The organism is Leifsonia sp. McL0627 (genome assembly GCF_058244615.1).
Genome location: NZ_JBZCGM010000004.1, coordinates 1 through 113,937, shown reverse-complemented (window position 1 = coordinate 113,937; position 113,937 = coordinate 1). Strand labels below are relative to the sequence as shown.

100 protein-coding genes, 1 tRNA gene and 8 pseudogenes (1 of these 109 only partly in view) are annotated in these 113,937 nt (G+C 66.3%); 77 read left to right on the top strand and 32 right to left on the bottom strand.

Annotated features, from left to right (window positions below; translation table 11 throughout):
- A pseudogene (gene radA, locus AC37TH_RS15320) lies at window positions 1–39 on the bottom strand (DNA repair protein RadA); it reaches 1,369 nt to the left of the window's first position.
- 70 nt (window positions 40–109) lie between these two features.
- On the opposite strand from radA, the gene AC37TH_RS15315 reads away from it, so the two are divergent.
- Complete coding sequence (locus AC37TH_RS15315; RefSeq protein WP_490765214.1) at window positions 110–1,036, top strand: alpha/beta fold hydrolase; 927 nt, start codon at window positions 110–112, stop codon at window positions 1,034–1,036.
- Between the two features lie 10 nt (window positions 1,037–1,046).
- On the opposite strand, the gene AC37TH_RS15310 is transcribed toward AC37TH_RS15315, so the two are convergent.
- The gene (locus AC37TH_RS15310; RefSeq protein ID WP_490765213.1) at window positions 1,047–1,886 is read right to left on the bottom strand and encodes an SGNH/GDSL hydrolase family protein; all 840 of its coding nucleotides are present in this window, start codon (window positions 1,884–1,886) and stop codon (window positions 1,047–1,049) included.
- A gap of 89 nt (window positions 1,887–1,975) precedes the next feature.
- On the opposite strand from AC37TH_RS15310, the gene AC37TH_RS15305 reads away from it, so the two are divergent.
- Window positions 1,976–2,065 (top strand) — tRNA-Ser (locus tag AC37TH_RS15305).
- A 166-nt stretch (window positions 2,066–2,231) separates the two neighbouring features.
- Window positions 2,232–3,926: a hypothetical protein gene (locus AC37TH_RS15300; RefSeq protein ID WP_490765212.1), complete on the top strand. Its 1,695-nt coding sequence runs from the start codon at window positions 2,232–2,234 to the stop codon at window positions 3,924–3,926.
- Here AC37TH_RS15300 and AC37TH_RS15295 read toward each other — a convergent pair.
- A complete protein-coding gene (locus AC37TH_RS15295; protein WP_490765211.1) occupies window positions 3,901–5,040 on the bottom strand; it encodes a site-specific integrase in 1,140 nt (379 codons plus the stop codon). The two genes, AC37TH_RS15300 and AC37TH_RS15295, sit on opposite strands and share 26 nt — an antisense overlap.
- A gap of 214 nt (window positions 5,041–5,254) precedes the next feature.
- Here AC37TH_RS15295 and AC37TH_RS15290 point away from each other — a divergent pair, with 214 nt between their 5' ends.
- Complete coding sequence (locus AC37TH_RS15290) at window positions 5,255–5,578, top strand: hypothetical protein (protein WP_490765210.1); 324 nt, start codon at window positions 5,255–5,257, stop codon at window positions 5,576–5,578.
- Window positions 5,579–5,592: 14 nt separating this feature from the next.
- On the opposite strand, the gene AC37TH_RS15285 is transcribed toward AC37TH_RS15290, so the two are convergent.
- Together AC37TH_RS15285 and AC37TH_RS15280 are read right to left on the bottom strand one after the other, a co-directional pair.
- Entirely contained in the window at window positions 5,593–5,754 is a 162-nt protein-coding gene (locus AC37TH_RS15285) for a hypothetical protein (protein WP_490765209.1), read from the bottom strand.
- Between the two features lie 37 nt (window positions 5,755–5,791).
- The gene (locus tag AC37TH_RS15280; protein WP_490765208.1) at window positions 5,792–8,308 is read right to left on the bottom strand and encodes an AAA family ATPase; all 2,517 of its coding nucleotides are present in this window, start codon (window positions 8,306–8,308) and stop codon (window positions 5,792–5,794) included.
- 783 nt (window positions 8,309–9,091) lie between these two features.
- Between AC37TH_RS15280 and AC37TH_RS15275 the strand changes: the two are divergent.
- The 10 genes and pseudogenes from AC37TH_RS15275 to AC37TH_RS15230 form a co-directional block, all read left to right on the top strand.
- Window positions 9,092–10,039 (top strand): annotated as a pseudogene (locus AC37TH_RS15275) (MBL fold metallo-hydrolase); the annotation flags it as partial.
- A 71-nt stretch (window positions 10,040–10,110) separates the two neighbouring features.
- Window positions 10,111–10,566: pseudogene (locus tag AC37TH_RS15270) on the top strand (alkyl sulfatase dimerization domain-containing protein); the annotation flags it as partial.
- A 33-nt stretch (window positions 10,567–10,599) separates the two neighbouring features.
- The gene (locus AC37TH_RS15265; protein ID WP_490765225.1) at window positions 10,600–11,040 is read left to right on the top strand and encodes an alkyl sulfatase C-terminal domain-containing protein; all 441 of its coding nucleotides are present in this window, start codon (window positions 10,600–10,602) and stop codon (window positions 11,038–11,040) included.
- Window positions 11,041–11,293: 253 nt separating this feature from the next.
- Window positions 11,294–12,298, top strand: coding sequence for an NADP-dependent oxidoreductase (locus AC37TH_RS15260; protein ID WP_490765207.1), 1,005 nt, complete (start codon window positions 11,294–11,296; stop codon window positions 12,296–12,298).
- A 63-nt stretch (window positions 12,299–12,361) separates the two neighbouring features.
- Window positions 12,362–13,216 (top strand): alpha/beta fold hydrolase, encoded by an 855-nt coding sequence (locus tag AC37TH_RS15255; protein ID WP_490765206.1) that lies wholly within the window; start codon window positions 12,362–12,364, stop codon window positions 13,214–13,216.
- Window positions 13,217–13,267: 51 nt separating this feature from the next.
- Complete coding sequence (locus tag AC37TH_RS15250) at window positions 13,268–13,876, top strand: TetR/AcrR family transcriptional regulator (RefSeq protein ID WP_490765205.1); 609 nt, start codon at window positions 13,268–13,270, stop codon at window positions 13,874–13,876.
- A 300-nt stretch (window positions 13,877–14,176) separates the two neighbouring features.
- On the top strand, window positions 14,177–15,229 hold the full coding sequence (trpS, locus tag AC37TH_RS15245; protein ID WP_490765204.1) for a tryptophan--tRNA ligase: 1,053 nt from the start codon (window positions 14,177–14,179) through the stop codon (window positions 15,227–15,229).
- A gap of 36 nt (window positions 15,230–15,265) precedes the next feature.
- Entirely contained in the window at window positions 15,266–15,853 is a 588-nt protein-coding gene (locus AC37TH_RS15240) for a DUF1349 domain-containing protein (protein ID WP_490765203.1), read from the top strand.
- Window positions 15,854–16,153: 300 nt separating this feature from the next.
- Window positions 16,154–16,825, top strand: a complete 672-nt coding sequence (locus tag AC37TH_RS15235) for a GAP family protein (RefSeq protein WP_490765202.1) — start codon at window positions 16,154–16,156, stop codon at window positions 16,823–16,825.
- 52 nt (window positions 16,826–16,877) lie between these two features.
- Window positions 16,878–18,266 carry a DUF1254 domain-containing protein gene (locus tag AC37TH_RS15230; protein ID WP_490765201.1) on the top strand — a complete coding sequence of 463 codons (1,389 nt, stop codon included), beginning with the start codon at window positions 16,878–16,880 and terminating at the stop codon, window positions 18,264–18,266.
- Here the strand turns inward: AC37TH_RS15230 and AC37TH_RS15225 are convergent.
- Both AC37TH_RS15225 and AC37TH_RS15220 read right to left on the bottom strand, forming a co-directional pair.
- Entirely contained in the window at window positions 18,253–19,599 is a 1,347-nt protein-coding gene (locus AC37TH_RS15225; protein WP_490765200.1) for a DUF1254 domain-containing protein, read from the bottom strand. The two genes, AC37TH_RS15230 and AC37TH_RS15225, sit on opposite strands and share 14 nt — an antisense overlap.
- An 849-nt stretch (window positions 19,600–20,448) precedes the next feature.
- Window positions 20,449–21,339 (bottom strand): ImmA/IrrE family metallo-endopeptidase, encoded by an 891-nt coding sequence (locus AC37TH_RS15220; RefSeq protein ID WP_490765199.1) that lies wholly within the window; start codon window positions 21,337–21,339, stop codon window positions 20,449–20,451.
- 736 nt (window positions 21,340–22,075) lie between these two features.
- On the opposite strand from AC37TH_RS15220, the gene AC37TH_RS15215 reads away from it, so the two are divergent.
- The 4 genes from AC37TH_RS15215 (at window position 22,076) to AC37TH_RS15200 (ending at window position 23,847) form a co-directional block, all read left to right on the top strand.
- Window positions 22,076–22,477, top strand: a complete 402-nt coding sequence (locus tag AC37TH_RS15215; protein ID WP_490765198.1) for a hypothetical protein — start codon at window positions 22,076–22,078, stop codon at window positions 22,475–22,477.
- A 296-nt stretch (window positions 22,478–22,773) separates the two neighbouring features.
- Window positions 22,774–23,409 carry an aldo/keto reductase gene (locus tag AC37TH_RS15210; RefSeq protein ID WP_490765197.1) on the top strand — a complete coding sequence of 212 codons (636 nt, stop codon included), beginning with the start codon at window positions 22,774–22,776 and terminating at the stop codon, window positions 23,407–23,409.
- Entirely contained in the window at window positions 23,406–23,663 is a 258-nt protein-coding gene (locus tag AC37TH_RS15205; protein ID WP_490765196.1) for an aldo/keto reductase, read from the top strand. Before AC37TH_RS15210 ends, AC37TH_RS15205 begins: the two co-directional genes overlap by 4 nt.
- A 16-nt stretch (window positions 23,664–23,679) precedes the next feature.
- Complete coding sequence (locus AC37TH_RS15200; protein ID WP_490765226.1) at window positions 23,680–23,847, top strand: hypothetical protein; 168 nt, start codon at window positions 23,680–23,682, stop codon at window positions 23,845–23,847.
- A gap of 27 nt (window positions 23,848–23,874) precedes the next feature.
- Here AC37TH_RS15200 and AC37TH_RS15195 read toward each other — a convergent pair.
- From AC37TH_RS15195 to AC37TH_RS15180, 4 genes and pseudogenes are all read right to left on the bottom strand, one after another.
- Window positions 23,875–23,949 (bottom strand): annotated as a pseudogene (locus AC37TH_RS15195) (hypothetical protein); the annotation flags it as partial.
- A gap of 197 nt (window positions 23,950–24,146) precedes the next feature.
- Entirely contained in the window at window positions 24,147–25,361 is a 1,215-nt protein-coding gene (locus AC37TH_RS15190) for an MFS transporter (protein ID WP_490765195.1), read from the bottom strand.
- Window positions 25,362–25,431: 70 nt separating this feature from the next.
- On the bottom strand, window positions 25,432–25,842 hold the full coding sequence (locus AC37TH_RS15185; RefSeq protein WP_490765194.1) for a (R)-mandelonitrile lyase: 411 nt from the start codon (window positions 25,840–25,842) through the stop codon (window positions 25,432–25,434).
- A complete protein-coding gene (locus tag AC37TH_RS15180; protein WP_490765193.1) occupies window positions 25,839–26,711 on the bottom strand; it encodes a helix-turn-helix transcriptional regulator in 873 nt (290 codons plus the stop codon). Before AC37TH_RS15180 ends, AC37TH_RS15185 begins: the two co-directional genes overlap by 4 nt.
- A 101-nt stretch (window positions 26,712–26,812) precedes the next feature.
- On the opposite strand from AC37TH_RS15180, the gene AC37TH_RS15175 reads away from it, so the two are divergent.
- The 3 genes from AC37TH_RS15175 to AC37TH_RS15165 are packed head-to-tail and all read left to right on the top strand — an operon-like array spanning window position 26,813 to window position 28,415.
- Window positions 26,813–27,187, top strand: a complete 375-nt coding sequence (locus AC37TH_RS15175; RefSeq protein ID WP_490765192.1) for a DUF2255 family protein — start codon at window positions 26,813–26,815, stop codon at window positions 27,185–27,187.
- An 11-nt stretch (window positions 27,188–27,198) separates the two neighbouring features.
- On the top strand, window positions 27,199–27,558 hold the full coding sequence (locus tag AC37TH_RS15170; RefSeq protein WP_490765191.1) for a carboxymuconolactone decarboxylase family protein: 360 nt from the start codon (window positions 27,199–27,201) through the stop codon (window positions 27,556–27,558).
- Complete coding sequence (locus AC37TH_RS15165) at window positions 27,558–28,415, top strand: aldo/keto reductase (protein ID WP_490765190.1); 858 nt, start codon at window positions 27,558–27,560, stop codon at window positions 28,413–28,415. Before AC37TH_RS15170 ends, AC37TH_RS15165 begins: the two co-directional genes overlap by 1 nt.
- A gap of 302 nt (window positions 28,416–28,717) precedes the next feature.
- Here the strand turns inward: AC37TH_RS15165 and AC37TH_RS15160 are convergent, their stop codons facing one another.
- Window positions 28,718–29,434, bottom strand: a complete 717-nt coding sequence (locus tag AC37TH_RS15160) for an SDR family NAD(P)-dependent oxidoreductase (RefSeq protein ID WP_490765224.1) — start codon at window positions 29,432–29,434, stop codon at window positions 28,718–28,720.
- A 145-nt stretch (window positions 29,435–29,579) separates the two neighbouring features.
- Here AC37TH_RS15160 and AC37TH_RS15155 point away from each other — a divergent pair, with 145 nt between their 5' ends.
- The 4 genes from AC37TH_RS15155 (at window position 29,580) to AC37TH_RS15140 (ending at window position 33,598) form a co-directional block, all read left to right on the top strand.
- Window positions 29,580–30,458, top strand: a complete 879-nt coding sequence (locus tag AC37TH_RS15155; protein ID WP_490765189.1) for a helix-turn-helix transcriptional regulator — start codon at window positions 29,580–29,582, stop codon at window positions 30,456–30,458.
- A gap of 44 nt (window positions 30,459–30,502) precedes the next feature.
- Complete coding sequence (locus AC37TH_RS15150) at window positions 30,503–31,726, top strand: MFS transporter (RefSeq protein ID WP_490765188.1); 1,224 nt, start codon at window positions 30,503–30,505, stop codon at window positions 31,724–31,726.
- Entirely contained in the window at window positions 31,723–32,385 is a 663-nt protein-coding gene (locus AC37TH_RS15145) for an SDR family NAD(P)-dependent oxidoreductase (protein WP_490765187.1), read from the top strand. The genes AC37TH_RS15150 and AC37TH_RS15145 overlap by 4 nt, the downstream gene beginning before the upstream one ends.
- Window positions 32,386–32,575: 190 nt before the next feature.
- The gene (locus AC37TH_RS15140; RefSeq protein ID WP_490765186.1) at window positions 32,576–33,598 is read left to right on the top strand and encodes a zinc-dependent alcohol dehydrogenase family protein; all 1,023 of its coding nucleotides are present in this window, start codon (window positions 32,576–32,578) and stop codon (window positions 33,596–33,598) included.
- A 51-nt stretch (window positions 33,599–33,649) separates the two neighbouring features.
- Here the strand turns inward: AC37TH_RS15140 and AC37TH_RS15135 are convergent, their stop codons facing one another.
- Both AC37TH_RS15135 and AC37TH_RS15130 read right to left on the bottom strand, forming a co-directional pair.
- Window positions 33,650–34,171 carry a hypothetical protein gene (locus AC37TH_RS15135; protein WP_490765185.1) on the bottom strand — a complete coding sequence of 174 codons (522 nt, stop codon included), beginning with the start codon at window positions 34,169–34,171 and terminating at the stop codon, window positions 33,650–33,652.
- A 65-nt stretch (window positions 34,172–34,236) separates the two neighbouring features.
- Complete coding sequence (locus AC37TH_RS15130) at window positions 34,237–34,662, bottom strand: cyclophilin-like fold protein (protein WP_490765184.1); 426 nt, start codon at window positions 34,660–34,662, stop codon at window positions 34,237–34,239.
- Between the two features lie 100 nt (window positions 34,663–34,762).
- Between AC37TH_RS15130 and AC37TH_RS15125 the strand changes: the two genes are divergently transcribed.
- From AC37TH_RS15125 to AC37TH_RS15100, 6 genes and pseudogenes are all read left to right on the top strand, one after another.
- A complete protein-coding gene (locus tag AC37TH_RS15125; RefSeq protein WP_490765183.1) occupies window positions 34,763–35,638 on the top strand; it encodes a helix-turn-helix transcriptional regulator in 876 nt (291 codons plus the stop codon).
- 248 nt (window positions 35,639–35,886) lie between these two features.
- Window positions 35,887–36,249 (top strand): cyclophilin-like fold protein, encoded by a 363-nt coding sequence (locus AC37TH_RS15120; protein ID WP_490765182.1) that lies wholly within the window; start codon window positions 35,887–35,889, stop codon window positions 36,247–36,249.
- A gap of 789 nt (window positions 36,250–37,038) precedes the next feature.
- Window positions 37,039–37,341: a hypothetical protein gene (locus tag AC37TH_RS15115; protein WP_490765181.1), complete on the top strand. Its 303-nt coding sequence runs from the start codon at window positions 37,039–37,041 to the stop codon at window positions 37,339–37,341.
- A gap of 178 nt (window positions 37,342–37,519) precedes the next feature.
- Window positions 37,520–38,108: pseudogene (locus AC37TH_RS15110) on the top strand (dihydrofolate reductase family protein).
- A gap of 353 nt (window positions 38,109–38,461) precedes the next feature.
- Window positions 38,462–38,983 carry a helix-turn-helix domain-containing protein gene (locus tag AC37TH_RS15105; protein WP_490765180.1) on the top strand — a complete coding sequence of 174 codons (522 nt, stop codon included), beginning with the start codon at window positions 38,462–38,464 and terminating at the stop codon, window positions 38,981–38,983.
- Between the two features lie 6 nt (window positions 38,984–38,989).
- Window positions 38,990–39,538 carry a PIN domain-containing protein gene (locus tag AC37TH_RS15100; protein ID WP_490765179.1) on the top strand — a complete coding sequence of 183 codons (549 nt, stop codon included), beginning with the start codon at window positions 38,990–38,992 and terminating at the stop codon, window positions 39,536–39,538.
- Window positions 39,539–39,563: 25 nt separating this feature from the next.
- On the opposite strand, the gene AC37TH_RS15095 is transcribed toward AC37TH_RS15100, so the two are convergent.
- The 3 genes from AC37TH_RS15095 to AC37TH_RS15085 form a co-directional block, all read right to left on the bottom strand.
- Window positions 39,564–40,508 (bottom strand): tyrosine-type recombinase/integrase, encoded by a 945-nt coding sequence (locus AC37TH_RS15095; protein ID WP_490765178.1) that lies wholly within the window; start codon window positions 40,506–40,508, stop codon window positions 39,564–39,566.
- Window positions 40,509–40,649: 141 nt separating this feature from the next.
- Window positions 40,650–40,940, bottom strand: a complete 291-nt coding sequence (locus tag AC37TH_RS15090) for a hypothetical protein (RefSeq protein ID WP_490765177.1) — start codon at window positions 40,938–40,940, stop codon at window positions 40,650–40,652.
- 474 nt (window positions 40,941–41,414) lie between these two features.
- Window positions 41,415–46,169: an NACHT domain-containing protein gene (locus tag AC37TH_RS15085; protein ID WP_490765176.1), complete on the bottom strand. Its 4,755-nt coding sequence runs from the start codon at window positions 46,167–46,169 to the stop codon at window positions 41,415–41,417.
- Window positions 46,170–46,884: 715 nt separating this feature from the next.
- Here AC37TH_RS15085 and AC37TH_RS15080 point away from each other — a divergent pair.
- Together AC37TH_RS15080 and AC37TH_RS15075 are read left to right on the top strand one after the other, a co-directional pair.
- Entirely contained in the window at window positions 46,885–47,166 is a 282-nt protein-coding gene (locus AC37TH_RS15080) for a hypothetical protein (RefSeq protein WP_490765175.1), read from the top strand.
- Between the two features lie 405 nt (window positions 47,167–47,571).
- Window positions 47,572–49,875 carry a fibronectin type III domain-containing protein gene (locus AC37TH_RS15075; protein WP_490765174.1) on the top strand — a complete coding sequence of 768 codons (2,304 nt, stop codon included), beginning with the start codon at window positions 47,572–47,574 and terminating at the stop codon, window positions 49,873–49,875.
- Between the two features lie 106 nt (window positions 49,876–49,981).
- Here the strand turns inward: AC37TH_RS15075 and AC37TH_RS15070 are convergent, their stop codons facing one another.
- Window positions 49,982–50,551 (bottom strand): dihydrofolate reductase family protein, encoded by a 570-nt coding sequence (locus AC37TH_RS15070; protein WP_490765223.1) that lies wholly within the window; start codon window positions 50,549–50,551, stop codon window positions 49,982–49,984.
- A gap of 87 nt (window positions 50,552–50,638) precedes the next feature.
- On the opposite strand from AC37TH_RS15070, the gene AC37TH_RS15065 reads away from it, so the two are divergent.
- The 3 genes from AC37TH_RS15065 (at window position 50,639) to AC37TH_RS15055 (ending at window position 52,111) form a co-directional block, all read left to right on the top strand.
- The gene (locus AC37TH_RS15065; RefSeq protein WP_490765173.1) at window positions 50,639–50,833 is read left to right on the top strand and encodes a hypothetical protein; all 195 of its coding nucleotides are present in this window, start codon (window positions 50,639–50,641) and stop codon (window positions 50,831–50,833) included.
- Window positions 50,834–50,976: 143 nt separating this feature from the next.
- Complete coding sequence (locus AC37TH_RS15060) at window positions 50,977–51,360, top strand: RidA family protein (protein ID WP_490765172.1); 384 nt, start codon at window positions 50,977–50,979, stop codon at window positions 51,358–51,360.
- Between the two features lie 124 nt (window positions 51,361–51,484).
- Entirely contained in the window at window positions 51,485–52,111 is a 627-nt protein-coding gene (locus AC37TH_RS15055; protein ID WP_490765171.1) for a TetR/AcrR family transcriptional regulator, read from the top strand.
- 13 nt (window positions 52,112–52,124) lie between these two features.
- On the opposite strand, the gene AC37TH_RS15050 is transcribed toward AC37TH_RS15055, so the two are convergent.
- Window positions 52,125–52,700 carry a nucleotidyltransferase family protein gene (locus tag AC37TH_RS15050; RefSeq protein ID WP_490765170.1) on the bottom strand — a complete coding sequence of 192 codons (576 nt, stop codon included), beginning with the start codon at window positions 52,698–52,700 and terminating at the stop codon, window positions 52,125–52,127.
- Window positions 52,701–52,731: 31 nt separating this feature from the next.
- On the opposite strand from AC37TH_RS15050, the gene AC37TH_RS15045 reads away from it, so the two are divergent.
- Window positions 52,732–53,856: an XdhC family protein gene (locus AC37TH_RS15045; protein WP_490765222.1), complete on the top strand. Its 1,125-nt coding sequence runs from the start codon at window positions 52,732–52,734 to the stop codon at window positions 53,854–53,856.
- On the opposite strand, the gene AC37TH_RS15040 is transcribed toward AC37TH_RS15045, so the two are convergent.
- Window positions 53,826–54,503: a TetR/AcrR family transcriptional regulator gene (locus tag AC37TH_RS15040; RefSeq protein ID WP_490765169.1), complete on the bottom strand. Its 678-nt coding sequence runs from the start codon at window positions 54,501–54,503 to the stop codon at window positions 53,826–53,828. The genes AC37TH_RS15045 and AC37TH_RS15040 overlap by 31 nt on opposite strands.
- Before the next feature lie 102 nt (window positions 54,504–54,605).
- Here AC37TH_RS15040 and AC37TH_RS15035 point away from each other — a divergent pair, with 102 nt between their 5' ends.
- The 5 genes from AC37TH_RS15035 to AC37TH_RS15015 are packed head-to-tail and all read left to right on the top strand — an operon-like array spanning window position 54,606 to window position 60,052.
- Window positions 54,606–55,130, top strand: coding sequence for a 2Fe-2S iron-sulfur cluster-binding protein (locus tag AC37TH_RS15035; protein WP_490765168.1), 525 nt, complete (start codon window positions 54,606–54,608; stop codon window positions 55,128–55,130).
- Window positions 55,127–56,116 (top strand): FAD binding domain-containing protein, encoded by a 990-nt coding sequence (locus AC37TH_RS15030; protein WP_490765167.1) that lies wholly within the window; start codon window positions 55,127–55,129, stop codon window positions 56,114–56,116. The genes AC37TH_RS15035 and AC37TH_RS15030 overlap by 4 nt, the downstream gene beginning before the upstream one ends.
- A complete protein-coding gene (locus AC37TH_RS15025; protein ID WP_490765166.1) occupies window positions 56,113–58,368 on the top strand; it encodes a xanthine dehydrogenase family protein molybdopterin-binding subunit in 2,256 nt (751 codons plus the stop codon). Before AC37TH_RS15030 ends, AC37TH_RS15025 begins: the two co-directional genes overlap by 4 nt.
- 47 nt (window positions 58,369–58,415) lie before the next feature.
- On the top strand, window positions 58,416–59,096 hold the full coding sequence (locus AC37TH_RS15020; RefSeq protein ID WP_490765165.1) for an HXXEE domain-containing protein: 681 nt from the start codon (window positions 58,416–58,418) through the stop codon (window positions 59,094–59,096).
- Window positions 59,093–60,052 carry an amidohydrolase family protein gene (locus AC37TH_RS15015; RefSeq protein ID WP_490765164.1) on the top strand — a complete coding sequence of 320 codons (960 nt, stop codon included), beginning with the start codon at window positions 59,093–59,095 and terminating at the stop codon, window positions 60,050–60,052. The genes AC37TH_RS15020 and AC37TH_RS15015 overlap by 4 nt, the downstream gene beginning before the upstream one ends.
- Window positions 60,053–60,088: 36 nt before the next feature.
- Here AC37TH_RS15015 and AC37TH_RS15010 read toward each other — a convergent pair whose 3' ends face one another.
- On the bottom strand, window positions 60,089–61,444 hold the full coding sequence (locus tag AC37TH_RS15010) for an outer membrane protein assembly factor BamB family protein (RefSeq protein ID WP_490765163.1): 1,356 nt from the start codon (window positions 61,442–61,444) through the stop codon (window positions 60,089–60,091).
- Window positions 61,445–61,750: 306 nt separating this feature from the next.
- Here AC37TH_RS15010 and AC37TH_RS15005 point away from each other — a divergent pair, with 306 nt between their 5' ends.
- Window positions 61,751–62,947, top strand: a complete 1,197-nt coding sequence (locus AC37TH_RS15005; protein ID WP_490765162.1) for a mannosyltransferase family protein — start codon at window positions 61,751–61,753, stop codon at window positions 62,945–62,947.
- 75 nt (window positions 62,948–63,022) lie between these two features.
- Entirely contained in the window at window positions 63,023–64,057 is a 1,035-nt protein-coding gene (locus AC37TH_RS15000) for a DUF4037 domain-containing protein (protein ID WP_490765161.1), read from the top strand.
- 172 nt (window positions 64,058–64,229) lie between these two features.
- Here the strand turns inward: AC37TH_RS15000 and AC37TH_RS14995 are convergent, their stop codons facing one another.
- On the bottom strand, window positions 64,230–65,921 hold the full coding sequence (locus AC37TH_RS14995; RefSeq protein WP_490765160.1) for an alkaline phosphatase family protein: 1,692 nt from the start codon (window positions 65,919–65,921) through the stop codon (window positions 64,230–64,232).
- 267 nt (window positions 65,922–66,188) lie between these two features.
- On the opposite strand from AC37TH_RS14995, the gene AC37TH_RS14990 reads away from it, so the two are divergent.
- Genes AC37TH_RS14990 through AC37TH_RS14975 form a run of 4 tightly spaced genes read left to right on the top strand, consistent with a single transcriptional unit; the run spans window position 66,189 to window position 69,821 of the window.
- Complete coding sequence (locus tag AC37TH_RS14990; protein WP_490765159.1) at window positions 66,189–67,115, top strand: ABC transporter ATP-binding protein; 927 nt, start codon at window positions 66,189–66,191, stop codon at window positions 67,113–67,115.
- A complete protein-coding gene (locus AC37TH_RS14985) occupies window positions 67,112–67,891 on the top strand; it encodes an ABC transporter permease (protein ID WP_490765158.1) in 780 nt (259 codons plus the stop codon). The genes AC37TH_RS14990 and AC37TH_RS14985 overlap by 4 nt, the downstream gene beginning before the upstream one ends.
- Window positions 67,888–69,156, top strand: coding sequence for a sensor histidine kinase (locus tag AC37TH_RS14980; RefSeq protein ID WP_490765157.1), 1,269 nt, complete (start codon window positions 67,888–67,890; stop codon window positions 69,154–69,156). The genes AC37TH_RS14985 and AC37TH_RS14980 overlap by 4 nt, the downstream gene beginning before the upstream one ends.
- A complete protein-coding gene (locus tag AC37TH_RS14975; protein WP_490765156.1) occupies window positions 69,153–69,821 on the top strand; it encodes a response regulator in 669 nt (222 codons plus the stop codon). The genes AC37TH_RS14980 and AC37TH_RS14975 overlap by 4 nt, the downstream gene beginning before the upstream one ends.
- Before the next feature lie 25 nt (window positions 69,822–69,846).
- Here the strand turns inward: AC37TH_RS14975 and AC37TH_RS14970 are convergent, their stop codons facing one another.
- A complete protein-coding gene (locus tag AC37TH_RS14970) occupies window positions 69,847–70,494 on the bottom strand; it encodes a TetR/AcrR family transcriptional regulator (RefSeq protein WP_490765155.1) in 648 nt (215 codons plus the stop codon).
- A gap of 153 nt (window positions 70,495–70,647) precedes the next feature.
- Here AC37TH_RS14970 and AC37TH_RS14965 point away from each other — a divergent pair, with 153 nt between their 5' ends.
- The 10 genes from AC37TH_RS14965 to AC37TH_RS14920 all read left to right on the top strand — a co-directional run bounded on the left by AC37TH_RS14965 (window position 70,648) and on the right by AC37TH_RS14920 (window position 84,238).
- Window positions 70,648–72,327, top strand: coding sequence for an ABC transporter substrate-binding protein (locus tag AC37TH_RS14965; protein WP_490765154.1), 1,680 nt, complete (start codon window positions 70,648–70,650; stop codon window positions 72,325–72,327).
- 85 nt (window positions 72,328–72,412) lie between these two features.
- A complete protein-coding gene (locus AC37TH_RS14960; protein ID WP_490765153.1) occupies window positions 72,413–73,237 on the top strand; it encodes an ABC transporter ATP-binding protein in 825 nt (274 codons plus the stop codon).
- Entirely contained in the window at window positions 73,234–74,046 is an 813-nt protein-coding gene (locus tag AC37TH_RS14955; protein WP_490765152.1) for an ABC transporter ATP-binding protein, read from the top strand. The genes AC37TH_RS14960 and AC37TH_RS14955 overlap by 4 nt, the downstream gene beginning before the upstream one ends.
- Window positions 74,043–75,113, top strand: coding sequence for an ABC transporter permease (locus AC37TH_RS14950; RefSeq protein WP_490765151.1), 1,071 nt, complete (start codon window positions 74,043–74,045; stop codon window positions 75,111–75,113). The genes AC37TH_RS14955 and AC37TH_RS14950 overlap by 4 nt, the downstream gene beginning before the upstream one ends.
- A gap of 2 nt (window positions 75,114–75,115) precedes the next feature.
- Window positions 75,116–76,204 (top strand): ABC transporter permease, encoded by a 1,089-nt coding sequence (locus tag AC37TH_RS14945; protein WP_490765150.1) that lies wholly within the window; start codon window positions 75,116–75,118, stop codon window positions 76,202–76,204.
- Window positions 76,201–78,471, top strand: a complete 2,271-nt coding sequence (locus AC37TH_RS14940) for an exo-beta-d-1,3/1,6-glucosidase (RefSeq protein WP_490765149.1) — start codon at window positions 76,201–76,203, stop codon at window positions 78,469–78,471. Before AC37TH_RS14945 ends, AC37TH_RS14940 begins: the two co-directional genes overlap by 4 nt.
- A 302-nt stretch (window positions 78,472–78,773) precedes the next feature.
- Entirely contained in the window at window positions 78,774–80,477 is a 1,704-nt protein-coding gene (locus AC37TH_RS14935; RefSeq protein WP_490765148.1) for a sensor histidine kinase, read from the top strand.
- On the top strand, window positions 80,465–81,115 hold the full coding sequence (locus AC37TH_RS14930; RefSeq protein ID WP_490765147.1) for a response regulator transcription factor: 651 nt from the start codon (window positions 80,465–80,467) through the stop codon (window positions 81,113–81,115). The genes AC37TH_RS14935 and AC37TH_RS14930 overlap by 13 nt, the downstream gene beginning before the upstream one ends.
- 11 nt (window positions 81,116–81,126) lie before the next feature.
- A complete protein-coding gene (locus AC37TH_RS14925) occupies window positions 81,127–82,404 on the top strand; it encodes a serine hydrolase domain-containing protein (protein WP_490765146.1) in 1,278 nt (425 codons plus the stop codon).
- 133 nt (window positions 82,405–82,537) lie between these two features.
- Window positions 82,538–84,238: a hypothetical protein gene (locus AC37TH_RS14920; RefSeq protein WP_490765145.1), complete on the top strand. Its 1,701-nt coding sequence runs from the start codon at window positions 82,538–82,540 to the stop codon at window positions 84,236–84,238.
- A gap of 78 nt (window positions 84,239–84,316) precedes the next feature.
- On the opposite strand, the gene AC37TH_RS14915 is transcribed toward AC37TH_RS14920, so the two are convergent.
- From AC37TH_RS14915 to AC37TH_RS14895, 5 genes are all read right to left on the bottom strand, one after another.
- Complete coding sequence (locus tag AC37TH_RS14915; protein ID WP_490765144.1) at window positions 84,317–85,570, bottom strand: serine hydrolase domain-containing protein; 1,254 nt, start codon at window positions 85,568–85,570, stop codon at window positions 84,317–84,319.
- Window positions 85,571–85,617: 47 nt separating this feature from the next.
- Window positions 85,618–86,190: a DTW domain-containing protein gene (locus AC37TH_RS14910; protein ID WP_490765143.1), complete on the bottom strand. Its 573-nt coding sequence runs from the start codon at window positions 86,188–86,190 to the stop codon at window positions 85,618–85,620.
- Window positions 86,187–86,690: a hypothetical protein gene (locus AC37TH_RS14905; RefSeq protein ID WP_490765142.1), complete on the bottom strand. Its 504-nt coding sequence runs from the start codon at window positions 86,688–86,690 to the stop codon at window positions 86,187–86,189. The genes AC37TH_RS14910 and AC37TH_RS14905 overlap by 4 nt, the downstream gene beginning before the upstream one ends.
- A 150-nt stretch (window positions 86,691–86,840) precedes the next feature.
- Window positions 86,841–87,830, bottom strand: coding sequence for a CorA family divalent cation transporter (locus tag AC37TH_RS14900; RefSeq protein ID WP_490765141.1), 990 nt, complete (start codon window positions 87,828–87,830; stop codon window positions 86,841–86,843).
- A 120-nt stretch (window positions 87,831–87,950) separates the two neighbouring features.
- Entirely contained in the window at window positions 87,951–88,709 is a 759-nt protein-coding gene (locus tag AC37TH_RS14895) for an IclR family transcriptional regulator (RefSeq protein ID WP_490765140.1), read from the bottom strand.
- A gap of 144 nt (window positions 88,710–88,853) precedes the next feature.
- Here AC37TH_RS14895 and AC37TH_RS14890 point away from each other — a divergent pair, with 144 nt between their 5' ends.
- From AC37TH_RS14890 to AC37TH_RS14855, 8 genes are read left to right on the top strand one after another with little or no spacing between them, the layout of a single operon-like run.
- Window positions 88,854–90,152: an ABC transporter substrate-binding protein gene (locus tag AC37TH_RS14890; protein ID WP_490765139.1), complete on the top strand. Its 1,299-nt coding sequence runs from the start codon at window positions 88,854–88,856 to the stop codon at window positions 90,150–90,152.
- 13 nt (window positions 90,153–90,165) lie between these two features.
- On the top strand, window positions 90,166–91,104 hold the full coding sequence (locus AC37TH_RS14885; RefSeq protein WP_490765138.1) for a carbohydrate ABC transporter permease: 939 nt from the start codon (window positions 90,166–90,168) through the stop codon (window positions 91,102–91,104).
- Window positions 91,101–91,937, top strand: a complete 837-nt coding sequence (locus AC37TH_RS14880) for a carbohydrate ABC transporter permease (RefSeq protein WP_490765137.1) — start codon at window positions 91,101–91,103, stop codon at window positions 91,935–91,937. Before AC37TH_RS14885 ends, AC37TH_RS14880 begins: the two co-directional genes overlap by 4 nt.
- 3 nt (window positions 91,938–91,940) lie before the next feature.
- Entirely contained in the window at window positions 91,941–94,460 is a 2,520-nt protein-coding gene (locus AC37TH_RS14875; protein WP_490765136.1) for a glycoside hydrolase family 38 N-terminal domain-containing protein, read from the top strand.
- A gap of 14 nt (window positions 94,461–94,474) precedes the next feature.
- Window positions 94,475–95,683, top strand: coding sequence for an enolase C-terminal domain-like protein (locus AC37TH_RS14870; protein WP_490765135.1), 1,209 nt, complete (start codon window positions 94,475–94,477; stop codon window positions 95,681–95,683).
- Window positions 95,677–96,330 (top strand): RraA family protein, encoded by a 654-nt coding sequence (locus AC37TH_RS14865; RefSeq protein ID WP_490765134.1) that lies wholly within the window; start codon window positions 95,677–95,679, stop codon window positions 96,328–96,330. The genes AC37TH_RS14870 and AC37TH_RS14865 overlap by 7 nt, the downstream gene beginning before the upstream one ends.
- On the top strand, window positions 96,327–97,298 hold the full coding sequence (locus tag AC37TH_RS14860) for a DUF4432 family protein (RefSeq protein WP_490765133.1): 972 nt from the start codon (window positions 96,327–96,329) through the stop codon (window positions 97,296–97,298). The genes AC37TH_RS14865 and AC37TH_RS14860 overlap by 4 nt, the downstream gene beginning before the upstream one ends.
- On the top strand, window positions 97,295–98,050 hold the full coding sequence (locus AC37TH_RS14855; protein ID WP_490765132.1) for an SDR family NAD(P)-dependent oxidoreductase: 756 nt from the start codon (window positions 97,295–97,297) through the stop codon (window positions 98,048–98,050). The genes AC37TH_RS14860 and AC37TH_RS14855 overlap by 4 nt, the downstream gene beginning before the upstream one ends.
- A 178-nt stretch (window positions 98,051–98,228) precedes the next feature.
- On the opposite strand, the gene AC37TH_RS14850 is transcribed toward AC37TH_RS14855, so the two are convergent.
- Both AC37TH_RS14850 and AC37TH_RS14845 read right to left on the bottom strand, forming a co-directional pair.
- Entirely contained in the window at window positions 98,229–98,771 is a 543-nt protein-coding gene (locus tag AC37TH_RS14850; RefSeq protein ID WP_490765131.1) for a GNAT family N-acetyltransferase, read from the bottom strand.
- A 40-nt stretch (window positions 98,772–98,811) separates the two neighbouring features.
- A complete protein-coding gene (locus AC37TH_RS14845) occupies window positions 98,812–99,276 on the bottom strand; it encodes a hypothetical protein (protein WP_490765130.1) in 465 nt (154 codons plus the stop codon).
- A 147-nt stretch (window positions 99,277–99,423) separates the two neighbouring features.
- On the opposite strand from AC37TH_RS14845, the gene AC37TH_RS14840 reads away from it, so the two are divergent.
- The 9 genes and pseudogenes from AC37TH_RS14840 to AC37TH_RS14800 all read left to right on the top strand — a co-directional run bounded on the left by AC37TH_RS14840 (window position 99,424) and on the right by AC37TH_RS14800 (window position 109,462).
- Window positions 99,424–100,929: an ABC transporter substrate-binding protein gene (locus AC37TH_RS14840; RefSeq protein WP_490765129.1), complete on the top strand. Its 1,506-nt coding sequence runs from the start codon at window positions 99,424–99,426 to the stop codon at window positions 100,927–100,929.
- Window positions 100,919–101,878 carry an ABC transporter permease gene (locus tag AC37TH_RS14835; protein ID WP_490765128.1) on the top strand — a complete coding sequence of 320 codons (960 nt, stop codon included), beginning with the start codon at window positions 100,919–100,921 and terminating at the stop codon, window positions 101,876–101,878. The genes AC37TH_RS14840 and AC37TH_RS14835 overlap by 11 nt, the downstream gene beginning before the upstream one ends.
- Window positions 101,875–102,735 (top strand): ABC transporter permease, encoded by an 861-nt coding sequence (locus AC37TH_RS14830; protein WP_490765127.1) that lies wholly within the window; start codon window positions 101,875–101,877, stop codon window positions 102,733–102,735. The genes AC37TH_RS14835 and AC37TH_RS14830 overlap by 4 nt, the downstream gene beginning before the upstream one ends.
- Complete coding sequence (locus AC37TH_RS14825; RefSeq protein ID WP_490765126.1) at window positions 102,720–103,691, top strand: ABC transporter ATP-binding protein; 972 nt, start codon at window positions 102,720–102,722, stop codon at window positions 103,689–103,691. The genes AC37TH_RS14830 and AC37TH_RS14825 overlap by 16 nt, the downstream gene beginning before the upstream one ends.
- On the top strand, window positions 103,688–104,479 hold the full coding sequence (locus AC37TH_RS14820) for an ABC transporter ATP-binding protein (protein ID WP_490765125.1): 792 nt from the start codon (window positions 103,688–103,690) through the stop codon (window positions 104,477–104,479). The genes AC37TH_RS14825 and AC37TH_RS14820 overlap by 4 nt, the downstream gene beginning before the upstream one ends.
- Window positions 104,480–104,545: 66 nt before the next feature.
- Complete coding sequence (locus tag AC37TH_RS14815; RefSeq protein WP_490765124.1) at window positions 104,546–105,142, top strand: TetR/AcrR family transcriptional regulator; 597 nt, start codon at window positions 104,546–104,548, stop codon at window positions 105,140–105,142.
- A gap of 126 nt (window positions 105,143–105,268) precedes the next feature.
- The gene (locus AC37TH_RS14810; protein WP_490765123.1) at window positions 105,269–106,291 is read left to right on the top strand and encodes an agmatine deiminase family protein; all 1,023 of its coding nucleotides are present in this window, start codon (window positions 105,269–105,271) and stop codon (window positions 106,289–106,291) included.
- 51 nt (window positions 106,292–106,342) lie between these two features.
- Window positions 106,343–107,959: pseudogene (locus tag AC37TH_RS14805) on the top strand (amidase); the annotation flags it as partial.
- A 363-nt stretch (window positions 107,960–108,322) separates the two neighbouring features.
- A complete protein-coding gene (locus AC37TH_RS14800) occupies window positions 108,323–109,462 on the top strand; it encodes an agmatine deiminase family protein (protein ID WP_490765122.1) in 1,140 nt (379 codons plus the stop codon).
- A gap of 19 nt (window positions 109,463–109,481) precedes the next feature.
- On the opposite strand, the gene AC37TH_RS14795 is transcribed toward AC37TH_RS14800, so the two are convergent.
- Entirely contained in the window at window positions 109,482–110,114 is a 633-nt protein-coding gene (locus AC37TH_RS14795; RefSeq protein WP_490765121.1) for a TetR/AcrR family transcriptional regulator, read from the bottom strand.
- The gene (locus AC37TH_RS14790; RefSeq protein ID WP_490765120.1) at window positions 110,111–111,592 is read right to left on the bottom strand and encodes a purine-cytosine permease family protein; all 1,482 of its coding nucleotides are present in this window, start codon (window positions 111,590–111,592) and stop codon (window positions 110,111–110,113) included. The genes AC37TH_RS14795 and AC37TH_RS14790 overlap by 4 nt, the downstream gene beginning before the upstream one ends.
- Before the next feature lie 177 nt (window positions 111,593–111,769).
- On the opposite strand from AC37TH_RS14790, the pseudogene AC37TH_RS14785 reads away from it, so the two are divergent.
- Both AC37TH_RS14785 and AC37TH_RS14780 read left to right on the top strand, forming a co-directional pair.
- Window positions 111,770–112,802: pseudogene (locus AC37TH_RS14785) on the top strand (agmatine deiminase family protein).
- A pseudogene (locus AC37TH_RS14780) lies at window positions 112,799–113,937 on the top strand (amidase); the annotation flags it as partial. The pseudogenes AC37TH_RS14785 and AC37TH_RS14780, both read left to right, overlap by 4 nt.

Genomic DNA, 113,937 nt, shown 5'->3' with positions numbered 1-113,937 from the left:
TCCTCGATCGGGTTTCACACTACGGGGGACCACCGTCATCGGCGGGAGGATCGCGCGGACTGTGGACAACTGCTGGCCCGTGTCGGTTGTGGGGGGTTCAATGGGCGATATGGCGAATCTGATCTTCACACTGGCGTCCGGCCGCAAGCTCGGCGTGACCGGCCTCGGCGACCCGGCGGCGGAGCGCGTCGTGGTGTTCTGCCACCCCGCCCCCGGCTCCTCGATCTTCGACCCGGACCCCGACGCGTCCAGCACCAGGAGCGTGCACATCCTGGCCTTCGACCGCCCTGGCTACGGATCGAGCGATCCCCTCCCGGCCGGCACCTGGCCGAGCATCGCGCAGTCGGCGGACGATATCGCCGAGTATCTCCGGGCGATGAGCCACGACGAGTCCAGCTCTGGCATCACCCGGCCGAAGACGATCGGCATCGCCGGATGGTCGGCCGGTGGCCGGATCGCGCTCGCGTTCTCCGCGCGCCATCCCGACCTCGCCGATCGCGTCGCGATCATCGCAACGCCCGCTCCGAACGAAGCCGTGCCGTGGATCGATCCGCAGTTGCAGGCGATGTCCGACCACCTCGCCACCCTGACTCCGGATGCGGCGCTCGCCCAGCTCACCGGAATGCTACAGGACCAGTCCGACGCGGTGAGAGCGGCGGGCGAAGTCACCGACGTGCCCCTCGACCTCCTCGGCGTGTCCGCGGTCGACGACGCAGCGCTCGCCAGGCCGGGCGCCAGGGACAGGCTCGGCAGGATGCTGAAGGACGCGTTCCGTCAGGGCGCGGGCGGCGTTGCGGCCGACATCCTCAGCTACACGGCACAACCGTGGGGGTTCGATCCGGCAGACGTGGCGGCGAAGACGCTGATCGTCAACGGGCAGGGCGACCCACTCGCGGGGAACGCGCACGCGACCTGGTATCAGAAGGCGATCCCGGATGCGCGCGTCGAGATGGTGCCGGAGGTCGGGCATCTCGTGGTGATCCCGGCGTGGGAGCGCGTGCTGGCGCACCTGGCGCCGGGGGACAAGAAGGGGTGAGAGCCGGCGATCAGCTCGCTTTCGCCTCCTGGCTCGGCTGCGCATCCTGGATCGACGGAGCGGCCTGATCCGCCTGCGCCGACTGCTCGACGGGCACGGGGCGCCGCGGGAACCGACGGACGACGTGCGCGGTGACCGCAGGGAGGAACGCCGACGCCCACACGCGGTAGCCGCGGTCGTTCGGGTGGAAGAGGTCCTCGGCGAACTGGGTGACCACGCCGCGGAGCCCCTGACGCTTCATGGTGTCGTGCAGCGGCACGACGGTGAGGCCGCGCTCGGCCGCCACGCGCCGGAGGATGGCGTTGCCGACGGCGACCTTCTTCTCGTTCCACGGCAGGTAGAAGCAGGGCAGGTCGGCGACGATCGCGTCATCCGGGATGGCCGCGAAGACCTTCCGGATTCCCTCCTCGAACAGCGCAGGATCGAACGAGGCGATGTCGTTGGCGCCGATTGCGACGGTGACGATGTCCGGCTTCAGATCGGCGAACCGCGGCAACTGGTCGGCGACCGCCAGCGCGACGGTGGCGCCGGACACACTCAGGTTGACCATGCGGACCGACCGGCCGGTGGCCGCCTTGATGTGATCGGCGATCACGCCGACGTAGCTGTTGCGCGGGGCGGACGCGCCGATGCCCTGCGCCGCACTGTCGCCGATGGCCACATACAGCAGCTCGCCCTCGGCCTTGGCCGCATCCCGCCACCACTTGGAGTGTACGGGCAGCGTCTCGCTCATCCGCACACGGTTGGCCTCCAGCGCTTCCTGCGCCTTCTTGACCCTCGCCCACGCGAGAAGCCCGACCGCTACCGTGGAGATCCCGGCCCCCACAACGACACGACTCTTCGTCACCATCCCAGCACTGTACTCGCGCGCATCCGCGCCACGCCTGGGCGTTCCCTGTCGATTGGCGGGAAGCGGACCGTTCGCGTACGATAGTCCGCGGTACCGTGTCCGAGCGGCCGAAGGTGCAACTCTCGAAAAGTTGTGTGGGTGAAAGCCCACCGTGGGTTCAAATCCCACCGGTACCGCCACGTGCAGGCCCCCGCGATCCCAGTGTTTACAAGGGATGCGGGGGTTTTTGCGTTGGCGAGAACGGCCATTTGACTACATTTTGACTACATCCGTTGCTTGGGGTGGCGACTCACCAGAGGGCTACCACAGACCTCCGCCGTCGGCGCACGTCGCTACGGTGATGCTGTGAGCATTCCACTGATACCGGGATACACGTCTCCGTGCTCCGAGGGGAGCTTGGCGCAGGCGTGGGCGAAGCCAGACGAAGCATTCCCTGATGAGGTCTGGCCGTACAAGCGACTAGAGGAAGTGGTTCGAACACCTACAGGATGGGTAAAGCTCGTCGAGAACTTCTACAACGAGGCCGAGCACGGTGGAGCAGGATGCGTTCTAATCCGACCAGAGGATGGTCCACAAGCTCTACAACGCACGTCGTGGTTCGGCCGTGACTTGGGGAACTTCGGTCTCTGGGACAACGGGCATGTGGATCAGGGTCTCAAGGGCTTGGATGGTGAGACACGCGTCGAGTTTCTTGCCCAGGTTCGTCGGCCAAGTGGCTCGAAATCGCCAGTCGTTGAGATTTCGATGCCGTTCTTGTGGTTTTGGGATGCTTACCGCGTCATCGACGGTTGGCGATATCTAAATCGGGCCGGCCGCGAGCAAGAGCTAGTGCGCTGGAGCGCAAGCGAGGACGAGTGGATCGTTGAGGTGCGCGCTTTCGAGCTTCGCCAGTTTCTTTTCCGGGCCGATCGAGCCGTGGTGCTTCAACGTGATTACGTGCAGAAGCAGGTCGATGGCACGTTCGAGCGAGTCGACTCCGAACACGTTAGCGATTGGGCTCACTTTCACTTCTGGGCGGAGAGCGACCGCCATTTCGGATCGCGGCCAGTAACAGCGGGACTGATGGGTCAGTTTCTCGTTTCGGGCGCAGATACCGAGAGGGCGCCAAGGTTCATTGAGCGAGAGGCGGAACGCGACTATCCGGAATTTGTTTACGGCACTGACGCCGCATCAGGGAGGCCGCTGCGACACAGCGCAAACCCGGACAAGCTTGGAACCTATTTCGACCGTGATGGAACAAGACTGCACTACTTGACCCCGGTCTATTTCAAGCGCGAGGTGCTTCAGCCGTACGCAGCCGAACCTAGCCGCTATGCGGTGTCACCCTCGCGTCTCGCCTGCCTCAATCTGTGGGGCCTCGACATCTCGATAAACAGTGTCGGGTTGGTCGAGGCCTATCTTGGTGATCTGGGACGCGACCTCCCTTCGGATGCGTGGGGCCATTGGCTCTCTTACAACGTTCCGCCGGAGGGCCAAATGGAAGAAGGGCGCTTCCGACGAGATTTTCTCAACCAGTGGGCTTCTTCCCCAGATCCCGTCAGAGACCTGCGCGCAGCGCGCGATAAGGCGGCCGAGATATCGTCGGTCCTCCTCGGAGACCCGATCTGGCGGCCCCTGGAAAGGAACTTCTCTCAGGAGTTCGAATCATTGGTCGGTCCGCTCACCGATGACCCCTCGGCGCTAGCCACCCCCGTGCTCGTTTTAACCAAGGCCCTTGTCGACGCCATCGATCCGACGCCTCTGAAGAGGGCGGTCGCGTCGACCAAGGACGAAAAGTCGCTGGCGCTCTTGCAGCGCTGGGCTGAGCAGCTCGGAGACGAGAACGATGTGACCGCACCGCTTCGTCAGTTACAGGCGCTGAGGTCAAGGGGCGGCGTGGCACACCTCCGAAATTCACAGTCCGATCGAGCGGCAACCGAGCTCGGAATCCTTGGCAAGGCGCCCTTGCCAGCTTTCAACTCGGTCGTTGAGATGTTGGCCCAATCGCTGAACGCGCTGATCGCTCTGATGGAGGCTAAGTCGCCAGCCTCCGAGGAGTAGAGGGGCCCGGTTTTCCATATACCGATTCTTCTCGCGCACGACCGAGAGCGGCAGCTACGGCGTCAAGGTCGTCGTCAAACAGGTCGGCGTATGTATCGAGAGTCATCGCGGCGGACGCATGACCAAGCATCCGTTGGACTGCTTTGACGTTCGCGCCGGCGCTGATCGCGAGACTCGCTGCGGTGTGTCGTAAGTCATGGATCGTGACGCGTGGAAAATCCTTGTCGGCGGTCTGCGAACGCGCGATCGCCGATACGTACCAGCCTCGACGACGATCTGGTTGATGTAGGTAGCTGTCCCCATTGCCAAAGAGCAACTGGGACGCGGCCCTGTTCTCAGTCATTGTCGCTAGAAGCGGCGCGAGAAACGGTGGAAACGGGACGCTGCGAGCTTCGCCGGTCTTCGGCGTTCCGACGTGAATCGTGCCCGAGACTTCAACCGCATTCTCATGAACGTCGACACGTCGACGATCCAGATCGACATCACGAACATGCAGGGCAGTTGCTTCACCCCATCGCAGCCCGGTGTAGGCAAGGAACAGGACCATAGTTCGGTGCTTCTTCGCGTTCTCCGCGAGGAGATCGACTTGCATGTGGCTCAGGTACTTGTGCTTCCCCTTGAGCTTTCGAGGAAGATTGACGCCGCGAGCCGGGTTCGAGGGGATCCGGCGATCCATGACGGCGGTGTCAAGGACGCCAGCAAGGACGCCGTAGGCACGGAGGACGGTCGTCGCCGAGCGCGGCTTGCCGTTGCCCTTAGTGAAGGCCGTCACCCAGTTCTGCACCTCCGAGTGACGGATCTCGCCGACTCGCCGGCTTCCCCATTTCGGCTCGACGTGCAGTCGCCAGGCGATCTCAACCGGTCGGAGTGATGAGGGCTTCAGATGGTGCTGGTTGGACAGCCACTCGGCACCGAGGGTGCTGATGGTCGATCGCGACGCTCGGGCGTCGACGAACTCGCCACGGGCCTTTGCGACTTCGACGGATGCCAGAAAGAGCTCGGCGTCTCGCTTCGTTCGAAAGCCGCGCTTGCCGGTGAGGTCGCGCTCGGGCGTTCTATACTGAACTCGGTAACGTTTGCCGCCGGCCGTTTCGTATGCGCGAATGCTCCCCATAGCTCAGCTCCAATCGCCGATCGCGGCTTTGCGCCGCGATGAGGTAGGCGGCGTCAGACTACGCGCGAGCGCCGACATTTCGTTGACGGGAGAAGCGTCATAAGTTGCGACGACGGCGGTCTCAGGCAGACTGGTCTTATGGAACGGCAGCCTCCGGAGCCGAAGCCTTCGGGGCGCTTCGGACGATGAAGCAATCGAACTGTGCCGCGAATGGATGATCTACCTCGGCGCAGCGGACACCGTCGTGGCCTCCGGCGCCGCGGTTCAGGTGTGCGACCTCTACAGCGCGGGCTACCTGGCGTGGGTCGACAATCAGCGCGGCAACCTCGACGTCGATAATGTGGCCAGCGCGGCGTCTGCTTCGGCGGCCGACGGACGTCGGGCTCTGATTTTCGTGCGTCACGGCGTGCTCCCCCAGGCCGTCGATAGGGCCGATGAACTCGGAATTGCCATCTTCGGGTTTGATCCTCAAGGTGCCACTTTGGATGGAGGCAATCTGCTCGGCCGAGCGCTTTACGAGACTGGTCTCGCCAGATAGGGCGATCGGCCTGATCATTCAAGGCCAGACGACGTGAGTTGACGATCAGGCGCCGTGACGATCGGCCCGGCGACCGACTGCGCTGCACGTCGGAGCTCGATCTGCGCAGCTGCTAGCGACTTTTCCATCGTCTCTTCCACAGGCTCGCGTTGCATCATCTCGACCAGTTGGGACATTGCGGAGTTCTCGGTCGGAGCCACTAGAACCGCGGCGTTATCTGATTTGCCGCGGGTGAGACCGACGTACAAGCCTGCGGCATCGACTCCGGGTCCGACGAGTGATCGGTCGGTTGTCTCGCCTTGGACTCCGTAGACCGTCGTCGCGTATGCGAGGTGGATGTGGGATTCGGCGTAAGCGAGGCTGACTTTCCGTAGGTCGGTCGAAGTCGGCGCTCGCCGCAAGGACCATGTGGTCCTTGCCTATTGCCTTCACGATCCAGTTCTGGCGATTCTGGACGCCAGCGGCGCTGTCATTGCGTCGGGTCTGGACCACGTCACCAATGAAGATCGCTTGGCCCAACTGCCCAAAAATCGCGGTCGCGGTGGATATGGCCCCGGATTCGATTCGACGGCATTGAATCGCTTCGCTTATCTCCTGCGCTTCAGCGTGCGTCGCGGTCACCAACGAAATCGTCTCGCGGCGCCGCATTGCGCCGAACCATCCTTCGACCATCGCCTCACGAGCTGCGATGTCGCTATCTGTCATTACCACGTGGTCGGTTCGTATGAGTTCATTAGCCACATCGCGCATTTCGTCCCCGCTCCGCGGCTCACGAAGTCGCATCGTAAGGTCAGCCCACTCGGGATCGTCGAATCGGTGCGTAGTCGTGAGCTCTACGTGCCGAAGTGAACGGCGCCAGAAGAGCGCCATCGCGCCCGAGTGCCCGACCGGCAACGCCTGTCGCTGATCCCCAACCAAAGCGACACTCGCTCCCGTGGCGTGTACGACGTCGAGAAGTGCAGACGCGGCCTCGAGGTCCAGCATGCCGGCCTCGTCCACGACGATGCGATCACCAGGGTTGATGCTTATCCGGGGGCCGCCATAAATGCCGCCTGACGTCGCATCCACGTCGCCGATTGAGAGCCGCATCCAGATCGTTGCGCCGGACGTGTCGGGCGCCCAGCGCCATCCGAACTCGTGGAGAAGTTGGTGGAGCGATGACGATGAACTCATCGTTGCGCGCCCCGCTACAGCCGACGCCTTCTTGGTCGGCGCGACGATGATCATCTGATGGCCGCGTCGCCGCAGAGCATCGCCCGCGACCCTGAGCATCGTGGTCTTTCCGGTACCGGCCGGCCCGGAGACGACGACGTTGCGCGATGTGCCACCGATCGCTGCCGCACCCGCGAGCTGTCCGTCATCGAGAGTCCGATCGGGCTCGATCGCCTTACCGATCGCAGTGACTTCTTCCGTGTCGAGGATCTGCCCGGGCGCCGAGAACGCGTCGACCTTTTTGGCGAGGGTGGCTTTCAGCGTGGCGGTGGATACCGCCATGAGGTGCTTGACGTGTTTCGGTGCGTCTGATTCTGAGATAAGTGTCACAGTATGCGAATGCGCGACAACTTCCTCAGCGAGCTTCGCGAGTTCGTCCCGGTCTGCGACAACGCCACTCGCCGCGATTGCGCGGAGCGCACCGGCTCTAACGTCCATCACGCTGAAGCGGCCACCGGTTCCAGTCGAACGGGCATCCGCATCCACAACGGCTTTGGCCGCCAACAGTTCTAGGTCGAGATCCTTGATCGAGACGAAAAAAGCCAGCGCCGGTGAGCGCTCCTGAGCGAGCATTGGGTCAGCCGCTGCGAGCTCTCCACGGATCCGCGTGGCCCAGTCGTCTTCGTCGAGGCTGGCGGGCTTGTTGGGTCGCCCGACGGCCCATGCCCACTGGTCGATCTGAGTCAGTACTGTGAAAGAGGGTTCCGCGTCCGGGTGGTGTTCCCTCCAGCCGCGGAGGTGCGCGGCCTTGTTCGCTTCGATCTGCGCAGACCGCTTCGACAAAGGCCGCACCAAATGCTGCAGCTGCGCGATCTCCCCATCCGCGTTCAGCGTGAAGCCCTTCGCGGCTAGAGCCGTGATCCAAGCCGGATCGGTGCGCGAGGCGAGATCGCCTTCCGCATTGACGACGTTCTGGAACCGCAGCGCGACCCGAGTGTCCACGTTCGACCACTTCTCATCCAAGCCCTGCACCTTGACGTTCAGCCACAGGTGACGGTGCTTGTGCGGGTCCAGCGACCGCGACCGCTCGTGCCGTAACTCCACGACCTCGATCCGGGCGAGATCCTCCCGGATGGCGCCCTGCTTTCCGCGTCGGGCGTTGAGCTCGGTCTGCCACAGCTTGATGATCCGATCCCGCAGCCGGTCCTGCAGATCCTCATAAGCGGCCGCCAGATCCGGGTCCAGCATCGCCGCGATCGAGAACGACTTAGGCGCGTTGATCGTCGCATCCAGAATCAGATCCGCGACCGGAGACTCCAGATCCCGGCCCCGCCGCTCACCGGTCAGCGGGTCCAGTCCGTCGACCCAATCCTTCAACTGGGAGCGGGTGAGCAGGTCGTCACGGATAGCACCGTTCTCCACGATGTACCGGGTCATCACCGCGTCCGCGTAACCGACCGCAGCTAGCGTCCCCTTGGCGGTCTTGGCCGTCAGTGTTGCGTCGCAGACACCGCCGAAGGCATAGTGCACCGCCTGCTTGACCCCTTGGGCTGCTTGCCCGCGCTTCCAGCGCGCCACTCCACCTCGCACACCTACACGTTCCGGTTACGCGCACATTTTGGCGCGCACACGGCGCGCACATCTCAAAGAGTGCCTACGTGCATTCGCTCCTCGCTTTCCTTCTCCTTTTATTCGTTTGGCTGGGCGATCGTGTCCTTTTTCGTTTCGGTGCTCGGCTTGCGTGTCTTTTTCGTTCGCCTCGATTGCGTTGGACCCTCCTCGATTCGGATTTGGGTTCTCCTGGTCTTAACACCTCTTGCGGAAACGGTCCGGATGCTGCGTTCTCGCCAGCCGAGAGATATGATCACAAACCCCTCGATAGGGTTTTGAGCGGAAAGCGATTTCGGCAAGGGTTCTGAGCGACGTCACATCCGCGAGTCCCAGGTGTGCGATCGATCCGCGCCACCCTGTTCGAATCGGATCGCTTTTGTAAGCTTGGCGGCCGCCGAATCGGGTTGCGGTTAGGGCACCCGGGCGGGCATCTTCATCGGGCGGGTCTTACGGGAATGGCCCGCTCGCGTAAATCTGCGATCCGACGAACTTGGACCGTCGGGCCTTGGGCGTCCCGCTGATCGACCTCCTTTCGGGCATCAAACTGGTGGGCCAGACAACGTCTGGAGTAGTGAAGTGGCGGATAGTGGGCCGCGTCAGTGGAGAAGAATTCGCACCGGCGCGCTGACCGGCCTGCTGGCCTTGCCCAATGGTCGAGTATCGGGACTCGCTCGACGACTGCTGCAAGCGTTAGTCCAGGGCGGCTCTAGCCGTCGTCCGGCGCCTGGCAATAGGTTGAGACCACAAACGATGGAGGCGCGCATGACCGATCCAGCTGACCTGACACCCAAGCCTGCGACCGGTCACACGGCCCGTGCGAACACTTCGGCGCGGGCGTCTTTGCCGCTGAACGATCGCCGCGACTACGACGACTCCGCTCGCGGCTTCATCGCTACCCTCGACGACCCGGTAATTCGGCGTGCCGATGGGATGCCGGTGATTGATCTCGCCAGCCATGATTTCGTGCTCGCTACGGAGGACGCGCCCGACACGGTGCATCCGAGTTTGTGGCGACATGCTCAGGTCAGTCACCCTCACGGCCTCTTCGAAGTGACCGACGGCATCTATCAAGTGCGCGGAATCGACCTGTCCAACGTCACGTTCGTTGAAGGCGACGAAGGGGTCATCGTCATTGACCCGCTTGTTTACATCGAGACCGCTCAAGCCGCACTCGACCTCTACCGCGCGCATCGCGGCGACCGGCCGGTGAAGGCGCTCATCTATACGCACAGCCACGCCGATCACTACGGCGGCTCGCGGGCCGTGGTCAGCCAGGAAGACATCGACGCTGGGCGGGCGACGGTGATCGCACCCGAAGGCTTCCTCTACGAAGCCGTTGCCGAGAATGTCTACGCCGGCACCGCGATGTCTCGACGTGCCACCTACATGTATGGGCCGATGATCCCCGCGGGTCCGCGCGGACACGTGAATGCTGGACTTTCGAACGCGCTCTCGAACCTGGGCTCTGCGACTCTGGTGCCGCCCACGGACCTCATCAAGTCGACCGGCGAGACGCGCACCGTCGATGGTGTTGAGATGGTCTTCCAGATGGCCCCAGGCACCGAAGCACCGGCTGAGTTCCTCATCCACTTTCCTCAGCATCGCGCTCTGTGCTCGGCCGAGGATGCCACTCACACGTTGCACAACCTTTACACCCTTCGAGGCGCGCAGGTGCGGGACGCGGCGACCTGGTGGAGGACACTGAACGAGACCATCGAGCTGTTCGGCACCGAGACCGACGTCGTCTTCGCTCAGCACCACTGGCCCCGATGGGGGGGGCGGAGGACATCGTCGCCTTCCTGGAGAATCAACGGGACCTCTACAAGTTTGTGCATGACCAGGTCCTTCATCTCGCGAACAAGGGTGAGACGATGCTGGAGGTCGCCGAGCAGCTCGAGCTCCCAGCCGGGCTTGGCGGGCAGTGGTACAACCGCGACTACTACGGATCGGTCAGCCACAACGCGAAGGCGGTCTACCAGCGTTACCTGGGTTGGTATGACTCCAACCCCGCCCACCTCCACGGTCTGCCCCCGGCCGACGCCGGAAAACGGTATGTCGAACTCGCCGGCGGTCCTGCGGCCGCCCTCGAGAAAGCACAATCCGCATTCGACGACGGCGACTACCGGTGGGCAGCCGAGCTACTTTCCCACCTGATCTTCGCTGCACCTGGCAATCGAGACGCAGCACTTCTGCAGGCCGACACCCTCGAGCAGCTCGGCTACCAGTGTGAGAACCCCACTTGGCGCAACGAATACCTCATGGGCGCGCAAGAACTGCGCGGCGGAGTCCGCGACCTCGGAGCGATCAAGCTAGCCACCCTCGATGTAATCGAGGCGATGCCGCCCGAGATGATCTTCGACTACATGGGGATCAAGCTCAACGGGCCCCAAGCCGCGGCCACCACGGCGCGCATCCAATGGGCGATTACCGACCCCGCAACGACGGCCCCGAGCACATATGCACTCGAACTGCGCAACGGATGCCTCATCTACACCCCGGGCAAGGATCTCGACCAGCCCGACGCCACCGTCTCGTCCACGAAAGCCGTGCTCGCCGGAGCGGTGTTCGGCAGCGCCCAGGAGGTCACCGAATCGATCAATCGCGGCGACCTCGCCGTGGACGGAGACTCTACCGCGGTCAGCGGGCTCTTCGCACTGCTGGAGGACTTCCAATTCTGGTTCCCCATCGTCCAGCCCTAACGATCATGCGGAAGCAGGACGACCATCCGTGAACCGCTCCTACGTTCGGAAGGTCACTTGTCGAGCGAGCAGGAACTAGCTTTGGTCACTCGACACCGAGATTCCTACTGAAGGATCCCTCAGCGTTCGATGGGCTCGCCGTCCGCGCGTCAGCATCGTTGTGCTCAGAGTGTGGTCTCGGAATATAAACGCGGGCTTGCTTCTTTTATTGAGTGCACTCAAAATAGAGTGAACTCGACAAAGAAGGAATTTCATGAAAGCCATCGTTCTCGCGTCCTACAAGACGCCGCTTGCCGTGGGCGAGCTCGCTGAGCCGGTTATGGGTCCGCGCGATGTCCTCGTTGACGTGGATGCGGCCGGTCTGAATCAGCTCGACGAGAAGTTCCGAGCGGGCGAGTTCACGCAGCTCCTACCGCTTAGGCTGCCAGCAGCGCTGGGGCACGATGTGGCCGGTATCGTCCTCGAGGTTGGATCGGAGGTTCGATCGTTCCAGCCGGGCGACGCCGTGTATGGGCGCGTGCGGGACGGGCGCATCGGGACCTTCGCCGATCGGATCGCCGTCGACGAAAACGATCTGGCCCCTGTCCCTGCCGCGCTCACGATGGTGGAAGCCGCATCCCTGCCCCTGGTGGCGCTGACCGCGTGGCAGACGCTGGTTGTGCGGGCGGACGTGCGCCCGGGACAGAAGGTTCTCATCCACGCCGGTGCCGGCGGAGTGGGTTCCGTTGCGATCCAGCTCGCCAAGCACCTGGGCGCCACGGTCGCCACCACCGCGAGTGCCGCGAACGCCGAGTTCGTGGCGTCGCTCGGCGCCGACGTCGTCATCGACTACCGGGCCGACGATTTCGAGCAGCAGCTCACCGGCTATGACGTTGTTCTCGACAGCGTCGGCGGCGAGAACCTGATGAAGTCGCTGCGCATCCTCGGCCCCGGGGGTCGGGCGATCGGTATCGCGGGACCTCCCGACCCGGCCTTCGCCCGTCAGCTCGGCCTGAACCCGGTGCTGCGCACGGGTATCGCGGCGATCAGCCGCAGTGTGCGCCACGCGGCGCGGAAGTTGGGCGTGGACTACTCCTTCCTCTGGATGTCCGCGAGCGGTGATCAGCTGCGCGAGGTCTCCGCCCTCGTGGAGTCGGGGGCGATCCGCCCAGTCGTCGGCCGGGTGGTCCCTTTCGAGGAGATCCCGGACGCGCTCGGGAACAGCGGAGTCCGCGGCAAGACCGTCGCCACCATCTCCCCCGTCTCAGCCCGTCCCTGACACTGACCGCCGACGGCCGATGGCCGCGCGCACCCACACCCGAACGACCAGAACGGAATCATCATGAACACACCGAAGCCGATCATCACCTCATACGCGGAGGCGCCGACCCGGCATGTGAGCGCGGGCGGAGTCACCTTCGCCTACCGCGAGCTGGGACCTGAGGGCGGCATCCCTGTCGTCTTCTTCGTCCACCTGGCGGGCACGCTCGATAACTGGGATCCGCGGATCGTCGACGTGATCGCCCGTGAGCGTCACGTCATCGCCTTCGACCAGCGCGGCGTGGGGGCGTCATCCGGCACCGTCCCGCGGACCATCGAGGACGCGGCGGACGACGCCTACACCTTCGTCCGTGCGCTCGGACTGGACCGGATCGATGTCTTCTCGTTCTCCATGGGAGCCATGATCGCGCAGGACCTCGTGCTAAAGCACCCGGGCCTCGTCCGCCGACTCGTCCTCAGCGGCACCGGACCACGTGGCGGCAAAGACATGGACAAAGTGGTTCGCACCACCTACCTGGACGTCATCCGGGCCGCCGTGGGCCGCACCGATCCCAAGGAGTTCCTCTTCTTCAACCGCAACGAGACGGGGAAACGCGCCGCGAGGTCGTTCCTCGCGCGCCTCCAGGAGCGGACTGTCGACCGCGACACGGACATTGCGCTCAGGGCGTTCAACACCCAGCTGTTCGCGATCCGGAGGTTCGGCCGCTCCGAGCCGTCCGACCTTTCCGCGATCACGCAACCAACCCTCATCGCCAACGGCGACAACGACCGGATGGTCCCATCAACACTGTCCGAGGACCTCCACCGTCGGATCGCGGGCTCGCAGCTGGTCATCTACCCCGACTCCGGGCACGGCGGCATCTTCCAGTACCACGAAGAGTTCGCCCCGCTGGCGGCCGCGTTCCTGCGAGAGTGAACGGCAGCAGCCGGGCAGGTTATGGTGATCACCTGTCGGAGAAAGGATGAAATGACCGCCACCCCCGCCGTTCCCGGCCGGCGAGAGCGCAACAAGCAGGAAAAGCTCAACCGCATCCTCGCCGCCGCCAGCGCCCTCTTCGCAGAGCGCGGCGTCGACGACGTCACGACACAGGAGGTAGCCACCGCCGCGGACATCGGCGCGGGCACGCTCTTCTTCTACGCGCGCACCAAGGGCGAGCTGTTGCTGATGGTGCAGAATGCGCTCTACGCCGACGCGCTCCAGGAAGGCCGGCGCGCGGCCGCGGCGCTGGACGAACCAGTGGACGCGCTCCTGGCCATCGTGGGCCCGATCATCCACTGCAACCGCACGCAGGTCGAGAACGGGCGCACCTACCTCCGCGAGATGTTCTTCGGCGACCCGACGGAGCCCCATCACGCGAAGGCGCTCGAGATCGCGGCCGAGACCGAGCAGGTCATAGCCGAGACGATCGGCCGCACAGCCGGCGTAGACCCCGACAAAGCCGCGATCCTCGCCCACATCGTCTCCGCGATCCTCTTCCTTGCGATGTCCACCAGTCCCGCCGACACCGACATCAGGATCATCGCCGAGGATATCCGCCGCCAGATCGCCGCGCTTCTGGTATCAAGACCCGCGTGACCCCTCACTCCAATCACCCGAGTCGGCGCGAACGGTGAGGGAACCGACGTGTCAATCCAGGAGTGTTGTTGATCCCCAAATGGCGGTGTCCTGAGTCCGCTCGGTGGCAGGAGAGCGCACACAAGCGGATCCTTCCCCCGACGGGCGTGGGACCGGTAGTGTTTTTGCATGCGTTCGATGCACCGTTCGTGGTGGTGGCTGCGTTAGCAGCCGATTGACGCATGTTCGCGGGCTGCACGGCAGCCCGCGACAGACGCGGAACTCGTCCCCGTGCGGCCCCTTAGTTGAAGGGGAGACGCTATGGACTCGTTTGCCGCCACTCGCTCACGCATGCCCCACCTGGATGCTCGCATCGCTGCTGACCCGGGCGCCTTTCGAGTTCTCACTGGAGAACGACCAACGGGGAAGCTGCATCTCGGGCACTACTTCGGCACTATTCAGGAACGAGTACGGCTCCAGACCCTTGGCGTCGAGACGTTCGTGATCCTCGCGGACTACCAGGTCATCACCGACCGCGACACCTCAGCCCGGGTTGCCGACAGCGTCCGCTCTGCGGTTCTGGACTACCTCGCGGCAGGGCTCGACCCGGCCAGGACGACGATCTTCACGCACTCAGCCGCGCCCGCGCTGAACCAGCTGATGCTGCCGTTCTTGAGCCTGGTGACCGAGGCAGAGCTGCACCGCAATCCGACCGTGAAAGCCGAGCTCGCCGCGTCCGGGCGGCCGCTGAGCGGGCTGCTGCTCACCTACCCCGTGCACCAGGCGGCTGACATCCTGTTCTGCAAAGGCAACCTCGTCCCGGTCGGCAAGGACAATCTCCCGCACGTGGAGTTGACGCGCACGATCGCCCGCCGATTCAACGACCGCTACGGCCAGCTCTTCCCGCAGCCGGAAGCCATGGTCACCGATGCGCCGGAGATTCTCGGCCTCGATGGCCGAAAGATGTCCAAGAGCTACGGCAACGCGATCGCACTGTCGATGACCCCAGACGAGACGGCCGACGCGATCCGACGCACCCGCACCGATGCCGAACGCACCATCACCTATGACCCAGAACAGCGGCCAGGCGTCTCCGGACTGCTATCCACCGCCGCGCTCTGCCTCGGCACGACACCCGCACAGCTCGCCGAGCAGATCGGCGACCGAGGAAGCGGAGCGCTCAAGAAGCTCACCACCGACGCAGTTAATGACTTCCTCGCCCGGCACCGACGCCGACGCACCGAACTGGAATCAACCGGCGACATAGCGAGCGAAGTCCTCCGGGCTGGCAATGAGCATGCCAACCGCATCGCAGCCACCACGCTCGCAGAGGTCCGCGATCACATGGGGATGAGCTACTCCAACGTCCGATAGCCGGTCGGCTATCGAGACGGCCGATACATTCGATGTATGACTGACATCGACTGGAAATCCGGCACGTGGACGACCGAGCCCGCCCATGTGGGGGTGGCCGACGACGGAATGCGCGTCACGGCCGTGGAGGAGAGCGACGCATGGCGCATCACCTCCTACGGTTTCGTACACGACACTGAGCACGCTCTACTCACGTCGTTCGACCAGGACACCGCGATGGAGGTGTCGTTTCTCCTCGACTTCTCCGCTCAGTTCGACCAGGCCGGCATCTTCGTCAAGGTCGACCACAGCACCTGGATCAAGGCTGGTGTGGAACGCAGCGACGGCGAGGACAGCCTCGGCGCGGTCGTCACCCGCGGCTTTTCCGACTGGTCACTTTCGCCTGTGCCCGGCTGGCATGGTCGGCTAGTCACGATCCGTGCCAGCCGGTCTGGTGACGCCCTTACCGTCCGCGCCCGAGTGGACGACGAACCGTGGCGCCTTGTACGGGTGGCGCCCCTCGACCCCGACGCCGCAGTGACCGCGGGCCCGCTGTGCTGCTCCCCGTCACGGGCCGACCTCACCGTCCTCTTCACCGCCTGGCGGATCGGGCCGGCGGACACGAGCCTGCACCTCGACGCCTGAGACGCGTCGGTCTACTGTAGCGGGAACCGACTCCGTGCGTACCTCGACCTCAAGCTCACTAACGCGCCTGCCCGATAGCCGGTCCCTCACCGTGCGTGCTTTCACTCGGCTGCTCGTTACGCGCGAGCTGACTGTGGAGTTGATCGGTAAATGGCGGCGTTCTGTGGTCGCGCTGTGGCAGTCTGATCGCACGCAATCAGATCCTGCGGTGGGCACGACTAGCGAACTTGTCGACGGTGAGGTCTTCCACCCCACCAACCGGGCGGCCAACGAGGCCGCCCCGATCAACGGAGACACGTAATGGGTTCTGTCATCGGAGAGATCCTTCCCCTCGCGGTCGGGGTCGCGATCAGCCCGATCCCGATCATCGCCGCCATCCTGATGCTGCTTTCGCCCCGTGCCCGCGGCACCGGCCTCGGGTTCCTGCTCGGTTGGGTGGCAGGCATCCTCGTCGCCGTGATCGTGTTCACCCTGCTGTCGTCGTTCCTCCCACAGGGCGAAGGCGACGACCCGAAGCCGATCGCCGGCGCGATCAAGATCGTGCTGGGTGTGCTGCTCCTGCTCATGGCAATTCGGCAGTGGCGATCGCGGCCCACTGCCGGCACCGAGCCGGCGATGCCGAAGTGGATGAGCGCGATCGACACCATGACCACGGTTCGGGCTCTTCTCCTCGGCTTCGCCCTGTCGGCGGTGAATCCGAAGAACCTGCTGATGGGTGTCGCGGCCGGAGTCGCGATCGGATCAGCCTCGCTCACAATCGGCGGCGACATTATCGCAATCGTGGTTTTCACGATCGTCGCCGCCTGCACCGTCGCGGTGCCCGTGATCGCCTACCTCGCCGCCTCTGCCCGCATGGCCGGGCCCCTCGAGGCGCTGCGCTCGTGGCTCGTGCACAACAACGCAACCGTCATGGCGGTGCTCCTGCTCGTGATCGGCGTCGTGCTGATCGGCAAGGGCATCGGCAGCTTCTGAGTTCGTCAAACAATCCATCCACAACTCACCGCACCGCCGAAGGAGACACACCATGACCGACCTGCCCGGAGCCCTCAGCTCGATTGCGATGGACGGCGATCTGCCCGCCCGCAGCGCCCTGCCCACGATTTTTGACGAGCTCGATTACCAGCTCGGCTGCCAGGTGTACCTCTGGGCGCTGCCGCTGGTCTCGTACGCACAGTGGAAGACGCAGCACTATGACGTGTTCGGCGCCACGTCCTCCGACCTGGTGCGCTACCTGAGCTATCGGGACCGGCTCGGGCTGATCACGGCCAACGCGACGACGCCGTACATCTTGAACTTCTTCGACCTCGCCGAGACCGGGCCGCTCGTTGTGGATATGCCGGGCGGGCCCACTGCGGGCGGGGTCTCGGACTTCTGGCAGCGCGAGGTGGGTGCCCTCGGCGAGATGGGGCCCGACAAGGGCGAGGGCGGCAAGTACCTCATTCTTGCGCCGGGTCAGGACGCACCGGAGGGCCTGGGTGACGACTACCGCATCCTGGTCTCCAGTGGCGTGAACATTATGTTTGGGTTCCGCACTCTCGACCCCGACCCGGCCCGTTCTGACGCCCTCGTGCACGCCGTACGCATCTACCCCTACGCCGCGCGCGAGAACCCGGCGCCCACCCGCATCGTGTCGCCCGACGGCCGGCCGTGGACGGGCGACCAGCCGCGCGGACTCGACTACTGGGTGCGCCTACACGAGATCTACCAGTCCGAGGTGGTCGACGACCGTGACCGGTTCTACCTCGCCATGCTGAAACAGCTCGGCATCGAGAAAGGCAAGCCGTTCGCTCCGGATGCGCGCCTCACCCGCATCCTGGAGCAGGCGTCGGCGGCCGGCGAGCTGATGGCGCAGGCGAACACCTTCGCCAAACGCTTCGCCCAGGGTAGCTACTGGCCCGACCGAGCCTGGGAGCAAGCGATCGCCCTCGACAACTCGGCGCAACGCGGCGACGGCTACGACGAACTGCTGGAGCGGGCCTCGTGGTTCTACGAGGCGGTGAGCTTCTCGGCGGCGATGAAGAGCACCACGCCCGGGGTCGGGCAGGCGTATCTCGGGTCGTACACCGATGGGGCCGGGGAGTGGCTCGACGGCGGCGCCGACTACACCCTGCACGTTCCGGCCGAGGTTCCCGCGAAGCTGTTCTGGTCGGCGACCGTCTACGACGTCGCCACCCGCTGCCTCATCGACAACCCGCAGCAGCGCGGCGACCACGGTTCCCGCGACCCGGAGCTCGTCACGAACCCTGACGGCTCGGTCGACCTCTACTTCGGCCCGGAGCAACCGGCGGAGGGGGCGTCGAACTGGGTGCAGACCATCCCCGACAAGCACTGGTTCTCGTACTTCCGGTTCTACGGGCCGCTCGAGCCCTACCTTGACCGCAGCTGGAAGCTCGGCGACATCACGCGGCGGTGATCGGCGGGAAGTTGTAGCTCAGGTTGAGCACGGCCTCGCGCGGGCGGTAGAGACGCAGAACAAGGCGGAAGGCGCCCTCAGGGGCAGGAAGCCAGTTCGCCCGCGCGCGATCATCGGCGGGCGGCGTGTGACTGACGGTGACGGTGAGACCGCCGCCCCATTCGCGTTCGATTCCGGTGGTGCGGTCACCGATCGAGTACCGGCCGATCGAGTTCGGGACTAGGAAGTAGTCGGGCACGCTGTACATGGTGATCGACCAGAACGCATCGACCGGCGGATCCTCGTCGAACGCGATCGTGTAGTCGCGGGAGCCGTCAAGCGGTGCCCCGTCGATGTCGGTGAAGGCTTGGCAGTAGACGGCTTCGTAGCCGTGGTTGCCCCAGAGCCCGAGCCGGTCCGCGACGGCGCGTTCGATGTAGCGCACCGCGGGGTCGTCGATGCGCCAGGCAGGCTCGTCGAGGGTGCCGAGCTCGAGCGCGGTCACGTTGTAGTCGAACATGTGCACGCCAACGGTCCAGCCGTTCTCGACCGGTGAGCGGCCGTGCCGGCTGACGAACTCGATCATCGCAGTGCCCTGCTGGACGCCTTCCGCGAGGGTCGCGCGCAGTGCGTCGTTCGCCTGCGGATACGGAGAGTTGGCCGCGGTGACACCCAACTCGACAAAGCGCTGTTGGAGCGTCTGGTCGGACGCCGACGGCGGGTAGGCGAGCGACCAGGCGCGGGCCTTCTCCCAGAATCGGAGCGGCTCGTCGGTCTTGGCGGGCTCGATAATCCCCACCGTCTGGTCAGTGGGGTGCATTGTGCCGGGTTGCGGTGTCAGCGAAAGCTGGTCCTGCAGAGCGGTGACGGCAAGAAGATCGTCGGGGCCGGCGCAGGCGAACCGGCCAAAGAGGGTCAAGACGCTTGTCGAGGCCTGGATGGGCGTGGCGCCGGCGGGAAGGTCGCCGGTGAATCCCGGGGGGACGATCACGAACTTGCCGCCGTCGTCACCGGTGGCCCGCGAGCCGATGTAGGCGATGTTGTTCGTCCACGCATCGATGAGCTGCAGCACGAAGTACCGGTCGCCCGTCGCGGGCACGGACAGCAGCATCGGACCCGTGGACAGATCGACCTGGGCCATCGAGTAGAGGGTGTCGTTGTTGATGGTGACGAAGGTGTCCTCGTCGGTGGCGAGGGCTCGAGCATGTCCGAAGGTGTTGAACGGAGTGGCCGGCACCTGCCCCATCCCCGATTCCGCGAAACGGTTCACCTGCTCGAGATTGAAGACGAGGGGGAAATAGTAGACGTACGCCTCGCCGGCCAGGCCGAGTTCGGGTCGCTGCGTGTCAGCCATGTCGTTCACTTTGACGTATCTCGCGACACCGACGCAATAGCACGTTATGAAGACACATCGTTTCCCGCGCCTAATTTCGATCCCTTTGCAAGTTCACCCACCGTTGCCTCATCAGTGGCTCGGTGTGCGTCTCGAAATACAACAGCTTTTCGAGACGGCGGAATGTTGGTGCTGTCAGGAGCTCCGGTCCGTGTGATCTGAGGGCGGCGATGTCTCGGGAGTATGTCTCAGCAGAAACTGTCTCAGGGTGCTGGCCATGAGGGGTTTGTGAGTCACAATGGCCTCTGTGCCGACTGCGGGTGCGGGGGAGTGTGAGGGGCACCGGCCCCCTCACGCCGGCCCGGGGCCGGCATTTCCGCTCAGCTGGTGGTCGTGGTAGCTGTCACGTCGTCGTGGTCGCCTTCCCAGAAGTGATCAGGCGCGGCGCGGATCATGCTGGCGGCGACCTTCTCGGTGTCGATGCCTCGTGAGGCACGCACCGGTATCGCAGTGTGACGGTGAGGGAGTGTGTCGGCGCGGCGTGGTCGATGCCGTCGCTCGGCTCGTCGGCGGCGTATTGGTACGTCCAGGCGAATCCGACTGCGCCCTCGGGCCCTTCGCCGTTGCGCTCGAATGCGGCGCGGTGCTCGTCGTCGCCTGGGTGCGGCGCACGGGTGCAGTGCCAACCGATTCCGCCTACGTCGTACGTAGCGATTCCGCACTCCTGGCGGCGCTGAGGTCGGCGTCGGGCGCAGCCGGTTCGAGATGCTGCATGTCGAGAGCGGCTGGCCGCTCGTAGGTGATGATCATGAGATCTTCCTTCAGAGTGGCCGGGAACGGGGGAGGGCCGCTCGAGCGCCCTCCCCGAGCTCAGGCGGCGCCTTCGGTGGCGTCGTCCTCGTCGGTCGGGTCGAGGATCCCGGCGATGCGGTGGGCGGCTCGGAGAACGCGCGTCGCTGTGGCTTTGATCACGTCGGTATCTGCGTCCGACCATCCGGCGATGTAGCCGACGCTGTAGGCGCTGGTGTCGAAGCCGAGCAGGCCGGCGACGACGTAAGCGACGCTTTCGGCCTCGGTCTCCATCAGCCCGCGGTGTTCGACGTACTCGGCCAGGTCCTCGGTGTGCCCCAGGATCACGTGTGCAGTCTCGTGAATCAGAGTTTTGGCCATGTGCTCGGGGCTGAGGTCTGCGTCGACGACGACCCGCAATTCCTCGGCGTCGGTGTAACCGTTCTTGGAGCCCTGGATCGGACGCAGTTGGACGCTCCAACCTTCATTGACGAGATAGGTGGAGAGGGCATCGACGATGCCGAAGTCGTCGGCCCCGGTGAGCTGTGCGGTGATCGTTCCGGCGTGCTGGGCGCCGTCCACCAGGTCGGTCTGTCCAATATCGAACACGGAGAGGATGGGGAAGCGGGCGACCCGCTTCTCGACCTCGTCGCCGTTCTCGTCCTCCTCAGTGATCTTCTTGGTGCTGTAGCCGAAGATCCGGATGGCCTTCTCGCCCTTGCGAACCTGGCGGCCGAGCGACTTCCAGGCGCGGAATCCGGCCACCTGGGACGCCTCGGGCATCTGGGAGAGGATCAACAGCAGGTTATTCAGGGAGTAGGCGTGGAACGCTTTCGCGAAGCCCAAGAACGCTCGCCACTGGCCGGAGTCGCGCAGCTGCTGCACCTGGTCGCTGATCGAGTTGTGCAGCGCTTCGGCCTGAGCCTTCTTCTGTTCGATGGTCTTGCCGGGTCGGCGGGTGGTGGTGGTCATGGTTCTCTCCGTTACGTGGACAACTGTTCTTTGTGCCTTCCGGCGAGAGAAATCGATAGAGAGCGGGAATGCCGAAGCTTTGGGTCGTGGAATACCGGAAGGGAGCGCAGCGAGTGAGGATATGCCGCGAAAGCCCGGGGCGCAGGCGTGGAGCGAACTACGATGACCGGCCGGAAATGTCACAAAAGACGTCCGAAAGGGCCGCGCCGCGAAGCGGCTCCGCCGGGTCAGGTCAGGGTGGCGGCTGCGGCGCCGCGCCATTTCTTCGCCCGTTGGGCGCTGCTTCATTGTGAGTTCGGTCGGATATCGGGGTGACATCACCCTGAGGGGGAGGGCCGGCCTCCGTGCCCGGCCTCCGTGCCCGGCCTGGGTGCTCGTCGTTGATTACTTGCTAAGGCCGTTGGCGTGCTCATCAGCCAGGGATGCGCTGTTCGTCCCGGCGTTGACCAAACGCCCGGTGGAGAGGCGCACCGCCAGCCGTTGATGCCCGTCGTGCTGACTGACGGCTAAGCCCGGAGACGAGTGTGACCAGCGGCCCTATGCAATCGCGTTGTGTAATCATGCGCACACCAGCCGATCTCGTAGGAGATAAGCCGGTCGGGGGCGTTGAAGATCGGCTGGAACCACCGTCGGGCGCTGGCAGCAAGAGACGAATGGAGCCGCCTGCGGCGGCACTGTAGCTATCGCGTTTGTGTGTCTTTCCGGCCGTTGATCGTAGCTCGTTCCCGGTGCTTTCGTGCCGGGCTTTCGCGGCATATCCTCACTCGCTGCGCTCTCTCCGGTATTCCACGGTCCCGGCACTCTGCCCCTCCCGCTCGCCATCGATCCCTTTGCCGGAAAGGCAAACAAAACGATCGACAGGGGCGTGATGAAGATGCGGGTATTCGTTATCGACGTCAGAAACATGGGTTCGGAATTGCAACGCGGCTTGATCGGGGTGGTCGGCTCACTCAGCCCCACCGCGGAGGAGGAGAAGGAGTGCGTGAACACGGTCAGCCGGTACGCGGTGGAAGGGTGGGCGATCGCTGCCGACCCTCGCACGCCGATCGGCCGTCTGGCCGCGCTCGCGGCTGAGGCGGCGTGCGTGCCATTTCTGGCCTTCGACCGGGTGGCCCAGCGAGGAGGCGTCGTGACCTAAATGCACGGGACAGCGAGGTCGCTGGGTTCGTTTGTCTTTCGCATTGTTTTCCTTTCTGCCGTCCCAATTTGTTACGGGTGTTCTCAGCCACGAGAACCGTCAGTTCCAGGCGGTCGGGGAGTTCTGGTGAAAGGTGTTCTAGCAGGGAACCCCACCGGACGGGTTTCGCTCGTACGGTGGAGGCTATGAGCATTCAGAAGCGGTCCCTCGGTACTATCGCGCTCGACGTTTCGGCGGTCGGGCTGGGTTGTATGACCATGACCGGTGGCTATAGTGGACGACCCGATCGGACGCAGATGATCGAGGTGATCCGCGGTGCGGTGGAGCGCGGAGTCACCTTCTTCGACACCGCGGAGATCTACGGCCCGCACGCCAACGAGGAACTCGTTGGGGAAGCCCTCGAGCCGGTGCGTGACTCGGTCGTCATCGCCACCAAGTACGCGCAGGACATCGACCCGATCGAGCGGAGGCCGCGCGGTCGAATGCTGTTACCCGACGACCTCGCGGCTGCGGTTGAGGGCTCCCTCGCGCGACTGCGCACTGAAACCATCGACCTCTACTACCAACACCGCGTCAACCCGGACGCGCCGATCGAGGACTTCGCCGGTGCCATCCAGGAACTGATCGACGCCGGGAAGATCCGCGCTTGGGGGCTCTCCGAGGCATCCGCGGCGACGGTCGGGCGGGCTAACGCCGTCACCCCGGTCACCGCCGTGCAGAGTGAGTATTCGCTGTGGTGGCGGCGTCCCGAGGAGGGTGTGCTCGCCGTCTGCGAAGCTAACGGGATCGGGTTCGTCCCGTTCAGCCCGCTCGGGAAGGGGTTCCTCACCGGCACGATCGACACATCGACAGCATTCGACAAGGCTAACGACCTGCGTGCCGAGATCCCCGGTTCGCCCCTGACGCCCTGGAGCACAATCTCGCCCTGGTGAAGACCGTGAAGGAGGTGGCCGCCGCGAACGGTGCGACGCCCGGGCAGGTGGCCCTGGCGTGGCTGCTCGCCCAGAAGCCCTGGATTGTACCGATCCCGGGCACGACGAAGTTGCACCGCATGGAGGAGAACATCGCCGCCGCCGACCTTGCGCTCTCGCCGGAGGACGTTGCACGCCTCACCGAAGCGTCGGACAACGCCGACATCCAGGGCGGCCGCTACCCGGGATTCCTGGAGGCGCAGACCAACCTGTGAGCAGGGGAGGGGAGTCTTGAGCGTGCAGAACAGTGACGACGTCCGCGAATTCCTCACCTCGCAGCGGGCGAGTGTGCGGCCGAAACAGGTCGACCTGCCGGCCGGACCGAACCGTCGCGTGTCGGGGCAGCGCCACACCGAGGCGGCCGGCGTTGCGAATATAGCCCAATCGCTCGATGGCTGATTGCACGCGTTCGCAGGTGCCGGGTGCCACGCGAGATGGATAGTTCAAGTAGTTCGACCCCGCTCCAAGGGATACGCCGGCCTCGTCGGCGACCGCCTGCATTGTGGCCAGTCTTCTAGAGTTCACCCAGTTCATTTCTGTTTCGGCGTGTCTTATCTACGAGAATGGCTGGCCGGAGGTGGCGTCCCGGCACCTGCGGACGACAGAGGGGGCCGGCCATACCGGTTCCGGTGTCGTCGACGGAGTAGTGGCCCGGGTGGGCGGCTTCCGCCGAGGCACCAAAACAGCGGCTTCGCATCTCAGGTTCGCCGCTTAGGAGTGCGCGCAGCGAGCAGGGTGATGATGCAGACTACGAGGGCTAGAGCGGCATAACCGGCGGTGATGGCCGGCAGGGAGGCGATGCGACTGAGCTGGCCCGCGATCAGCGCTGGGACAGCCGAACCGGTGTAGCTGATCGCATAAACCACCGCGAGGAGCCCAGCTCGCTCGGCTGGCTTGGCCTCGGGCAGGAGGGTGTTCATGCTGCCAGCGGTCGCCAGTCCCATTCCGACGCCACCGATCACACCGGCGAGGAGGAACACAGCTAGTAGCCCGGCACCGCTCGCGACCGCGAGCCCGACGCCGGACAGGGCTACTACCGTCATACCGACGCGCTGGGCGGTCGCGGCGCTAAACCGGCCGGCGGTAAAGCCACCGAGGAAGCTGGGGGCCATGTATGAGGCAAAGACGGTGGCCGCGATAAGCGGACTATGAGAACCGAGGTCCTCCGCGGCGATCGACGGCCCGAAGGAGTTGAAGTATCCGCCGAACGCCCACGTCGCTACGAAGATCAGGGCGGCAACAGGCAGGAAGGGGCGGGACGCAGTGGGCACCGTAAGCCGCGGGATAAGGGATGCGAGTGCCCCGGGTGTTCGGCTCACCGTCTCAGGGCGCGTAGCGAGTGCGATGGCGCAGCCCAGGAGAAGTGTCGCGAAGACAAGGTAGGTGAGCTCGCGGGGCGCTGGCCCGAACTCGACGAGGGCGCCCGAGACGAACACGCCGAGCGCGAGTCCGACGGTGGAAGCGGCGGTCGCCACGGTTGCGACCAGCCACCGGGGCCGTCCGCCCGCGGTGTCGACGGCGTATGAGCCGATCGCGCTCGACGCGAGGCCGGCTGCGAGGCCCTGCAGGGCCCGACCGATCAGCAGCACGGTGAAGCTGTGGACGAACAGAAGTGTTACGCATCCCGCCGTTGCGACCAGGAGAGCGGCAATCGATACGGGACGGCGACCGTGGTGGTTGGAGAGCCGCCCGAGCACGAGTAGAGCGAACACGGCGCAGGCGAAGTAGGCAACGGCGACCAGGGAGAACTCGTCGGGTGTGAGCCCGTCGACCTGGCCGTAGCTGTCGTAGAGGGGAATGGGCGTGGCGCCAGCGGCGAAGACGGCCACGAAAGAGATCGTCGCCGCGATGAAGCCACGAGAGGTCGCCCGGGTCGCGGTAGGAACCGCGGTGGAGGAAGGTGAGGTGGTCATAGCGTCCGGGGAAGGGGACGAGCCCCAGAACGGAGTGTTCCTGGGCTCGACGTCGAGGATAGGCAGAGGATCAGGCCTGAGCGGTGCCGTTGTAGTCGTCGTCGGTGATGTGCTCGAGCCAGGTGGTGGTGTCGGCGGGGTTGTCGGCGTTCTCGAGCATCGCGATGTGTTCCATGAAGCAGCCGGGTGCTGCGGCGTGCCAGTGCTCCTGGCCGGGCGGGGTGTACAGCGTCTCGCCGGGGTGGACCTCGATGATCCGCCCATCGCGGGTGCCGAACCGGCCGACGCCCTGCGTGACACGCAGGTATTGGCCGCGGACGTGGGAGTGCCAGGCGGTGCGGGCACCGGGCGCGAACCGCACGGTGGAGACGATCATCCGCTGGTCGTCCTCGTGGGGGAGGGCGATGGGGTCGAGCCAGACGTCGCCGGCGAATTGCTCGGGCGGGTTCTTGGTGGTGGGGGTACGGGGTTCGATGTTCATGCGTCTTCCTTCTGCGATACGGGAGTATGTTCGGTGGCCGCCCAGGACGCCAGGAGGCGCAGCCCGTCTTCCGATGGCGTGCCAGGGTCGGCGCTGTAGGCGGTGAGGGTGAGGCCGGGGGCGTTGGGGATGGCGAGCGCGTCGAAGGCGAGGCGGAGGTCGCCGACCGCGGGATGGTGAAAGTCCTTGTGCCCTTCGCGGTGCAAGCGCACGTCGTGGCGCGCCCAGCGCGCGCGAAATTCGTCGGATCGGGTCGAGAGCTCGCCGACCAGGTCTGTGAGGTCCCTGTTGAACGGGTCGCGTCCCGCTTCGGTGCGGAGGATCGCGACGGCGGTGTCGGCGGCGTTGTCCCAATCCGGGTAGAGGTTGTGCGAGCGCGGGTCGAGGAAGGCGAAGCGAGCGAGGTTCACCTGATGGGAGCCGCTCGCGAAGGCGTCAGAGTAGAGCGCGCGACCCAGTTCGTTGATGGTGAGGATGTCCAGCCGGCCGTTGCGGACGAACGCGGGCACCCCGACCATCGAGTCGAGCAGCCGTTGGATGCTCGGGGAGACGGTGTGCGCCGGTTTGCGGCGTGGCCGGGACGTTGGCGCCGCGGCGCGGGCGAGGTCGTACAGATGCTCAGTCTCGGCTTCGCTGAGCTGCAGTGCGCGCCCCAGCGAGTCCAGCACGCTGTCGGAGACACCGCCGAGTGCGCCGCGTTCGAGTTTCGTGTAGTACTCGACGGAGACGCCTGCGAGCAGAGCGACTTCCTCACGACGGAGTCCAGGCACGCGGCGGGTGCCGCCGAAGTTCGGCAGGCCGGCCTGTTCGGGGGTGAGCTTCGCCCGCCGCGTGGCGAGGAACTCGCGGATCTCGCTTCGGTTATCCATGCCGACCACGCTACGTCTCCGCCGGGATCGCCGGGAGTCTCTGTCAGTACCCGTATCGACAGGGACTCCCACCCGCGCACAGGGAGGCGTTCACTGGATGCATGACCGATTGGACACCCGACGAACTGCAGGCCATCGCCGCCACCGACGACTTCCACATCTCCCCGTTCCGCGCCGACGGCGCGACCCTGGGCACCCCGACTTGGATCTGGTCAGTCGTGGTCGACGGGAGCGTGTACGTTCGCGCATACAACGGCACCGCCTCCCGCTGGTACGGCTCAGCCGCAGCTCAGCGTGCCGGGCGGATCACCGCGGGCGGCGTTGAGAAGGACGTCGTCTTCACACCCGGCCACGACGCAGACCTGGACGCACGCGTCGACGCAGCCTACGAGGCGAAGTACGTCGGAAGCCCCTACCTTCCTCCCATGCTCACCGACAAGGTCCGCGCGGCGACCGTCCGCGCCGACCCACGCTGAAAGGAAAACTCATGACTGACGAGACCACCGGTTGGACCGGCGGACAGCGCGCTTTCGGAGACTTCGCAACCGGGCTCGTGCACTACACGGACAAGCTGCTGTTCGACGAGGTCTGGGAGCGGCCGCAGCTGTCGAAGCGCGACCGCAGCCTTCTGACTGTGGCCGCATTGCTGACGGCGGGCAATACGGAACAACTGAACTTCCACCTCGCGTTCGCGAAGCAAAACGGTGCGACCCAGGAGGAGCTGGTCGAGGCGATCACGCACCTCGCGTTCTACGCTGGCTGGCCCAAGGCCATGTCGGCGATGACCGTGGCGAAGAACATTTTCGCCACCGACGACAACAGCATCACAAACGAACAGGAGCACTGATGACCATCTTGAACGAGACATACATCCTCTCCAACGGCGTCCTCATCCCGAAGCTGGGGTTTGGGACCTGGTTCATCGACGACGACCGGGCAGCGCAGGCGGTCCGCTCGGCGATCGAGGCCGGCTACCGCAACATCGATACCGCTCAGGCGTACGGCAACGAACGTGGCGTCGGCGAGGGCGTCCGCGCCAGCGGCGTCGCCCGCGACCAGTTGTTTGTCTCGACCAAGCTGGCAGCCGAGATCAAGGACTACGACGGCGCCGTCGCGGCGATCGACCGTTCCCTGCAGACACTGGGCCTGGACTACATCGACCTGATGCTCATCCACAGCCCGCAGCCGTGGAACGACTTCCGTGGCGGCGACTACTCCGAGGGCAACCGCGCAGCCTGGCGGGCACTCGAGGAGGCTTATCAGGCTGGGAAGCTGCGCTCGATCGGCGTCTCCAACTTTCTCAACGAGGACGTCGACAACATCCTGACGGCAGCGACGGTCGCCCCGCACGCCAACCAGTTGCTCGTTCACGTCGGCAACACCCCGGACGAGTTGCTCGCTTACTCCGCGGAACACGACATCCTCGTCCAAGCGTACTCACCGTTCGGGCACGGCGCGATCCTGCACAACGAGGAATTGACGGCGATGGCCGACCGCTACGCCGTCTCGGTTTCCCGGCTGGCTCTGCGCTACACCATCCAGCTCGGGACTGTGCCGCTGCCCAAGACCGAGGACCCGGCGCACATGCGCGACAACGCCGAACTGGATTTCGTCATCTCGGACGAAGACATGGCGAGCCTGCGCGGGCTGCGCATCCGGGACTACGGCGACGACTCCGTCTTCCCCGTGTACAGCGGAAAATAGACAGCCTTCACAGCCCGCAGAAGCACGGGCGGGCACCTAATTGAAAGGGATGCCCGCTATGAGCAGTCCATCGCGAACGGGCAGAATAGTCCGGCCCGTGGTGGCTCTGGCGGTGGCCTGCGCGATGCTCACGGCATGCACCCGGTGCAGCCAACGGCGACGAGCCCGGCGGTACCGACCAGGCCAGCATAGGCGGCTCTCTCGGGCCTCGGCACCGGCACGATCTTGATCAGCCGAGGGCGTAGTCCTAGTTGGAGTATCAGGTTGTCTGGCGGGTGAGGCCGCGTTGGACAATGGCGCGGTCAGTTCTCCGGGAAGGTGAGGCCGGTGAGTTTCGTTAGGCGGTCGATCAGGGTCGTCTGGAACTCGGCATCAACCGTTGCAGGGTGTGGTTGACGCACCTGACGGTGATGCCAGTACCCGCCGCTCATGGGAACGAAGTCCTGTTCGCCAGCGGTGGCCAGCCATTCCTGCGTGCGGTGACCCTCCTCGAGACTGTCCGGCGCTCTGCGCCCACCCATCCGAGTAGGGACCCATCCGGGGTCGACCGCGTGGGATAACGTCGACCGGCTTCTTGAGGCGAGTGCCATCGCGAGAGTGGTGACAAGCAGCTTGCTGGTCGAGTAATCGCCGCCGTCGAGCGTGCGGTCGAGGTCGGTAGATCCCGAGAAATGCATGGAACTGCTGAGCACGATGGAGCGTCGCGGCGGGGTCAACGATGCCATGAGGATGTACGGCGCGATCACGTTGACCGTTGTGACCTGAGGGCCTTCGATCACTCCGGCATTGTGGATGACAGCATCGAAGCGGCCGAACTCATTCGCCACACGGGCGAACTCATGCGTCTCCTCACTGTCGGACAAGTCGCCGAAGACGACGCCGTGCATCCGCCCAAAGAGGGCCGAGTCGATGATCCGGTCCCGACGGCGCGCGTGAAGGACGACCTGGTGACCGGCGTGCGCGAGTGCGTCGGCGGTAGCGAGTCCGAGCCCTGTCGAGGCCCCGGTAACCAGGATCATCACTTCGCGTCGCTCCCGTCAGCGCCGTGGGCTTCTTCAGTCATGTCACTAAGCAAAGCGGAATCCACGCCGCTGAGGGAGACCCCGAAGAGAGGTGTACCGATAGGGCATCCCTGATTCGCGCGGTTCGACATAGCCTCGAGGCATGGACAACCGTATGGAGGTTCGCGACTTCCTCATTTCGCGACGGGCGAAGCTCACCCCTGAGTCGGCGGGCCTGCCCGCTGGCTCAGGTCGTCGCGTAGCCGGGCTGCGCCGGTCGGAGGTGGCGATGCTCGCTGGCGTCAGCGTCGAGTACTACTCGAAACTCGAGCGCGGCGCAGTCGGGGGCGCATCGGCGTCTGTCCTCGACGCGATCGCACGGGCCCTGCAGCTCGACGACACCGAGCGCGCGCACCTGTTAGATCTGGCCCGAGCGTCCGACGGCATCCCGACGTCCGGGCGTGCCCGTCGCCGCGTTCAAAAGAACCCGGCGACCCGCCCCAGCCTGCATTGGGCTCTGGCAGCTATCACCGACGGTGTCGCGTTCGTGCGCAACCCGCACCAAGACATCCTTGCGACGAACGACCTCGGCCGCGCGTTTTACGCGCCGCTGATCGGAAACGGCGGCCGAACCCCGAACCTCGCCCGATTCCAGTTCCTCGACCCCGCCTCTGAAGACTTCTATCCCGACTGGGACCTCTTCGCCGAGATGTGCGTGTCGATCATGCGCGCCGAAGCCGGCCGCGACCCGCACGACAAGGCCCTCCAAGACCTCGTCGGAGAACTCTCCACCCAGAGCGACGTCTTCCGCCGGCTCTGGGGGGCGCACGACGTGCGAACCCACGGCGCCGGCACCAAGCGCTTCGTTCACCCGGTCGTGGGCGAGGTGACGCTCGCCTACGAGGAACTGGCCATCACGGCCGAGCCCGGCCACATCCTCATGGTCTACACCGCGGAGCCGGGTTCCCCGTCGGCCGAACGACTCCGACTCCTTGCCTCTTGGACGGCGGCGCAGGTGCCCAGCGAAATCTCCCTCCCATGACGGAGACTAAGCGGGGGCGGCCGGACGCCCGGACGAGCACAGTGATGACTGACCCCGATCAGGGGACCCCTTCAAGGGGAGCGCTGCCACTCGTTGTCTATGTGCTCGCGGTCGGCACGTTCCTGATGCTCACTACGGAGTTCGTGGTCGCCGGGATCCTCCCGGAGATCGCCGGCGATTTGGGCATCTCGCTGACCCAGGCGGGGATGCTGATCACAGTGTTCGCGCTCGGGATGATCGTCGGATCACCGGTGATGACGATGCTGACCCTGCGGTTGTCGAAACGTCTGACCCTCGTGCTGGCGCTCGCGGTATTCGTCGTCGGGCATGTCGTTGTTGCGCTCGGGTCGGATTTCACGGTGCTACTGGTGGCGCGGTTCGTGACGGCTCTCGCGACCGGCGCATTCTGGGCGGTCTCCGCCGTGGTCGCCACCCGTGCTGCGGGACCATCGTCTGGCGCACGGGCGCTGGGGATCATCGGCGGTGGAGGCGCGCTGGCCACGGTGCTCGGCGTGCCGATCGGCGCTCTCGTGGCGCAGGCCGTCGGCTGGAGAGGGACGTTCTGGGTCCTGGCCGCGGCCGCGGTGCTGGCGATGCTCTTCGTCGCCTTCCTCGTTCCCCATGACACACCGGAGCCCGGGTCGACCTCGATCCGGTCAGAGCTGGCCGGCCTGCGATCGGGACGATTGTGGCTGGCGTTGCTCGCGTGCGCGACGACGACCGGTGGTGTGCTCGCCGCGTACTCCTACATCTCGCCGATCCTCACCGACCAGGCCGGAGTCCCGGCCGCGTACGTTCCGTGGGTGCTCACCGGTTTCGGAGTCGGATCGTTCATCGGCACACTGCTCGGCGGCCGCTGGGGCGACGCCCACCCGGGCCTCGTCACGATCGTCACGCCCGCGGTGACGATCGTTCTCCTGTTCGGAATCAGCGTGTTCTCCGGGATGCCGTGGCTGACCGTCGCGCTGGTGGTGCTGCTTGGCCTCTTCGGCCTCAGCGCCAACAGTGTGCTCATCCACCTCGCGGTCGGGTTCGCAGGCCGGGCAGCGACCCTCGGATCCGCGCTCAGCGTCTCCGCGTTCAACGCAGGCACCGCCGTGGGCACCGCGATCGCCGGCGCCACCCTACTCACCCCGATCGGCATCAGAGGCCCAGCAACAGTCGGCACGATCATCGTCGCCCTGACCCTGTTCCCCACCATCGCTCTTGCCGTCATCCGCCGGCGCGCAGTGCCACCGACCACCGCATACCGAAGGACAACCTCATGACCACAATTGCCATCATCGGAGCAGGACCCGGCCTGGGACTGGCCGTCGCACGCCGATTCGGGCATGAGGGCTACGCCGTCGCGTTGATCGCCCGGCATCAAGGTCGTGTCGACAAACTCGCCGCCACGCTCGCCGCGGAAGGCATCACCGCGCAGGGATTCACGGCGAACGTCCGCGACGCCGACGCCCTACGCGGCGCACTCGAATCGGCGGCGGAGCGCCTCGGCACCATCGAGGTTCTGCAATACAGCCCACTCCCGGCGAAAGAATTCATGCGCCCGGTCTTGGAGACCACCGCCGCTGACCTCGTCGGACCGGTGGAATTCTCCATCTACGGACCGGTCACCGCCACCCACCAGGTCATCCCGGGAATGCGTTCGCTCGGCACAGGGACGATCGTGTTCATTAACGGAGCGAGCGCAGTACGGCCCGGAGCGACGGTCACGGGAACCTCCGTCGCCTTCGCGGGTGAGAGCGCATATGCCCAGCTGCTGCATGACGCGCTCGCACCCGAAGGAATCCACGTCGGTCAACTGATCCTACCGTTGGGCATCGGAGGCGGCGACCCCACGCACGAACCCGCTACGATCGCCGACACCATCTGGCAGATCCACACCCACCGGCGGGACTTCCGCACCTACGCTGCCCCACTCAACTGATCGAGGATCGAAAAGCAGAAGCAGGGGAGCTGCCACCGAGTGAGGTGTACCAACAGGGCACCCCACTCTTCGGAGCCAGGTCGTAGCGTCAAGAAGGCGAGCTGCGGGCGGGCGGGGAAAGCCTTGGTCGTCACCCAGAGTTGATTCTGCCTAAACCCCGACCGCGTTCATCACGAAGGAGAACACAGCAATGCGTGGAGTGATCATGTACGGACCCGGCGATATCCGCGTCGAGGACCGCGACGACCCCGTGATCGAGGAGCCGACGGACGTGATCCTCAAGGTCACGGCTTCTTGCGTCTGCGGGTCGGACCTATGGCCATACAGGGGAATCGAGGCAATCGAGAAGCCGACACCGATGGGACACGAATACGTTGGTGTGGTCGAGCAGATCGGCGACGACGTGAAGACCGTTCAGGTGGGCGATTTCGTCGTCGGCTCCTTCTTCGCATCCGACAACACCTGCGAGATCTGTCAAGCCGGATACCAATCCCACTGCATTCACCGTCAGGCGGCGGCGGCGACCGGCGCACAGTCGGAGTTCGTCCGGATCACGCTGGCTGATGGCACTCTGGTGAAGACGCCGACTGCGCCGACGGCCGCACAGATCCCCAGCCTCCTCGCGGCATCCGACGTACTCGGTACCGGCTGGTTCGCGGCGATCGCTGCAGAAGCGGGACCGGGAAAGACTGTCGCGGTTGTCGGCGACGGCGCTGTCGGCCTGTTGGGCATCCTGGCCGCCAAACAGCTGGGCGCCGAGCGGATCATCGCTATGAGTCGCCACGCCGACCGGCAGGCGCTCGCGCGACGTTTCGGCGCAACCGACATCGTCGAGGAGCGCGGTGACGATGGCGTCGCGAAGATCAAGGAGCTCACAAACGGGCTCGGCGCCCACTCCGTCATCGAAGCGGTCGGAACGCAAGAGTCGATGATGCAAGCCATCAAAGCCACCCGCGCCGGCGGTCACGTCGGTTACGTCGGCGTCACTCACGACGTTGAACTCGCCGGCCTCGAACTGTTTTTCTCGGGCGTGCACCTCCACGGCGGGCCCGCCCCAGTTCGCCGCTTTCTTCCCCAATTGATCCAACTGATCATGGACGGCGAAATCGACCCCGGCGTCGTCTTCGACCTCACCCTCCCGCTGGAACAAGCCGCTGAGGGCTACCGGGCGATGGACGAGCGTCGCGCGACGAAAGTGCTGCTCACGCCCTAACCGGGAAGCGGCACGTCGAGGCGTGGCTGCCACGGTCCAGCACGGCCCGATTCAGAGCACGGCTGCTCGTTCCGTGTCGCGCCGGAAGAACGCGCGCAGCACCACCCTCCTGAGCGCGTACCAGGTGAGATTGAAGACGGTGATCATCCGGGTGGTGGACGCTGCGATGGCGGTGCCGACATCGAGAACCAACAGTGCCCAGCTCAGCCAAAGACCTTCGTTGACCACAGCGATGACCAGGTAGATCGCCGAGCCGCCCACGTGGTGAGCGCGCACCAGCTCGGTGCTCTGCCCAGCGTTCGAAACCACGGCTGGAATGATGGCAATGGCCCCGAACGCGGCAGAACCGAAGACCTGATCGATGGTGATCATCGCACCGGCAAAGTTGAGTCCGGGCATGAGGATCGGCAGATAGCGTCGTCCGAGCCGTCTAGACATCTGTTGGAGGATGGGGATGGTGGCAAGCAGTGAGAGTGCGCTGGTGATGATCTGAGGGAGCTGACTGATGTGGATGCCGTGTGCCGTCCACCCGACGTTCACGGCGAGCATGGCCCGCCAGGCGATCAACGACAAGCCGTCTCGCCTCGTTCGTGCAAGCCGAACAAGCGTCAGATCTCGACGGCGTGATGGAGCGCGACCTAATTGGATGCGGTGACGTGGAACGCGCAGTCACGCACACACCCGGCGAGGGCTTTCATGCCGACCGAGATGTGACCGATCAGAACCAGTCCGTCGGAGGGGACGCCTGCGCCGTCGGAAAGAAAGACGACCATGCTTTGCTTCGGCGCCCAGTACGCAACATCGCCTGACCGATAGGTTCTGACCGCCGCGCCGCCGCTCATGTCGAGGCTGGACGGTAGTTGTGCGACTTGTGCAGTGCCCATCTGGTTGTCGAAACGCAGGTCCGCGGGCAGTAGTCCATCGAGTTGCGTCGCCGCTACGGAGTCGTTCGTCCGGATCTCGACAGGCGCAGCCGCGCTGGTGGTGGCGAAGTGCGAATAGGTCGGCGCAGTAGCCAGGAGCAGCAGCGCGGTGGCGAGTGAGGCGAGAACACGAAATGGCATAAAAGCAGGCAATCATCTGGCTCGCGCGCGTGGGAGTCCCTACCCTGACGTGCCCCGCTAGGGCACCCCAGATGCGATCGTCGCGATCTACCCTGGGGTCATGGATGACCGTTCGGAGATCCGCGAGTTCCTCATCTCGCGGCGTGCCCGTGTCGAACCGGAACAGGTGGGTCTGGCACCGGGCGGTGATCGTCGGGTTCCTGGTCTTCGCCGCGGCGAGGTCGCCGCGTTGGCAGGCGTGAGCGTCGAGTACTACGCACGCATTGAACGCGGCGCGATCGGCAGTGCATCTGACGCGGTGCTGGACGGCCTGGCCCGAGCACTCCTCATGGACGACGCAGAACGCGAGTACCTGTACCGGCTCGCCCGCCAAGCTGGGGGCGCGACAGCGGTGTCTCGTGGCAGGCGCAATGCGCCCGGACTGTGGAAGCCCTCCGCCAGCATCCAGTGGTTCCTCGATTCGATGGTCTCCGGAGCCGCGATGATCGGGAACGGTCGCACGGATCTTCTCGCTTGGAACGCGTTGGGCGGGGCCTTGATGAGCGAGATGATCGACACGGCGACGACCTCCACCCCGAACTTTGCACGTTTCATCTTCTTCGAACCTGTCGCTCGCCGGTTTTTCCCTGATTGGGAAACCGCGGCCGCGATGAACGTGGCGCAGCTGCGCACAGAGGCCGGCCGTGACCCGCACAGCAAAGAGCTTCATGACCTCGTCGGAGAACTGTCGACCCGGAGTGACCATTTTCGACAGCTGTGGAGCCGACACGATGTGTGGCACCACGACACGGGCAGGAAACGCTACAACCATCCGATCGTGGGCGACTTGACCCTCCACTTCGACGGGCTGGATCTAGTCGGGCAGCCCGCTGTGCAACTCACTGCACTCACTGCGGAGCCCGGATCCGCAGACCACCAGAAGCTGCAGCTTCTTGGCGCATGGGTTTCGTCCCGGGACCGGGCCCCGATCGCCTAGATAGGTGTACTGTCCGGGTATCGCTCAGCCGGGTGTGGCTCTCTACGGTAGAAGTATCGGATCGAGAGGGGCCGCCCATGAGAAATCCAGCGCGAACCCACAGGATCGTCCGTCCGGCAGTCGCTCTTGTGGTGGCCTGCATCCTGCTCACCGCCTGCAGTGCGAGCCAGTCCACGGTCACCGACGCCTCCGCAGCGTCGACGTCTTCGACGCCACCGCCACCCACCCCGGAACCGACAGGAGAAGCCGTGACGGAGCTCCCCATCCGCATCGTCGTCGGCGATCAGACTCTCGACGGCAGACTCCGGGACAACCCCGCTGCGCGGTCATTGATCGCGCAGCTTCCGCTCACGCTCGGGTTCTCGGACTTCGGAGGGCAGGAGGTGATCGCATCCCCGCCGCAGCCGTTGACAATGGAGGGGATGCCGTCGGGCCAGAGCGCACCGGCCGGGACGATCGGCTGGTACGCCCCCGACGGCGTGGTCGTGCTGTATTACGCGGACGTGGGCTACTACAACGGGATCGTGCGCATCGGCCAGATGGACGGGGACTTCTCGATCCTGACGGACTGGAGCGGCCCGCGCACTGTCACGATCGAACGCGCCGACTAGCTTTAGTCGCCCGACTGGTCCATCGGTTCGTACTCGCGCGGGATCGGCATCCCGCCGGTTCGGAAAACGATGCGCAGCACCCATCCGTCGAGGACTTCAGCAACCACTCTCGCAAATCCCTCTCTCGAGAATCTGCCGTTTGAATACATTTTGACTACAAACGTGTGACTTCATATGAGGTCTTCCGAGATCACACTTCGTTGATTTTCCGCGAAAGTTCGCCCTCATACCAAGGAACACAAAGGCTGAACTAGAGTTCAAATCCCAAGTGCGCCCGACTTCAGTCGGGTGGTCTGGGTCTTCGCGGCCTGCTCGGGCGCAAGGGAGTCGCCGGGAGCTTGAGCGCCGAAAGTGCCAGCCGCCCTCTGACGAAATAAGCCCGGAGGGCGCGTCAGACGGCAGCTGGAACGGCAAGGTGCGTCAGCGACCTACGATGAACAGTCGGACAGCCCTCACCCCATCTGGACAAGACAGCGTGCAGAGCAGGTCCATGCCCTACTCCTGGAGTTTCGGTGGCCAGATCACTGCGCTGCCCGGGGCTGGCGTTGTCGCGGGCCGGCTGAGGGGACCCGCCTGCGGCGGCGCAGTCCTTGTTCGTTTTGTTTGTCTTTCCGCCGACCGATCGTAGCTCGTTCCCGGTGCTTCCGTGCCGGGCTTTCGCGGCATATCCTCCCTCCGCTTCGCTCCAGTGCGGTATTCCACGGTCCCGGCACTGCGCACCTTCCATTCGCAATCGATCTCTCCGCCGGAAGGCAAACAAAAACTGTCGACGCAGGGGAGTGATTTGGGATGCGGGTATTCATCATTGACACCAGGAACATGGGTTCGGAACTACAGCGCGGGCTGATCGGAGTGGTTGGCTCGGCCAATCCGAGCGCAGTGGAGAAGCGGGAGTGTGTGGAGGAGGTCAGTCGGTACGTCGCGGAGGGGTGGGCGATCGCTGCTGACCCGCGCACGCCGATCGGCAGGCTTGCCGCGCTGACCGCGGAGACGGCATGCGTTCCGTTTCTGGCACTGAACCGGGTTACCGACCACGGGGGGCCGGTCATCCGCCCCTCAATGACGGGTGCGGGAATACGGGAACTCACCTGAAATGGGGTTCGGTGCACACGGAACGGGTCCCGTCTTGACTTACGGGACCCGTTTCCGACCGTCCACCCCATCAGCTCGACCTCGACCGTGACGCCGCGTGTAGATGAGGGATGGCTTCGAAGGTAGTTTGAGGGCGACCGATGAGAACGCGGGGCACACGTCACGGGAGGACAACGAGATGAGACCACTCCGATACTCGATCAACGTCACCCTCGACGGCTGTTGCCATCACGAGGCGAGGCTGCCTCCGGATGAGGAGTCGATGCGGTACTGGACCGCTCAGATTGGGCGAGCCGATGCCCACCTGTTCGGTCGGGTGACCTACGAGATGAAAGTCGGCGTGGCGGAAGCCGACCACAGGGGCGTGGCCTGACGGGATGGCTGAGTGGCAGGTCCCGTTCGCCGAGACCATTGACCGGGCGAAGAAGCACGTCGTTTCGAGCACGCTCAGCGATGTCGATTGGAATGCCGAGCTTGTGCAAGGCGATGTAGGCCAAGCGGTTCAGCGGCGCAAGCAGGAGTCAGGCGAAGGCCTGTGGGTCGGGGGCGTGACGCTCCCCCTGACGTTGGCAGACCTGGGACTGATCGACGAATACGAGTTCCTTGTACAGCCGGTGCTTGCAGGACACGGGCCGAAATTGCTGGCCGGCCTACGAGAGCACGTCCAGCTGGAGCTCGTGGACCGCCATGAGTTCCGGTCGGGAGCGGTCGCCGTGCGCGTCGGGATTTACAATCGAAAGCTGCGCGTAGTTCGGTATTTTACATGACAATTTCGCGGCGGCCTTCAAAGTGTTTGACTACATTTTGACTACAACTGGGTGATATCGAACGCGATTCGCTGTGATCACCGGACGCTCCAAATCGTTGAATTCAAGCGGAAGTCGACCAAGACCCGGGGGTCTTAGTGAGTCGAACTAGAGTTCAAATCCCACCGGTACCGCCACAGAAAACCCCCGCGATTTCTTTGTTTACAAGGAATGCGGGGATTTTTGTTTTGCTGGGTACTGCAGATTGCCCACAATTTGCCCACAGTTCGCATGGCCAGACACCTATCGCTCGACCCGCAGTCCTTCCAATCAGTTTCTCTAGCCTTTTCGAATTTTTCGAATAAGATGTTTGTGTGACCACGACGACTCCACAACCTGACGCTGCACGGAAAGCCACCACCTACCTCCCCAACGACACCTCCCGAGAGGAGATCGTTGACTTTGCGCGCACGCTCCGAGAGATCGAGGAATACTTGGTTCGCCAAAGTGGACGTTTCGCAGAGCTAGTTGCGCCTGATGGCGGACGTCGTGCAATTCCACCCGAGGTATTCCGTGCTTTGGAGCAGGTGGTGGAGTCGCTCGCGAACGGCAAGGGCGTCACCGTTGCGCCGTACAGCACGCTTCTAACGACCCAGGAAGCAGCCGATTTTCTGGGTGTCTCTCGACCGACTTTGGTCAAGTTGCTCGACACCGGTCAGATGGAGTTCGAGAAGCGTAATCGGCATCGCAAAGTAACACTTCGGGCGCTTGTCGACTATCAAGAGCGATCGCGCCAGGAGCGTCGTTCTGCCCTTTTGGACTACACCAAGAGCGGCCAAGGTATCGGCTCATACTACGCACAGGACAGCCAGCCCCACGGCTCACAGGAAGGCTAGCCCGGCATGGCGTTTCCCGCCTTCTTCGATACGTGCACGCTTTACGGCTCCACGCTGAACGATCTACTCCTTTGGCTCGCCGAGGGCGGGGCGTTTCGACCCCTCTGGTCCGAAGGGGTGATGGTGGAACTGAGGAAGAATCTTGTCGAGGCGGGTTACGATTCCAATCTCATCGACAAGCGGCTTGACACAATGCGAGCGGTGTTCCCCGACGCGATGGTCGATGGTTACGAGCAACTGATCGACGGGATGACGTGCGATCCCAAAGACCGGCACGTCCTCGCTGCGGCGGTTCGCGCAAACGCCGAGGTGCTCGTAACCTTCAATCTGAAGGACTTCCCGGATTCCTCGGTTGAAAACTACGAAATCGAGATAGTGCACCCCGACATCTTCTTGTTGGATCAGCTCGATCTGTACCCAAAGCTCACTCTGGACACCCTTGGCCACCTGGCTGGCACGTATGACGCACCCGTGGTCACAATGAACGAACTTCTTGAGATGTTGGAGCGATCCGGGGTTCCGCGGTTTGTTGAGGAGGTTCGCCGATTCATTTGACGGCTGGCAAGCGATGGGCTGATCCTCAAATCGATCGTGCTCTGGCTTCGTGGAGAGCAAGCGAGACGGAATCCAGGTCGTCGTCGAAGAGATCGGCATAGACGTCGAGGGTCATCGCGGCTGAGGCGTGTCCGAGCATCCGCTGGACTGCTTTGACATTTGCTCCGGATGCGATCGCAAGGCTCGCAGCGGTGTGGCGAAGGTCGTGGATTGTGAGTTCCTCTGGGACGCCAGAGCGTCTTTTTGCGTAGACGAACCAGCCCTTGCGTTGGTCGGGTCGGCGCTGGTGTGTGAAGCCGTCGCCGAACAGGAGTGCCCGGCTGGGCTTGCCGGCGCACAACTCTTCGAGCGGCGGGACGAGGAACTCGGGGAAGGGAACGCTTCGGCGCTTGTGCGACTTGGGTGTTCCGACGACGAGGTCGCCACCGACCATGACCGCGTTCTCGTCGACCTGAAGCCGACGACGTTCGACGTCGACGCTATCGACTCGCAAAGCGACGGCTTCGCCCCAACGGAGCCCGGTGAAGGCGAGTAGCCGAACCAGTGTGCCGTGGCTCCGCGACTCGATCGCAAGCGCTTCGACCTCCCGGTGTGAGAGGTAGACGTGGCGCTTCTTGTTCTTGCGGGGGAGAACGACCCCTCGTGCGGGGTTGCTAGGCAGCCGCCGGTCTCGGACAGCAACGTCGAGGATGCCGGCGAGCACGCCGTAGGCGCGGAGAGTGACCGTGGCACTGCGCTTCTCCGTGAGGGCGGTCAACCAGTCCTGAACATCGCTGTAGGCGACGTCGGTTAGCCGGACCGTCTCCCATCGAGGTGCGACGTGAAGACGCCATGTGATCTCGAGCGGGCGGTAAGCGGACGGTTTCATGGCGGCTTTGCGAGCCTTGAGCCACGATTCGTGTCTCTCGCCGACCGTTGCGCGAGACAGGGCCGGGTCGATGTACTCGCCGGTCGCGATCTTCGTCTGCACTGATGCTAGGTAGATTTCTGCGGCATGCTTTGTGCGCAGACCTCGCTTTTCCTTCTGCGCGTGGTCTGGGGCGCGCCAGCGAACGCGGTAGCGGCGGCCGGCCGCCGTATCTTAGGGAGTGATGCTTCCCATGGCTGAACCCTAGATCCGACCACCGGCATTGCCGCGCCGTTGGATGAGCGCCTGGCGGCTGAGACCGGTCCGGGAGGCGAGGGAGTTCCAGCTCTCGCCGGTAGCGCGGAGCGCGTTGATGAGCTCGTCACGCTGGGTCCGCAGCTGGTCCTCCTCGCTGCGGAGGAGGACCAGGGCCTGCCCGACATTGCTCAACAGTTTGAGGGCGTCGGCGCGGCTCCGCCAGCGTGTCTCCAGGGCAGCGACCGCGTCGGCGGCGCGCCGCTCCGCGGCTCGGACTTCGTTGCGCGCGGCGAGCACTGCTGCGTTTCGTTCGCGCTGAAGCCGCCGCCGTTCGTACGCAGTTTGCCTACGAGGATCTCGGTTCGATGGAGTGTTTTGTCTCATGCAACCAAGTTCCGGGTCGACGCCCATTTCGGCGCGCAAACCCGTCGGATGGAGGTGGCGCTAAGAGCTCCATCGGGTGTTCAGGGGGTAACCATGTTGTCACGCGTGGCCTGTTACCGCGGCGATTCCACAGGTCACCTTCCAAAGTGCCTGCGTGCATTCGCTGCGCCCGCTTTTCTCCCGTCCGGGCTCTACTTCCTTATTCGCGCGGTATTCCGATTCCTCATCGCTCTCTGCATCGCATGCCTCAGACACTCGTGGGGAGTCTTGCTAGTAGTTCGGCGCTGAACGACCGCGATCGCATCGCGTGAATTGGTGATAAGTCTGTGGGCGATGACGGAGCCACCAGCGAGGCCGATTCAGAGTCGCCCGGGACTATGGCCGGAGTCACCGGAATACGTCCTGAAGTTGATAAGTCAACCTGATGGCATCAGGCGATCCGGCAGAAACAAGAGCGTCGAGGATGTCTACAAGAGCTTCCCTGCAGGTAGCGTTCGACTGAAAAAGGGTGCGGTCCCGAGCGAGGTATCGTGTGACAATCCTGACCAACAAAGCCTCGCCCTGTGTGTCGTACTCGTATCCGCTCTCTTTCCCCCGGACGGCGGCATAGGCAATATCCAGCAGGGCCGAGGGAGGGTCGGCGGGCGAAAGGTAGTCCAGAGTCTCGACGACATGGTGAACAACGCTGGGATAGGGAACTGTCAGAAGCGAGCGGAGCAGGTCTCGAGAGAGCTCGTAAAACACGTCGATTGGCGGCTTCGGCTCGTTGTCATCACCTCTGTCGTAAGCTCCGGACGCGAAGTAGACATCGTTGCTTATCCCATCGATGACCGCACCCAAAGCTTTGAGTTCTTCGCGGGCCAACTCGTGTGCCTCGGCTGGGAGGCGCGATAATTTATCACGGGCTGCGAGGGTCCTTGACGAAGCAACCTCTTGCACCTCCAGAGCAAGAGAGAACGCTCGTGAGCGCACATCGCCATCATCATGGCCGGATTCGAAGCCGCTCCGAAACTCGTCCTGGAGCGCGTCCAATTCGAATGCGGGGGTTTCTCGACGCCCGAGGACTTCGCGCACGAATTGGAGCGCATCGACGGAGCCTTGCCAGATGGCCCACGCTGCGCCGACTTGGCATGCCGCTTGCCTAGCCGACTTGCCGCGCGTTCCCATTGAGGAAGCTCGATCGTGGAGGCTGCGGATCAGGGAGACCAATTCGGCAGGCGGAAGACCGATTCGGCTCAGGGCGTAGATGAGCCTGTTCATCACGGCGCCGGACTCTTCGTTCTCGACTTCGTGGTCAAGAATCTCCTTCACGGCCAGCTCGTCCACGTCTTTCAGAAGGTGAAGTTGGCGAACGACGGCAAATCGCACATACACCGATGGATCGCGAGCGAGTTCCAAAAGCCGTGCTCGAAATGGAGTTCCAAGGCCTCTACGCATTAGTTCAAGCATCATTTCGGCAGCGATCGGTCGTGGTTCTGGCGACCAGTGAGGGCTCTCATCGAAAGACTCGAGGTCCGAGGGGTCGTCAGGTGCGTCTTCATGGGACAGCTGAACCACTACGTTCTGCACTTCATTCAGGTCATTGGCCCCGAGTTGATCGATCCACTCAGACGCGACCATGGAAGCAAGTACTTGAGCGACGTCCGTCTTGCTCCACCTAATAAGCCGAGGACTGGCAGTATCCTTCCTCACTGCTTCCCATGCAGCTTGAACTTTGGGCCAGACATTTCGTGAAGCGGATACCGGAGGCACCGTGTTTAGGTGAAGCGTCTCGAATTCCTTGATAGGACTCATGATCGCGATAAGGTCGGCATTGGCTGTCGTAGTTGGATCAATATCGTTGTGGCGATACTGACCGTCGGGATCGTACTCGCTGTCTTTTACCCACATCGTCGGTGGCCGATTCTCCGGGAGGCTTCCCTCGGATTCCAGCGCTCTCCGGTGGGTACGAAGCGCTGACGATTCGATGAGAGCCTCGGGTAGGCAGGCAATCAAACGGTCGCGGACACCGATGGATCGCGCCTCGTCAGGAAGCTCGCTTAGCGATGCAATGGCTGTCTCCACGGTGACCCGGTCAGCGACCTTAAGAGTGCCGTAGCCCTTAGCGATAGCTTCGCCAATCGGTTGAGACAGGCCGATGGAGACCAGTGACGCCGTCGAACTTATGAGAGGTACCAAGGGGGTCAAATCACCTCCCGGTGACGAGGCCACTTTGAGCACGGAACGCCACATAGCGGCAGGGGACGTTACGTGCCGCAGGCTCGAAATGGCCAGACGAAGTCGTGTTGGGCGCTCCTCGGAACTCAGGTCGGAGCCCATTAGCCAGACTTGAAACTCGGCGAACATCTGCTCTTCGTCGTCAGTCGGGTGTTCGGTAGCCCAGAAATAGTGGTCGTCGAGAATCTCCACCGGTTCTCCGTCCCATTGCAAGGCAAAGATCTTAGGCTTGCCGCCATAGCGCATGGAGTAACTCCGGCCAATTGCGGACAAGGCGGTGATGGCCTCATCTGCCGCATGCCCAAGAAATGATGGGAACTGTGTTTTGAGAGAGTGATGGGCCATCTCGTAGTCCTGTTTCCGATTCGACGTCATCGACAAGACACCGGAAGCGATTGGCGTCGATTCGCGGGAGGACTCTGTGTATTCGAAGGCCGCGGAATAGATCAGAGAAACCAAGGGTGCATCCAGCTGCCAAAGTCGAGAAACGTTGTCGGCTAGTAGCGGCATATCGGCGTAGCCTCGCTCGGTGAGGTGGCTTGTCTCGATCACTTCGAGAAGCAGACGCCGAACCTCCCCAACGTTAAATTCGAAGGTCAGGGCGAGCCCCTTGAAGGCGAAGTAGAGGAACCATCGGTCTGTTACCGCTTCGGCCCATGTCCAGCTTAGAAGCGCGCTAGATGCTCGGTGCACTGCCCCAAACACTTCACCTGTCTCAACGGAATCGTCCTTTAGAAACTCGCGGAGGAGGGCTCTCACTAGCGGAGCGGTATCGGCTTCGATATCTATGGCGAGGGCGTCTAGCACGCTCGCCCACATGATGCGCCGATCTGGAGGAATCGCATCACCCCACTCGCCGCTCAATCGCGCGCTGATCAGGTGTCGCAGGACGCGAAGGGCCGGAAGTCGCTCTCCGTTTAGTTGTTCAAGCAGAAATCTCACGTCCAAAAGGGAGTGAGCGTTGTTTGACGCGATGCCCGGTGCAATGACCTTTGCAATTTCGGGCACGGCTGGCTCCCGCGAGAGCTGTAGTGCTGTCTCCCAGAAGGCACGCCTTCCGGAGTCGAGTTGCCATAAAAACTCAAAGTGCAATTGGAAGCTTGGCCGGGCAATAAACAACATAGTTCGTTCAGTGGACACGATTGTTGCGAGGTCTTCGGTCGCGTCTCGCAGAAACAATAGGCCGACGGCGTAGTCGAAAAGTATGTGGTGTGCGAATCCGATCAGCCGGCTGCCGTTCCTCGTGTTTCGTTCCTCGGCAAGGACGCCAGTGCGCAATAGATCGGTAACCGCCGCCTCAGTCTCGACTGACACAATCCGGGACCAGGCGACTGTGAGTACGCCATCGTCTATCATGAGCGCGCACATGGCGCGCAGAGCCATTTCAGCGCCAACGGCGGAGGGGTTCCCGCCCAGCACTCGTCGGGCCCAGTACCGATCCAGAAGCCCGACGCGCGTTGATACGGAAGGGCCCGGCCCGAGATCCCCTCGGTAGCTCAGATCGGCGAACAGTCTCAAACAGAAGAAGTTCCGAAGAATCTCGCGAAGAGTGGGCGGGGCCGCATTGATGGTAGCGGCGAGCGCGGGCGACCGGTCGGCCAGGCGAGCGATCTCCTCAGTCGAGAGACGTGGAATCGCGAAATGCCGCACGCCACGAAGCTCAGCAATCTGGTAATCCGGATCCGCTCCGCTGTCTCCCCGGAACAAGTCTTGAAGGTCTTCGTTATAGCGCAAATCGAATTGTCTAACGGCAGCGACTACTCGCCATCGTCCTCGGGCGCCCATTACTCCAGTGATCAACTCCAATAATGCCCTCTGGCTTTCGGAGCCTCGGCCCGCGTCGAGTGCATCTATTACGAGGTAGCCAGGGGAATCGCCCCGCCATTCCGTCAGGACATCCATCAGGCCATGGTCAAGCCCGATCTCGGTGCGAAGACCGGCGAGGGACATCGCATTCATCGAATCGGCCGAGAGATACACAAAGTCGGCTCCTGGCTCGAGATTGTTTGCGAGCGTCAAGATCGACCCAGACTTTCCCGAACCAGGCTCTCCGGTGATCAGACATGACCCCCGAGCTACCGCTGCCAATTTGGCGTCAAAGTCCCGTGGGATATTCACCAAATTGCCGTCGTCTCCGACGACGGTCTGGAATGCGGTCAGCCGTGTCGCTACGGCGGCCGACCATGATTTGAGTCGACGAATGTCAAGCTGGAATGCTGGCGCGGTGCTTGTTAGAAAGCCATCGGCTTGGAGCTTATCGACCAGCCAAGATTGGGTGATACGCGAGCGCAGGATAGCCGTTTGACTTGCGTAGCTAACCACGCATTCCCACGCGGCCTCAGCTTGCTCAGGATTGCGAAGGCGACCTCGCAGAAACTGCTTCGCCTCTCGCGCCTCTGCCTCGTCCCTATAGGGGTCTACCTGAGTCACGTATATGTGCGAGATAAGGGAATGAATTTCCCGCTCCGAAGGGGTCTGACCGTACACGTCAAGCCAGCATCGATCTATTAGCGTCATGAGGTTGCCATGAAGCTGCCGTTCAGTGGCATTCCTACAAAGCTCGCCGACCGAAGTTGACCCTGTACGTCGAGCGCGCTCTAACAAAGCCGGAGCGGCATCGAGAATGGTGCGACTGCTAGAAGAGGCAGTGGCGAGTACAAGTCGATCCGCCGCTCGAACAAGCGGAGCCTGCGCAACGAATTGGCGCATGGCCTTGCCCAATTGTGAGTTCGCTGACGCGGACGAACTGAGCTGGTGCTTGGCCTGAATGAAGGCCGAGGCATTTGACCCGATATCGACCCGGATGTCGTCAACGTCGTCATCTGTCTCAAGCCACACACTGCGAATCTGCGAGTCATGCGGCCATCCCCAAAGAGGAGTGGCAGCGGAATCGGAAATGGCGCGAACAGCTAGCCACGCGGCCACTCGAGCTTGATAATCAGTGCCTTGGAAGGTCGCGGCGCCGCCGGCATTTGAAATCGTTATCAATCTAAGGCCCTTCCGACCGTCTGAGCGCGGGAGATTTGAGCCCTTGGCCGGCCGACGGTATGTCGTCAATGTACCTTCTCGATGAAAGTCGGTGGCCTAAGCTCGAGATCCCGTCGACCGGGTCCACCTAGGATCAATTCGAAGCGCGAATGGATGCATCGGGCCAATTCGTCAATTCGGGGAGGCGTCGCAACGTTGCGTGACAATCGGTGAGATGCCTCAGCAACAAGCCACGCTGCGAGCTCCATTTGCCCATATTTTGCCCGCAACCGTATGTGTCTCTAACCGATCGAAAAAGATCACAAAGAATCCTAATCAGCCGCCTGGCCAGGCATTTATCTACGGATCGCTGAGATCACGTGCAGTGAAATCGGGTTCAAATCCCACCGGTACCGCCACGTGCAAGCCCCCGCGATCCCAGTTTTTATAAGGGACGCGGGGGTTTTTGCTTTATCCGAAACTGCCATTTTGGCGGGCAGCAACCAGCCGATCGCGATTGCGAGCTATGACCTTCTACCGCCGGCAGAGCAGGCCGTGCTTCCCTCTGAGGCCGATCTTCAGCGAGCCCTCGAAGAGCGGTAGTTGGCTCGCGCAAGTCGCGACTTGCTCCGGCTGAGCCTACGCTTCGGATATCGATGGGGATGGGGGCATCATGATCGAGATGCGCGAGGACGAGGACGGGATCTTCCGCGCCGACGGTCCGGATCGGCCGTTGCCGTACGGGCTTCCTGATGATCCGCAGGAGCCGTTCGTGAAGATCGTGGCCCCGAACATCGACAAGGTCTCTGGCCTGACGTTTGATCGCGGAACGGTGGCGGGCAGGCGATCCCGCCGCGGCCTGATTGCCGTCGCAGCATCGTTGGGCGTTGGTGCTGTCGTGATCGGGCTCGTCGTTGCGGTGCAGTCCTTGATGGCACTCCTGGGCATCGAGTAGTCGCTGACGCTCAGGAACGAGTCCTTCTCACGCCGATGATGCAAGGGTCTCTGCCGAGCGTGGAGGCCGGAGGTTCGGCGGCGAACAGCTCTGGGAACCGACGCCGGCGATCGGCGAGGGCTGCAGCAGCCGCAGGCTCACCCGCCGTTGCTTGTCACGTTGGGTCGCCGAGCAGAGAGATTCGATCGCGCCACTCCACCTCGGACACCTACACGCTCCGGTTACGCGCCCATTCTCCTTCCGTCTGGATCTCCCGTTCTCTCGTGCTCCGTTCTTCTTTGCCAGCCCCTCCTCAAAACGACACTTCAGATCGTGATCTTTGCTCAGTTCTGTCTAGACTTCGGCCCTTGTGCGGTCTAAAGTCCGCGTAGGTGAGGCGACGAGCGATCATTCGCTCCCTCGCCGGTGAGCGGGGTGACCATGAAGCGTGCGGCGGCAGTTACGGGCATCATCGTGGTGTGCGGAGCATTCTCCGCCGGCCTGGACGCAGGGCCAGCGGCTGCGGCCGGGCCGACTCCTGTAATCGTGCTGAACTCCCTGTTCGGCCCGTCGAACGATTTCGCGAATCAGCGGTTCGCTGACGGAGCCCGCACCTCCCTCGCCTACGCCGACCTCACCCGCGGTATCCAGGTGGCCGGCACCGACGCCACCGGCACCGGCATGAACGTCCGCCTCGACCCGCCCGCCGGGAAGCTGCTGGCCCCCGGGCACTACGGCACCACCGGGTCGACGATCACCGGCGTCCCGAACACTGCGAAACCGGTCGCCAGTCTCGTCGTCGGCGGTCAGTCCTCGCGTCAGGAGGGCGACATCGACATCGTCGACCTCGCGTGGGACGCCACTGGGCACATCACCCGATTCGACGTCCTCCTGTCAGGGACGGGAGAGATCCGCTGGAATGAGCCGGAGCCCGCAGCTGTGACTTTCGGCGCGCACGCCTTCACCTTCCCGCGCACGCCGGTCGGACTCGCGCCCGTCTACCAGCGCGAATGGCTCCACAACACGAGCGGTGCCGCGGTCGCGGTCGGCGCGCCCTCGATCGCGGGAGCCGCCTCGGCCGACTTCGCCGTCTCCTCCGACGGCTGCGGCAGCCGCTCGCTACCAGTCGGGGCGACCTGCTCATTCCTCATCGGCTACGCACCGAAGGCATTAGGCCCACGCACCGCAGTGCTCCGCATCCCGATCGGCGGCTCCGCCGAGTCGGTTCCTCTCGCGGGGACGACCCTGCTCGGTACGAACTCGCTCGTCTTCGACGGCAACACGTGGGTGACAGGCGGCTCGAAGAACACCGACACCGCCGGACCGCTGGACATGCACGCCTGGACCCGCCCCGCCTACTATCAGTGGGAGGTAACGAACGCCTACCGCGCCGGCGGCCCCGTGGCCGATCTCGAACTCGTCTCAGCCGACGGTGGCCCCCTGCTTCCCGGACAGCACACGATCGTGGACGTGACGAACGGCGGTCAAGGGCAGTACGGCGCGTTGCTCACTGCCGGCGGCCACGGCTGCGGCGACTACCACGGCACGGTGAACGTGCACTCCTTCTCGCTGGACGCCGACGGGAGACCGGCGCTCGCCGACGTGGACTTCTCACTCGTTTGCGACTCCGACACCGCGCATCCGCTGGTCGGCACACTTCGCTGGCAGGCGCGCAGCGACCTCACCCCGCCGAGCGCCCCGGCTTCCGTGTCCGTCTCCGGCGCTACCGCAAGCTGGACCGCCTCACCCTCTTCCGACACTGTCCGGACCGTCGCACGCCTCGTCGCGGGCGACGGGACGGGCGCGACCCCGACAAGCGGCTGGCCGATCGCCGACGGCCAGCAGCTTACGGGCGCTCTACCCCCAGTAGGCTCCGGTCGCTACACCGTCGCCGTCTTCGCCGTCGACGCCGCAGGCAACGTGAGCCCCTCCCGCACGACGACCTACACGAGCGGCTCGACGCCGACACCCGTGACGGTGCCGAGCGCACCGGTCATCACCGCGGTCACCCCAGGGGATGGCAGGATCACCGTCGCGTTCACGCCTCCGGCGAGCAACGGGGGCAGCCCGATCACCGGGTACCGCCTGTCCAGCACCACTGGCACGCAGAGCGTGACCGGCGCCGGGAGCCCGCTGGTGCTGACGGGCCTCACCAACTCCAGCCCCTACATCCTCCAGCTGGCGGCGGTGAATGCGGCTGGGACAGGCCAAGCGGTGCGCACCGTTTCGGTGGTGCCGACCGCGAGCGCACCGCCGCCCGCGCCGAAAGAGCTTTTGCCGGACCCGGGCTTCGAGTCGGGTGCTGGAGGGTGGAAGGCGTTCATCACCGGCACGCTGAGCACGGTGTCCTCCCCCGTGCACGGAGGAGCATCCGCGCTGAAGGTCACCGCACCGAACAGCACTCCCGGGCTCGTGGGGCTGACTCAGAACACCGCTGTCTCGTCCTCTATCGCGGGCGCCGTCTATACCGCCTCTTGTTGGTTGCGACCGAGCGCCGCCGGCTTAAACATCCGGGCTGAGATTCTGGAGTACACGCAGGACTTCCGGAGTGACATTCACCTGCCGATGACGACGGTCCCCGCGCTCGCGACGGGTACATGGACCAAGGTCACCTGGTCGGGTACTGCGATGCGCTCCGGAGAGCGGATGATCCCGCAGATCTACTCGACCGACCAAACCGCAAGCACCGGTTTCATCGTTTACGACGACTGCTCAGTGACGACGAGATGACGGACCAGGGTTGGCCCTCGGCGGGCAGTGAGCGGTCCATTCTGGTCGAAAGGGTGCCGTTCCGTGCCGCGCAAGGCCAACCCGCGAACCAGCTGCGCCGCTGGCTTCAGCCCTTCTCGAGGTCGGGCCGATTGATGGCATACCGCTCGTAAATGACGCTGCCTCCAAACTCCCTCGTCTCCAGGAGCGTCATCGGCGTCTCCTGCGCGCGCGAGGGGAAGAACGGCGTTCCGCCGCCCAACACGATGGGAGCCCGGAAAAGCCGCGCCTCGTCGATCAATTCGAGGATGAAGGCCTGACCAGCCAGCGTGGCGCCTCCGATCTCCAGGTCCTTGTCGGTGCCGGCCGCCATCGCGCGAATCTCCTCGTCGAGTGGATCGGTGGCCTGCCGTGCATTGCCTTGCGTTTCGACGATGGAGCGGGAGAACACCACCTTCGGTAACGCCGTCCAGACGTCGGCGAACTCGGCCGACAGCGGCGAGGAACGCATCGAGGGATCAGTCTCCCAGGGCAGCATCGTCTCGTAGAGCCGGCGGCCGATGAGGGTGCCGCCCAGCGTACGGACTCGCGCGAGATGGAACGCGAAGAGCTCGTCGTCGGGAGCGGTCCAGTCGATGCGGCCAGTGGGGTCAGTCACAAAACCGTCCGCGGAGGCCGTCATCGAGAACATCAACATGATCGCCAATGTAGACAGTGTTTTCGTTTGTGGGCAAGGGAGCGGAGAGCCAGCAACCCGTGTTCGCCTGACCGGCTAAGCTCCAGCATGGCCATTGCTGACGCGGGCGTTCCCATGGGTGACGGGACGGAACGCCGCGTGGACTGGCTGGAACTGTTCTTCGACGTGGTCTTCGTCGTCGTGATCGGCCAGCTCACCCGCCTGCTGGCGGGCACCCCCGGTGTGACGGACTTCCTGCTCGTGATCAGACGCGCAAACACGGTGAGGGAGACCCGTTCGTGAGCGCCAGATCCGCGATTACTGCCCAGTCCTCCGCGAAAAGGCTGCCTGGTCTCCAGCTTGGCTCAGTGACCTCCGCACAGGCGTGTCCAAGCGGTCCGCGACGACAGTAGCCAACGGCTCACCGATGGATGAGAATCGTTGCCATGCGGCAGATAATCAGCACACCGGAGGCGCCGAGTTCGCCTCTGTACAGCCAGGGCGTCAAAAGCGGTGGTTTCGTGTATGTGTCGGGGCTTGTCGGAATCGATGTGAGGACGGGGCAGCTTGCGGGCCAGACGATTCAGGCGCAGACACGGCAGTCGCTGACCAACTGTGAGGCCGTTCTCCGAGCCGCTGGCGCGACTCTGGCCGACGTGGTCGAGGTCGGAATCCTGCTCGCAGATCCGGATGACTTCGCCGGAATGAACGAAGAATGGGCGCGCGTGTTTCCGACGGATGCGCCGTGCCGTTACGCCGCGAAACTCGGAGCAGTGATCCCCGGCGTCCTTATTTCGATCCGTATGACCGCGCACATCGCACCGGAATGAGCTCCACGAAAGTCCTGCACCGAAGGGAGAGTCCGGCGGCTAGACATACGGAGGTGGCTTAAAAGCGATCCTGCGTTCGCTTTGCGCGACAGCGGAGTTAGGATGCTCTCGGAAAGAGGGTGCCGTGCCGAAAGTGACCGAGGCTCACCGCCAAGCGCGGCGCAACCAGATCCTGGACGCTGCCGTCGCCTGCTTCGTCCGCACGGGCATCCATGCCACCACGATGGCGGATGTGATCGCGGCGTCAGGCCTGTCGTCGGGGGCGATCTACGACTACTACGGCAGCAAGCAGGAACTCGTCCTCGCGGCGGTTCGACGAGAGGGTACCGGCCGCGCGGCAGACATCGAGGCCGCAGGACACGACAGGGCCATCCCTCCCAGCGAGGTCCTCCGCATCCTGGATGGCGCGCTGGGGCGCCAGCCGGGCGCGCCGACGATGATTCTGCAGTTGTGGAGCGAAGCGGCAACCGACCCGGCGTTCGCCGAGATCGCGAACAGTGCCGTCGCCGAACTGAGTCGAGCCTTCCGGCGTCCCCTCATGCGCTGGGCTGCAGACGAGTGCGGCCTCGACGACGACGCGGCGGCCGACTGGGCCGAGCGGCTCCTTCCGGCCATGGTCGCCCTGAGCCAGGGCCTCGTGCTGCAGAAGGCGATCGTTCGGGGCTTCGATCGCGAACGGTATCTGGCGGGGATCGACCAGCTCTTCGATCAGCGCGCTCCGAGCCGCGAACCGGTCGGTTCGAGGGATTGACGAGAATTCATTGCTAGCGAGTATCGACGTCGGCTCCGTCCCACAGGTCTCCGCACTCGACATCCAGAACCCCGTTGTCGACAAGGTAGGCGCGGGCTCCATGGTCCCCGTTCAGAGTGTGAACGAGCGCACTCCAGTGCCGGCGGCCGATGATGACAGGATGGCCGGGTCGACTGGAATACACGGCTTGGGCGCATCCGTCACGCAGCGACGGCCCCACGGCGGCAAGCAGTCTGGTCACCGCCGAGGCGGGAGCCGAGGGGGTGTCCACCGGCGTGATGACAAGGGCTTGAGCGGCCGTCCGGGATGCGGCAGCGACACCTGCGCGCAACGTCGCCGAGAGTCCGGTGGCCCAGTCTTCGACCAGGATGATCTCGGCCGACGCGGGCACCAGCGGGGCCGCCTCAGCCGATCCGGCGCCCAGCCCGACCAGCACACGATCGCATCCGGCCTCGATAAGCATGTGGACGGCGAGGGCGCTCCAGGGCGTGCCAGTCGGGTCGCGTGCGAGCGCTTTCGGTCCACCGAAGCGGGAGCCGGCACCGGCGGCAAGGACGAGGCCGCACAGGCCGTTGACGTGTCCGGACATTGTCTGCACAGCGTAGCGACATCGGGTGCTCATGCTTGAGCTCGCCGAACGTCTCCTTCCGCTTCTGCGCGCGGGCGCGGAGGTCGCGGCCGTGACCGTTACGCGGGTCGTTCGGAGTGCTCCGCACGGCGTGGGTGCGACGATGGCGGTGACCACGGACGGCACGGTGATCGGATCGATTTCCGGAGGGTGCGTCGAGGGCGACTCCGTGGCACTCGCCCTGACAACGCTTCGCAACGGCGCGACCGGCAGTGCGCGCTTCGGTTTCGACGACGCGACAGCGCACGCCGCCGGACTCGCCTGCGGTGGAACGATCGACGTCATCTCCTACGTCGTCGCAGCGGAGCACATCGGGGTGCTCGAACGTGCCGCGCGTGGCGAAGCAGTCTCGATCGGCATCGTGACATCCGGACCCGACCGCGGTCGCGTCATCACCGAGCCTGGTCTGTTCGCCCCGGCCGCTGTAGCCGGCCGCGAGAACGTCCTCGTTCCCGCGACCTCCATCTCCGGAGCAGCCGAACCACTCGACCTGCTCGTGCTCTCGCGCGCCCCGCTGCCGCGACTCATCATTCTGGGCGCGGGTGAGTACAGCGCGGCGCTGTGCAGGATCGCGACGTCGGCCGGGTATGCGGTCACCGTCTGCGACGCCTGGGAGTCGCTCGCGACCCGGTCGAGATTTCCGGAGGCGGAGCAACTGGTCACGGCCTTCCCCGACGAATACCTGTCGTCGTTGGCGGCCGACGACATCGACACCCGCACGGCTATCTGCGTTCTGACCCATGATGAGCGGCTGGATGTTCCGGCCTTGCGCGTCGCGTTGGGGATGCCTGTCGGATTCGTGGGCGCGATGGGGGCGCGGGCCACTGTGGCCCGGCGCGCGACTCTGCTCAGAGAGGCGGGGGTGGACGACGCCGCGCTGGGACGGCTCCACTCGCCGCTCGGGCTGGATCTGGGTGCCTCGACGCCGAGCGAGACGGCGGTGTCTATCCTCGCTGAGATCACGGCTGTCCGTCACGGCGGAAGCGGTTCGCCGTTGCGCGCCGTCTCAGGTCCGATGCATCATGCCGCCGTGGAGAGCGGCCCCGGATGCCCGGTTGCGCCGGAGGATTCGCGTCAGGATTCGCCTCAGGAGGTGTGGCGCAGCCCCTCCAGATAGACGCGAATGAACCGGTCGACTCGCTCGTCGAACCGGATCGGCGCGGGGCCGCCACTGGCTTGGAGCTCCTCGTGCAGGGCGACGACCGCGGGTGGCGGGTGGGCGACCTGCCACAATCCGGCGGCTGTCAGGCTGGTCAGGGTCACCAGATCCAGATAGGCCTCGCGGGGGAGTGCCGGGGCGGCGGTGTGCAGTGCGTCGGCGACTCGTCCTGCGGCATCGAAGGCCGCGCTCTTCGAGGTTCGCAGCGCATCGAGCGGAACGTTCCGCTCCAACGTGAGAGCCGAATACGTCAGCAGCTGGCAGAACAGGGGGCGGTCGGTGAATGAGCGCGTCAAGACGGCGACCAGCCGGTCCTCGCCGGCTTCGCCGCCGGCCAGCTCGGCGACGACGGCATCGGCCCAGGACTGCCACTCGGTCTCGGCGATGCGCAGGAAGATCTCCTCGCGGGTGGCGAAGTATTTCAGAAGCGCCGTCTTGTGCAGGCCGATGCTCGCGGCGATCGTCCCCAGGCTCACCGCACCGACTCCATCGCGCAGGGCGACGTGTCTGGCCGCGTCGAGGATCGCGGTGTATCGCTGCTCCTTCTGCTCCGGCCTCCGAGCGCGGATGAACGCGACTTCGAGCTCCTCGGATCCGGTTTCCACTCGCTGATCTTAGCTCCGTCGCACCGCCGATTCGTTTCGGGGTCTTGGTAAGTCTACGGTGTTGTCCTATTCTGATGCCACGGAGCGATGAGGGAGGTCCGCGTGCAGGATGTGCAGCTGACGGTCAACGGCGAGAGCCACCGGATGCGACTGGACACGCGGGTCAGTCTGCTCGACGCGCTTCGCGAGCATCTGGGCCTGACGGGCAGCAAGAAGGGCTGCGACCAGGGCGCGTGCGGGGCGTGCACCGTCATGGTCGATGGCCAGCGCATCGCGTCGTGTCTCGCCCTGGCGATCCAGTACGACGGGCGGCAGATCACGACGATCGAAGGCATCGGGACAGACGAAGCGCCCCATCCGATGCAGCGCGCATTCATCCAGCATGACGGGCTCCAATGCGGCTACTGCACGTCCGGTCAGATCTGCTCGGCGATCGCGATGCTGGACGAGTACCGCGCGGGAGCGCCGAGTGTGGTCACCGAGGAGATCGGTGCGACAGGCATCGAGCTCTCCGATGACGAGATCAGGGAGCGAATGAGCGGGAACCTCTGCCGCTGCGGTGCGTACAACGGGATCGTCGCCGCCATCCGCGAGGTCGCCGAGTCCTCCGGGGCTGCCGAGCGATGAGGGCGTTCGAGTATGTGCGGGTGACCGACGCAGACGAAGCGGTGCGCGCCCTCGCCGAGCCGGGCGCCGTGGCGCTGGGCGGCGGAACCAACCTCGTCGACCTGATGCGCCGCGGGGTGGCGCATCCGGATGCTCTGGTCGATATTTCGCGCCTCCCGTTGACGGGCATCGAAGAGCTCCCTGACGGGGGCGTCCGGATCGGTGCGCTGGTGCGAAACAGCAGTCTCGCCGCTCACGTTCTGGTGCGGCAGCGTTATCCCATGCTCGCCAGGGCGTTACTGGCCGGCGCCTCAGCTCAGGTGCGCAACATGGCCACGGTCGGAGGCAACCTCCTGCAGCGCACGCGCTGTCTCTACTTCGTGGACACCTCGGCCGCCTGCAACAAGCGTGAGCCAGGCACCGGATGCGCGGCTCTCGACGGATTCAACCGCAACACAGCGATTCTGGGTACGAGCGAGCACTGCATCGCGGCCCAACCGTCGGATATGGCTGTCGCATTGGTGGCACTGGATGCCGTCGTCGAAGTGCGGAGCGTTCGGGGCGAACGCCGTATCCCGCTGAGGGAGCTGCACCGGCTGCCCGGCGATGAACCCCAGCGGGATACGACTCTCGAAGACGATGAGCTGATCGTCGCTGTCGAGCTCCCGCGACCGGCGAGCGAGAATTCGACGTACCGTAAGGTGCGCGATCGGGCGTCTTTCGCTTTCGCGCTCGTGTCGGTCGCGGCAGCGCTCGAGGTGTCGAATGGGATGATCACGGTCGCGCGAGTCGCCCTCGGTGGCGTGGCACCCACGCCGTGGCGCGCCGTGGAAGCGGAGCGGGTACTCGTCGGCGCACCGGCCACGGAGGAGACCTTTCGTGCAGCAGCGGACGCCGAGCTCGCGGGTGCCCACGGCCGCGGAGAGAACGCGTTCAAGTCGGAACTCGCACGCAGAACCATCGCGGCCACGTTGACGGCGCTAGCAGCAACGGCGGGCGCGGCATGAGCACGACGACGGAGCGTAGTCTGGCGGGAGAATCGACCTCCTACGTCGGCAAGCCGTTGGATCGAGTCGATGGCGTTGTCAAGACCTCAGGGCAGGCCCGGTATTCGGCTGAATACAGCTTCCCCGGTCTCGCATACGCGGCGTTGGTCCATTCGACCATCGCTCGCGGCAGGATCACCACGATAGAGTCCGGCGCTGCGGCAGCAGTGCCCGGTGTCATCCAGATCATCACCCACCAGAACGCACCCCGGATGGCGCCGCCTCCCAAGGTCAACTACCTCAAGGCGGGGACCGCCGCGGGCGGCACTCGGGTCAATTACCTCAATACGGATGAGGTCTTCTGGAACGGTCAGCCGGTCGCCGTGGTCGTTGCCGAGACTCAGGAAGCGGCGAACGAAGCCGCCCGGTTGATCACGGTTCAGTACGAGCGGTTTCCAGCGGTCACCGACTTCATCGCGGCACAGGCGGACGCCGTCACGATCAAGAACAACATCGTCTTCGTCGGAGAGGCGAAGATCGGCGATCCGGAGGGCATCCTCGCATCGGCCGCCGTCAAGGTCGACAACGACTACGCGACGCCACCGCACAACCACAACGCGTTGGAGCCGCATGCGACAACGGCCGTGTGGCACGGTGATTCGCTCACGGTCTACGACGCGACCCAGAACATCGACTGGACGCGGAGGCACCTGGCGCTCCGTTTCAGCGTGCCGGCCAGCCGTGTGAGGGTCGTTGCGACGTATGTCGGCGGAGGGTTCGGCGGAAAAGGCTCCGTCTGGCCGGGAACGGTGCTCGCCGTCCTGGCTGCCCGTTCCTGCGGCCGCCCAGTGCGGATGGCATTGAGCCGCGAGTCGGTCTACCGCACCGTCGGTGCTCGCAGCCCGACAGCGCAGCGCGTCGCGCTGGCCGCAGAGCCGGATGGGCGACTCACCGTGCTCGTACACACCGGCATCTCCGCCGTCGGACGGGTCGGCGGGATGGTGGAGCTGGTGGCCGCCCAGTCGGGTCACGTCTACGAGGCGGCGAACATCCTCCTCCGGCAGGCGACGACCGAGATGGATATGCTGCCGAACACGCCCATGCGAGCGCCCGGTGAGGCGATGGGTTCATTCGCTCTCGAGTCCGCGGTCGACGAGCTCGCGGCAGAGCTCGGAATGGACCCGATCGAATTGCGACTCGTGAACGATCCGGAGCGCAGTCCGATCGACGGCAAGCGTTTCACGCGCCGAGCCCGTCGGTCGGTCTACGAACGCGGCGCGGAGCAGTTCGGCTGGGCCGAGAGACCCGCGCAGCCCCGCGCCACTCGCGATGGCCGCTGGCTGGTGGGCTGGGGTGTCGCGAGCGCGTTCTACCTGCCAGCGCAGGTGCCGGCCGACGTCGTGATGAGGCTCCACGCGGACGGTACCGTGCTGGTGCGTTCCGCTTTCCACGAGATCGGCGTCGGCGCGGCCACGGCGCAGGCGCAGATCGTGGCCGACGCTCTCCAGATTCCGGTCGAGGCCGTGACCGTCGAGCACGGAGACAGCGACCAACCCGTGGGTCCTGGTGCCTTCGCGTCGGCTCAGACTGCCAGCCTTGCTGCCGCCATGCTGCGGGCATGCGAGCAGATCACGCATGACCTCGAACGGCTGAGCCGTCGCAACCGTGCCAGGACGAACGAAGAAACGACGCAGGACGACGCTCGCGAGCACGCAGGTTCGGTGATCTCCAGGGCGGGACTTCCGTATCTGGAGGTCCGCACGGGATCCGACTCGGCGATCGGACACGGTCTCTCCCAGGTGCGGTTCATCACCGGGCTGGTCCGCGACCGGCGGCGCTTCGTGCGACCAGCGACCGGCGCACACTTCTGTCAGGTGAAGGTCGACGTCGACACCGGCGAGATCCGTGTGTCCCGCTGGCTGGGCGTCTTCGACGTTGGACGTGTCATCAACGCGAAGCTGGCCGCGAGTCAACTCCGCGGCGGCATCATCATGGGCATGGGTGCCGCACTGGCGGAGGAAGCACAAATGGACCCGCTAACCGGGCGGCAGATGAACGCGGACCTTGTGGGATACCACATGCCCGTGCACGCTGACGTTCCGAGGATCGACATCGACTACCTCGATGAGCCTGACCCGACATCGCCGCTGGGGATTCTCGGCCTCGGCGAAGTCGGGGTGACGGGCGCAGCGGCCGCCGTTGCGAACGCGGTCTACCATGCGACTGGAGTGCGAGTGCGAGATCTTCCGATCACCCTCGATCAGCTTCTGTGATCGCCGATGACCGGATGGCCGAATAAGTGAGATGACTGGAGGGTGTGATGAGCAAGTCAGGTGATTTCTATCGCAAACAGTGGCCGCGCGTTGGGGCGGTCACCGCTATGGCACTCGGGGGCGCAAGCGTCCTGGTGGCCAGCGGGAAGAGGCGGGACCTCAATCTGAGGGCGCTGTCGGCCATGAACTCGATGGCGATGTCCGCTCACCAGTACGAGGAGTACGTCGACCCTGGCTATTTCCCCGGCATGGCCAATCGCACGATGTTCAAAAGCGACCAGCCGCGAAATTACCCCATGAACACCCAGGGGCTGATGTGCGCCAACGTCGGATTCTCGGTGTTCTACGCGCTCCCTGTCCTCTTCCCGAAAGTCAAATGGCTCACCCTTCCGGCGGCAGCGCTTGGGATCTTCCAGGCCTTCGGGCACGGAGTATTGATGCCTCGATTGGCTCATAAGCACTACAGCCCCGGGTTCCTGACCTCGTTCTTCCTGCACGTTCCCATCGGCATCGCGACTATCCGCGCGGTTCATGCGAAGGGGCCGATCACGGGCGGGGACGTGGCGAAGTCCATTGGCGCCCTCGGAGTGTTCCTGCTTGCCGGCGTCCTTGCACCGAACTACCTCGCAGCCGACAAGAAGTCCCCGTACGTCATCCCCGACAACCAAATGGGGAGCTACGACGTGGAACCAGACGAGGTGGTGGCCGAGTCCGAGGACGCGGCATGAAGATCATCACGGTCGAGGAGCACTTCAGCGTTCCCGGAACAAGTGCGATGGCGAGCATGGGTTCGGCCGGAAACGCACTCGGGGGAAGCACGATGGACACCGGGCTGGTCGGAGGTGCAGACACACGGGGCCTGTCCATCGACGATGCCAGGGTGGCCGCCATGGACGCGGCCGGGATCGACGTCCAGGTGCTCTCTTCGCCGGAAACCCGGGCGGAACATGTCCGCGAGACGAACGACTACGCGCACGAGGCGACTCGGCGATATCCAGGGCGGTTCGCCGGATTCGCGACGCTGCCCTGGACGGATCCGGAAGCCGCCGCCGTTGAACTGAAGCGGTGCGTCGACGACCTCGGGTTCGTCGGGGCTTTCGTCACCAATCGTGTCGAGGACGAGTTCCTGGATGCGGAGAGGTTCGACCCTGTGCTGAAGACAGCGGTCGAGCTGGGCGTTCCGATCAACATCCACCCCGGCCTGCCGCCGGAAGCGATCCGCACGGCGACGACCGCCCGGCTGTCGCCGATGGTCGGCGCCGTCTTCTCCAGCTTCGGCTACGGGTGGCACGTCGATACGGGCGTGCACGCCCTGCATCTGATCCTGTCCGGTGTATTCGACCGCTATCCCGAGCTCCAGATCATCCTCGGCCACTGGGGTGAGCTGATCCCGTACTACCTGCCGCGACTGGAAGACAGGATGCCGCCGCGAGTGACCGGGCTCAAGCGACGCATCACCGACTACTTCGTCGACAACTTCCACATCTCGCCGAGCGGCATCTTCGACTACCGGGATCTGCAGCTCTGCATCCAGATGATCGGTGTCGAGCGCATCCTGTACGCCGTCGACTACCCGATCATGGGGTTGGAGGGCGCCCGCCCGTTTCTCGAGAACGCGCCGATCTCGGACGCGGACAAGGAGAAGATCGCACACGAGAACGTCGAGAAGTTGTTGACGTTGTGATCGCCGAGCGACACGGTCTGACTCGGCGGCCGACTCCTAGCCGGTTCCACGAAATGCCTGCACACCCGTGTCTGTCCCGATGAGGAGCAGCCCGAGCGCGGTGCTGGGGCTCACGAAGTGCGGGACGGAGGCGTCGAGCTTCTGCCGTTGAAGCAGGGCGCCGGTGGCGGCGTCGAACTGGCTGACGGTGCCACCCGGGTATTGCACTGCCCAGACCGTCCCGCCGACGAGGATCGGTGAACCGTTCGCGCCGGGGAGGAGAGGGCCGAGCTGATCGCTGTCGAGGTTCACTGTCTGGATTCCGCCGCCGTTGCAGGGGACGAAGAGGAGGTTCGCTGCGTGATCGTAGGCAGCTCCGCCGTCCGGGTCGCTGCCGCAGATTCCGCCGATCGACGCTACTTCCGAAAGGTCGGACTGGCGGAGGAGGAAGCCGGTATCGGTCTTTCCCGCGACGAACAGCAGTCCCCCGGGCAGCAGCACCGGGTTGCCGGTGCCCAGGTCGTCGTCGGCGCCCGCCGACTGGTCCTTGAACGCGGCAAGCGGTTTCAGATCGCTCGACAGTTTGACCACGCTCTCCGCATACTCCAGGGGGTCGGGGCCGCCCGCGGGCGGGTCCGGGTTGGAGTTGCCTGTCGACACGTAGAGGTTTCCCGCCGCGTCGACCGCCGGTGCACCGCCGCCCTGCCAGATCGCCCCGCCCTGGCCGTCCGGGGCCGCCTCGAAGACAGAAACGCCGGGCGCGCCGTTCTCGTTCACCCCGACCACCCAGCCGTGGTACGCACCGCAGTCGCCGTCGTTGCCGCCGTACGAAATGTAGACGCGACCGTTCGCCAGGGCCAGCGACGCCCGCTGCAAAAGGTGCACCGGATTCTCTCCCGCGGGCAGGGGCGGATCGACCGGCTCCGAGAGCACCGTCTGCCCCGTGGCGATGCGTATTCCCTCCAGCTGGTGATGCACCGTTCCAGCTCCGTTGCTCACCTCGCCCACGACGAACACCGTCCCTGTAGCGGGGTCGACGGCCGGCGTGCTGGTGACTCCGAGCGGATCGATGTTCCCGCAGCCGCCCACCGAACCGACATCGGTCAGTGGTGCCCCGAGCGAGTCGGACCACACGACGTTCCCGGTGGCGGGGTCGAGCGCCACCACCCGGTTCGTCTCGGTCGCGGCGATGATGCGGCCGCCCGAGACGACGGGTTCACCGAAGACCGCGCCGCCCAGGTCTGCGGACCAGGCCCTGGTGAGCGAGGCGAGGGAGGCGCCGGCGCCGACCGCTCCGGTGCGGGACGTGTCGGCGTGGTAGGTCGACCACGCTGTGATTCCCGGAATCGGGACCGGGACCGGGGTGGCGGACGCGAACGGTGTCGGACGGGAAGGCGACGGGGTGCTTGACACTCGGGACAGTGTCGGAGATGGAAGGCCGTTCGCCGAGCACGCCGCGAGCAACAGCAGGCCCGACAGCACGCCCGCCGGCGCGACCGTCCAGAGGCGGACTCGCGTGCGGCCACCGGATTCCCGCGTCGCGCGGTGCATGGCCACATTTTAGGCCGGTCCGAAGACAGGGTGTGACCTCGATTCCTGAGCGCATTCGATTCTCTCTGAGTGCTTTCGAGTGCCCCTGCGTACCGTTTCCCCTTGTCGCCGCAGGTCGGTTCGTTTGGATGGGGCCGTGGCGGGGACGAGTGAGGAGACGGCCGGGCGATGACCAGCGCGCGCCAGTATCAACGCTCCGTCACGCGGGGGTCGCGACTGGCCGGTTGGCTGCGGTCCAGGGCTGTGGTCGTGCCGGTCATGCTCTGGGCGGTCGCGCAAGCCGGGATCTTCGGCTGGGCGCTGTGCGCGCGAGAGGTGACCCTCCTCATGGGCGGCCGCCCGGCCGGAGTGTCCCCGGCGATGCTCCTTTTCCATTGGGACACGGGGTACTTCGCCCTGATCGCCGAGCACGGCTACGTCGGCTCCGGCACCCACGCCACCTGGACGGCGTTCTTTCCCGGCTTCCCGCTCGCGGCTCGGCTGCTGACGACGATGGCGGGCGCGCCGCATCCCGATCTGCAGCAGGTCGCGATCGCGCTCGAAACGGTTGTGACCATCGCTTCGCTGGTGGCGGCCGTCCTGTTGTACCGGTTGGCGCAGCGTCACTACGGCGAGAGGGTCGCCGCCGCGGCGACTCTCGTATTCGTTGCGGGCCCGTACGCGCTGTTCCTTGCGGTGCCGTACTCCGAGGCACTGTTCGTCGCTTTCGCCCTCGCCGCGTGGCTGTGCGCCGAGCGCGGACGATGGTGGACGGCTGGCCTGCTCGCAGCGGGGGCTTCGCTCACCAGGGTCGAAGGGGTCTTCCTGATCGCCGGGCTCGCCGTGACGATCGCCCTGCGGCTGCATCAGCGCGAAGAGCCCTTTCTGTTGAAGACGCTCGGCACGGCGGCGATCGGCTCGGCCGGCGTCCTCGGCTACTGGGCGGCGCTCTGGGTATGGACGGGCAATCCACTGGCCTGGTTCGCAGCTCAGCACGCCGGCTGGCACCGATCGTTCACCATGCCGTGGGCCTCCCTCCTCAACACGATCGAAGCCCTCTTCGTGCCACCCTGGCCGCACGAGGTGCAGAACGCTGCCGACCTGGCCTTCGCGGCGCTGATGGTCACCGGGCTAGTGGTCCTGATCCGACGGCGGCAGTGGGGCTTCGCAACATTCGTCGGTCTGACAGCAGCGGCGATGATGACGAGCACCACCTACATGTCGATCGCCCGCTCGACAGCAGTGCTGTTCCCGCTGACCATCCTGATCGCGACGACAGCGACCGACACGAGCAGGCGATGGATCTTCCGGCTCGCGATCGGAGCCGGCATCGTGCTTCTCGCGTTCAACACCGCACTCTTCGTCAACAGCGTCTGGGTCGACTGAGAAACGTCCGCGGATGCGTCGATTGTGCGAGGCGCGGCCTCTATGATCCGAAAAGTACGAATGAGGCGGGGAACAGTGACGGACGACGCGACAACGGGAATCGCGCTTTCGCGCGCATACTTCGAGGACATCATCGATCCGATCCTCGCACCACGCTTTCCCGGTATGACCTATGCTGCGGGCCGACTCGGTGCCGGATCCGACGTTCTCGGCCTTGACGACGCGACCTCGCGAGATCACGACTGGGGCCTTCGCCTCAGCCTTTTCGTGCCCGAGAGCCAGGTGGCGCACGTGGACGCCGAACTCGAACGGTCACTTCCGGACACCTTTCTGGGCAGGCCCACTCGATTCGCGTTCACGGGGCAGACCGAATCGCGTCATCATGTCGAGGTCGGCGCGGTGGCGGGGTTCGTTGGGTCGCGGCTGGGCTTCGACCCACGCGACGCCTCCTCCGTCAGCGATTGGCTGTCGCTCTCCGGGCAGGCCGTGCTCGAGGTCATGGCTGGACCGGTGTTCCGAGACCCGAGCGGGGATCTCGAATCCGTGCGTACGGCGCTGGCCTGGTATCCGGACGACATCTGGCGGTATGTCCTGGCCTGCGACTGGATCCGGATCGCCCAGGAGCTCCCGGCGATGGCTCGCGCCGCCGACGTCGGTGACGAAATCGGCTCGCGCATCATCGCGTCCCGGCTGGCGCACACGACGATGCATCTGGCGTACCTGCTGGAGCGTCGGTGGCCGCCGTACGCGAAGTGGTTCGGATCGCTTTTCCAAGGTCTTGCGATCGCTGGCGACGTGAGCCCGGCCATTCGCATCGTGTTGACCGCGAACGATGCCGAAAGCCGCCAGCGCGGTCTCGCCGCTGCTCTGGACGCGCTGGTGCGCGTGCAGAACGCGCTCGGCCTGACCGATATCGCGCGTGCGACGATCCCCTTCTGGGACCGGCCGCATCTGCATCCGGACCCGGCGATCGCGGCCCAACTGCTCGATTCGATTCAGGACCCCGACGTTCGATCGCTGCCACGAGGCCAAGGCTCCATCGAGCAACGGACGGACAACGTCGATGTCCTCGTCGACGTCCGAGCACGCCGGAAGCTCGTCGCCGGCTGAGGCTAGGCATGTGAGGCCATCAACCTCGGGCGTGCGTCCCGGCATCGCGAATGCCCATCCCGAATGCCCATCCGGTTTGAAGTCCAGTGCTCAGCAGCGAAGGAGCTGTGGCCGGACGACCAGTGGGAGCGGCGAACCCCTTCGCCGCTCCCACGAGCCTTGCACCGCCCGGTTACCGCTGCGGCAGCACCTTCGTGCCTTCGATCCTCACGGCCTGCAGCTTCTGCGGGTTGAGTCCGAGGGCGGCGAGGATGGTCGGGGCGATCTGCGTGGTCTCGACCGGCGAGTTCACCCTGCGGTGGTCGCCGTCGGCAAGGTTGCTGACCACCAGCGGAACGTTGCGGTCGGCCGCAGTCGCGCCTCCGTGCTCGGCGATCTTCGACGTTCCGCCCGTGTAGACGACGCCGTTCTGCACGATTCCGAGGACATCCGGGATGCGCGGGTCGCCGGTCTTGGTGCCGTAGTAACGGGCGACCTCGGATCCGGCGTACGCCGTGGTCAGGCCGGAGGCCGCAACCGTGGTGGGAGTGTTGCTGACGGTGTTCCCGGCGGCCGAGTGCGACGTCAGGTACTGCTTGGCGAAGTCGGCGGCGGCCTGCGAGCGGTCGGAGAGCCACAGCTGCATGATGTCGTCGTTCGTGGAGAAGGCGACCAGCGCGGCCGCGTTCGGGTGGGTGGCCTTCCAGGCGGCGTTCAGGCCGTCGATGATCGGGCCGTCCGGGACGCGCTTCAGCAGGTTCGGGTCGGTGGGGGACTGGCCGTGCTTGGCCGACAGGATGATCTGGGTGTCGCGGAGGTGTCCTGTTGCGCGGAGTGCGGACTCGAACGACCCGATCGACGTGTTCACGAAGTCGAGCGACTTGGTGAGAAGGGGGCCGGGGACGGCGCCGCCGGGGAGGTAGCCGCCGGTCAGGCCATCGGAGGTCGGCAGCTTCTCGGCGGTGGAGACGGACTGGAAGTTCATTCCGAAGATGCCGGGGACGGACTGTGCCTTGGTTCCGGAGTGGTCCTTGCCGTGGATCTCGTTGACGACCGCCTGCACTTTGTAGCCGTCGTACTGGATCGTCGCTGCGTTGTCCTGGGTCCAGTCGCCGGTGTACGGCGCGCCGGCCTGGCTGTTGATCTCGGGGGTGAACAGGTCGTCGACGCCGGTGCCGGACGGGCCGTTGAGGATCTCGTATGCGGGGTGTTTGTCCGACCAGGCCGTGGTCATCCCGGCGCTCTTGGCCACTTCGAAGATCGTGTTCACCGTGAGGTACTGGTGCGGGTAGACCGGCTTGCAGGTGGCCGGGTCGACAGGGAGGGCCGCGGGGTCGAGCAGCGTGGCCGGCGCGTTCGTCATCGACAGGATGCTGCCGGGCAGGCCGGTGAGACCCTGGCCGGCGTCGATGGAGTTCATGTTCTTGTCCGCGGCTTCGGTGTATGAGACCTCAGCGCCGGGTGCGACCCCCGCGCAGTTCGTCGTTCCAGCGGGGAGCAGTGCGTGGTTGTACGTGTCGTCGTAGTAGACGCCCGTGGTTCCCGGGTTTCCGCCGGTGACCTGGCCGACCATCCCGGGGAAGGAGTCGGAGGGGACGGGGGTCTGGGCATGCGTGTACGTGGTGCCGCTCTTCACCAGCGCGGCGATCGCCGAGGTGGGATGCGTCGAGACGTACCAGTCGAGGTCCAGCTGGTGCATCCCGTCGACCGAGAGCAGCAGGACGTGTTTCGCGGTGGCGCCGTGGCTGTGGCCGTGTCCCGAGTCGCCGGAGCCGTGGCCGTCGCCGTTCTCGTCAGCGAGCGCAGGCGCCGCGCCTGCACCGGCAATGAGGACCAGGCCGAGCAGTGCGGCTGTCGCCGTGCTCGTCGTCCGTGTGATTTTCACAATCATCAACCCTTCTCATCCGAGGCCCCCGTTCGGGGGCAGAGTGCTTCGGCTCGATTGTGGCGACACCGGCCTGCCCACAGGGGGTTGATACGGAAGTCACGCTCAAGGTTCACGCCGCGTTCATCGCCCTCAGGGGAAGCTCACGGACTCGCCGCCCGACCCTACGAGAACGCATACGAATCGCCCGTGTGTACTCCAGATTGAGTAGGGGCGATCGGGTCGCGGATGACGACACGGGATGCGCGGCCGCCGCACGATTGCTGCATGACGACGATACTGACGGCAGCAACACGGGCACTCGTTGGCCCGGAGCCCGCGATCCGGATCGCCGGACTGCGAAAACGGTTCGGGCACACGGAGGCGGTGGCCGGCATCGACCTGCGCATCGACTCGGGTGAGACGGTCGCGCTCCTCGGCGCGAACGGCGCAGGCAAGTCGACGACGATCGGGATGCTGCTCGGCACGATCGCCCCGGACGCCGGGGCCATCCACATCGAAGGCCGCACGCCTCGCCGGGCGGTCGCCGCCGGACGGATCGCCGCGATGATGCAGGACACCGGACTGATGCCCGGCGTGACCGTGCGTGAGCTCGTCGCGCTCACGGCGTCGTTCTACCCCGAACCCGCGGACATCGGCGAGGTCCTATCGACCGCGGGCCTGCAAGGCGTGGAGCGTCGACGCGTCGATCGGCTCTCCGGCGGTCAGTCGCAACGCCTGAGATTCGCACTCGTCGCGGTCGCCAACCCCGCCGTCATGCTCCTCGACGAGCCCACCAGGGCAATGGACATCCAGGCGCGCGCGGACTTCTGGCAGAGGATCCGCGCCTTCGCAGCGTCAGGGCGCACCGTGCTCTTCGCCACCCACTACCTCGACGAGGTGGACGACAATGCGGAGCGCGTGGTGGTCATGGCTGACGGGCGGATCGCCGTGGACGCCACCCCGTCCGAACTCCGCACGCGCTCCGGCGCCAGCACCGTCCGTCTCAGCACGAGCGACCCGTACGATGCCGTGGCCCGGCTGGACGGAGCCGTCGACATCGTGCACACCGGCGACCGCTTCACCCTTCGCACATCGGACCCCGACCGCACTGTCCGGTCCCTGGTGGCCAGCGCGGTCGATTGGCGCGACCTCGAAGTCGCACCGCCGAGCCTCGACGACAGCTTCCTCGAACTCATCCGGGAGAAATCATGAACACCCGCTACCTCCGCATCGAACTCGTCCGCATCCTGCGCGACCCGAAATACCTCGCGCTCGCGCTGCTCGCGCCCATCGGTTTCTACCTGCTCTTCGCCACCATCTTCGGTGGTGGGCACACACCGCCGGGCGAACTGGATGCGCGCACCGAGATCATGGTCGCGATGGCCGCATACGGAGGGATCTGGGCGGTCCTCTCCACGACAGGGCCGCGCATCTCGGAGGAACGGCAGGTCGGCTGGTTCGATCAGCTCCGCACCATGCCCGTCGCTGCCTGGCGGGTGCTCGCCTCCAAGGTCGTCGCGAGCGTGCTCATGGCGCTTCCTGCCATCGTGCTGGTCTGCCTGACGGCCGCCATCGTAAAGGGCGTCAGTCTCAGTCCCGGCCAGTGGATCGCGCTCGTCGCGAGCATGTGGGTCGGCACCATCGCGTTCGCCGCCATGGGGATCGCGATCGGGTACGCGGTCGGTTCCGACGTCGCGTATGCCCTGAGCTACGGCCTCTACACCGCGATGTCGGCGCTCGGCGGCCTGTTCGCGCCTCCCGCCGTGCTGCCGGAGGGGATGCTCGCCGTCGCCCGCGCGCTGCCCAGCTATCAGCTGGCGAACCTCGGCTGGCACATCGCAGCGGGCGACGTGCCGGACCGGGCGAGCGTGCTCGTCCTCGGGGCGTGGACTCTCGGATTCGCCGCCATCGCGTTCGTCGCCTACCGCCGTCCACGGCTGGCCCGCTCGACCCGCTCTCGCGCACACGCGGATAAGCTCGCCGTATGAGCGCGCGCACGGGTGCGGCCGAGGTGCTGCGCGACCGCAGGGTGCTGGCGGTCGACGGGGCGATCGCCCTCGTCCTGGCGGTCATCACGGTGGCCGGCGTGGCCGTGGAACTCGACGGTTCTCCGTTCGCGTTCGGCTCCCCGGTCGGCGCATACCTTCTCGGCGTGGCGGCCTGCGCGCCCCTGCTGTTCCGGCGCGGCTATCCGGTGTCGGCGTCGTTCGCCATCCTCCTCGTCACCGCTGGATACCACCTCGCCGGATACCCGGGCCAGGCGCCAGCCCTCGCACTCTTTCCCGCCCTGTACGCGGTCACCGCCTACGGAACCCGGATCCGCTCGCTCGTCGTCGCTGTGGTCGTCGCCGCCCTGTGGTCGGTGATCCCGATGCTGCCGCCGCACGCGCTGCCGTGGACGTCCTGGGCGATTCTGGGACCCGCGATCGGGATGGTGTGGCTCGCCGTCGTCGGAGCCACGGTGCGACAGTCACGGCTCAGCGTGCGCCAGGGGTACGAGAGTGCGGCGGCGCTCGCCGAATCGACCATGCGCGAGGAGCAGGCGAAGGAGCGTCTGAATATGGCGCACGAACTCCACGACGTGCTCGCGCACACCATCTCGGTGATCTCGGTGCAGAGCGGTGTGGCCCTCGACAGGCTGGAGACGGACCAGGCCGGGGCGCGGCAAGCGATGACGACCGTGCGGTCGCTGGCGAGACAGGCGATCCCCGAACTGCGGGCCGCGCTGGAGATGCTGCGCAACCCGGCGGAGAACCCGCCGGACAAATCTCCGCAGCCTGGCCTCGCGCAGCTCGGCGACCTCGTCGACCGGGCGAGAGGCGCCGGCCTGGCCGTCGAACTGAGGCTGGAATCGGACGGGGCCATCCCGCCGCACATCGAACTGATCGCCTACCGGATCAGCCAGGAGGCGATCACCAACGTCATCCGCCATTCCGATGCCCGCAACGCCTGGATCTCGCTGGTGCGAACCGGTGTCGCGCTCGAACTCGAGATCACGGACGACGGAACCACGGCCGACGGCAGCACGGCCGACGGCAGCACGGCCGACGGCAGCACCGCCGACGGCTCGCCCAAGTCCGGGCTGGGGCTCACAGGGATGTCGGAACGGGCGGCGGCGGTCGGCGGAACGGTGGAGACAGGGTTCGTGCCCGGTGGCGGATTCCGGGTGTTCGCGACCCTCCCGCTCGATGACGGGAACCCGGCCGGGCCGGCGGCCCCGTCCATCCCGTCTGATGCGAGGTCGCCCCGATGACGGTGCGTGTGGCGCTCGCCGACGATCAGGCGCTCATCCGGGAGGGCTTCCGCGCGATCCTGGAACGCGATGACGACCTGGTCGTGGTCGGTGAAGCATCCACTGGACTCGATGCGGTCTCGCTGGCCAGGCGGCTGAAGCCGGATGTCGTGATCATGGATGTGCGGATGCCCGACCTGGACGGCATCCAGGCGACCGCCCGGATCACGGCCGACGCGACGCTCGCATCGACGCGCGTGCTGGTGGTGACCACGTTCGAGATCGACGAATACGTCTTCGCCGCCCTCCGCGCCGGGGCGAGCGGTTACCTCCTCAAAGACCTCGAACCGGATGAGCTGCGTCGCGCGGTGCACGTCGTCGCCGACGGCAACTCGCTGCTCGCGCCGAGCGTCACGCGCCGCCTCGTCGAAGAGTTCGCCGGACGCCCGACCCGCGATGCCGCCGTCCTGGAACGCCTGTCCGGGCTCACCGCACGCGAGAACGAGATCGTCGCCCTCGTCGGCCGTGGACTCAGCAACGACGAGATCGCCGGGAAGCTGCAGATCTCGGTCGCCACCGCGAAGACGCACGTGTCGCGGGCGATGCTCAAGCTCGCGGCGCGCGACCGTGCGCAACTGGTGATCTTCGCGTACGACGCCGGGCTGGTGATGCCGCCGGGGCCGTAGGCCGCACCACCGAACCGGTGTGCCTCTAGGCGTCCCGCACGTACGAGTTCAGCTCGGGCCCGGCGTTCAGCGCACCGTTCACGATGGCCTGGATCGCGAACTCGCTCGCCCCGGCCAGGTCGACCGCGGTCGGGTCGAGGAGCCACTGGAGCTGGAGGCCGTCCATCACGGCGAGGATGGAGGCCGACGCCTTGTCGATCGTCTCCGGCTCGGTGACGTTCTCCTGGGCGCAGAGTTCCCGGAACGCGGCCTCGACTTCGTCCCTGAGGTTGCTGTATCGCTCCTGGAAGTAGCCTTTCGCGGCGTGGTCTTCGGTGACCGACTCCGCGGAGAGCACGGTGTAGACCTGCACGATTCCGGGGCGCAGCGCGTTGCGCTGGGCGGTCGCCACGAGGTGGGCGAAGAGGGCAGGCCCGCCGGGGGCGTGGCGGTCGGCGAGGTGGGCGACGTCGTCCCTGTCGCGGAATTCGAGCACTTCGAGGAGCAGATTCTGCTTGGTGCCGAAGTGGTGCAGGACGCCGGCGTGGGTGATCCCGACCTGCTCCGCGATGTCGGCGAGCGTTCCGTTCGTGGAGCCTTTGGTGCCGAAAGTTTCGATGGCAGCGCGAAGGATTTCTTTGCGTTTGCGCTCTGTTTCTGGGCGTGGACTGGCACTGCCGCCGCTCGTGGCCATTCCTTTTCGCTTCCTGTCTGGTGCTGTTGCGAGTGAGCTTACCACTCAGTAACCTTGCCCCAACTTGCTTTCTGTCCAGTAAGCAAGTTAGTGTCAGCCGACATTCCAAGCATTCCCGGGCACAACGGATGTGCCTGCCAAGAAGGAGAAGCAATGAGGCTTAAGAAGTACTTGTTCGCAGCGTCGGCGATCGCGGCAATCAGCGCGCTCGCCCTCACCGGCTGCTCATCGGACGGCTCGTCCAGCTCGTCCAGCTCGAGCAGCGGATCGCTCACGGTCGCCAAGCCGGACGGCTCGGCCGTGCTCGCCACCCAGATCAACAACCCGTTCATCAGCACCGGGTCCGGGCAGTCGCTCGGCTACAACCGGATGATCTACGAGCCCCTCGCGCTGGTCAACCCGGTCGGGAAGAACGAGACCACCCCGTGGCTCGCCTCCAAGGTCGAGTGGAACGCCGACTACACGCAGCTCACGGTGACGCCCCGCGCGAACGTGAAGTGGAGCGACGGAAAGCCCTTCACGGCCGACGACATCGTCTACACGTTCAACCTCATCAAGAGCACTCCGGCCCTGGACCTGGCCGGCCTGAAGCTCTCCGACGTCAAGAAGGACGGCGGCAACGTCGTCCTCAGCTTCAGCGAGTCGAAGTTCGTCAAGCAGGGCGACGTGCTGCAGACCGCCATCGTCCCAGAGCACCTCTGGAAGAGCATCGCCGACCCGACCAAGGACGCGGTCAAGGACGCGGTCGGCACCGGCCCGTACACGATCAAGACCTTCTCGTCGCAGGGCGTCGTGCTCAAGGCGCGCACCGACTACTGGGGCGGCAAGGTCCCCGTTGCAACGCTGAAGTACCTCGAGTACAACGACAACACCGGCCTCCTCCGCGGCCTGCAGAACGGTGAGACCGACTGGGCTCAGATCTTCATCACCGACTACCAGAAGAACTACGTCGACAAGGACCCGAAGCACAACGTGTTCTGGGGCGCGAACGTTCTCAGCCCGGACATGATCGTGGTCAACACGACCAAGGCCCCGTTCAACAATGTGGCGTTCCGCAAGGCCGTCAACATGGTCGTCGACCGCACCGCGCACGCCGAGAAGGCGCGCAGCAACGCGGGCCCGGAGCTGAAGAACGTGACCGGCATCCCGCAGCCGACCGGTGACCAGTACATCGCCCCCGAGTACAAGGACCAGAACTTCAAGATCGACGTCGACGGAGCCAAGAAGGTCCTGACCGACGCCGGATACACCTGGAAGAGCGGCGCCCTGATCGACCCGTCCGGCACGCCGGTCTCCTTCACCCTGCAGGATCCGCAGGGCTGGAACGACTACGTCACCGGCATCCAGCTGATCGCCACGCAGGTGAAGAACACGCTCGGCGCCGACGCGAAGGTCGCAACCCCGGACGCCGACACCTGGACCACCAACGTGGCGACGGGCAACTTCGACGCCGTCCTGCACTGGAGCGGCTCCGGCTCGAACCCGTGGCACATCTACGACGACGTGATGAACGGTGCATACGTCGACCAGGCCGCCGGCGGCAAGGTGTCCGACAACTTCGGGCGCTACAACAACCCGGAGGCGAACGCCCTGCTCAAGCAGTACGCGCAGGCATCGGATGACGCGACCAGGACCGATGCGCTCAACAAGATCCAGAAGATCTTCGTCGACGACGTCCCCGCCATCCCGATCGGCACCCACCCGCAGCTCGCCGAGTACAACACCCGCACGTTCACCGGGTGGCCGAGCGAGTCGGACCAGTACGCGACCGCAGACCCGACGCAGCCCTCGGCTGTCCAGGTGGTCATGAACCTGAAGCCCGCGAAGAAGTAGTTCCCACAACGTCCGGGGCGGAGGACGGATTCGATACCAGAATCCGCCCCGGACGTTTCGCGGTCAGCAAGAAAGCGACAAGCTCATGACAGACTCCCTCCTTTCGGTGCGCGATTTTTCGGTCGTGTACGACGTCGACCCGCCTGTCCGGGCGGTCAAGAACGTCACCCTCGACATCAAACGCGGTGAGATCGTCGGCCTCGCCGGCGAGAGCGGGTGCGGCAAGACCACCCTCGCCTACGGCGTGCAGCGACTCCTGCGACCGCCGGCCGTCATCACCGACGGAAGCGTCGTCTTCCACGACAAGGACGGCGACGACGTCGACATCAACGCGCTCGGCGTCGAAGAGATGCGCCGGTTCCGCTGGGACAAGATCTCCATGGTCTTCCAGGGCGCGATGAACGCGCTCAACCCGGTCGCGACCATCGGCGCCCAGCTCGAAGACGTGTTCATCGTGCACCGGCCGGAGATGAGCCGCGCCGATCGCAAGAAGGCCGTCATCGACCTGCTGGAGATCGTGAAGGTCGGCGGCCAGCGGATGCGCTCGTACCCGCACGAGCTGTCGGGCGGTATGCGCCAGCGCGTCATGATCGCGATGGCGCTCGCGCTCCGCCCTCAGCTGATGGTGATGGACGAGCCGACGACCGCTCTGGATGTTCTGGTCCAGCGCGAGATCCTCAAGCAGATCTCCCAGCTCCGGCACGAGTTCGGCTTCTCGGTCGTCTTCATCACCCACGACCTTCCCCTGCTTCTGGAGATCAGCGATCGCATCGCGATCATGCGGGAGGGCGAGATCGTGGAGCTGGCGACAGCCGAGCAGATCTGGAACGACCCGCAGCACGAGTACACGCGCAATCTCCTCGCATCGTTCCCGCGCCTGACCGGCGAGAGAGGAGTGGTCGCGCGATGACGACCCTCGAATTCAAAAACGTCACCAAGGTCTACAACGTCCGGGGCTCAGGACAGCTCAAAGCGCTCGACGACGTGAGCTTCACCCTCTCCTCGCACCAGACCATCGGCCTGGTCGGCCAGTCCGGAAGCGGCAAGTCGACGATCGCGAAGATCCTCACGCAGCTGGAGACCCCGACGAGCGGCCAGGTCCTGTTCGACGGCGTCCCCATCCCGCGCTCCGGACGGAAACTGCGCAGCTACCGTCAGCAGCTCCGGATGGTGTTCCAGGACCCGTTCGCGTCGCTGAACCCCTCCCACTCGATCCGGCACCACATCGAGCGCCCGCTCCGGCTCGACAACGTCGTCCCGCGCAGCGAGGTCGACGCGGAGGTGCGGCGTCTGCTGCTCCGCGTCCGCCTGGATGCGGATGCCGTGATCGACCGCCGCCCGCACGAACTCTCCGGCGGACAGCGCCAGCGTGTTGCCATCGCCCGCGCGCTGGCCTCGCGCCCCGCCCTCCTGGTCGCCGACGAGCCGGTGTCGATGCTCGACGTGTCGATCCGCCTCGGCGTCCTCAACCTCCTCGCCGACCTGCAGCGCGAGGAAGGGCTCGGCGTCCTCTACATCACCCACGACCTCGCGACCGCTCGCCACTTCAGCGACGAGATCATGGTGCTCAACCAGGGCAAGGTCGTCGAGCGCGGCCCCGCCGACGACGTCATCCTGCGTCCGAGCGACCCGTACACGCGCGAGCTGCGCGCCGCATCACCCGACCCCGAGAAGTTCTTCCGGGAACTGTCGGCACAGAATTCCGGAGGTGCGCAATGAGCGCCGAAACGCCAACCTCGGTCGACCCGACGCTCGTCGGGACGACCGCCGCCCGCACCGAGCGAAGCGGCCCGCGCATCCCGTGGCGGTTCATCGGCGGCCGGGTGGCCTTCTACCTGTTCACGCTGTGGGCGGCCATCACCGTCAACTTCTTCCTGCCCCGCCTGATGAAGGGCGACGCGGTCGACTCGTTCATGGCGCGGAGCCAGGGCCAGCTGACACCGGATGCAGAGAAGGCGCTGCGTGCGCTCTTCGGCCTGGACAAGTCGGTGCCGCTCTGGGACCAGTACATCAACTACTGGAACATGCTGCTGCACGGCAACCTCGGCGTCTCGATCTCGACCGGCATGGCGCCGGTGGGCGACGCGATCGCCTCCGCCCTGCCGTGGACGCTCGGACTCGTCGGCGTCGCCACGATCATCTCGTTCATCATCGGCACGAGCCTCGGCGCTGTCATCGGCTGGAAGCGCGGCAGCGGCCTGGATGCTCTCGTGCCGGTCACCACGTTCCTCGGCACCATCCCGTACTTCTGGCTCGGCCTGATCTTCATCGCGATCTTCTCGACCACGCTCGGCTGGTTCCCGGCCGGTCACGCATACGAGGTGGGCGTCGAGCCCGGCTGGAACGCCGAGTTCATCTCCCAGGTGGTCTCGCACGCCGTCCTCCCTGTGCTGACCATCGTGGTCGTCTCGCTCGGCGGCTGGGTGCTCGGGATGCGCAACATGATGCTCACGGTGCTCGACGAGGACTACATCACGGTCGCGCAGGCCAAGGGCATGCCGAACAAGCGCGTGCTGTGGCGGTACGCCGCCCGCAACGCCGTGCTGCCGCAGATCCAGAGCTTCGCCCTCGCGCTCGGCTTCATCGTCGGCGGCACGCTCGTGATGGAGATGGTGTTCTCGTACCCCGGTATCGGGCTGCTGCTCCTCAACGCGACCAACGCGAAGGACTACGCGCTGATGCAGGGCATCTTCCTCGTCCTCGTCCTGGCCGTGCTGGTGGCGAACATCATCGCGGACATCGCGTACGCCATCCTCGACCCCCGCACCCGTCAGACGGAGTCCTGATCATGAACCCTCCCGCTGAGAAGACATCCACCCTCGCCCAGCCGGGCGTCGGCGCCCCGGAGACGGCGGCCTTCCTGGCCAGGCGCCCCGAACAGGACAAAGAGCCCGCCGAGAAGAAGACCTTCTGGTCGCAGCTGAAGGTCTCGCTGGCGATGTTCAGCAACCCGAAGTCCGCCACCGGGCTCATCATCATGGGCGTGTTCGTGCTGGTCGCGATCTTCGCGCCGTGGATCGCCCCGTACGACCCCAACGCGCAGAACCTGAACGCCACGCTGCAGCCGCCGTCGTTCCAGCACCTCTTCGGCACGACCCACATCGGCCAGGACGTCTTCAGCCAGATCGTCTACGGCACCCGCGGTGTGCTCGTCGTCGGATTCCTGGCGACGATCATGGCCACGATCGTGGCGATCGCCGTCGGTGTGACCGCCGGGTACCTGCGCGGCTGGAAGAGCGAATCCCTGTCGGCGCTGTCGAACGTGTTCCTGGTCATCCCCGGGCTTCCGCTGATGATCATCATCGCCTCGCAGTTCCAGGATCCGCCGCTGATCGTCATCGCGGCCGTGCTCGGTCTCACCGGATGGGCGTGGGGTGCGCGCGTGCTGCGTGCGCAGACCATGTCGCTGCGGAACCGCGACTTCATCCAGGCTGCACGGGCGAACGGCGAGCCGCTGCACCGCATCATCCTGGTGGAGATGCTGCCGAACCTGATGGCGCTCATCGCCTCCAGCTTCGTCGGCACGATGACGGCCGCGGTCCTGGGGCTGACGACCCTCGCGTTCATCGGCGTCATCCCGGTGTCGAACCTCAACTGGGGCACCATCCTGTTCTGGGCGCAGCAGAACAACGCCTTCCCTGACTACTGGTGGTGGTACATCCCTGCCGGTCTGTGCATCGCCATCCTCGGTGTTGCGCTCTCCCTCATCAACTTCGGCATCGACGAGTACGTCAACCCGCGCCTGCGTTCGGCCGGTGAGCGCGCTCGCGCCATGAAGCGCAAGGGCCTCAACATCAACGACACCGTCACCCAGGTGCGCACGGACCCCTCTTCGAACCCGCCGACAACGACCACCCCGAAAGGCCTGAAGGAATGACGTCGACCCTGCCAGCAACCGAGGCACTGCCCGCCGTCCTTCCCTACCTGGACCCGTCACTCTCGACGGCGGAGCGCGTCGACGACCTGCTCGGTCGCATGACCGTGGAGGAAAAGGTCGGGCAGATGCTGCAACTGGATGCGCGGGACGACCTCCGCGACCACATCCTGCGGCGTCGTGCAGGCTCGATCCTGCACACGTCGCCGGAGAACATCCTGGAGGCCAACCGGCTCACGGCCGAGACGCGACTGCAGATTCCGCTTCTGGTGGGCGAGGACTGCATCCACGGTCACTCGTTCTGGCCGGGGGCGACGATCTACCCGACGCAGCTCGGGATGGCCGCGTCCTGGGATGCCGAGCTGATCGAGCGCGTCGCCCGTGCCACGGCCGAAGAGGTCGCAGCGACCGGCATCCACTGGACCTTCTCGCCGGTGCTGTGCATCGCACGCGACCTCCGCTGGGGCCGCATCAGCGAGACGTTCGGCGAGGACCCGTACCTGATCGGCGAGCTGGCGAGCGCGATGGTCCGCGGCTATCAGGGGGAGGGTCTCGACGACCCGACCGCGATCCTCGCGACGGCGAAGCACTTCGCCGGGTACTCCGAGACGCAGGGCGGCCGCGACGCGAGCGAGGCGGACATCTCCCGTCGCAAGCTCCGCAGTTGGTTCCTGCCGCCGTTCGAGCGCGTGGCCCGCGAGGGCTGCCGCACCTTCATGCTCGGCTACCAGAGCACCGACGGCGTGCCGATCACGGTGAACGACTGGCTGCTCAGCGAGGTGCTGCGCGGCGAGTGGGGATACACCGGCACGCTCATCACCGACTGGGACAACGTCGGCCGCATGGTCTGGGAGCAGAAGGTCCAGCCCGACTACACGCACGCGGCGGCTGCGGCGGTGAAGGCCGGGAACGACATGGTCATGACCACGCCGCTGTTCTACGAGGGCGCGCTCGAAGCCGTCGCCCAGGGGCTGCTCACCGAAGACGCCTTCGACGCCGCCGTCGCGCGCATCCTGACGCTGAAGTTCGACCTCGGGCTGTTCGAGAACCCGCGGCTGCCGGAGGCCGACCTCGACACGGTGGTCGGCAGTGCAGAGCACGCCGCCATCAACCTCGAGATCGCGCGCCGCTCGATCGTGCTGCTGGAGAACGACGGGACGCTCCCGCTGGCGGCAACGTCGGAGGCGTCGCCGCTCCGCGTCGCGCTCGTCGGGCCCCTCGCCGATGACGCCCAGACGCAGCTCGGTGACTGGGCCGGCGGCTCCGGCCAGGCCGGCTGGCTGGACGGCCAGCCGCGCGAGATGATCACCACCGTGCTCGACGGCCTGAGCGCGATCGACGGCTGGACCGTCGAGCACGCCCGCGGCGCCGAGATCCTCACCCTCGAAGCCGACCCGCGCGGTGCGACGTTCCAGGACGGTCAGCCCCGCCCCCCACTGGTCGTGCCGGCAGCCCCGGATCAGGAGCTGATCGCCGCCGCGGTCGCCGCCGCAGAGGCTTCCGATGTGGTCGTCGCCGTTGTCGGCGACCGGATCGAGCTCGTCGGAGAGGGGCGCTCGACCGCGACGCTCGAACTGATCGGCGGCCAGAACGCGCTGCTCGACGCGCTGATCGCGACCGGCAAGCCCGTGGTCGTGGTGCTGCTCGCGTCGAAGCCGCTGGTGCTCCCGGCCTCGGTCGCGCAGGCCGCCGCGGTCCTGTGGGCTGCCAACCCCGGCATGCTGGGCGGCCAGGCGATCGCCGAGATCATCGCCGGACAGGTCGAGCCGTCCGGTCGCCTGCCGATCTCCTTCGCCAAGCACGTCGGCCAGCAGCCGACGTACTACAACCAGATCCGCGGGCAGCACGGCGACCGCTACGCCGACCTCACCCAGACGCCCGCCTGGGCGTTCGGGCAGGGCCTCTCGTACACGACCGTCGAGTACTCCGACCTCACGCTCGCGCGCACGGAGCTCGGGGTCGGCGACGTCATCGAGGCCGAGCTGACGCTGAGCAACACCGGCGACCGTCCCGTCCGCGAGACCGTGCAGGTGTACGTGCGTGACCTGGTCACGAGCGTGAGCTGGGCGGACAAGGAGCTGAAGACGTACCGGCAGGTCGACCTCGCGCCCGGTGAGACCGTGCGCGTGAGCCTCCGGCTCCCCGTCGCCGAGTGCACCATCGTGGACGCGGTCGGCGACCGGGTCGTGGAGAACGGTGCGTTCGAGCTGCTGGTCGGTTCGTCGTCCCGGGCCGCAGACCTGCTGCCGGCGGCGTTCGCGGTGCGGTGAGCTGAGACCGGCACGACCGCAGAGAACCATTGATGAAACAGAGAACCCCTGGTGAAACAGGGGTTCTCTGTCGTTTCGGCACTGTTGGCGACGACCGCTCCAACAGGAAGACCCGCTTCGGTCGGCGTCGCACGCGCGGCGACGAAGTAGACCTAGGTCCATAGCGCTCGCCACCGCCCGCCCGCCAGACTGAGGATGCGCCGCCGGGCGCCATCGAGGCGGAAGGACGTTCATGGAGACCCGACGCCGGACAGCGCTCCACCCCGCCGTCATGCGCTCGAACCTCGCCAGGTCGCTGAGCCGTGCGCTCCTCTCCCCTTCTCGTCGCCGGAACACTGTTCGCGCTGCTGCAGTTCGCGTTGCTGCCGTTCGACTCGCCGATCGGCCCTGTCCTGCTGCTCTTCCCGATCGACCTGCTCGCCTACTTGGGCGCCGGCCTGCTCGCCTGGTACCGCCGGCCGAGCAACCGGATCGGGGCGCTCATCCTCGCTGCGGGCGCTGCGGTGTTCCTCGGCGGCATCGGCAACACGAGCATCCCGCTGTTCATCGCGGTCGGCGCCGTGGCCGCCACCCTGCCACTGGCGGTGGTCGTTCAGCTGCTGCACGCCTTCCCATCCGGCCGGGTGCGCGGGCGCGCATCCAGGGTCACCGTGATCGCCGCGTACGTGACCGCGATCGTGCTGCAGGCGCCGCGCTACCTGTTCGACACCGGAGGACCGGCGCCGGAACTCGTGATCGCGCCCGTGCCGTGGGCGGTCGAGGTCGGCGCCGTCGTGCAAGCGATCGCCGGGACGGCCGTGATGGTCGTCACAGCGGTGGTGCTCTGGCGGCGGCTCGTCGTGGCGTCCAGGGACCAGCGGCGGGTCCTCCTGCCGGTCTATGGATACGGCATTGTGACGGTGCTCTTCATCCCGCTGAGCACCCGCCTTCTCGCCCCGGCGTTCGGCTGGAACACCGAGGTCGTCGGATGTCTTCAGCTGATCGTGCTCGCACTCGTGCCGATCGCGTTCGCGTTGGGGATCCTGCGCGGCGGCTTCGCGCGGACCGGTGAGCTGGAAGAGCTCGGCACCTGGCTCGGCACGTCGGGCGGCGAGCGTCCTGCCCTCACCTCCGCGCTGTCCGGGACGCTCGGCGATCCGTCGCTCGAAGTGTGGTTCTGGGTGCCGGAGCGCGGCGCATTCGTGGATGTGCAGGGTGCACCGATCGCCGACCAGACGCCGCCGTCCGGTCGGGGCGTCGAGGTGGTCGAACTCGACGGGCGCCGCATCGGCGCCATTGTCTACGACGCCGACCTGATCGGCAAGCCGGAACTCGTGCGCACGGCAGGGCAGGTCGTCGCGATCGCCCTGGACCGCGAGCGGCTCACCGCCGAGCTGCGGTCCAGCCGCCGCGCACTCCAGCTCTCCCGTGAGCGCCTCGTGGATGCGGCGGACGCTGAACGTCGACGCATCGCGCTCGACCTGCACGACAGCCTCCAGATGCAGCTCGTGCTGCTCGCCCTGGAGGCGCAGCAGCTCGCCAACGCCGAGGGCAGCGAGGGCGCCGTGGCCGAGCGGGCGACCCAGCTGCGCAAAGGCATCGACACGGCTGCGTCCGAGCTGCGCCAGATCGTGCACGCCGTCATGCCGGCGGCCCTGGTGGAACGGGGCCTCTCCGCTGCCGTCGACGACCTCGCCGACCGGATGCCCATCCCGACGACGCTGACGGTCGATCAGCATCCCCTCCCGCCGGCGGTCGAGAGCACGGCGTACTTCGTCGTCGCCGAAGCCCTCACCAACGCGGTCAAGCACTCGAAGGCGACCGGCATCTCCGTCGACATCCGGCGCGGCCGCGGCCGGCTGGTGGTCGACATCCGTGACGACGGCGTCGGCGGTGCGACCACGAACGGCGGTGCTGGCCTGCGGAGCATCGCCGACAGGGTCGACGTCCTCGACGGACGCCTGAGCATCGACAGCCCGCCGGGCGGCGGAACACACATCCACGTGGAGGTCCCATGCGAGTCGTGATCGGAGAAGACGAAGCACTGCTGCGGCACGGACTGCACCTGCTGCTCGAGGAGGGCGGCATCGACGTGGTCGCCACGGCCGCCGACGCCGGATCGCTCGAAGCCGCTGTGGCCGAGCACCGTCCCGACCTCGTGGTGACCGACATCCGGATGCCGCCCACCCTGACCGACGAAGGGCTCGTGGCGGCAGTGCGCATCCGGAAGGAGTATCCGGAGACGGCGGTCATGGTGCTCTCGCAGCACGTCCAGCGGAGCTACGCGGTCGAACTGCTCTCCGGGCAGAGCGGCAAGGTCGGCTACCTGCTCAAACAGCGCATCGCCGACGTCGACACGTTCCTCGGCGACCTGCGCAGGGTCGCTGCGGGAGGCACAGCACTCGACCCGGACGTGATCGCCGTGATGGTTGCCAGGGCGCGCCTGTCCGACTCGGCGGTCGGCGCTCTCACACCGCGCCAGCAGGAGGTGCTCTCGCTGATGGCCGAAGGCCGCAGCAACGCGTGGATCGCCTCGGCGCTGTTCCTCACAGAGAAGGCCGTGGTGCAGCACACCTCCCGCATCTACGACGCCCTCGACCTGCCCGTCGACTCGGATGCGCATCGCCGCGTCCTCGCCGTGATCCGCTACCTCAACCGCACCTGAAGGAGCCCCCCATGACCACCCGCACCGCAATGCTCGTCACCGCCGCCCTCGCCACCGTCGCGTTCGCGCTCACCGGATGCAGCGCCTCCTCCGGTACGCCCGTCGCCTCGTCCGCCACATCCACGAGCAGTGCGTGCGTCGCCGACCCGTCCGCCCTCGTCGGCCTGTCGCCGACGCTCCCCGCGAAGGCGCTGCCGTCGGAGCTCGCGGCGAAACTCGACGCCGCCTCCCGTGCAGGCAAGGCCGAAGCGTCGAGCTCCGGTGCGATCGTGGCCGTGCAGACCCCGAAAGGCCGCTGGATGAAGGCGTACGGCGAGGCCGATCCGGCGACCGGCCGGGCCATGTCGGTCGACGACACGCAGCGCATCGGCTCCGTCACCAAGACCTTCACCGGCACGCTGGTGCTCCAGCTCGTCCAAGACGGCAAGGTCTCGCTCGACGACACCATCGACAAATACGTGGACGGCGTGCCGAACGGCTCGACGATCACGATCCGCGACCTCATCACGATGACCAGCGGCCTGGCGAGCTACACCCTGAACACCGACCTGCAGAACAAATGGTTCGCGAACCCCGACGCCCCGTGGACCCCTGAGCAGTTGCTCCAGGCGAGCTTCGCGCTGAAGCCGGTGTTCGAGCCGGGGGCGAAGTTCAACTATTCGAACACCAACTTCATCCTGCTGGGAGAGGTGGTCCAGAAGGTCACGGGCACGAGCGTCGAGAGCGTGCTGCACGACCGCATCCTGACCCCGCTCGGTCTGACAGGAACGACCATGCCCGCTGGGGATGCACCCCTTCCCGACCCGCACGCCGACGGCTTCAGCCTGCAAGGCACGGCCGACGACGACTTCACCCCGGTGAACGCGACCGACTGGAACCCGACGTTCGCCTGGACGGCAGGCCAGATGACCTCGACCGCGTCCGACATGCTCGTGTGGGGCCGCACCATCGCCACCGGGCACGACGTGCTCGACCGGGATGCCCAGCTCAAACGTCTCGCCTCCGCGCCCGCGGCGGGAGGCTACGGCGACGCGTTCGGCTGCATCGGCGGCTGGATCGGTCACACCGGCGAGATCCCCGGATACAACACGTCCGTCTTCTACGACACAACCAGAGACACCACCGTCGTCGTCTTCACCAACAGCGACATCCTCTCCGGCGCCTGCACCGAGTCGAAGACGATGAAGGACAACCCGAGCACGGGCGCCTGCATGGCGCCGGCCACGCGCATCTTCGTCGCCGTCTCCGATGCGCTCGGCCACCACTTCGCGGCCAACCCGGCGAGCTGACGCCAGGCGGGGGAGAGGCGACTCCGGTCCCTGTCCTGCTGGCGATCTAGGTCTATGGAACCGCTCCGTGCCGCTGCGTCAGGCTGAACAGGTGCCCTCCCGTGGGCTCACACCCGACGAGAGAGAGAACCCGATGTCGAACCGTCGACACCCGCGCCACAGACCATTGCCCCTGGCCGCCTCGGCCGCCGCCGCGATCGCCGCGATCGTGGTCGCGCTGATCTCCGCGCCCGCCGCACAGGCCGCCCCCGAGACGCTCCAGGTCTCCACCCTGGTGAAGACGGAGAAGGTCGGGCTGGCCGACGGCCGGTTCCAGCTGGCCCCCGCAGACTCGCCCGTTCCCGGTGCGGTCAGCGTCGGGGAGGCGAACAGCACCGCCATCAGCTCGGTGAGCCCGATCGGCCTGGCGCAGGTGTTCACCTACCGGATCGTCCTCGAGGGCACTCCCACCGACTACTGGGTGCGCGGCACCGTCACCGTTGAGGAGTCGTCATTCGACGAGAGCCTGGAAACCTATCAGGACTGCACGATCTTCGACGGCGACCCGGATGCCGGAGGCACGTCGCCCTCCTCCGATGTGCCGTACTCCTGCGACACCTCCGGCGCGACCAGCGACGCCACGGCCACGTTTGTCGTGCGCGACAACATCCAGGCCGAAGTGCTCGGTGTGATCAAGCCGGTCGGAACGGTGTCGATGGACTCCGGATACTTCGACCTCAGCACGATCCACGCCGTGCCGGGCAGCGCCACGATCGCGCCGCCGTACACCGCGGGCTTCGACGCGATCCTGCGGCCGGGCGACATCACGACCACCCCGAACACCGCGCGCGGCGTCTTCGCCTACCGCATCGTCGACGGCGGTGTGCCCACCAAGTTCTGGGTCTCCGGCATGGCAGAGAACGAGGACGCGACCGAATTCGACCACACCTCGACCTGCGACATCTACGACGTCAACCCCATCCCGACGCTGCTCAGCGACAACCCGGCGAAACCGGCGTCCGTCAGCCCGTATTCGTGCGATATGTCCGGGACGGATCTCGACGGCCGCGGCAGCTGGCAGGTGACCTTCACGGTCTCCGCACGAACACTCCACGTCGTGACCGGCACCTACGACCAGGCCCGCCTGATCAACCGACTGTGCACCACCAGCCTGGACAACTGCGGAGTCGACCGCGCGACGACCACCCTGACGTACGCCGACCCGGTGGATGCGAGCGGCGGGATCAACAACCCGTACGACACCCCCATCCTCCAGCAGCTCAAAGCGACGCACTCGACCAGCATCACGACGACGGTCGGAGTCAGCCTCTCGACAGAGGTCGGGATCGGGCAGCTCTTCAAAGTGACCGCGACGGCGAGCCTGTCCGTCGCCATCGCGGACACGAACACGTACACGCAGACTGCCGCGATCAACGTCCTGCCGCACACCACCGGCTGGTGGGCCATGTCGACGCAGATGGTGCACGCCGTCGGTGACGTGATCGTGCGCGACGGCAGCACGTACTTCCTGTTGCCGAACATCACCGCGGACTTCCCGGTGACGGGCGGACTCTCGGTGCTGACCCCGCGGTCGAAGCCGTACACGGCGCCGATCGGCGCCGAGGAGCCGCCGGCCACGGGCGGCGGCTCGACACCGGCCACCGGTGGAGGTTCATCGCCCGCCGCTCAGCCGGGCTTGCCGGCACCCGTCGCCGACCCGGCAGCCGCCACCCACAGGGACGCGCTGGCCGAGACCGGTTCGACAGTGGATGCGACGCCCATCCTGATCGCTGTCATCGCCGTGCTTCTCGGCGCCGCACTGCTGATCGCACGCCGCAGGACCGCCCGCCGCTGAGTCGGGCGAGGGGGAAACGGGGGCAGAAGGCCGGGGCGCGGGGGCGCCCCGGCCTTCGCTGTTCCCGCCGTCAGGCCGTCAGGGCGTCGGTGTGGACGGCGCGGCTGGGTCGCTGGGCACGGCGGAAGCACCGTACAGGGTTCCGATCACCGCCTTTGCCAGCACCACCGCGGCGTTCTCGCCGTCGATCGGCGAGGCGGACAGGTTGCATCCGATGATGATCGTGTCCCCGGTCTTCAGGTTGTAGACCATGAACGTCGAGTATCCGGGCAGCTGGCCGTCGTGACCGAGGATTCCGGGGGCGAACTGGGCGATGCCGAGGCCGTAGCCGACACCGGCCGGTTTTCCGGCGGTCGTCGGCTGGATGCTGTCCAACCGCACCTTCTGGGTGGCGGCGTCTAGCAGGCCACCGCCGACGAGCGCCTTCACGTACACGGCGAGGTCGTGCGGGGTGGAGATGGCGCCGCCCGCGGTCCAGGCCCAGGAGGGGTTCGCGTTCGTCTGGTCGATCGGCTTCAGCGTGCCGTCCAGCGCGGCGGGCAGTTGGTCGCCCGGCACGGCGTATGAGTCGATCGTCTGCACGTTGGTGCCGAACTGGTAGCCCTGCGGGTGGTTCTCGGGGATGGACGCGTCGGTGTTCTTCGGCAGCGAGGTGTGCGTGAGGCCAAGCGGTTCGAAGATCCGTTTCTCGAAGGCCTCGGACGCCGACATGCCGGTGAGCTGTTCGATCACCACCCCGAGGAGCACGATGTTCGTGTTGCAGTAGTCGAACGTCACACCGGGAGCCGACGTGGAGGGGTGGGAGAACGCGATGGACAGCAGCTCGTCCGGGGTCCACGCCTTGCCGGGGTCGGCATCCAGGGTGGCGTTGAAACCAGGGTCGAACGTGTAGCTGTATAGCCCGCTTCGCATCTCGGAGAGGTCGGCGATGGTGATCTTCTCACCGCCGGGCACGTCGGGGCGGAACTTCGAGATCGGGTCGTCGAGCGACAGCTTCCCCTCCTGCACCAGTTGCAGGATGACGGTGGAGGTCATCGTCTTCGTGTTGCTTCCGATGCGGAAGTAGTCGTCGAGCGACATCGGCACCCTGGCGCCGAGCTTGGCGGTTCCGAAAGTCGACGACCAGTCGCCGCGCGACGGCGACAGCACGAGTGCGACGGCGCCGGGGACGGCGTTCTTCTTCATCGTCTCGGCGATGCGAGCGTGCACGGCCGCCGCGTACCCCGGCTCGCCGGCCGGTGTCGGTGCCGAGGATGACGGGGTCGCGGTGCACGCGCTGACGGACAGAGCAGCCCCGAGTGCGATGGCGGCGAGGACGGATTTTCTCAGCATGGCCGCCATGCTGGCAGCAGGACGCGCTGGCGGACATAGACCTAGGTCTAGAACCTGCTCAGCCGCGCATCCAGCTCGGCCAGATTCTTCGCGATCCGCGCGATCGCCGGCGCCGTCGGTTCCGTCCGCGCGAATCCACGACCGGCTTCGCCGTCCAGATACGCCAGCGCGGCCGCGGTCGACGCGGCGAGGTCGTAGCCGGTCTCGAGCCAGATGGCGTTCCCGTCGTGGTCGAGCCGGACGGGTGCGGCCGGCGTCGAGAAGAACGTCGGGGAGGCGTACGTGCGGATCCGGGAGATCCGTTCACCGTCGAACGAGACATGCTGCGCGGCACGAAGAATCTCGTCGCCGTAGAAGATGTCGAGCACGATGAAGCCGGACCGACTCGCCGGATCGTAGGCGGCGGTGGGCACCTCGACGGCGGTCACGATCTCAAACCACCAGGCGTTGTTGTACTCGACGAAGAACCGCAACGGCATCCGCGCGTCGTCGGAGAGCGTGGTCTGCAGGTAGCCGCCATCGAGGTCGAAAAGGTCCGCATCGAAATGGCGCGCACGGTACATCGCGGCGAATTGCTCCATCGCCGAGGCGCGCACGCGTGCCAGATCCGCGTTGCTCATCGAGTTCGCCCGAGTTCCGCGATGCGCCGGTCGGTGGCCCGGCGAGCAGCCAGGCTCCACAGCGGTGCGACGATCGCGGCGACGACGAAGACGATCAGGAACACGATCGCCTGGACACGGTGCGAGGTCTCCTGATCGAAGAACAGCCAGATCGACATGGCGGCCAGCGCAAGGAACAGCAGAGGGCCGACCACCGCCGCGATCGTCTGCCCCCGCCGGCGCCGCGAGAGCTGGGCGAGCGTCAGCTGTGATCCCGCGCGGCCGACTGGCGTGCCGCCGTTCGCGCGTCTCCGCTCGCTCACCGCCGTGGCGATGCCGCCGAAGAACAGGCCGACGCCGGCGTAGAGGATCAGGACGCGCGCATCCAGTGGCTCGCCGAGGAGCAGTGTGAGCAGCAGGGCAGCCGCGAAGAAGGCCGCGGCCAGCGCCAACGACCGGTAGACGCCCGAGGAGCGTCCGCGTCCGCGCCCGCTCTCCGTGGGAATGGCTGATTGCGACACGGTGTACTACCTTCCGTCCTGTCCAGGTAACTACCGACGCTAGGGGGCCGGTGCGTCCGGCGACAGGGACCTGGGTCCCCAGTTTCGTCGTGTCTTCCGTGGCCGCTCGCTCAGCGGTGACCGGTCGCCGCGCTACAGACGGTGTCCGCGCTAGAGCCAGTCCTTGCGCTTGAACGTGGTGTAGAGCAGTGCGCACCCGCCGAGCATGAGGATCGTCGAGGTCCAGAAGCCCCAGACGGTGTTGAAGCCGGGGTATGGGAGGTTCTGTCCGTAGAAGCCGGTGATGGCGGCGGGGAGTGCGATGATCGCTGCCCAGCTGGTCACCTTCTTCATGACGACGTTGAGGCGATTGCTCTCCATCGCGAGCTGGGTGTCCGAAAGCGCGGTGACGAGGTCACGCAGGCTGTCCGCCCATTCGACCTGATGCACGCCGCGGTCATAGAGGCCCTGGAACAGCGGGACCAGTCCAGCGGTGACGCAATCGGCCTCCCGGCGCAGCAGGGCGTCGACGGCGTCGCGCAACGGGAGGAGGCAGCGTCGGAGCTGGGCGGTCGACTTGCGCAGCCGATAGGTGCGGGCCTGGACGGCGGCGGCCTTCGCGCCCGTCTCCAGAAGCTGCTCCTCGATGCCTTCGAGCTCATCGTCGAGCGTCTCCAGCGCCGACCCCGCCTCGGCGAGCAGCTGGTCCAGGAGGATCCACAGGAGCCAGCCGACTCCCTGGTCGCGGTGTCGCGTCTCCTCGTCGAAGCGTTCCCGCAGCCGTGCCATATTGACTGAGCCGTCGTGATCGAGAATGAGAACACGAGGGAGGACGTAGATGTGGAGGTCGGCCACTGTCAGCTGGATCGTCGGCGCTTCCAGCTGGACGCGCCGTGCCGAAAGCCGCACCTGTCCGCCATCCACCACGGTAGGGGCGTGGCCAGCTGTGCCGGTGGGCTGCCTGGAGAGGTCCGCGGCACCGAGCCGCCGGGCGAGCTCACCGAACTCGAGACGATCGGGATCCCGGACTTCCAGATACCCGAAGGCGCCCGGCGAGGCCAGCCCATTCAGCAGCGCGTCGAGCGAATCGACCGACGCCGTCCCCGAGCCGTCGAAGACCATCCCGCTCAGTCCGACCGAATCGATCAGCGTGTCTTCCACTGACGCCTCCTCATCATGCACATCTGATCGAACCTAGCCGGTGCGGATGTGACCATGGCGACAGAACGATGTGGGCAATCGCAGAGGGGGCGTTGACTCGCGGGAAGTACGAAATCGGGACTACCGCGGGTAGCCCTCCGCGAGGCGGTGGAGGAGCGCGGCATACTCGGAGATCTTGTCGTCGGAGAGGCGAGCGGATGGGGCCGAGACGCTGATTGCGTTGTTCGAGCCCCTGGTCGGCAGCGCAATGGCGACCGCGCGCATCATCTCGGCGCTCTCTTCGTCGTCGACGGCGTAGCCGCGTTCCCTCGTCAGTTCGAGTTCGTCGCGCAGTCGGGTCCGACTAACGATCGTCGACGGCGTGAGGGCGGCGAGCCGGACGGGGAGGAGATCGTCGACTTCGCTCCACGGCCGCAGCGCGAGCATGGCTTTGCCCATCGCCGTGGCGTGCGCGGGGAGTCGTCGACCGACCGCGCTGTACATGCGGAGAGGGTGCGGAGACTCGCGTTTGGCGAGGTAGACGACGTCCGTGCCGTCGAGGCGCCCGAGGTGGGATGCTTCCTGCACCGTCTCGGTGATCGTCGTGAGCATCGGTTGCGCGAGCTGGACGATCTCGTCGATGTCGACATACCGCGTTCCCGTCAGAAGGGCGCGGAGCCCCACGCGGTAATGGGTGTGCGTGACCTCGTCCGTCTCTACCCAGCCCCGTCGCTCCATCGTGCCGAGGAGTTTGTGGAGACTGCTCTTGGGGGTGCCGAGCCGACGCGCTATCTCCGAGAGCGTGAGCCTCTCGTCGGTGGACGCCAGGAGTTCGAGAACGTGAAGAGTCCGCTCGGCGGATTTGACCCCGGACGGGGGCTGCGGGACGGAGAGTGTCATGGACGTACTCTACATCTGTTCCATATATGGAACAACATTCCTCATGATGAACATTGACACGGACGATGGGTCTCCGTAGTGTGTCCGATAGGAAACACTGTTCACATACTCGAACGAAATCCCCACCAGAGCAAAGGAGCTCGAATGCGTTCCCGGAGCACCACAGCAGTAGGAATCGCCACGCTGGCCATCGCCGGCCTGACCCTCGCGGGTTGCAGCAGCACGGGCGGCTCCGACAACGGCAAGGTGACCATCACCTACGCCACCTCAACCACAGCGGAGATCTTCAACCAGGGTGAGAAGCCCCTGATCGACGCATTCCAGAAGGCCAATCCGAACATCACGGTGAAGGTCGAGCAGATCCCGCTCGACAACTACAACACCAAACTCACCACCGAGTTCCGCGGCGGCCAAGGCCCCGACCTCGGGCGCGTCAACCACACGGACATCCAGACCTTCGCAGGCGGAGGATTCCTGGCGCCGCTCGACACGATCATCTCGGACAACAAGATCGACACGGGGGCACTGATCCCTGGTCTCGTCGACGTCGGCAAGGTGACGGGCAAGCAGATGACGCTCCCGATCACCACCGACACGCGGGCGCTGTTCTACAACCCGACCTTGCTCAAGGCGAAGGGCATCGAGAAGCCGCCGGCCACCTGGGCGGAACTCATCGCCGACGTGAAGATGTTCGCCGGCGGGGACGTCTACGGCTACGGGTTCCCCAGCGACAACGACTACTCGCTGACATACGAGACGGTCGGGCCGTACATGAAAGGCGCGAACGGCGCGATCGTGAAGAGCGACGGCAAGACGTCGAAGGCTGTCGCGGCCGATTCGGCCGGCACCGTGGCCGCCGTCAAGCTCATCCAAGACATCGTGAAGACGGGCGCAGTGCCGCCGGGCACCGACAACACCACGCAGGACACCCTGGCGCAGCTCTTCGCGCAGAACAAGCTGGCATTCATGCTCGGCGGGCCCTGGATGAAGGCCTCGCTCGAGACCAACAACCCGAACATCAAATACGGAACCGACTACGAGACCGCGGTGGTGCCCGTGCAGAAGGCCGGCGATCCGTCCGGCTCGACGGCAGGAGGATGGCAGATCGGCGTCTTCAAGAACTCGAAGCACCGGGACGCCGCCGGCAAGCTGCTCGCTTACATCATGCAGAGCAAGAACCTCATCGACCTGAACAAGGCCGAAGCGTTCCCTCCCCTAAAAGACGGCCTGAGCACTTCACCGTGGTCGGACGACCCGTTCTACAAGGCATACAACGAGATCCTTCCCCACGCCGGCCTGCCGATGCCGCCGGTCTCGCGAATCGCCGAGGTGTCCGCGGCCTTCGAGAAGACCGTCATCCCGGTGATCGTCGATCCGTCGAAATCGGCCGAATCGGCTCTGAAGGACTTCGACCAGCAGGTCAACTCGCAGATCCTCGATTGAGAGAGAGCATCCGATGACAACGCAGATGTCAACGGATGCGGCACCCGCCGCGGTGGATCCCCTGACGGATCCACCGCGGCGCGGCACCCGCATCAAGCGCGCCAGGGCCTGGCCGTTCGCGCTCCCCGCGTTCATCGCGCTCGCCCTGGTGCTGTTCTACCCATTGATCTACAACGTGTGGATCAGCCTCCACGTCGATCGATTGAGCCTGCAGGACGGCGAGTTCGTCTGGCTCGACAACTACGTGAAGGTGTTCCAGAGCGGCGCGCTCCTGGCCACGCTCGGCCGCACGCTCATCTTCACGGTGGGCTCCCTCATCCTGCAGTTCGTGGTGGGGTTGGCCTCCGCTCTCGCACTGGAGGCGTTCCCCCGGGCCGCGAAGGTGATCCGGCCCTTGCTCCTGACGCCGTGGGTGATGCCTGGCGTCGCGGTCGCCGCGATCTGGCTCGCGATCCTCAACCCGATCACCGGGCTGGCCAATCGGCTGCTCGGCATCGTCGGTGTCGAGCCAGTGCAGTGGTTGTCGACGCCGACGCTCGCGATGCTGAGCCTGATCGTCGTGAACACCTGGAAATCGGCACCGTACTGGATGCTGATGCTCTCGGCGGGACTGAAGACGGTGCCGAAGGAGGTCGTCGAGGCCGCACGCGTCGACGGCGCCTCCTACCTGCGCGTCGTGTGGCACGTGCTGCTGCCTGGCATCCGGCCGGTCCTCGCCACGACGTCGCTGCTCGCCTTCATTTGGACCTTCAACTACTTCGACCTCGTCTACCTGCTGACCAACGGCGGGCCAGGGGATGCGACGACCACGCTGCCGTTCGCGATCTGGGAGTCGGCGCTCAAGTTCAACCGCTTCGACCAGGCGGCCGCATACTCGGTGCTCTCCATCGCGCTCACCGGCATCGCAATCGCGTTCTATCTCCGGGCGACGAGAAAGCAGGCGCGCTCATGACGACAGCAACCGCCACGTTCCGCCGCTTCCCGTGGGGCGCCGCCATCGTGCTGGGTCTCGTCCTGATCGGTACACTGCTGCCGGTCTACTGGATGGTGTCCTCGTCGTTGAAGACCTCGGCCGAGATCTCCCGCATCCCTGCGACCCTGTGGCCGGAATCGTTGAGCTTCGACCAGTACACCAAGGTGTTCGAGGAGGGATCGCTGCTTCCGGCGACCCTGCAATCGCTGATCATCGCGCTTACCACGGCGGTGTTCGTCGTCGTCTTCGGCTGCGCCTCCGCGTACGCCGCCACCCACCTGAGATTCCGCGGCACCCGGTCTCTGCTCTCGCTCAGTCTGGTCACACAGCTCCTGCCGCAGGCGGCGACGCTCGTGCCGATCTTCATCCTCTGGACGAACCTCGGCCTGGTGAACCAGTTGCCGGGCGTGACTCTGATCTACGTCGCGTTCCAGCTTCCGGTGGCGGTCTGGATCATCACCGGTCACTTCGCGGCGATCCCCCGTGAGGTCCTGGAGGCCGCGGATGTGGACGGCAGCGGATCGGTGCGCACCCTCGTACGCATCGTGATGCCGATGGCCGCGCCGGGAATCGCGGCCGTCGCGATCTGGTGCATCATCGGCTGCTGGAGCGAACTGCTCTTCGCGCTCATCCTCCTGGGCGGCACGAACCGCACGGTCCCTGTGGCGCTCTCCGGTCTGATCGGCGAGCACACGACCGACCAGGGTCTTCTCCTTGCAGCGGCGACCCTCGCAGCGCTTCCGCCGCTCATCCTCTTCTTCTTCTTGCAGAAGTACTTCTCCAACGGCCTGGCCGGCGCGGTCAAAGGCTGAAACATGTCCATCGAAAGGAACACCTCTGTGACTCCGGCGCCCTCCGTCGCGATCATCCCCTCCTCCCACCTCGACCTGTTCTGGCTGGGCGACTACCGCAACTGCCTGCGACGGGGCGACGATGTCATTCGCTCGTACGTTGATCGGGCCGTCGAGTCCGGCGACGAGACCTTCGTTATCGACACCGCGATCTTCGCCGAGCATTTCCTCGCCCAGCATCCTGAATACGAGGGACGGGTGCGTCGGCTGATCGCCGAAGGGCGGCTCGAGATCGGTGCGGCGTACATCGACCGGTGGGAGAACCTGGTCCTCGGCGAATCGATCATCCGCAACATCCAGATCGGCCGTTCCTGGGTGCGCGACCGGCTCGGCGTCGACACGAAGCTCGCCGCCCATCCAGATCTCCCCGGCCTCAATGCGCAGACCGCACAGATCTATGCTCAGGCCGGAATCGGATACTACGTGACCAGCCGCAAGCTCTTCCAGGAGGGACGGGTCTGGCGTCACCGCGCTCCCGACGGCACAGGGCTGACCATGCTCACCTGGCCATGGCACTACGTGTTCATCCCCCTCGACGGCTCGGGGCTCGACCCGCGCGCGAACGGCGACGCGTTCGTCAACTCGGGCGCTGCGCTCTCGTTCGACGACGTCGACGGACGCTACCCGCTCGGGGTGATGGCGGTATCCGGGTCGGCGGGCGACCTGACGACCGCCGCCGATTTCACGACGCGGTACGGCAAAGACCAGCGTGAGTACATCGGCCAGTACCGCGCATCCGGCATCGATGTCGGCTATGCCATCCCCGCCACGGTTCTGGCGCCGTACCAGGACGTCGAGCTCCCCGAGATCACCGGCTCCCTCCCCAGCGTCTGGGGGGTCGCCCCGGATGAGGAGATGCGGTTCTTCCATCGGGTGCGGGCGCTCGAAGAGCTTCTGCTCGACGCGGAGACCGCGAGCGTGATCGGGGTGGCCGCCGGCCGTTCCGCTTTGCCGGACGCGGCGCGCACGTGGCGTGGTCTCTTCGCCGAAGACGCGTACTTCGCCGCTCCGGACACCCCGCCGGAGGGAAAGGAGTGGGAGTGGCTCTGGCGGATGCACGTGTTCACCCAGGACCACAACGGCGGCGGCCAGGACGGCCCGCTCTCCATCTTCCAGAAGAAGGTGCGGCATGACAGGGCCCGTGGCTACGCGCTCGACGTCCTGCAGCACTCGCTCGGTTCGGCGGAGTCGTTGACGCCGTCGATGCTGCGCAGCAGGCTCGGACAGAACGGCTCCGAACTCATCGTGGACGCCGAGACCTCGGTTGCGCTCGACGCCTGGTTCCGTTCCCTCCCGGCCGACTCCTGGCAGCCGCTTCTCGCCGACGACGGCACCCGAACGGTCGCCATCGCCCTCGACCCGACCGCCGGTGTCGGCGCAGGTCCTCTCGAGGTGGACCGCACCCGGGCTGCGACGACCGCAGACCAGACGTCCGAAGCCGTCCGCATCGGGAGCGACCAGGTGGAGGTGACGATCGATCGGGTCACCGGCACGGCGACCATCGGAGACGTGGCCACCGGCAGTGACCGCGTCGTGCCGCTCGGCGGCGCCTATGCCGTGCCTGAGCTCGGCAACGATGTGACGCTGGCGACCGATGAGTCAGGGCGCGTCGACGCCGTGGTGCTGGGCGTCGACCTGCTCGACGCCGGGCCGATCGTCGCCCGCGCGGCTATCCGCTGGCGCCTGCTGGATGTGATCTGGACGACGACTGTGCGGGTGTGGGCCGGTTCGGCCAGGGTCGATGTCGAGACCGTGGTCGACTGGCCCGGCTTCGAGCGGTGGCAGATCCGGTCTCCACTCGCGGTCTGCGCTCGGGCGCAGGTCACGCACGGCACCCCGTTCCACGCCTCCGGCTGGCTCGATGTGCCGGACGAGCAGCACTCGCTCATGCCGGACGAGATCACGGCAGACGACCTCGCCGCCTACCGTGAGGTGCAGCACTGGGTGCACGTCAGCGCTCCGTCGGAGGAGCCCGGCCTCGCGGTGCTCACGACGCACCCCGCGTTCCGGCACGACGGTCAGACGCTCGAAGCCGTACTGCTCCGGACGGCGCCCTCGTGCGGTGACCCGCGGATGGCGTGGACCAACCCCGGCCGCACATCCTGGAACTTCACCCTGCGCGCTGTGGACGCCGATTGGCGTCGGGCGGACATGCCGGAGCTGGCCGACATCGCGTGGCGCGAGCCGCGAATCGTCGCGGCGGGCTCCGCAGACCAGGTGGAGCTGCTGGCCAACGACGGGGACACCGTTCGCCTCTCAGCGCTGTTCCTCGACGGCGACGTGGTGGTGGCCCGGCTTGTCAACCAGTCCGACCAGCCGGCGGCGGTGCAGCTCAGAGGCGTCGCTGTCAGCGGGGATGCCGAGCTGACCGACCTCGATGGCCGCACACAGCAGACGCTGGCAGCCGTCGACGGCGTGCTGACCGTCCCCCTTCCCGCCTGGCGCATTCAGACCGTTCGGCTCGGCGCGCTCCGCGCCCGATGAGACCAAGGAGAATCGTGGAGAAATTGAGAATCGGACGCATCGAGGCGTTCGAGGTGACCGTGCCCATCGAGGCGCCCATCCGGCACTCGTACGGCGTGCACGAAGCGTTCACCCGCACGATCGTGAAAGTGCACACCACCGACGGGCTCGTAGGGCTCGCCGAGACGGCCGCGAGCGCCGAGGAGGTGATCAGGGCCGGGAGCGTCGTCGTCGGTCTCAGTGCGCTGGAGACCGGCAGCATCCGGATGCGCATCACCGAGCGTTTCTATTGGAGCAAGAATCCACTGATCGCGTCCGCCATCGAGATGGCCTGCGTCGACATCATCGGCAAGGCTCTCGGGGTGCCGGCCCACCAGATCCTCGGCGGCGCCGTTCGCGATCACATCGACCTCGCGGCGTACTGCTTCTACCGCTACGAGTCGCCGACGCACGCCGCGGTCACGACGCCCGACGAGATGGCCCGCCACGCCTACGACCTGGTGCAGCGCTACGGCTTCGGCACGGTGAAGCTCAAGGCGGGCGTGCAGGAGCCGGCGATCGAGGTGGAGACGCTGCGCGCCATCCGGGATCTGCTGCCAGGGATCCGGCTGCGCATCGACCCGAACGCCGCGTGGACTCCGGCGACCGCGATGGGGCTACTCGGCCCGCTCGCTGAGATCGGCCTCGAATACCTGGAAGACCCGGTGGCCGGGCAGGCGGGCATGGCCGAAGTGCGTGCGAAGACAGCGATCCCGCTCTCGACGAACATGTGCGTCGTCGACTTCGACGACATCCCTGGGGCGCTCGCCCTCGGCAGCGTCGACGTGATCCTCTCCGACCCCTGGTATTGGGGCGGCCCGTTGCAGACCAAGACACTCGCCGACCTGTGCCGCATCCACGGTCTCGGAATCGGGATGCACTCGGGCATCGAGCTCGGGATCGGCATGGCGATCATGGCGCACACGGGGGTGACCATCCCGCAGCTCACTCTCGCCGTCGACGCGCACCACCACCACCTCGTCGACGATGTCATCGTGGGCGAACGCCTGCTGCCGAGCGGCGACGGGCGCCTCGCGCCACCGGACGGCCACGGTTGGGGCGTCGAGCTCGATGAGGACAAGGTGGAGCAGTACAGGGAGCTGCACCGCAGCGGACGGTTCGCGAACCTGTATGTGGCCGGCGACTCCGGCAACGGCGCCGATCGGTTCCGCCCGGAGTGGAATCCGGTGATGCCGGCATGGTGACCATCGACCTGGCCCGCGTGCGGGCCGAACTCGGCTCGGCCGTGCTCTCAGACATGCTGGATGCCGTCGGGCTGCGGCACCAGTGCCTCGCGGCAGGCCTGTCCCCTCTCGAACCGGACACCGTCATCGCCGGATACGCATTCCCCGTGACGATCCGGCGTGTCTTCGACGTTCCGGAGACGCCGTTCGCCGGACTCGTGGCCGCCCTGGACGCGATCGGCCCGGACGAGGTGTTCATCACTCCGACCCAGCGGGCGAGGGACATCGCGGTGTGGGGCGAGCTGCTCAGCACGGCGTGCATCGCCAGAGGGGCGGCCGGCGCGATCACGGACGGACTCGTACGTGACACCCGACAGGTCCGCGAGCTCGGGTTCCCCGTCGTCTCCGGGGGCACGATCCCGTACGACAGCATGGGGCGGCACGAGATCGCCGAGCACCGGGTGCCGTGCGTGATCGACGGTGTCCGGATCGAGCCGGGCGATCTCGTGGTCGCCGACTCGGACGGCGTCGTCATCGTCCCCGCTGCGCGCGCCGAGGAGGTCGTCGCCGCCGGGCTCTCGAAACGGGCGAGCGAATTGGAGTTCCGGCAGGCGGTCGCCGACGGGATGCTCGCGTCGGACGCGTTCCGCACCTTCGGCGTCCTGTGACGCCGGACGTCCGAGCGCTCACCGCCACCGACGATGTCCTCGCTCACACGGCGATGCAGGTCGTTTCGGACGGACCTGGCGCTGGCACGCGGGTCCTGGCGGTCTCCCCGGCCGGTGGCCTGCACACGCGGGTGTTGCTCGATCGGGGCCTGGACCTCGGGGCGACGTGGTACGGCGGGGAACCGGTGGCCTGGCTGTCGGCGATGGGTGAACAGCCACCGGGGCACGGAGACTCCGGGGAGGGTTGGCACGACGGCTGGGCCGGCGGGCTGCTGACCACGTGCGGGCTGCAGAACGTCGGCCTCCCGAGTGAAGGTCACGGCCGTCACGGTCGGTACAGCGACCTCGCGGCGACCGACGTCTCCGTGGCCCGCGACATCGACGCGCGCGGCGCCGGGCGCATCATCGTCTCAGGAACGGTGCACGAACCGCACGGTCTGGGCCGAGGTATCCGGGTTCGGCGACAGCTCGGCTTCCCGATCGGCGCCGGGGTCGTCACCCTCGAAGACATCGCCACGAACCTGAGTGCCGAGCCGTTGCACTCCCCGCTCCTGTACCACCTGAATCTCGGACACCCGTTCCTCGGACCGGACTCGATCCTGCTCCATCGTCGTGAAGGGACCTTCGCGGCGGCCGCCGAGGCGTCGCCGATGGGCCCGCCCGCTGCCGTGGCAGACGAGGTGGCAGAGCATGATCCCGTCGTCGGCGATGGCGGCACCGCCGCCGTCGCCGTGCGTTCGGCGCGACTCGGGATGCAGCTGACCGTCGAGTGGGACACCCGCACGCTGCCTCGCCTGTTCCACTGGCAGCGGCGCGCGGCCGGCACCTACGTGAGCGCGATCGAGCCGGCGAACTGTAGCGTGCAAGGGCGGGCAGTCGATCGTGCCGCCGGTCGCCATCCCGTGCTCGCACCAGGGGAGACCCGCCGGACGTGGCTTCGCATCACCGTCGAGAGGACCACAGGATGACCGATTCACCGCTCCAGGGGCTCCGGGCGCTCGTCACAGGGAGCAGCGGGGGCATCGGCGAGTCCATCGCCAGGGCGTTCGCGAGTGCCGGCGCCACCTGCATCGTCCACGGGCGACGTCGCGCGACCGTGGAGCGCATCGCGCACGAGATCGGCGGAGAGGCCATCGTCGCCGATCTCGCCGACCGGCGTTCGCCCGACCGGATCGTCGCGGAGCTCACCGAGCGCGGCGGCCTCGACGTCCTCGTGAACAACGCGGGGTTCGAAGAGCCCAGCAGCGTGGAGGAACTCGGCACGGACGAGTTCGCCCGCGTGCTCGACGTCAACCTCCTGGCCCCTGCCGCACTCATGCGGTTGTGCGTGCCGATGCTCCGCCGGAGCAACGCTCCGTCGATCATCAACGTCACCTCTATCCACGAGACGGTCCCTGTCAGTGGGAACGGCGCATACGCCGCCGCCAAGGCGGCGCTCGCCTCCCTCAGCAGAACGGCCGCGATCGAGCTGGGCCCTTCCGGCATCCGCGTCAACACGCTCGCCCCCGGCGCGATCCGAACCGACATGAACCGCGACCTCATCAGCGCCGTCGGCGAGGAGCGCTTCCAATCCTGGATCCCGCTCGGGCGCGTGGGGGTGCCGGAGGACGTCGCGGATGTCGCCGTCTTCCTGGCCAGCGATGCTTCTCGGTACATCTCAGGCGCATCCATCGTCGTCGACGGCGCGTACGCGAATCACCTCGTGAGGTACGACGGCTGACGAGAACCGGGGAGCTGCCCTTGCGATCCGGGGTTCTGCCCGATGACACGGGTGCCCTTCCGCCATGTCGTCTGAACGAATGGTCGCGAATTGCCGCGCGCAATCACGTCACGCGGCAATTCGGGACCACTCGATGTGTCGGGGTGGGGGCGCGATGAGCTCCGAGCGGTCGGCGGGGTCAGGCTCCGTGCTGCGGTGAGGCACCGAACCATTGCTCGGCGTCGTACTCAGCGAAGCGGTCGAGCTCCGCGAAGCCGAGCGTGTGGATCAGGCGGAGGGAGCGCTCGTTGGCGAGCTGGGTCGAGATGACGAGGGGCTGGTCCGGGAGCGCCCGCGCGAACCACGCCATCGCGGCGGTGCACGCCTCCGTCGCGTATCCATTGCCCCAGGTGTGCGGCAGCAGGAGGTAGCCGAGCTCGCTCTCCCCGCCGCCCTGGCGCACGTGGCCGGGGCGCTCCGGGTCGCGAGGGTCGAACGTCACGAGGCCGATCGCCGAGCCGTCGAGTTCGACGACGAAGAAGCCGGGGCGGCTGCCGGGGACAGCGGGCATCGTCTCCTCGAGCTGCTCGCGCGGCTCGCCTCCGCCGGCGTACTCGTTCACCTGCGCAGAGCTGAAGAGGTCGATCATCGCCTCGCGATCCCGAGCCTCCGCTGCGCGCAGCACCAGCCGCTCCGTCCTGATCGGTTCGGGAGGCCACGCCACGGTGTCGAGATGCGTCATGGCGCGAGCGTACCGGGCGCGTGGGCCGGATCGCGGGACGTCAGAGGAAGGCGCCCCGCGCCACGACCACTCCGACGAGGAGGAACGCCAGGACGACCACGAATACGATCGAGAGCGCCGCGATGCCGACGACCACGAGGACGAGCTCGACGATCCGGTAGGGAAGAGCGCGGTTCGCTCCCGGCATGGCCGTCCCGTACCCGCGCAAGAGTTTCCCGGAGGATGCGAAGGGTAGCGCCATCGCGCTGCCCAGCCAGCCGACGACGCCCGTCCAGGTCGACAGGGCCCCGCCGCCACTGGTCGAGAATGCGAGAAAGGCCACGAGACAGACGGGACCGACGACGGCGAGGGCCGCTGCGATGAACAGCTGCGCCTGCCCGGCCCACCAGACGCTGCGCTCGAAGGCGGACGACTCGGTCGGCGGGCGTCGCCTCCACCAGCGGCGGCGATGCCGCGCCATTTTGGCGGCGGCGACCTCTGGAGCGGGAGCGCTGGGACCTTCCACCTGGCTCCTTCCGCCCGTGGCGGTGTCCGCCGCGATCCGGCACCAACCGGATGCGATCAGATTACGGCCTTCCGAAACTCTTGACACTTCGACGCGCACCAGGCATATTTGGATTTCATCCAAATCCTATTTCTAAGCGAGGGTCCGATGCGACGAAGCACTGTTCTCGCGGCCGTGGTCAGTACGGCCGTTGTCCTCTCCGTTGGCCTCTCGGGGTGCTCCGCCGGTGACGCGGGGTCGGGGGACACCCTGCACGTCATCCGCTCCGAATCGTTCGACGGCTGGAATCCCGACTCGGCGGCGGCGTATGCGACCTACCAGACACTCGACAACGTGCTCGAACCGCTGCTCAAGTCCGGGTCGGACGGGCGGTCGATCGAGGCCGGGATCGCGACGAAGTGGGTGTACGACCGCGGCGCGCACACCTGGACGTTCACGCTTCGGCCCGGCGTGAAGTTCAGCGACGGCGCCACCGTCACCCCGGCCGACGTGATCTTCTCTGCTGGGGTGTGGGCGAAGGGCAAGAACTACGGGTCGCTGTACTCGGACATCAGCAGCGTCACCGCACCGGATGCGCACACCGTCGTGTTCCATCTGGCGGGGCCGAACACGATCCTTCCCGTGCTGATGACCTGGAGTTCCTCGGCGATCTTCCCGCACGACTTCGGCGGGAAGTCGGAGGACGCCTACTGGCAGAAGCCGGTCGGCGCCGGGGCGTACGGCGTGACGTCGTGGTCGACCGGCGGACAGACCGTGCTGACGGCCAACACGCACTACTACGAGAAGATCGGCGTGAAGAAGGTGGTGATCGACACGGTCACCGACTCGAACCAGGGCGCCGCGATGCTCCAGTCCGGTCAGGCTGACATCTCGCAGTACCTCTCCCCTCAGGATGCGACCGTCTACGGGTCGACGCTCAAAGCGCTCCCGTCCAGCCAGATCGAGCACCTCAGCTTCAACACCACCAGGAAGCCGCTCGACGACGTGCACGTGCGCAAAGCGATCGCGTACGCCATCGACTACGCCTCGGTCATCAAGGGCGCCTTCAAGGGATATGGGACTCCGGCGCCCGGGATCATCCCGTCCGGGCTGGCGAACTGGTCGGCGCCGGACGTGAAGGGCTACGACCACGACCTCGCGCAGGCCAAGGCGGAGCTCGCCCTCGCGGCGACGAAGCCGACGAAGCTGGAGGTCGTCTACGACGCCTCCAATACGGCGGACAACGACGTCGCGCAGATCGTGAAACAGAACCTCGCCGACATCGGCATCACCCTCACGCTGAGCCCCCTGGAGACAGGCGCGTTCCTCGACCGTGCCTACGGGCTCACCGCCGATCTCGTGCTCTGGTCGTACGGCGCGGTCTCGCCGGACGTCGTCGACCCGCTCGCCTGGATCAGCGGCACATCCTGGCTGTTCAGCGGCGTGAAGACCGAGCAGATCACGCAGCAGTTCCACCAGTACGCGGCGGCGTCGACGGAGTCCGAGAAGCAGTCGATCATCCGGCAGGTCCAGGATGACGGCATCACCGAGCTCCCGGCCGCGGCGCTCGCACAATTCCAGGTACTCTACGGCGTCAATCCCAGGGTGCACGGCTTCGCGCCGACACCGTGGGGGATGTACCACTGGAGCCAGATCACCCTGAGTGGCAACTGACGTGTCCGAGCGGTTCGCCTTCGTCCTGCGTCGCGTCGCATACGCCGTGCCGCTCACCCTGTGCGTCGTGCTGCTGGTGTTCCTGCTGTTGAAGATCACCCCGGGCGATCCTGCCCGGCTGGTGGTCGGGCTGCGGGCGTCGCCGGAGCAACTCGCTCTGGCGCGACAGCAGCTCGGGCTCGACAAGCCGGCGATCCTGCAGTTCTTCGACTACGTGGCGCACGTGTTCACCGGCGACTTCGGCTTCTCGTTCAAGTCGCAGCAGCCGGTGACGGAGACCATCGGCGAGCGGTTGCCGGTCTCGCTCTGGCTCCTCGGGTTCAGTGCGCTGTTCTCGGTGATCATCTCGGTGCCTGCCGCGATCTTCTCCGCCCGGCGGCCGGGCGGGGTGTTCGACCACACGGCTCGGGCGGTCGGCCTGGTGCTGTTCGCGATGCCGTCGTTCTGGACAGGGATCATCCTCATCCTGCTGGTGGCGCTTCCGACCGGCCTCTTCCCGGTGGGCGGATTCGGGTACACGACGGTCGACCATCTCCGGTCGATCGTGCTCCCGGCGATCACGCTCGCGGTGACGATGGCCCCGCTGCAGATCCGCAGCCTGCGGGCGAGCCTCATCGGCGTGCAGGACTCCGAGTACATCACGGCGGCGCACACACTGGGGATCGGGCCGGGCAGGATCACGCGCCGGTTCGTGTTGAGGAACGCCGCGCCCCCCACCGTTTCCGTCCTCGCCCTGAACATCGGCTACATGCTGTTCGGCGCGGTCGTGGTCGAGACGACGTTCGCCCTGCCGGGGCTCGGACAGGGGATCGTGCTCGCCTCGCGACAGAGGGACATCCCGCTCATCCAGGGCTACACGATCGTGTTCGCGCTCGCCGTCATCCTGGTCTACCTCATCGCCGACGTCGTCACGGCGATCCTCGATCCGAGAGTGAAGGTCGACTCATGACCGCCATCGCGCCCGTCGTCATCGAACCCCGCACCGCCGACAGCGTGCGCGTGCGGCGCGCCCGCCCACCCGCGATGGTCTGGGTCGGGCTGTCCATCGTCGCGGCCTATGTGCTCGCAGCCGCCTTCGCCCCGGCCATCGCCCCGGCGGATCCGCTCGCCCAGAACGTCTCGAACGCACTCGCCTCGCCGTCGTGGCAGCATCTGCTCGGCACGGACGAACTCGGGCGCGACGTGCTGTCGCGACTGATCTGGGCGGCACGGATCGACCTGCTCATCGGCTTCCTCGGAGCCGCGCTCCCCGCCGTGCTCGGCACGGTCCTCGGTGCGCTCGCCGGTTACTTCGGCGGCTGGGTCGACACGCTGGTGATGCGCGTCTCCGATCTGGTGCAGGCGTTCCCCAGCTACATCCTGGTGATCGCGCTGGTCTTCGTCCTCGGGGCAGGACCGGTCTCGATCCTGGTGTCGATGACCGTGGTCTCCTGGGTCGCGTACGTGCGGCTCATCCGCACCGAGATGCTCCGCGTTCGAGAGTCGGACTACATCGCGGCGGCGACGGTGTCCGGGTTCTCGAAGCAGCGCATCCTGTGGCGGCACGCCTTCCCCAACGCGATCGGGCAGAGCCTCGTCTACCTCCCGTCGGACATCGTGGCGGCCACGCTCGGCCTGGCCGCGCTGTCCTTCCTCGGGCTCGGCATCCAGCCGCCCAGCCCCGAATGGGGCGCGATGATCGCGGAAGGGCAGCCGTTCATCCGGGACCAGTGGTGGCTCGCGACCGTGCCCGGTCTGGTGATCGTCGTCTTCGGGCTCGGACTCAGCATGGTGGGCGAAGGAGTGGAAGCATGGGGTCGGAAATGACCAGGACGGTCCTCGCTGTGGAGGATCTCGCCGTCGCGCTGACCGTGCGCGGAGACACCTTCTCGCCGGTCGACGGGGTCAGCTTCAGCGTGGCGCGCGGCGAGACGCTCGGCATCGTCGGCGAGTCCGGATCGGGCAAGAGCCTGACGCTGCGCGCGGTGCTCGATGTGCTGCCGGCGGGTGGACGCAAAACAGGACGGGTCACGATGTTCGACGACGCGGGCGTCGTCCGTCCGGCCGAACAGCGCATCGCGATGGTGTTCCAGGAGCCGATGCTCGCCCTGAACCCCACGATGAGGGTGGGCGACTTCATCGCGGAAGCCGTCAGGACGAACACCGGGGGATCGCTGCGCGCAGCCCGATCCCGGGCGGTCGAACTCATGTCCGACGTCGGCATCGCCCGGGCGGAGGAACGATCCAGGATGTGGCCCCACGAACTCTCGGGCGGCCTGCGGCAGCGCGTGATGATCGCAGCGGCGCTCGGCACGGAGCCGGACGTGCTGCTTTGCGACGAACCGACCACCGCACTCGACGTCACGATCCAGGCGCAGATCCTCGACCTCCTCAAACGGGTCAGCGCCGAGCGCGGGATGGCGATGGTGTTCGTCTCGCACGACCTGGCGGTGATCGGGGAGATCAGCCAGCGGATCGCCGTCATGTACGCAGGACGGATCGTGGAAACGGGACGGACGCAGGACGTGCTGCACCATCCGCAGCACCCGTACACGACCAGTCTCCTCGCCTGCACGCCGTCGGCGGTGCGTGCTGGCGAGCTGCTGGAGACCATTCCCGGCAGTCCGCCCGACCCGCGCGCCTTCCCCGTCGGGTGCCGGTTCGCACCGCGCTGCCGGTTCGCGTCCGACGAGTGCCGGACCGCGCCCTACGAGCTGGAACCGACCGAGCGCGGCGCGACCGCGTGCATCCGGGTGGACGTCGTGGAGGCGATCAGCGCATGAGTGTCGTGCCGTTGAAACGCGTGAGTGCGCCGGAGTTCGTGCTCGAAGCGCACGATGTCGTTGTGTCGTACGGGTCGCGGCGCCGACCGGGGACGCCGGCGCTGGAGGGTGGCGAACTGTCGCTGCGGCGCGGGGAGTCGGTGGCGATCGTGGGGGAGTCCGGGTCCGGGAAGTCGACGTTCGCGAAGGCGCTCGTCGGCCTGGTGCAGCCGGTCGGCGGGGAAATCCTGCTGGACGGTGCACCGGTCGGGGCGCGACGGTCGCGTGAACAGATCCGCCGGCTGCAGATGGTGTTCCAGGATCCGAGTTCGTCGCTGAATCCGTCGATGACGGTCGGCCGGATGCTGGAGGAGCTGATCCGCTTTCACCGGATGGTCCCCCGGGGGCGCACGACCGAGCGCGCCCAGGAGCTGCTCGAGATGGTCGGCCTCCCCCGGTCGGCGTTCACCGCACTCCCGCGCCGGCTGTCCGGCGGGCAGCGGCAACGCGTCGGGATCGCACGGGCGCTGGCGGTCGAGCCGACGGTGCTCATCGCCGACGAGTCGACAGCGGCGCTGGACGTCTCCGTGCAGGCGGCGATCCTCAACCTGCTCTCCGGACTCCGCTCCGAGCTGGGGTTGACGCTGCTGTTCATCTCGCACGACCTCTCCGTCGTCCGGCACATCAGCGACCGCGTGATCGTGATGAAGGACGGGCGGATCGTCGAGGACCGGGACGTCGACGGGCTGTTCGACGCACCGGAGAGCGAATACACGCGGAGTCTGCTGGCGGCGGCGCCTCGCCTCTGACCGCGCGCATCCCGCTACCATCGAGGATGTCGGACAACAGGTGGAGACAGAGCTCGAGGAGTTGACGTGGACCGTCTCACGAAGGGCAAGCTCCGCGAGGAAGCTGTGCTGCTCGCGGCCGCGCAGGCGATCGCCGAGCTCGGGTTCTCGAACGTGCGCGTGTCCGACATCGCCGAGCGCGCGAACATGACGCCCGGGCACGTCACCTACTACTTCCCCTCCAAGAACGACCTCCTCCTGCTCGCGATCCGTCGCAGCGAGGAAGAACTGGTCGAGCGGTCGCGGGAGTGGCTCTCGACGATCGAGGACCCTCGGCAGCGGCTCCGCCAGTTGATCGAACTCTCGGCGGCCGACGGCTTCAAAGACGAGGGCTGGGCGCTCTGGCTGCAGGTCTGGGCGAACGGGATGGTCGACAACGCGGTCTCGACCGAGCATCAGCAGCTGGAGCAGCGCTGGTTCCAGATCCTGATCGAGGTGATCGAGTACGGCCGCGACCGCGGGGTGTTCGAGGTCGCCGACGTGGACGACGCGGCGGAGCTGGTGTCGGCGCTGATCGACGGGCTGTCGATCCAGGTCACCGTCGGGTCGACGAGGCTCGACCGGGAGCGCGCGCTGGCGCTGTGCGAGCGCGGGGCGGCGAGCATTCTGGGGTATTCGCTCTAGCTGTCGCGGGCAGACGACCGCTGCGCCGCCGCGCAGACGCGTGTCGGCGGCTTCACGTGGTGTCCCCTCTTGCCATTTTCTTGGATGTCATCCAATATTGGATGACATCCAACTGTGGAGGACACCGTGACGACACTTCCCTTGACACCGATCTCGGCCGGCTACCGTATGCCGGCGGAGTGGTCCGCTCATGCGGCGACGCTGATGATCTGGCCGGCGCGCGCCCGGCTGTGGGGTGACAGGTACGACGCAGCGTGCGCCGAGTACGCGGCCGTCGCCTCCGGCATCGCGGCGTTCGAACCGGTGTTCATGGTGTGCCAGCCTGGCGAGGCTGCGCTTGTCCGCAACCTCTGCGGCTCCGGCGTCGAACCGCTGGAGTTCGGAGCGGACGACTCGTGGGCCCGCGACGCCGGTCCCATCTTCGTCACCGACGAGCAGGGCGATGCCGTCGCCGTGAAGTTCGGCTTCAACTCGTGGGGAAACCGCTGGCACCCCTACGATCAGGATGCGCTGATCCCCGACCGCGTGGCCGCCCACTTCGGCGTCCCCCTGTTCAGTGCGCCGCTCATCCTCGAAGGCGGGTCGTTCTTCACCGACGGGGAAGGCACGCTGATCACCACCGAGCAGTGCCTGCTCAACCCGAACCGGAACCCCACGCTCGACAAGGCGCAGATCGAGGCGATCCTGCACGACTACCTCGGCGCGACCACGGTCATCTGGCTGCCGTTCGGGCACAGCCTCGACACCGGGCCGGTCGGCACGGACGGGCACATCGACGGCGTCGCCCAGTTCGCGGGTCCCGCGCGGATCTTCCTCGAATACCCGAGTTCGCCGGAGTCGACGGAGTACGACCGTGCGCGCGCCAACCTGGCCGCGCTCGACGGGGCCGTGGACGCGCTCGGCCGCCCGCTGCAGATCGAGCTGTTCGATCCGCCGCTCGTCGGGGAGGTCTCGTACGCGAACCACTACCTGGTCAACGGCGCCGTGATCGTGCCCATCGACGACACCGCAGAGGCACAGGATGCGCTCGCGCGGTTCGACGACATCTACCCGGACAGGGAGGTCGTGGGAGTGCAGGCGGCGGCCGTCGCCTCGGGCGGTGGCGGGCCGCACTGCATCACCCAGCAGCTTCCCGCCGGGATCCTGTAACCGGTGGAGTCGGTGACGGACCAGGCGGGCACGGTCGCCGCGCCCTTCGACGTGGCGCCCTTCGACGTGGTCGAGGCGAGCATCCCGGACCTGCGCCACGCGCTCGAGACGGGCGCGGTGACCAGCGTCGAGCTGGTCGCCGCCTACCTGGAGCGGATCGCGCTGCACGACCGCCGGGGCGCGCTGCTGAACTCGGTCCCCGTGCTCGATGCCGACGCGTTCCGGGAGGCGGCGGCGTCCGATCGGCGTCGCGCGGCCGGGAAGGTGCGCGGGCCGCTGGACGGTATCCCGTACACGGTCAAGGACAGTTACGCGGTGCGCGGCCGGTCGCTGGCGGCGGGCTCTCCGGCGTTCCGGGAGCTGGTCGCCGCGGACGACGCGTTCACCGTTTCCAGGCTGCGCGCGGGCGGTGCGATCTGCCTCGGGCGCACGACGATGCCGCCGATGGCCAACGGCGGTATGCAACGCGGGCTGTACGGCCGGGCGGAGAGCCCGTACAACCGGGACTATCTGACGGCGGCGTTCGCGTCGGGGTCGTCCAACGGCTCCGGCACGGCGACGGCGGCGAGTTTCTGCGCCTTCGGGCTCGCGGAGGAGACCTGGTCCTCCGGCAGGGCGCCCGCCTCCAACAACGGCCTGGTGGCGTACACGCCGTCGCGCGGTGTGATCTCGGTGCGCGGGAACTGGCCGCTGGTGCCGACGATGGATGTGGTGGTCCCGCACGCGCGCACGGTGGCCGACCTGCTGGAGGTCCTCGACGTGATCGTGGCCGACGACGAGTCGTCCGACGGTGATTTCTGGCGCTCGCAACCGTGGGTCGGCATCCCGGCCGCCTCCTCGATCCGCCCCATCTCCTACCCGGCGATCGGGATGCGCACGCGGCTCGACGGCGTCCGGCTCGGGGTGCCCAGGATGTACATCAACCGCGACGCCGACGCTCGCGAGCCCATCGCCACCCGCCAGAGCGTCATCGACCTGTGGGAACAGGCGATGGGCGACCTCGTCGCGCTCGGCGCGGAGGTCGTGGAGGTCGACTTCCCCGTCGTGTCGAGCTACGAGGCGAACGACGGCCTGCTCCCTGAAGCCTTCGAGGATGAGGAGCTCTGGGACCTCTCCATGCTGTGGTGGGACAGCTTCCTTCGCACATACAGCGCCGGTGGGCCCGCGCGTCTCGCCGACGTCGACGGGCCGCTCATCTTCCCGCAGCCGTGCGGCGCGCTCCCGGACCGCTACGGCGGCGACTTCGACCTGGCCGACTATGTCGAGCGCGCGCGGGAGGGGTTGCGTCCGCTGGACGAGATCGCGTCGATCCCGGAGGGCGTGCGCGGCTTGGAGCGAGCGCGCCGGGTCGACCTCGAGGAGTGGTTGGCGGCGCACGGTCTCGACGCCGTCGTCTTCCCCGCCGTCGCGGATGTCGCCCCGGCGGACGCCGATGTCGACGAGCACTCCGCCGATCTCGCCTGGCGCAACGGCACTTGGGTGGCGAACGGCAACCTCGCCATCCGCCACCTCGGCATCCCGACGGTGACGACGCCGATGGGGGTGATGCGCGACATCGGGATGCCCGTCGGCCTCACCTTCGCCGGTGCGGCGTACGGGGACTCGCGGCTGCTCAGCTTCGCGGCGGCGTTCGACTCACAGCGGACCAGGCGGATCGTTCCGCCTCGCGTGCTCGAAGCCCCGGTGCCGGGCGGCGCTCGTCCGGTGGTCGCCCTTGGAGTGCGCACGGTGGCGCCGCCGGTGGTCACTCTGACCGCCGGGCGGGAGGCGGACGGCTCTGTCCGGATCGGCGTCCGCGTGGATTCGGAGCGCGCCATCACGACCATCCGGCTCAGCGTGGCGGGCGAGGTCGTGACGGCGGAGCTGTCGGCGGCCGGACGCTACGAAGCCAGGGTGCGCGCCGAGTCGCTGCCCGCAGCGCGTCGTCACTCGGAGTGGGTGGAACCGTACGGAGCGCTCGTCGTCTCGCGTTGCCGTCGCTGACGATGGCGCAGCGGGGGGAGCGGCGATCGAAGTGGAAGGGGAGACGGTATGAGAGAGACACTGGACGACGAGAAGAAGGGGAACGGCATGAGCAGGCGCGGATTCCTGACCGCCGCCGGGATCGTCGTGGCCGGTGCGGCCACCGCGGCCGTGGTCGGCACCGGGCGGTCGCTCGGCGCCGCCGACCCGGCCTCAGCGGCAGGGACGTTCGCCGTGCCCGCCGAGGATGTGCGGCACGAGCGCACCTGGATGGCGTGGCCGGACCGCGCATCCATCTGGGGTGGCGGCCTCGCGGGCGTGCAGGCGGACATCGCGCGGATCGCGAACACGATCGCGAAGCACGAACCCGTCTTCCTCTGCGCGAATCCGGGAAGCGCTGCGCGGGCACGCTCGCTCTGCGGGAGCGGGGTGACGGTGCTCACCGACATCCCTGTCGACGACTGCTGGATGCGCGACACCGGCCCGGTCTTCCGGAGGGACGACGCCGGGCGGCTGGATGCGATCGGCCTGAACTTCAACGGCTGGGGCAACAAGCAGGCGCACACGCACGACGCCCGCGTCGCCGCCCGCATCGCGGCGTCTGCAGGGGTGCCGTTCTCGGCCGCCGACTTCGTGGGGGAGGGCGGCGCGATCGAGCAGGACGGCGCCGGCACCCTGATGGCCACCCGGAGCAGCCTGGTGAACAAGAACCGCAACCGGGGCAGGTCGCAGCAGGAGATCGAGGACGCGATGCTCGACGCATACGGCGCCTCGGAGGTCATCTGGTTCGACGGGGTGAAGAGCCAGGACATCACCGACGACCACGTGGACGCCACCTCGCGGTTCCTCTCCCCAGGCCGGGCCATCGTCCAGGTGCCGCTCGCAACGGACGACGACGCGTTCTCCTCCGACGCACGCGACCAGGATGCGGTGCTGTCGGCGGCGATGACGGTCGAACGGCTCCAGGGACCGGACTACGGGAGGATCCGATCCAGGAACAGCAGCTTCCTCGCGTCGTACGCCAACTTCTACGTCTGCAACGGCGCGGTGATCGCCGGGCGGTTCGGCGACGCGCTGGCGGATGCGGCGGCAGCGGCAACGCTCGCGCGGCTGTTCCCCGGCCGCGTGATCGAGCAGCTCGACATCGACCACCTCGGAACGGGCGGCGGCGGGATCCACTGCGTCACGCAGCAGCAGCCGGCGGCGTAGCAGGCGCGCGTTCAGCGCGCTACGCCGACAGCGCTCCCCTGGTCAGGCCGAGCTCGTTCTCCATGGCGCGGCAGACGAGGCGGCCCCGGTCGCCGGCGCCGCCGTAGTGCACGAGGGCGTGCGAGTTCACGCCGTCGATCATGCCGAGGAACTGCCAGGCGACCGCGTTCGGGTCGTCGGTCGAGAACTCTCCGGATGCGACCCCGGCCAGCACGACGCCGGTCACCACTTCCTGCCAGGCGTCCATGAGCTCGCGCACCCGGCCGGCGAGCAGATCGTTGGTGCGCCCCACGCTGTACGCGTCGGCCCAGACCGTGGTGACGTCGTCGCGCTCCGGCTCCAGCAGGGTCGCGATCAGCGAGCGCAGGCTTGCCGTCGGCGTCGGCTGGGCCGTGATCAGGAGGAGCACTTCGTCGATCTCCAGCTGGGCGATGGTTGCGAACGTCGTGGCGACGAGCGCATCCATGCTGGGCTCGTAGTGCGCGACGAGCGCGGGCGCGACGCCGACCTGCGCGGCCACCGACCTCAGCGTCAGCGCGGGCAGCCCGCCCTCGCGGGCGAGCTGCTGCGCGGCGTCGCGGATCTCGTCGGCGCGTTCCGTCGCCGACTTCCGCGTCGCGCGGGGTCTGCGAGTGACCGCCGTCTCGGTCATGCGGTCACGGTGACAGGAGGACCGGCCGGGGTGCGTTCGAGGTCGACGAGCACCGGCAGCTCGGGGGCGTCGACTCTGGCTCGTGCGAACATCACACAGCCAACATAGACGATCGCCGCGACGATGCCGGAGCCGATCGCGCTGGGGTCGATGCCGCCGAACAGGTTGGCGAGCGGCCCGGCGTAGAGGTCCGTGTAGACGCTGAGCACGCCGAAGAGCGAGCCGGCGAGCCAGGCGGCGACGGCCGGAACGTTCCACCCGGCGGTGAACCAGTACCGGCCTCCGCGGCGCTTCTGTGCGAACGCCTGCAGGTCGTTCGGGTCGTAGAACCGCGTACGCAGCGCGCCGATGACGAGCACGACCGCCCAGGGCGTGGTGATCGCGTTGAGGATGACCGTGGCCGAGGTGATCGCATCCACGGCGTTGAAGACGAAGACGCCGAGGTAGAGCAGGGCGACGGACACCGCCGCCGCGAGCGCCGTGGTGTGCACGCGTCGCAGCCGGGGGAAGAACGTCTCCAGGTCGAGACCGGTGGCGTAGATGCACATCACGCCCTGGCCGAAGCCGCCGACCACCGAGACGATCAGGATGGGGATGAGGTACCAGAACGGCGACGAGGCGACCAAGTCGCTCATGAAGTCGCCCGTCGAGACGGTCATCGCCGAGCCGGCGTACGCCCCCAGGATGGCGGGGAGCAGTGTGCCGAGCATGAGCGCGGCGAACAGCGCCCAGCCGATCGAGCGGCCGGTGTGGCGCCGGATCGAGATGCGGCGCGTGTAGTCGCCGATGATCGGCGCGTACGAGATCGGGCCGGCGGTGGCCAGCACAGTCGACAGGATGAACGTCTGCCAGTATCCGCCGACGGCGAAGGTGCCGGTCGAGTACGCCGGGTTGAAGTTCGCGCTGAACGCGAAATAGCCGAGGATCAGCACGATTCCGGCGATCGGGACGATGAATTTCTGCATGGCGACGATGGTGGCGTGGCCGTAGAGCGCGACGATCACGATCAGCGCGGACACCAGGGCGTATCCCACGGCGTGGGTCGCATCGTTCTGCGGCAGGCCGAAGAGCCGGTGGGCGGCGCCGACCAGCGCATCCCCGCTGGTCCAGACCGTGAGCGCCGCGAACACGATCGCGATCAGCAGCGACAGGGCGGAGCCGATGAGGCGACCCCGGATGCCGAAGAACGCGCCGCTCGACACGGTCATGTTGGTGCCGGTGCGCGGCGAGACGCCGGAGAGCGGCAGCACGACAAGCGTGCCGATCAGGGTGCCGATCGTGGTCGTGACGACGGCGCCCCAGAAGTCGAGGCCGAGCTGGATGGAGACCCAGCCGTAGACGGCGATGGTCCAGCCGAAGTTGCCTCCGGTGAACACGGCGAACAGGTTTCGGGGGCTGGAATCGCGTTCTCGCTCTGGGAGGTAGTCGACGCCGACTTCCTCGATATGGCCGACGCGATCGGTCGGGTCTGTGCTCATCGTTGTAGCTCCTCTGCGAGTGCGTTCGGCTTCGGTGCGCGATCCGCTCTGGGGTTGGAAGCGATCATGACTCTAGTTGATCGCATAGTCAATAGCGGAATTCCTTGACACCGTCGAACTCGTCGCCCTACAGTCGGGTCAGCTATTGATTCCATGATCAATAACGGAGGATCAACGATGAACTGGAAGATGCCCGCGGGAATTCGCTCCCCAGGAGCGCATCTGGACGGCGTTCCCGCGCGACGGATACACGCTCGGCGACGACGCCGAATCCGCCGAAGAAGGCCCGTCTCGCCTGGTCGGGCGTCGCCAACGCCGCCGCCCGATTCGAGCCGGTGACTGTCGTGGTCGACCCGAGCAGCCGCAGCCACGCGAACCGCCTGCTCGACGGCTCGATCGACATCGTCGAAGCACCGCTCGACGACTTCTGGATGCGCGACATCGGTCCGTCGTTCGTCCTCGACGACGAGACCGGCGCGCTCGGAGCGGTCGACTGGGTCTTCAACGGCTGGGGTGCGAACGCCTGGGCGACGTGGGAGAACGACCGCGAGATCGGGTCGTTCGTCGCCGCGGAGGCCGGTGCGGAGCTGGTGTCGAGCATGCTCGTCAACGAAGGCGGCGGCATCCACGTGGACGGGGAGGGGACCGTCATCGTCACCGAGACCGTCCAGCTCGATCCCTTCCGCAACCCGTACGCCACCAAGGCGATGGTCGAGCGCGAACTCGCCCGCACGATCGGCGCGACCAGCGTGATCTGGCTGCCGCGCGGCCTGACCCGCGACTACACCTCGGTGGAACCCGCGGGCACGTCGACATGGTGGCGGCGTTCGCAGCACCCGGCCGGGTGCTCGTGCACACCCAGAACAACCCGGACCACCCGGACTACTTCGTCACCCGTCAGCTGCGCTCCGTGCTCGAGGCGGCGACGGATGCTGCGGGCAGACGCCTCGAGATCATCGAGCTCCCCGCGCCGGAGACCGTCCAGGATGACGACGGCTACGTCGACTGGAACTACGCCAACCACCTCGTCGTCAACGGCGGCGTCATCGCCTGCGGGTACGGCGAGCGGGAGGCCGACGCGCGCGCGGCGGCGATCCTCGCCGAAGCCTACGACCGCGAGGTGGTCACGATCGACGCGCGGCCGATCCTCGCGCGCGGCGGCGGCATCCACTGCATCACCCAGCAGCAGCCGCTGGCGAGCGCCCGATGAGCAGCGCATCCGGTCGCTTCTTCCCGGTGGTCGAGGCCACGATCGCCGAGTTGCGCGAGGCGTTGGAGTCCGGCGCGGTGACCAGCGTCGACCTCGTCGCCGCGTACCTCGACCGCATCGCGGCGTATGACCGCGGCGGCATCCGCCTGAACGCGGTGCCGGTGCTCAACCCGGAGGCGTTCGCCGACGCGTGCGCCTCGGATGCGCGCAGGGTGGCGGGAGCGACGCTCGGACCGCTCGACGGCATCCCATATACGGCGAAGACAGCTATGCGGGCACGCGGGCTCACCGTCGCAGCAGGCTCCCCGGCGTTCCGCCAACCTGATCGCGGGCGACGACGCATTCGCGATCGCGCAACTGCGCGCAGCTGGCGCGGTGCTGATCGGCCTGACCAACATGCCGCCGATGGCCAACGGAGGTATGCAGCGCCTGGGGTATACGGCCGCGCGGAGAGCCCGTACAACGGAGGCTACCTGACCGCGGCGTTCGGCAGCGGCTCGTCCAACGGGTCTGGCACGGCGACAGCGGCGAGCTTCGCCGCGTTCGGTCTCGGCGAGGAGACCTGGTCGAGCGGGCGGGCACCGGCATCCAACAACGGGCTTGTGGCGTACACGCCGTCGCGCGGGGTCATCTCGGTGCGCGGCAACTGGCCGCTGGTGCCGACGATGGATGTGGTGGTGCCGCACACCAGGACGATCGCCGACCTGCTCGAACTGCTCGACGTGATCGTCGTCGACGACCCGCGGACGGACGGCGATTTCTGGCGTAGCCAGCCGTGGGTGCCGCTGCCCGCCGCCTCCACTGTCCGCCCCGAGTCGTACCGTTCGCTCGTGGCCGCCGACGCTCTACGGGGCAGGCGCATCGGCATCCCGCGCATGTACATCAACGCCGACACCGACGCGGCGGAGCAGATCGAGACGCGCCCGTCGGTCGTCGACCTGTGGCGCGCGGGCCGTGCCGACCTCGAAGCGCTCGGCGCCGAGGTGATCGAGGTCGACTTCCCCGTGGTCACCAACTACGAGCGCCAGGGCGGCGCGCGGAACATGGTGGACCGCGGGTTCGTCCCGGCCGAGTTCGCCGACCGCGAGTTGTGGGATCTGTCGATCTGGGGCTGGGACACCTTCCTGCGCACCAA

Excerpts from the sequence above, each read along its gene's own strand:
- AC37TH_RS15005 (WP_490765162.1), top strand. The coding sequence starts at position 61,751 with ATGACCAGCGCGCGCCAGTATCAACGCTCCGTCACGCGGGGGTCGCGA.
- AC37TH_RS15045 (WP_490765222.1), top strand. The coding sequence starts at position 52,732 with ATGCTTGAGCTCGCCGAACGTCTCCTTCCGCTTCTGCGCGCGGGCGCG.
- AC37TH_RS15285 (WP_490765209.1), bottom strand. The coding sequence starts at position 5,754 with ATGTCCCAACTGGTCGAGATGATGCAACGCGAGCCTGTGGAAGAGACG.
- AC37TH_RS15265 (WP_490765225.1), top strand. The coding sequence starts at position 10,600 with ATGGGCGCGCAAGAACTGCGCGGCGGAGTCCGCGACCTCGGAGCGATC.
- AC37TH_RS15160 (WP_490765224.1), bottom strand. The coding sequence starts at position 29,434 with ATGATCCTGGTTACCGGGGCCTCGACAGGGCTCGGACTCGCTACCGCC.
- AC37TH_RS14875 (WP_490765136.1), top strand. The coding sequence starts at position 91,941 with ATGTCCATCGAAAGGAACACCTCTGTGACTCCGGCGCCCTCCGTCGCG.
- AC37TH_RS15050 (WP_490765170.1), bottom strand. The coding sequence starts at position 52,700 with ATGTCCGGACACGTCAACGGCCTGTGCGGCCTCGTCCTTGCCGCCGGT.
- AC37TH_RS14965 (WP_490765154.1), top strand. The coding sequence starts at position 70,648 with ATGAGGCTTAAGAAGTACTTGTTCGCAGCGTCGGCGATCGCGGCAATC.
- AC37TH_RS15150 (WP_490765188.1), top strand. The coding sequence starts at position 30,503 with ATGACTGACCCCGATCAGGGGACCCCTTCAAGGGGAGCGCTGCCACTC.
- AC37TH_RS15175 (WP_490765192.1), top strand. The coding sequence starts at position 26,813 with ATGACCGATTGGACACCCGACGAACTGCAGGCCATCGCCGCCACCGAC.
- AC37TH_RS15115 (WP_490765181.1), top strand. The coding sequence starts at position 37,039 with ATGCGGGTATTCATCATTGACACCAGGAACATGGGTTCGGAACTACAG.
- AC37TH_RS14945 (WP_490765150.1), top strand. The coding sequence starts at position 75,116 with ATGAACCCTCCCGCTGAGAAGACATCCACCCTCGCCCAGCCGGGCGTC.
- AC37TH_RS15180 (WP_490765193.1), bottom strand. The coding sequence starts at position 26,711 with ATGGATAACCGAAGCGAGATCCGCGAGTTCCTCGCCACGCGGCGGGCG.
- AC37TH_RS15165 (WP_490765190.1), top strand. The coding sequence starts at position 27,558 with ATGACCATCTTGAACGAGACATACATCCTCTCCAACGGCGTCCTCATC.
- AC37TH_RS15155 (WP_490765189.1), top strand. The coding sequence starts at position 29,580 with ATGGACAACCGTATGGAGGTTCGCGACTTCCTCATTTCGCGACGGGCG.
- AC37TH_RS14950 (WP_490765151.1), top strand. The coding sequence starts at position 74,043 with ATGAGCGCCGAAACGCCAACCTCGGTCGACCCGACGCTCGTCGGGACG.
- AC37TH_RS15290 (WP_490765210.1), top strand. The coding sequence starts at position 5,255 with ATGATCTACCTCGGCGCAGCGGACACCGTCGTGGCCTCCGGCGCCGCG.
- AC37TH_RS14990 (WP_490765159.1), top strand. The coding sequence starts at position 66,189 with ATGACGACGATACTGACGGCAGCAACACGGGCACTCGTTGGCCCGGAG.
- AC37TH_RS15100 (WP_490765179.1), top strand. The coding sequence starts at position 38,990 with ATGGCGTTTCCCGCCTTCTTCGATACGTGCACGCTTTACGGCTCCACG.
- AC37TH_RS14955 (WP_490765152.1), top strand. The coding sequence starts at position 73,234 with ATGACGACCCTCGAATTCAAAAACGTCACCAAGGTCTACAACGTCCGG.
- AC37TH_RS15240 (WP_490765203.1), top strand. The coding sequence starts at position 15,266 with ATGACTGACATCGACTGGAAATCCGGCACGTGGACGACCGAGCCCGCC.
- AC37TH_RS14880 (WP_490765137.1), top strand. The coding sequence starts at position 91,101 with ATGACGACAGCAACCGCCACGTTCCGCCGCTTCCCGTGGGGCGCCGCC.
- AC37TH_RS14800 (WP_490765122.1), top strand. The coding sequence starts at position 108,323 with ATGAGAGAGACACTGGACGACGAGAAGAAGGGGAACGGCATGAGCAGG.
- AC37TH_RS15145 (WP_490765187.1), top strand. The coding sequence starts at position 31,723 with ATGACCACAATTGCCATCATCGGAGCAGGACCCGGCCTGGGACTGGCC.
- AC37TH_RS15070 (WP_490765223.1), bottom strand. The coding sequence starts at position 50,551 with ATGTTGATGTTCTCGATGACGGCCTCCGCGGACGGTTTTGTGACTGAC.
- AC37TH_RS14985 (WP_490765158.1), top strand. The coding sequence starts at position 67,112 with ATGAACACCCGCTACCTCCGCATCGAACTCGTCCGCATCCTGCGCGAC.
- AC37TH_RS14830 (WP_490765127.1), top strand. The coding sequence starts at position 101,875 with ATGACCGCCATCGCGCCCGTCGTCATCGAACCCCGCACCGCCGACAGC.
- AC37TH_RS15315 (WP_490765214.1), top strand. The coding sequence starts at position 110 with ATGGCGAATCTGATCTTCACACTGGCGTCCGGCCGCAAGCTCGGCGTG.
- AC37TH_RS15020 (WP_490765165.1), top strand. The coding sequence starts at position 58,416 with ATGAGCAAGTCAGGTGATTTCTATCGCAAACAGTGGCCGCGCGTTGGG.
- AC37TH_RS15210 (WP_490765197.1), top strand. The coding sequence starts at position 22,774 with ATGATCGAGGTGATCCGCGGTGCGGTGGAGCGCGGAGTCACCTTCTTC.
- AC37TH_RS14840 (WP_490765129.1), top strand. The coding sequence starts at position 99,424 with ATGCGACGAAGCACTGTTCTCGCGGCCGTGGTCAGTACGGCCGTTGTC.
- AC37TH_RS15060 (WP_490765172.1), top strand. The coding sequence starts at position 50,977 with ATGCGGCAGATAATCAGCACACCGGAGGCGCCGAGTTCGCCTCTGTAC.
- AC37TH_RS15250 (WP_490765205.1), top strand. The coding sequence starts at position 13,268 with ATGACCGCCACCCCCGCCGTTCCCGGCCGGCGAGAGCGCAACAAGCAG.
- AC37TH_RS14960 (WP_490765153.1), top strand. The coding sequence starts at position 72,413 with ATGACAGACTCCCTCCTTTCGGTGCGCGATTTTTCGGTCGTGTACGAC.
- AC37TH_RS14865 (WP_490765134.1), top strand. The coding sequence starts at position 95,677 with ATGGTGACCATCGACCTGGCCCGCGTGCGGGCCGAACTCGGCTCGGCC.
- AC37TH_RS15225 (WP_490765200.1), bottom strand. The coding sequence starts at position 19,599 with ATGGCTGACACGCAGCGACCCGAACTCGGCCTGGCCGGCGAGGCGTAC.
- AC37TH_RS14920 (WP_490765145.1), top strand. The coding sequence starts at position 82,538 with ATGTCGAACCGTCGACACCCGCGCCACAGACCATTGCCCCTGGCCGCC.
- AC37TH_RS14890 (WP_490765139.1), top strand. The coding sequence starts at position 88,854 with ATGCGTTCCCGGAGCACCACAGCAGTAGGAATCGCCACGCTGGCCATC.
- AC37TH_RS14910 (WP_490765143.1), bottom strand. The coding sequence starts at position 86,190 with ATGAGCAACGCGGATCTGGCACGCGTGCGCGCCTCGGCGATGGAGCAA.
- AC37TH_RS15255 (WP_490765206.1), top strand. The coding sequence starts at position 12,362 with ATGAACACACCGAAGCCGATCATCACCTCATACGCGGAGGCGCCGACC.
- AC37TH_RS15295 (WP_490765211.1), bottom strand. The coding sequence starts at position 5,040 with ATGGGGAGCATTCGCGCATACGAAACGGCCGGCGGCAAACGTTACCGA.
- AC37TH_RS15130 (WP_490765184.1), bottom strand. The coding sequence starts at position 34,662 with ATGCCATTTCGTGTTCTCGCCTCACTCGCCACCGCGCTGCTGCTCCTG.
- AC37TH_RS15170 (WP_490765191.1), top strand. The coding sequence starts at position 27,199 with ATGACTGACGAGACCACCGGTTGGACCGGCGGACAGCGCGCTTTCGGA.
- AC37TH_RS14820 (WP_490765125.1), top strand. The coding sequence starts at position 103,688 with ATGAGTGTCGTGCCGTTGAAACGCGTGAGTGCGCCGGAGTTCGTGCTC.
- AC37TH_RS15310 (WP_490765213.1), bottom strand. The coding sequence starts at position 1,886 with ATGGTGACGAAGAGTCGTGTCGTTGTGGGGGCCGGGATCTCCACGGTA.
- AC37TH_RS15185 (WP_490765194.1), bottom strand. The coding sequence starts at position 25,842 with ATGAACATCGAACCCCGTACCCCCACCACCAAGAACCCGCCCGAGCAA.
- AC37TH_RS14980 (WP_490765157.1), top strand. The coding sequence starts at position 67,888 with ATGAGCGCGCGCACGGGTGCGGCCGAGGTGCTGCGCGACCGCAGGGTG.
- AC37TH_RS15065 (WP_490765173.1), top strand. The coding sequence starts at position 50,639 with ATGGCCATTGCTGACGCGGGCGTTCCCATGGGTGACGGGACGGAACGC.
- AC37TH_RS15220 (WP_490765199.1), bottom strand. The coding sequence starts at position 21,339 with ATGACCACCACCACCCGCCGACCCGGCAAGACCATCGAACAGAAGAAG.
- AC37TH_RS15080 (WP_490765175.1), top strand. The coding sequence starts at position 46,885 with ATGATCGAGATGCGCGAGGACGAGGACGGGATCTTCCGCGCCGACGGT.
- AC37TH_RS15190 (WP_490765195.1), bottom strand. The coding sequence starts at position 25,361 with ATGACCACCTCACCTTCCTCCACCGCGGTTCCTACCGCGACCCGGGCG.
- AC37TH_RS15260 (WP_490765207.1), top strand. The coding sequence starts at position 11,294 with ATGAAAGCCATCGTTCTCGCGTCCTACAAGACGCCGCTTGCCGTGGGC.
- AC37TH_RS14970 (WP_490765155.1), bottom strand. The coding sequence starts at position 70,494 with ATGGCCACGAGCGGCGGCAGTGCCAGTCCACGCCCAGAAACAGAGCGC.
- AC37TH_RS15125 (WP_490765183.1), top strand. The coding sequence starts at position 34,763 with ATGGATGACCGTTCGGAGATCCGCGAGTTCCTCATCTCGCGGCGTGCC.
- AC37TH_RS15230 (WP_490765201.1), top strand. The coding sequence starts at position 16,878 with ATGACCGACCTGCCCGGAGCCCTCAGCTCGATTGCGATGGACGGCGAT.
- AC37TH_RS14795 (WP_490765121.1), bottom strand. The coding sequence starts at position 110,114 with ATGACCGAGACGGCGGTCACTCGCAGACCCCGCGCGACGCGGAAGTCG.
- AC37TH_RS14855 (WP_490765132.1), top strand. The coding sequence starts at position 97,295 with ATGACCGATTCACCGCTCCAGGGGCTCCGGGCGCTCGTCACAGGGAGC.
- AC37TH_RS14790 (WP_490765120.1), bottom strand. The coding sequence starts at position 111,592 with ATGAGCACAGACCCGACCGATCGCGTCGGCCATATCGAGGAAGTCGGC.
- trpS (WP_490765204.1), top strand. The coding sequence starts at position 14,177 with ATGGACTCGTTTGCCGCCACTCGCTCACGCATGCCCCACCTGGATGCT.
- AC37TH_RS15140 (WP_490765186.1), top strand. The coding sequence starts at position 32,576 with ATGCGTGGAGTGATCATGTACGGACCCGGCGATATCCGCGTCGAGGAC.
- AC37TH_RS15235 (WP_490765202.1), top strand. The coding sequence starts at position 16,154 with ATGGGTTCTGTCATCGGAGAGATCCTTCCCCTCGCGGTCGGGGTCGCG.
- AC37TH_RS15030 (WP_490765167.1), top strand. The coding sequence starts at position 55,127 with ATGAGGGCGTTCGAGTATGTGCGGGTGACCGACGCAGACGAAGCGGTG.
- AC37TH_RS15015 (WP_490765164.1), top strand. The coding sequence starts at position 59,093 with ATGAAGATCATCACGGTCGAGGAGCACTTCAGCGTTCCCGGAACAAGT.
- AC37TH_RS14975 (WP_490765156.1), top strand. The coding sequence starts at position 69,153 with ATGACGGTGCGTGTGGCGCTCGCCGACGATCAGGCGCTCATCCGGGAG.
- AC37TH_RS14825 (WP_490765126.1), top strand. The coding sequence starts at position 102,720 with ATGGGGTCGGAAATGACCAGGACGGTCCTCGCTGTGGAGGATCTCGCC.
- AC37TH_RS14915 (WP_490765144.1), bottom strand. The coding sequence starts at position 85,570 with ATGCTGAGAAAATCCGTCCTCGCCGCCATCGCACTCGGGGCTGCTCTG.
- AC37TH_RS14940 (WP_490765149.1), top strand. The coding sequence starts at position 76,201 with ATGACGTCGACCCTGCCAGCAACCGAGGCACTGCCCGCCGTCCTTCCC.
- AC37TH_RS14930 (WP_490765147.1), top strand. The coding sequence starts at position 80,465 with ATGCGAGTCGTGATCGGAGAAGACGAAGCACTGCTGCGGCACGGACTG.
- AC37TH_RS14925 (WP_490765146.1), top strand. The coding sequence starts at position 81,127 with ATGACCACCCGCACCGCAATGCTCGTCACCGCCGCCCTCGCCACCGTC.
- AC37TH_RS14885 (WP_490765138.1), top strand. The coding sequence starts at position 90,166 with ATGACAACGCAGATGTCAACGGATGCGGCACCCGCCGCGGTGGATCCC.
- AC37TH_RS14895 (WP_490765140.1), bottom strand. The coding sequence starts at position 88,709 with ATGACACTCTCCGTCCCGCAGCCCCCGTCCGGGGTCAAATCCGCCGAG.
- AC37TH_RS14850 (WP_490765131.1), bottom strand. The coding sequence starts at position 98,771 with ATGACGCATCTCGACACCGTGGCGTGGCCTCCCGAACCGATCAGGACG.
- AC37TH_RS15025 (WP_490765166.1), top strand. The coding sequence starts at position 56,113 with ATGAGCACGACGACGGAGCGTAGTCTGGCGGGAGAATCGACCTCCTAC.